119 protein-coding genes, 2 tRNA genes and 1 riboswitch (2 of these 122 running past the window's edge) are annotated in these 110609 nt (G+C 55.5%); of the genes, 71 read left to right on the top strand and 50 right to left on the bottom strand.

The annotated features are described in order from the left end of the window. On the bottom strand, positions 1-187 hold the beginning of the coding sequence (locus V5P19_RS08860) for an NCS1 family nucleobase:cation symporter-1 (RefSeq protein WP_334402229.1). Its footprint begins 1307 nt before the window's first position; the window shows 187 of its 1494 coding nt (coding positions 1-187); its start codon is at positions 185-187; the stop codon falls past the left edge of the window. Positions 188-331: 144 nt separating this feature from the next. Between V5P19_RS08860 and V5P19_RS08855 the strand changes: the two genes are divergently transcribed. From V5P19_RS08855 to puuE, 3 genes are read left to right on the top strand one after another with little or no spacing between them, the layout of a single operon-like run. Next, positions 332-1048: a GntR family transcriptional regulator gene (locus tag V5P19_RS08855; RefSeq protein WP_334402227.1), complete on the top strand. Its 717-nt coding sequence runs from the start codon at positions 332-334 to the stop codon at positions 1046-1048. Beyond that, positions 1048-1791, top strand: a complete 744-nt coding sequence (gene hpxA, locus V5P19_RS08850; RefSeq protein WP_334402225.1) for an allantoin racemase — start codon at positions 1048-1050, stop codon at positions 1789-1791. Before V5P19_RS08855 ends, hpxA begins: the two co-directional genes overlap by 1 nt. A 14-nt stretch (positions 1792-1805) precedes the next feature. Then, positions 1806-2738, top strand: coding sequence for an allantoinase PuuE (puuE, locus tag V5P19_RS08845; protein WP_334402223.1), 933 nt, complete (start codon positions 1806-1808; stop codon positions 2736-2738). A 42-nt stretch (positions 2739-2780) separates the two neighbouring features. On the opposite strand, the gene hpxZ is transcribed toward puuE, so the two are convergent. From hpxZ to hpxW, 4 genes are read right to left on the bottom strand one after another with little or no spacing between them, the layout of a single operon-like run. Beyond that, a complete protein-coding gene (hpxZ, locus tag V5P19_RS08840; protein ID WP_334402221.1) occupies positions 2781-3167 on the bottom strand; it encodes an oxalurate catabolism protein HpxZ in 387 nt (128 codons plus the stop codon). Further along, a complete protein-coding gene (locus V5P19_RS08835) occupies positions 3164-4561 on the bottom strand; it encodes an AtzE family amidohydrolase (protein ID WP_334402219.1) in 1398 nt (465 codons plus the stop codon). Before V5P19_RS08835 ends, hpxZ begins: the two co-directional genes overlap by 4 nt. Continuing rightward, positions 4558-4749, bottom strand: coding sequence for an oxalurate catabolism protein HpxX (gene hpxX / locus V5P19_RS08830; protein ID WP_334402217.1), 192 nt, complete (start codon positions 4747-4749; stop codon positions 4558-4560). Before hpxX ends, V5P19_RS08835 begins: the two co-directional genes overlap by 4 nt. A gap of 10 nt (positions 4750-4759) precedes the next feature. Further along, positions 4760-6343 carry an oxamate amidohydrolase gene (hpxW, locus tag V5P19_RS08825; protein ID WP_334402215.1) on the bottom strand — a complete coding sequence of 528 codons (1584 nt, stop codon included), beginning with the start codon at positions 6341-6343 and terminating at the stop codon, positions 4760-4762. A gap of 144 nt (positions 6344-6487) precedes the next feature. Here hpxW and hpxU point away from each other — a divergent pair, with 144 nt between their 5' ends. From hpxU to hpxK, 8 genes are read left to right on the top strand one after another with little or no spacing between them, the layout of a single operon-like run. Next, positions 6488-7327 carry a MurR/RpiR family transcriptional regulator HpxU gene (gene hpxU, locus V5P19_RS08820; RefSeq protein ID WP_334402213.1) on the top strand — a complete coding sequence of 280 codons (840 nt, stop codon included), beginning with the start codon at positions 6488-6490 and terminating at the stop codon, positions 7325-7327. Beyond that, positions 7327-7503, top strand: a complete 177-nt coding sequence (locus V5P19_RS08815; RefSeq protein WP_334402210.1) for a hypothetical protein — start codon at positions 7327-7329, stop codon at positions 7501-7503. Before hpxU ends, V5P19_RS08815 begins: the two co-directional genes overlap by 1 nt. Before the next feature lie 17 nt (positions 7504-7520). Beyond that, entirely contained in the window at positions 7521-8303 is a 783-nt protein-coding gene (locus V5P19_RS08810) for a transporter substrate-binding domain-containing protein (RefSeq protein WP_334402208.1), read from the top strand. 3 nt (positions 8304-8306) lie between these two features. After that, positions 8307-8972, top strand: a complete 666-nt coding sequence (locus tag V5P19_RS08805; protein WP_334402206.1) for an amino acid ABC transporter permease — start codon at positions 8307-8309, stop codon at positions 8970-8972. Then, positions 8972-9628: an amino acid ABC transporter permease gene (locus V5P19_RS08800; protein ID WP_334402746.1), complete on the top strand. Its 657-nt coding sequence runs from the start codon at positions 8972-8974 to the stop codon at positions 9626-9628. Before V5P19_RS08805 ends, V5P19_RS08800 begins: the two co-directional genes overlap by 1 nt. Further along, positions 9609-10346 carry an amino acid ABC transporter ATP-binding protein gene (locus tag V5P19_RS08795; protein WP_334402203.1) on the top strand — a complete coding sequence of 246 codons (738 nt, stop codon included), beginning with the start codon at positions 9609-9611 and terminating at the stop codon, positions 10344-10346. The genes V5P19_RS08800 and V5P19_RS08795 overlap by 20 nt, the downstream gene beginning before the upstream one ends. Before the next feature lie 13 nt (positions 10347-10359). Next, positions 10360-11601 carry an alanine--glyoxylate aminotransferase family protein gene (locus V5P19_RS08790; RefSeq protein ID WP_334402202.1) on the top strand — a complete coding sequence of 414 codons (1242 nt, stop codon included), beginning with the start codon at positions 10360-10362 and terminating at the stop codon, positions 11599-11601. Beyond that, positions 11598-12836 carry an allantoate amidohydrolase gene (gene hpxK, locus V5P19_RS08785; protein ID WP_334402200.1) on the top strand — a complete coding sequence of 413 codons (1239 nt, stop codon included), beginning with the start codon at positions 11598-11600 and terminating at the stop codon, positions 12834-12836. The genes V5P19_RS08790 and hpxK overlap by 4 nt, the downstream gene beginning before the upstream one ends. Here hpxK and V5P19_RS08780 read toward each other — a convergent pair. Next, positions 12833-13948, bottom strand: a complete 1116-nt coding sequence (locus V5P19_RS08780; protein WP_334402198.1) for an ABC transporter ATP-binding protein — start codon at positions 13946-13948, stop codon at positions 12833-12835. The genes hpxK and V5P19_RS08780 overlap by 4 nt on opposite strands. Positions 13949-14269: 321 nt before the next feature. Here V5P19_RS08780 and V5P19_RS08775 point away from each other — a divergent pair, with 321 nt between their 5' ends. The 6 genes from V5P19_RS08775 (at position 14270) to V5P19_RS08750 (ending at position 21326) form a co-directional block, all read left to right on the top strand. Further along, a complete protein-coding gene (locus V5P19_RS08775) occupies positions 14270-15484 on the top strand; it encodes an extracellular solute-binding protein (RefSeq protein ID WP_334402196.1) in 1215 nt (404 codons plus the stop codon). Between the two features lie 57 nt (positions 15485-15541). Then, positions 15542-16846: a sugar ABC transporter permease gene (locus tag V5P19_RS08770; RefSeq protein WP_334402194.1), complete on the top strand. Its 1305-nt coding sequence runs from the start codon at positions 15542-15544 to the stop codon at positions 16844-16846. An 11-nt stretch (positions 16847-16857) separates the two neighbouring features. Further along, positions 16858-17709 carry a sugar ABC transporter permease gene (locus tag V5P19_RS08765; RefSeq protein ID WP_334402192.1) on the top strand — a complete coding sequence of 284 codons (852 nt, stop codon included), beginning with the start codon at positions 16858-16860 and terminating at the stop codon, positions 17707-17709. Positions 17710-17711: 2 nt separating this feature from the next. Beyond that, a complete protein-coding gene (locus V5P19_RS08760) occupies positions 17712-18914 on the top strand; it encodes an arabinogalactan endo-beta-1,4-galactanase (protein ID WP_334402190.1) in 1203 nt (400 codons plus the stop codon). Positions 18915-18944: 30 nt separating this feature from the next. Beyond that, on the top strand, positions 18945-21002 hold the full coding sequence (locus tag V5P19_RS08755; RefSeq protein WP_334402744.1) for a beta-galactosidase: 2058 nt from the start codon (positions 18945-18947) through the stop codon (positions 21000-21002). An 81-nt stretch (positions 21003-21083) separates the two neighbouring features. Then, complete coding sequence (locus tag V5P19_RS08750) at positions 21084-21326, top strand: PTS transporter subunit EIIB (protein ID WP_334402187.1); 243 nt, start codon at positions 21084-21086, stop codon at positions 21324-21326. 103 nt (positions 21327-21429) lie between these two features. Here V5P19_RS08750 and V5P19_RS08745 read toward each other — a convergent pair whose 3' ends face one another. Beyond that, positions 21430-22695, bottom strand: coding sequence for a maltoporin (locus tag V5P19_RS08745; protein WP_334402185.1), 1266 nt, complete (start codon positions 22693-22695; stop codon positions 21430-21432). Positions 22696-22964: 269 nt separating this feature from the next. Between V5P19_RS08745 and V5P19_RS08740 the strand changes: the two genes are divergently transcribed. Continuing rightward, positions 22965-24041 carry a LacI family DNA-binding transcriptional regulator gene (locus V5P19_RS08740; RefSeq protein ID WP_334402183.1) on the top strand — a complete coding sequence of 359 codons (1077 nt, stop codon included), beginning with the start codon at positions 22965-22967 and terminating at the stop codon, positions 24039-24041. 35 nt (positions 24042-24076) lie between these two features. Here the strand turns inward: V5P19_RS08740 and V5P19_RS08735 are convergent, their stop codons facing one another. Then, complete coding sequence (locus tag V5P19_RS08735) at positions 24077-25078, bottom strand: magnesium transporter (protein WP_334402181.1); 1002 nt, start codon at positions 25076-25078, stop codon at positions 24077-24079. A gap of 60 nt (positions 25079-25138) precedes the next feature. Then, positions 25139-25308: riboswitch (M-box (ykoK) riboswitch) on the bottom strand. Positions 25309-25466: 158 nt separating this feature from the next. Between V5P19_RS08735 and V5P19_RS08730 the strand changes: the two genes are divergently transcribed. After that, complete coding sequence (locus V5P19_RS08730) at positions 25467-25970, top strand: DedA family protein (RefSeq protein WP_334402179.1); 504 nt, start codon at positions 25467-25469, stop codon at positions 25968-25970. 1 nt (position 25971) lies between these two features. Here V5P19_RS08730 and V5P19_RS08725 read toward each other — a convergent pair whose 3' ends face one another. After that, the gene (locus tag V5P19_RS08725) at positions 25972-26721 is read right to left on the bottom strand and encodes an SDR family oxidoreductase (protein ID WP_334402177.1); all 750 of its coding nucleotides are present in this window, start codon (positions 26719-26721) and stop codon (positions 25972-25974) included. A gap of 99 nt (positions 26722-26820) precedes the next feature. Here V5P19_RS08725 and V5P19_RS08720 point away from each other — a divergent pair, with 99 nt between their 5' ends. After that, entirely contained in the window at positions 26821-27180 is a 360-nt protein-coding gene (locus V5P19_RS08720; RefSeq protein ID WP_334402175.1) for a helix-turn-helix domain-containing protein, read from the top strand. A gap of 1 nt (position 27181) precedes the next feature. On the opposite strand, the gene V5P19_RS08715 is transcribed toward V5P19_RS08720, so the two are convergent. Together V5P19_RS08715 and V5P19_RS08710 are read right to left on the bottom strand one after the other, a co-directional pair. Next, entirely contained in the window at positions 27182-27976 is a 795-nt protein-coding gene (locus tag V5P19_RS08715) for an SDR family oxidoreductase (RefSeq protein ID WP_334402173.1), read from the bottom strand. A gap of 125 nt (positions 27977-28101) precedes the next feature. Further along, positions 28102-28545, bottom strand: coding sequence for a helix-turn-helix domain-containing protein (locus V5P19_RS08710; protein ID WP_334402171.1), 444 nt, complete (start codon positions 28543-28545; stop codon positions 28102-28104). 151 nt (positions 28546-28696) lie between these two features. Between V5P19_RS08710 and agp the strand changes: the two genes are divergently transcribed. After that, positions 28697-29938 (top strand): bifunctional glucose-1-phosphatase/inositol phosphatase, encoded by a 1242-nt coding sequence (gene agp / locus V5P19_RS08705; RefSeq protein ID WP_334402169.1) that lies wholly within the window; start codon positions 28697-28699, stop codon positions 29936-29938. Positions 29939-29970: 32 nt separating this feature from the next. Here the strand turns inward: agp and V5P19_RS08700 are convergent, their stop codons facing one another. Further along, complete coding sequence (locus V5P19_RS08700) at positions 29971-30198, bottom strand: YccJ family protein (RefSeq protein ID WP_334402167.1); 228 nt, start codon at positions 30196-30198, stop codon at positions 29971-29973. A gap of 20 nt (positions 30199-30218) precedes the next feature. After that, complete coding sequence (gene wrbA / locus V5P19_RS08695; protein WP_334402165.1) at positions 30219-30815, bottom strand: NAD(P)H:quinone oxidoreductase; 597 nt, start codon at positions 30813-30815, stop codon at positions 30219-30221. A gap of 391 nt (positions 30816-31206) precedes the next feature. Here wrbA and V5P19_RS08690 point away from each other — a divergent pair, with 391 nt between their 5' ends. Together V5P19_RS08690 and V5P19_RS08685 are read left to right on the top strand one after the other, a co-directional pair. Continuing rightward, a complete protein-coding gene (locus tag V5P19_RS08690; RefSeq protein WP_137848914.1) occupies positions 31207-31377 on the top strand; it encodes a general stress protein in 171 nt (56 codons plus the stop codon). A 116-nt stretch (positions 31378-31493) separates the two neighbouring features. Beyond that, on the top strand, positions 31494-32417 hold the full coding sequence (locus V5P19_RS08685; protein WP_334402161.1) for a DMT family transporter: 924 nt from the start codon (positions 31494-31496) through the stop codon (positions 32415-32417). On the opposite strand, the gene rutG is transcribed toward V5P19_RS08685, so the two are convergent. The 7 genes from rutG to rutA are packed head-to-tail and all read right to left on the bottom strand — an operon-like array spanning position 32405 to position 37844. After that, positions 32405-33733: a pyrimidine utilization transport protein G gene (gene rutG, locus V5P19_RS08680; RefSeq protein WP_334402159.1), complete on the bottom strand. Its 1329-nt coding sequence runs from the start codon at positions 33731-33733 to the stop codon at positions 32405-32407. The two genes, V5P19_RS08685 and rutG, sit on opposite strands and share 13 nt — an antisense overlap. A 20-nt stretch (positions 33734-33753) precedes the next feature. Beyond that, complete coding sequence (rutF, locus tag V5P19_RS08675) at positions 33754-34248, bottom strand: NADH-dependent FMN reductase RutF (protein WP_334402157.1); 495 nt, start codon at positions 34246-34248, stop codon at positions 33754-33756. A gap of 9 nt (positions 34249-34257) precedes the next feature. After that, positions 34258-34848, bottom strand: a complete 591-nt coding sequence (locus V5P19_RS08670; RefSeq protein WP_334402155.1) for a malonic semialdehyde reductase — start codon at positions 34846-34848, stop codon at positions 34258-34260. 9 nt (positions 34849-34857) lie between these two features. Further along, positions 34858-35658: a pyrimidine utilization protein D gene (gene rutD / locus V5P19_RS08665; RefSeq protein ID WP_334402153.1), complete on the bottom strand. Its 801-nt coding sequence runs from the start codon at positions 35656-35658 to the stop codon at positions 34858-34860. Between the two features lie 7 nt (positions 35659-35665). Next, complete coding sequence (gene rutC, locus V5P19_RS08660) at positions 35666-36052, bottom strand: pyrimidine utilization protein C (RefSeq protein WP_334402151.1); 387 nt, start codon at positions 36050-36052, stop codon at positions 35666-35668. 11 nt (positions 36053-36063) lie between these two features. Beyond that, on the bottom strand, positions 36064-36753 hold the full coding sequence (rutB, locus tag V5P19_RS08655; RefSeq protein WP_334402148.1) for a pyrimidine utilization protein B: 690 nt from the start codon (positions 36751-36753) through the stop codon (positions 36064-36066). After that, a complete protein-coding gene (gene rutA, locus V5P19_RS08650) occupies positions 36753-37844 on the bottom strand; it encodes a pyrimidine utilization protein A (protein WP_334402146.1) in 1092 nt (363 codons plus the stop codon). The genes rutB and rutA overlap by 1 nt, the downstream gene beginning before the upstream one ends. A gap of 242 nt (positions 37845-38086) precedes the next feature. On the opposite strand from rutA, the gene rutR reads away from it, so the two are divergent. Continuing rightward, positions 38087-38725, top strand: coding sequence for an HTH-type transcriptional regulator RutR (rutR, locus tag V5P19_RS08645; RefSeq protein ID WP_334402144.1), 639 nt, complete (start codon positions 38087-38089; stop codon positions 38723-38725). On the opposite strand, the gene V5P19_RS08640 is transcribed toward rutR, so the two are convergent. Then, complete coding sequence (locus tag V5P19_RS08640; protein ID WP_334402142.1) at positions 38722-39117, bottom strand: lysozyme inhibitor LprI family protein; 396 nt, start codon at positions 39115-39117, stop codon at positions 38722-38724. The two genes, rutR and V5P19_RS08640, sit on opposite strands and share 4 nt — an antisense overlap. Before the next feature lie 50 nt (positions 39118-39167). Next, positions 39168-43130 (bottom strand): trifunctional transcriptional regulator/proline dehydrogenase/L-glutamate gamma-semialdehyde dehydrogenase, encoded by a 3963-nt coding sequence (putA, locus tag V5P19_RS08635; protein ID WP_334402140.1) that lies wholly within the window; start codon positions 43128-43130, stop codon positions 39168-39170. Positions 43131-43552: 422 nt separating this feature from the next. Between putA and putP the strand changes: the two genes are divergently transcribed. Both putP and V5P19_RS08625 read left to right on the top strand, forming a co-directional pair. Beyond that, positions 43553-45061: a sodium/proline symporter PutP gene (gene putP, locus V5P19_RS08630; protein ID WP_334402138.1), complete on the top strand. Its 1509-nt coding sequence runs from the start codon at positions 43553-43555 to the stop codon at positions 45059-45061. A 73-nt stretch (positions 45062-45134) separates the two neighbouring features. After that, positions 45135-45554 (top strand): DUF3574 domain-containing protein, encoded by a 420-nt coding sequence (locus V5P19_RS08625; protein WP_334402136.1) that lies wholly within the window; start codon positions 45135-45137, stop codon positions 45552-45554. Positions 45555-45585: 31 nt separating this feature from the next. On the opposite strand, the gene V5P19_RS08620 is transcribed toward V5P19_RS08625, so the two are convergent. Continuing rightward, positions 45586-46770, bottom strand: a complete 1185-nt coding sequence (locus V5P19_RS08620) for a nucleoside transporter C-terminal domain-containing protein (protein WP_334402134.1) — start codon at positions 46768-46770, stop codon at positions 45586-45588. A gap of 251 nt (positions 46771-47021) precedes the next feature. On the opposite strand from V5P19_RS08620, the gene efeU reads away from it, so the two are divergent. The 4 genes from efeU to phoH all read left to right on the top strand — a co-directional run bounded on the left by efeU (position 47022) and on the right by phoH (position 51604). Then, positions 47022-47855: an iron uptake transporter permease EfeU gene (gene efeU, locus V5P19_RS08615; protein WP_334402132.1), complete on the top strand. Its 834-nt coding sequence runs from the start codon at positions 47022-47024 to the stop codon at positions 47853-47855. Positions 47856-47899: 44 nt separating this feature from the next. Further along, positions 47900-49027 (top strand): iron uptake system protein EfeO, encoded by a 1128-nt coding sequence (efeO, locus tag V5P19_RS08610; RefSeq protein ID WP_334402130.1) that lies wholly within the window; start codon positions 47900-47902, stop codon positions 49025-49027. Positions 49028-49032: 5 nt separating this feature from the next. Beyond that, entirely contained in the window at positions 49033-50316 is a 1284-nt protein-coding gene (efeB, locus tag V5P19_RS08605; protein WP_334402128.1) for an iron uptake transporter deferrochelatase/peroxidase subunit, read from the top strand. A 499-nt stretch (positions 50317-50815) separates the two neighbouring features. Continuing rightward, complete coding sequence (gene phoH, locus V5P19_RS08600) at positions 50816-51604, top strand: phosphate starvation-inducible protein PhoH (RefSeq protein ID WP_334402742.1); 789 nt, start codon at positions 50816-50818, stop codon at positions 51602-51604. Positions 51605-51650: 46 nt separating this feature from the next. Here the strand turns inward: phoH and V5P19_RS08595 are convergent. The 3 genes from V5P19_RS08595 to V5P19_RS08585 form a co-directional block, all read right to left on the bottom strand. Next, positions 51651-51738, bottom strand: a tRNA-Ser gene (locus V5P19_RS08595). 136 nt (positions 51739-51874) lie between these two features. Next, the gene (locus tag V5P19_RS08590) at positions 51875-52552 is read right to left on the bottom strand and encodes an isochorismatase family protein (protein WP_334402126.1); all 678 of its coding nucleotides are present in this window, start codon (positions 52550-52552) and stop codon (positions 51875-51877) included. A 15-nt stretch (positions 52553-52567) separates the two neighbouring features. Beyond that, positions 52568-53434 (bottom strand): pirin family protein, encoded by an 867-nt coding sequence (locus V5P19_RS08585; RefSeq protein ID WP_334402124.1) that lies wholly within the window; start codon positions 53432-53434, stop codon positions 52568-52570. A gap of 109 nt (positions 53435-53543) precedes the next feature. On the opposite strand from V5P19_RS08585, the gene V5P19_RS08580 reads away from it, so the two are divergent. After that, the gene (locus V5P19_RS08580) at positions 53544-54449 is read left to right on the top strand and encodes a LysR family transcriptional regulator (protein WP_334402740.1); all 906 of its coding nucleotides are present in this window, start codon (positions 53544-53546) and stop codon (positions 54447-54449) included. Between the two features lie 54 nt (positions 54450-54503). On the opposite strand, the gene V5P19_RS08575 is transcribed toward V5P19_RS08580, so the two are convergent. After that, a tRNA-Ser gene (locus tag V5P19_RS08575) sits at positions 54504-54591 on the bottom strand. 232 nt (positions 54592-54823) lie between these two features. Between V5P19_RS08575 and ghrA the strand changes: the two genes are divergently transcribed. The 4 genes from ghrA to V5P19_RS08555 all read left to right on the top strand — a co-directional run bounded on the left by ghrA (position 54824) and on the right by V5P19_RS08555 (position 57738). Further along, positions 54824-55762: a glyoxylate/hydroxypyruvate reductase GhrA gene (gene ghrA, locus V5P19_RS08570; protein WP_334402122.1), complete on the top strand. Its 939-nt coding sequence runs from the start codon at positions 54824-54826 to the stop codon at positions 55760-55762. 84 nt (positions 55763-55846) lie between these two features. After that, entirely contained in the window at positions 55847-56584 is a 738-nt protein-coding gene (locus V5P19_RS08565) for a phosphatase (RefSeq protein ID WP_334402119.1), read from the top strand. 20 nt (positions 56585-56604) lie between these two features. Continuing rightward, positions 56605-57159, top strand: a complete 555-nt coding sequence (locus V5P19_RS08560) for a molecular chaperone (protein WP_334402117.1) — start codon at positions 56605-56607, stop codon at positions 57157-57159. A 96-nt stretch (positions 57160-57255) separates the two neighbouring features. Continuing rightward, entirely contained in the window at positions 57256-57738 is a 483-nt protein-coding gene (locus V5P19_RS08555) for a DUF1097 domain-containing protein (RefSeq protein WP_334402115.1), read from the top strand. Positions 57739-57781: 43 nt separating this feature from the next. Here V5P19_RS08555 and csgG read toward each other — a convergent pair whose 3' ends face one another. The 4 genes from csgG to csgD are packed head-to-tail and all read right to left on the bottom strand — an operon-like array spanning position 57782 to position 60124. After that, complete coding sequence (gene csgG / locus V5P19_RS08550) at positions 57782-58615, bottom strand: curli production assembly/transport protein CsgG (RefSeq protein WP_334402113.1); 834 nt, start codon at positions 58613-58615, stop codon at positions 57782-57784. 26 nt (positions 58616-58641) lie between these two features. Beyond that, positions 58642-59058: a curli production assembly/transport protein CsgF gene (gene csgF, locus V5P19_RS08545; RefSeq protein ID WP_334402111.1), complete on the bottom strand. Its 417-nt coding sequence runs from the start codon at positions 59056-59058 to the stop codon at positions 58642-58644. A gap of 21 nt (positions 59059-59079) precedes the next feature. Beyond that, positions 59080-59469 carry a curli production assembly/transport protein CsgE gene (gene csgE / locus V5P19_RS08540; RefSeq protein WP_334402109.1) on the bottom strand — a complete coding sequence of 130 codons (390 nt, stop codon included), beginning with the start codon at positions 59467-59469 and terminating at the stop codon, positions 59080-59082. 4 nt (positions 59470-59473) lie between these two features. Further along, on the bottom strand, positions 59474-60124 hold the full coding sequence (gene csgD, locus V5P19_RS08535) for a biofilm master transcriptional regulator CsgD (RefSeq protein ID WP_334402108.1): 651 nt from the start codon (positions 60122-60124) through the stop codon (positions 59474-59476). A gap of 757 nt (positions 60125-60881) precedes the next feature. Here csgD and csgB point away from each other — a divergent pair. The 5 genes from csgB (at position 60882) to ymdB (ending at position 63332) form a co-directional block, all read left to right on the top strand. Continuing rightward, on the top strand, positions 60882-61337 hold the full coding sequence (gene csgB, locus V5P19_RS08530; protein WP_334402106.1) for a curli minor subunit CsgB: 456 nt from the start codon (positions 60882-60884) through the stop codon (positions 61335-61337). Between the two features lie 39 nt (positions 61338-61376). Then, complete coding sequence (gene csgA / locus V5P19_RS08525; RefSeq protein ID WP_334402104.1) at positions 61377-61832, top strand: curli major subunit CsgA; 456 nt, start codon at positions 61377-61379, stop codon at positions 61830-61832. A gap of 61 nt (positions 61833-61893) precedes the next feature. Next, a complete protein-coding gene (gene csgC, locus V5P19_RS08520) occupies positions 61894-62226 on the top strand; it encodes a curli assembly chaperone CsgC (RefSeq protein ID WP_334402102.1) in 333 nt (110 codons plus the stop codon). A gap of 160 nt (positions 62227-62386) precedes the next feature. Continuing rightward, positions 62387-62707, top strand: a complete 321-nt coding sequence (locus V5P19_RS08515; RefSeq protein ID WP_334402100.1) for a type 1 fimbrial protein — start codon at positions 62387-62389, stop codon at positions 62705-62707. 82 nt (positions 62708-62789) lie between these two features. After that, complete coding sequence (ymdB, locus tag V5P19_RS08510; protein WP_334402098.1) at positions 62790-63332, top strand: O-acetyl-ADP-ribose deacetylase; 543 nt, start codon at positions 62790-62792, stop codon at positions 63330-63332. A gap of 46 nt (positions 63333-63378) precedes the next feature. On the opposite strand, the gene mdoC is transcribed toward ymdB, so the two are convergent. Then, positions 63379-64509 (bottom strand): glucans biosynthesis protein MdoC, encoded by a 1131-nt coding sequence (gene mdoC, locus V5P19_RS08505; RefSeq protein WP_334402096.1) that lies wholly within the window; start codon positions 64507-64509, stop codon positions 63379-63381. Between the two features lie 273 nt (positions 64510-64782). Between mdoC and mdoG the strand changes: the two genes are divergently transcribed. The 3 genes from mdoG to V5P19_RS08490 all read left to right on the top strand — a co-directional run bounded on the left by mdoG (position 64783) and on the right by V5P19_RS08490 (position 69134). Then, positions 64783-66318, top strand: a complete 1536-nt coding sequence (gene mdoG / locus V5P19_RS08500) for a glucans biosynthesis protein MdoG (RefSeq protein ID WP_334402738.1) — start codon at positions 64783-64785, stop codon at positions 66316-66318. Beyond that, entirely contained in the window at positions 66311-68839 is a 2529-nt protein-coding gene (gene mdoH, locus V5P19_RS08495) for a glucans biosynthesis glucosyltransferase MdoH (RefSeq protein ID WP_334402094.1), read from the top strand. Before mdoG ends, mdoH begins: the two co-directional genes overlap by 8 nt. Before the next feature lie 67 nt (positions 68840-68906). After that, positions 68907-69134 carry a YceK/YidQ family lipoprotein gene (locus V5P19_RS08490; protein WP_334402092.1) on the top strand — a complete coding sequence of 76 codons (228 nt, stop codon included), beginning with the start codon at positions 68907-68909 and terminating at the stop codon, positions 69132-69134. Positions 69135-69140: 6 nt separating this feature from the next. On the opposite strand, the gene V5P19_RS08485 is transcribed toward V5P19_RS08490, so the two are convergent. The 3 genes from V5P19_RS08485 to V5P19_RS08475 form a co-directional block, all read right to left on the bottom strand. Next, positions 69141-69515 (bottom strand): MysB family protein, encoded by a 375-nt coding sequence (locus V5P19_RS08485; protein WP_334402091.1) that lies wholly within the window; start codon positions 69513-69515, stop codon positions 69141-69143. Between the two features lie 99 nt (positions 69516-69614). Further along, entirely contained in the window at positions 69615-70832 is a 1218-nt protein-coding gene (mdtG, locus tag V5P19_RS08480; protein WP_334402089.1) for a multidrug efflux MFS transporter MdtG, read from the bottom strand. A 140-nt stretch (positions 70833-70972) separates the two neighbouring features. Then, positions 70973-71899, bottom strand: a complete 927-nt coding sequence (locus V5P19_RS08475) for a Kdo(2)-lipid IV(A) acyltransferase (protein ID WP_334402087.1) — start codon at positions 71897-71899, stop codon at positions 70973-70975. A 221-nt stretch (positions 71900-72120) separates the two neighbouring features. Between V5P19_RS08475 and V5P19_RS08470 the strand changes: the two genes are divergently transcribed. Beyond that, the gene (locus tag V5P19_RS08470; RefSeq protein ID WP_334402085.1) at positions 72121-73170 is read left to right on the top strand and encodes a rhodanese-related sulfurtransferase; all 1050 of its coding nucleotides are present in this window, start codon (positions 72121-72123) and stop codon (positions 73168-73170) included. Between the two features lie 41 nt (positions 73171-73211). Here V5P19_RS08470 and V5P19_RS08465 read toward each other — a convergent pair whose 3' ends face one another. The 9 genes from V5P19_RS08465 to mdtH all read right to left on the bottom strand — a co-directional run bounded on the left by V5P19_RS08465 (position 73212) and on the right by mdtH (position 79895). After that, positions 73212-73790, bottom strand: a complete 579-nt coding sequence (locus tag V5P19_RS08465; protein ID WP_334402083.1) for a YceI family protein — start codon at positions 73788-73790, stop codon at positions 73212-73214. Between the two features lies 1 nt (position 73791). Continuing rightward, positions 73792-74358 carry a cytochrome b gene (locus tag V5P19_RS08460; RefSeq protein WP_334402081.1) on the bottom strand — a complete coding sequence of 189 codons (567 nt, stop codon included), beginning with the start codon at positions 74356-74358 and terminating at the stop codon, positions 73792-73794. 216 nt (positions 74359-74574) lie between these two features. Then, a complete protein-coding gene (locus V5P19_RS08455) occupies positions 74575-74688 on the bottom strand; it encodes a YceO family protein (protein WP_334402079.1) in 114 nt (37 codons plus the stop codon). A gap of 59 nt (positions 74689-74747) precedes the next feature. Beyond that, complete coding sequence (solA, locus tag V5P19_RS08450) at positions 74748-75866, bottom strand: N-methyl-L-tryptophan oxidase (RefSeq protein WP_334402077.1); 1119 nt, start codon at positions 75864-75866, stop codon at positions 74748-74750. A 116-nt stretch (positions 75867-75982) separates the two neighbouring features. After that, entirely contained in the window at positions 75983-76237 is a 255-nt protein-coding gene (bssS, locus tag V5P19_RS08445; RefSeq protein ID WP_334402075.1) for a biofilm formation regulator BssS, read from the bottom strand. A gap of 272 nt (positions 76238-76509) precedes the next feature. After that, the gene (gene dinI / locus V5P19_RS08440; protein ID WP_334402073.1) at positions 76510-76755 is read right to left on the bottom strand and encodes a DNA damage-inducible protein I; all 246 of its coding nucleotides are present in this window, start codon (positions 76753-76755) and stop codon (positions 76510-76512) included. A gap of 74 nt (positions 76756-76829) precedes the next feature. Beyond that, complete coding sequence (gene pyrC, locus V5P19_RS08435) at positions 76830-77876, bottom strand: dihydroorotase (protein ID WP_334402071.1); 1047 nt, start codon at positions 77874-77876, stop codon at positions 76830-76832. Between the two features lie 126 nt (positions 77877-78002). Further along, positions 78003-78563 (bottom strand): lipoprotein, encoded by a 561-nt coding sequence (locus tag V5P19_RS08430; RefSeq protein ID WP_334402068.1) that lies wholly within the window; start codon positions 78561-78563, stop codon positions 78003-78005. Positions 78564-78686: 123 nt separating this feature from the next. Further along, positions 78687-79895 carry a multidrug efflux MFS transporter MdtH gene (mdtH, locus tag V5P19_RS08425; protein ID WP_334402066.1) on the bottom strand — a complete coding sequence of 403 codons (1209 nt, stop codon included), beginning with the start codon at positions 79893-79895 and terminating at the stop codon, positions 78687-78689. Between the two features lie 237 nt (positions 79896-80132). On the opposite strand from mdtH, the gene rimJ reads away from it, so the two are divergent. From rimJ to murJ, 4 genes are all read left to right on the top strand, one after another. Beyond that, on the top strand, positions 80133-80717 hold the full coding sequence (rimJ, locus tag V5P19_RS08420) for a ribosomal protein S5-alanine N-acetyltransferase (RefSeq protein WP_334402064.1): 585 nt from the start codon (positions 80133-80135) through the stop codon (positions 80715-80717). Between the two features lie 9 nt (positions 80718-80726). Further along, positions 80727-81374: a YceH family protein gene (locus V5P19_RS08415; protein ID WP_334402062.1), complete on the top strand. Its 648-nt coding sequence runs from the start codon at positions 80727-80729 to the stop codon at positions 81372-81374. Between the two features lie 2 nt (positions 81375-81376). Then, on the top strand, positions 81377-82300 hold the full coding sequence (locus tag V5P19_RS08410) for a Gfo/Idh/MocA family oxidoreductase (RefSeq protein ID WP_334402060.1): 924 nt from the start codon (positions 81377-81379) through the stop codon (positions 82298-82300). A 110-nt stretch (positions 82301-82410) separates the two neighbouring features. Further along, entirely contained in the window at positions 82411-83946 is a 1536-nt protein-coding gene (murJ, locus tag V5P19_RS08405) for a murein biosynthesis integral membrane protein MurJ (RefSeq protein WP_334402058.1), read from the top strand. Positions 83947-84004: 58 nt separating this feature from the next. Here the strand turns inward: murJ and flgN are convergent, their stop codons facing one another. The 3 genes from flgN to flgA all read right to left on the bottom strand — a co-directional run bounded on the left by flgN (position 84005) and on the right by flgA (position 85481). Beyond that, on the bottom strand, positions 84005-84430 hold the full coding sequence (gene flgN / locus V5P19_RS08400) for a flagella biosynthesis chaperone FlgN (protein WP_334402056.1): 426 nt from the start codon (positions 84428-84430) through the stop codon (positions 84005-84007). A gap of 4 nt (positions 84431-84434) precedes the next feature. Then, positions 84435-84728: a flagellar biosynthesis anti-sigma factor FlgM gene (gene flgM, locus V5P19_RS08395; protein WP_334402054.1), complete on the bottom strand. Its 294-nt coding sequence runs from the start codon at positions 84726-84728 to the stop codon at positions 84435-84437. Between the two features lie 93 nt (positions 84729-84821). After that, the gene (gene flgA, locus V5P19_RS08390; protein ID WP_334402052.1) at positions 84822-85481 is read right to left on the bottom strand and encodes a flagellar basal body P-ring formation chaperone FlgA; all 660 of its coding nucleotides are present in this window, start codon (positions 85479-85481) and stop codon (positions 84822-84824) included. 157 nt (positions 85482-85638) lie between these two features. On the opposite strand from flgA, the gene flgB reads away from it, so the two are divergent. The 11 genes from flgB (at position 85639) to flgL (ending at position 95494) form a co-directional block, all read left to right on the top strand. Beyond that, positions 85639-86055, top strand: coding sequence for a flagellar basal body rod protein FlgB (flgB, locus tag V5P19_RS08385; RefSeq protein WP_334402050.1), 417 nt, complete (start codon positions 85639-85641; stop codon positions 86053-86055). A gap of 3 nt (positions 86056-86058) precedes the next feature. Beyond that, positions 86059-86463, top strand: a complete 405-nt coding sequence (gene flgC, locus V5P19_RS08380) for a flagellar basal body rod protein FlgC (protein ID WP_126543700.1) — start codon at positions 86059-86061, stop codon at positions 86461-86463. An 11-nt stretch (positions 86464-86474) separates the two neighbouring features. Next, positions 86475-87185, top strand: coding sequence for a flagellar hook assembly protein FlgD (flgD, locus tag V5P19_RS08375; RefSeq protein WP_334402044.1), 711 nt, complete (start codon positions 86475-86477; stop codon positions 87183-87185). A 26-nt stretch (positions 87186-87211) separates the two neighbouring features. Continuing rightward, positions 87212-88420, top strand: coding sequence for a flagellar hook protein FlgE (flgE, locus tag V5P19_RS08370; RefSeq protein WP_334402042.1), 1209 nt, complete (start codon positions 87212-87214; stop codon positions 88418-88420). A 20-nt stretch (positions 88421-88440) separates the two neighbouring features. After that, positions 88441-89196, top strand: a complete 756-nt coding sequence (locus tag V5P19_RS08365) for a flagellar basal body rod protein FlgF (protein ID WP_334402040.1) — start codon at positions 88441-88443, stop codon at positions 89194-89196. An 11-nt stretch (positions 89197-89207) separates the two neighbouring features. After that, entirely contained in the window at positions 89208-89990 is a 783-nt protein-coding gene (flgG, locus tag V5P19_RS08360; protein WP_000625853.1) for a flagellar basal-body rod protein FlgG, read from the top strand. Between the two features lie 57 nt (positions 89991-90047). Then, positions 90048-90746 carry a flagellar basal body L-ring protein FlgH gene (gene flgH / locus V5P19_RS08355; protein ID WP_334402039.1) on the top strand — a complete coding sequence of 233 codons (699 nt, stop codon included), beginning with the start codon at positions 90048-90050 and terminating at the stop codon, positions 90744-90746. Between the two features lie 12 nt (positions 90747-90758). After that, positions 90759-91856, top strand: a complete 1098-nt coding sequence (locus tag V5P19_RS08350; protein WP_334402037.1) for a flagellar basal body P-ring protein FlgI — start codon at positions 90759-90761, stop codon at positions 91854-91856. Then, positions 91856-92809 carry a flagellar assembly peptidoglycan hydrolase FlgJ gene (flgJ, locus tag V5P19_RS08345; protein WP_334402035.1) on the top strand — a complete coding sequence of 318 codons (954 nt, stop codon included), beginning with the start codon at positions 91856-91858 and terminating at the stop codon, positions 92807-92809. The genes V5P19_RS08350 and flgJ overlap by 1 nt, the downstream gene beginning before the upstream one ends. Before the next feature lie 75 nt (positions 92810-92884). Continuing rightward, complete coding sequence (flgK, locus tag V5P19_RS08340) at positions 92885-94525, top strand: flagellar hook-associated protein FlgK (RefSeq protein ID WP_334402033.1); 1641 nt, start codon at positions 92885-92887, stop codon at positions 94523-94525. Positions 94526-94540: 15 nt separating this feature from the next. Continuing rightward, positions 94541-95494 carry a flagellar hook-associated protein FlgL gene (flgL, locus tag V5P19_RS08335; protein WP_334402031.1) on the top strand — a complete coding sequence of 318 codons (954 nt, stop codon included), beginning with the start codon at positions 94541-94543 and terminating at the stop codon, positions 95492-95494. 75 nt (positions 95495-95569) lie between these two features. Here flgL and V5P19_RS08330 read toward each other — a convergent pair whose 3' ends face one another. Then, entirely contained in the window at positions 95570-96784 is a 1215-nt protein-coding gene (locus tag V5P19_RS08330) for an MFS transporter (protein ID WP_334402029.1), read from the bottom strand. 109 nt (positions 96785-96893) lie between these two features. Between V5P19_RS08330 and V5P19_RS08325 the strand changes: the two genes are divergently transcribed. Further along, positions 96894-97832: a LysR family transcriptional regulator gene (locus tag V5P19_RS08325; protein WP_334402027.1), complete on the top strand. Its 939-nt coding sequence runs from the start codon at positions 96894-96896 to the stop codon at positions 97830-97832. A gap of 40 nt (positions 97833-97872) precedes the next feature. Here V5P19_RS08325 and rne read toward each other — a convergent pair whose 3' ends face one another. Further along, positions 97873-101013, bottom strand: coding sequence for a ribonuclease E (rne, locus tag V5P19_RS08320; protein WP_334402025.1), 3141 nt, complete (start codon positions 101011-101013; stop codon positions 97873-97875). Between the two features lie 572 nt (positions 101014-101585). Here rne and rluC point away from each other — a divergent pair. Further along, complete coding sequence (rluC, locus tag V5P19_RS08315; RefSeq protein WP_334402023.1) at positions 101586-102533, top strand: 23S rRNA pseudouridine(955/2504/2580) synthase RluC; 948 nt, start codon at positions 101586-101588, stop codon at positions 102531-102533. Between the two features lie 105 nt (positions 102534-102638). Here the strand turns inward: rluC and V5P19_RS08310 are convergent, their stop codons facing one another. Continuing rightward, positions 102639-103223, bottom strand: coding sequence for a nucleoside triphosphate pyrophosphatase (locus tag V5P19_RS08310; protein ID WP_334402021.1), 585 nt, complete (start codon positions 103221-103223; stop codon positions 102639-102641). A 140-nt stretch (positions 103224-103363) separates the two neighbouring features. Between V5P19_RS08310 and yceD the strand changes: the two genes are divergently transcribed. From yceD to yceG, 10 genes are all read left to right on the top strand, one after another. Then, positions 103364-103885, top strand: a complete 522-nt coding sequence (yceD, locus tag V5P19_RS08305; RefSeq protein ID WP_334402018.1) for a 23S rRNA accumulation protein YceD — start codon at positions 103364-103366, stop codon at positions 103883-103885. A 16-nt stretch (positions 103886-103901) separates the two neighbouring features. Further along, positions 103902-104075 (top strand): 50S ribosomal protein L32, encoded by a 174-nt coding sequence (gene rpmF, locus V5P19_RS08300; RefSeq protein ID WP_003857964.1) that lies wholly within the window; start codon positions 103902-103904, stop codon positions 104073-104075. Between the two features lie 82 nt (positions 104076-104157). After that, the gene (plsX, locus tag V5P19_RS08295) at positions 104158-105192 is read left to right on the top strand and encodes a phosphate acyltransferase PlsX (protein ID WP_334402015.1); all 1035 of its coding nucleotides are present in this window, start codon (positions 104158-104160) and stop codon (positions 105190-105192) included. A gap of 6 nt (positions 105193-105198) precedes the next feature. Continuing rightward, entirely contained in the window at positions 105199-106152 is a 954-nt protein-coding gene (locus tag V5P19_RS08290; RefSeq protein WP_334402013.1) for a beta-ketoacyl-ACP synthase III, read from the top strand. Between the two features lie 15 nt (positions 106153-106167). Then, entirely contained in the window at positions 106168-107097 is a 930-nt protein-coding gene (gene fabD, locus V5P19_RS08285) for an ACP S-malonyltransferase (RefSeq protein ID WP_334402011.1), read from the top strand. Positions 107098-107109: 12 nt separating this feature from the next. After that, complete coding sequence (gene fabG, locus V5P19_RS08280) at positions 107110-107844, top strand: 3-oxoacyl-ACP reductase FabG (protein WP_334402009.1); 735 nt, start codon at positions 107110-107112, stop codon at positions 107842-107844. Between the two features lie 154 nt (positions 107845-107998). Next, positions 107999-108235, top strand: a complete 237-nt coding sequence (gene acpP / locus V5P19_RS08275; protein WP_003857954.1) for an acyl carrier protein — start codon at positions 107999-108001, stop codon at positions 108233-108235. Between the two features lie 92 nt (positions 108236-108327). Next, entirely contained in the window at positions 108328-109569 is a 1242-nt protein-coding gene (gene fabF / locus V5P19_RS08270) for a beta-ketoacyl-ACP synthase II (RefSeq protein ID WP_334402007.1), read from the top strand. Between the two features lie 122 nt (positions 109570-109691). Continuing rightward, complete coding sequence (pabC, locus tag V5P19_RS08265; RefSeq protein WP_334402005.1) at positions 109692-110501, top strand: aminodeoxychorismate lyase; 810 nt, start codon at positions 109692-109694, stop codon at positions 110499-110501. 2 nt (positions 110502-110503) lie between these two features. After that, positions 110504-110609 carry the start of a cell division protein YceG gene (gene yceG, locus V5P19_RS08260; protein ID WP_334402003.1) on the top strand. 917 nt of this gene lie beyond the right edge of the window, so 106 of the gene's 1023 nt are visible here — the first part of the coding sequence; its start codon is at positions 110504-110506; its stop codon lies off the right edge, out of view.

Here is a 110609-nt window from a genome sequence, read left to right as displayed (position 1 = left end):
GCGTAAAGAAGCTCGCGGCAACCACATAACCTCCCATGCTGTGTACGTCTGACATCCAGAAAGAAAAGATGTTGTACCAGCTCCAGTTCTGGTCACGCGTCGGTGCCAGATCCTCATTGCAAAGCCGTGGGCTGTATACCGGCCCGGAATCAGCGGCCGTACCGTGCTGCGCGTGTAAATTTGGCATGAAACCTGCTCCTGTAAATGAAAACCCGTTAAGTGGGAGTGCAAACGGTGTTGCAGGATCCAGGCCAAAATAATAAATCTTGTATGCAATATTTTATTTTTATGTATACGATTCGGTAGCGAAAAGTAAAAAGTGGAGTAGGTAATGAACAACCTGAACGGTCTGTACGCCGCGCCAGACCTGCATGACAAAGACGAAGCTATCTTTCAGGCGCTGATAACCGCAATTGTCGAACATAAGCTGCTGCCGGGGAGCAAATTGCCGGAAGAAGCGCTGGCCGAGGTCTTTGGCGTCAGCCGTACCGGCATCCGTAAGGTGCTGCAACGACTCGCCGCTGTGCAAATGGTCACCTTAACGCCCAAACGTGGTGCACACGTCGCCAGCCCGACGGTTGAAGAGGCCCGGCATATCTTCCGCACCCGCGCCCTGCTGGAGGTCGCTAACCTGTCGGACGTGCTGGCGCACTGTCAGTCGCCGCATCTGGCGGCGCTGGAGGCCATCATCCTTCAGGAGCAGCAGGCGCACGAAGCCTATGACGGCCCCGCGGCCATTCGCCATTCCGCTAATTTTCATATCCAGCTTCAGGCTATTTCCGGCAACCAGGTCCTCACAGAAATGGTCACAGGCCTGAGCCAGCGGTCATCGCTGGTGATTGCCACCTGGGGCGCGCCGTGGCGCCAGGGGTGTCGCTGCAACGATCACGAGCAGCTTTTGGATCTGCTGCGCCAGAAAGCGCTCCAGCCGCTAAGCGAAGCCTTAATGCACCATTTTGAACATATCATCGCCAGCCTCTGCTTCGAGCGGGCGGGGGAGTGCCTGCCTGATTTTGCCCGGCTGTTTGCCGACTATAAGGAGTCGTAATGTCGTCTGTCTGTATACAAGTGATCAACCCCAATACCAGCCTCGGGATGACGGAAACCATCGGGGCGGCTGCCCGTGCGGTCGCGGCGCCGGGGACGGAGATTCTGGCGGTATGCCCAAGCGAAGGCGTACCGTCCATTGAGGGACATTTTGACGAAGCCATCGCTGCCGTCGGCGTCCTTGAGCAGATCAAAAAAGGCAGAGAGCAGGGCGTGCACGGGCACGTTATCGCCTGCTTTGGCGATCCGGGGCTGCTGGCGGCGCGCGAGCTGGCGCAAGGGCCCGTGGTTGGCATCGCCGAAGCCGCGATGCATATGGCTACGCTTGTGGCGACACGCTTTTCGGTGGTCACCACGCTGCCGCGCACGCTGATTATTGCCCGTCATTTGCTGCATCAGTATGGCTTTCAGGATCGTTGTGCGGCGCTGCACGCCATCGATCTGCCGGTGCTGGCGCTGGAAGACGGCACCGGTCTGGCACTGGAGAACGTGCGTGCGCGCTGCATTCAGGCGCTGAAAGAGGACGGCTGCGGCGCCATCGTGTTGGGCTGCGGCGGCATGGCGACGCTGGCGCAGGAGCTGACGTGCGAGCTGCACGTCCCGGTGATTGACGGCGTCAGCGCCGCGGTGAAGATGGTCGAATCGCTGGTGGCGCTGGGGCTGTCGACCAGCAAGCATGGTGATTTGGCCTTTCCGGAGAAAAAAGTGTTAAGCGGACCATTTCAGGCATTGAATCCATTTTAAATTAAGGGGTAGCTATGGCGCATTTTGAACAGGATTACCCGCGGGATCTGCGCGGATACGCGGGCAGCCCGCCGCGCGCGCGGTGGCCACTGCAGGCCCGTATCGCCGTGCAGTTTGTGCTCAATTACGAAGAGGGCGCGGAAAATCACGTTCTGCACGGCGATGCCGGATCGGAGCAGTTCCTTTCCGACATCATCGGGGCAGCCAGCTATCCGGACAAACACATGTCGATGGACTCCCTGTACGAATACGGCAGTCGCGCCGGGTTCTGGCGGATCCACAGTGAATTTCAGAAGCGGGGGCTGCCGCTGACGGTCTTTGGCGTGGCGATGGCGCTTGCGCGTCATCCTGATATCGTCGAGGCGATCAAGGCGGCAGACTACGACGTGGTCAGCCACGGCTGGCGCTGGATCCACTATCAGAGCATGGACATCAACCAGGAGCGCGAGCATCTGAACAAGGCGGTGCACGTCCTTACCGATCTCTTCGGCAAACCGCCCACGGGCTGGTACACCGGGCGCGACAGCCCCAATACCCGCCAGCTGGTGGCGGAGCACGGTGGTTTTGATTACGACAGCGACTATTACGGCGACGATTTGCCTTTCTGGACCGAGGTAGCGTGCAGTGATGGCAGCCGCAAACCGCATCTGATTGTGCCCTATACCCTGGATACCAACGACATGCGCTTTGCGACGGCGCAGGGGTTTAATACCGCAGAGCAGTTTTACACCTACCTGAAAGACAGTTTCGACGTGCTGTACGAAGAAGGGGAAAGCGCGCCGAAGATGATGTCGATTGGCATGCACTGCCGCCTGTTGGGGCGTCCGGGGCGTTTTCGCGCGCTGCAGCGGTTCCTGGATTACGTCCAGCTGCACGACAGGGTGTGGGTCTGCACCCGCCAGCAGATTGCCGATCACTGGCGGGACGTTCATCCGTTTCAGAAATAACGGTACAGCAGTGTGCCGGGTGGCGGTTACGCCTTACCCGGCCTATACCATCAAACTCACCTGCGCCGCGACAATTCGCCAGCCGTACGGGAAACGCACCCACGTCTGCTGCTGGCGTCCAATTTTATCCGTTTCCTCGCGGGTAAACTCGGTGCTGCAAACCGCGTAATCCTCTCCGAAGGTGGTGATGACCGTGTGGCGCAGGGTTCGCTGCAGCCCGGCTGAAGGACGTGCGTTGCGAAAGGCGCGGATTTCATCAATGCCGTACAGGTTCTCCCCGGCACCCAGCCGCACCGTGTTTTTATCGTGCCAGAACAGTTCATCCAGTACCGCAACGTTGTTGCTCACCAGCGCGTCTTCATAGCGATAAAACGCTGCCGTAACGTCGACCACCACCCACGGAAGGTTGATATCGTCGTGATTGATCATTGTGCACTCTCCGCAGGACGCGCATCCGCGATCCCGCTCTCTTCAAGGACGCGCGCCACGCGCAGGCAGGCTTGTTCATTGAACGGGGCAGCAATCAGCTGCAGGCCAATGGGAAGCCCTTTCTGCGTGCGCAGCGGCACCGTCGTGACGGGTAAACCTAAAAACGAGATCGGCTGCGTCAGCATTCCCATGCTGGCGCGAACCGGCAGCGTTTGCCCGTTAATTTCCATGGTCTGCTCGCCAATCAGGGTGGCGCAGCGCGGCGTAGCCGGGGCGATCAGCACGTCGGCCTGGCTAAACAGCGTTTTGAAAACCTGCTGGGCATGGCGACGAAAGCGCTGCGCCTGAATGTACCAGGCGGACGGGATCATCGCCCCTGCCAGCAGGCGTTCGCGGGAGTGGGGTTCGAAACGCGCCGGCTCGCGGCGAAGTGCCGGCAGGTACTGATTTCCTCCCTCTGACGCGCTGATGATAAAGGCGGCCGATCGGGCAAGCTCCGCCTCGGGGAACTGCATCTCCTCGCGCGCGTCGAGCGCTTTCGCCACCCGCGCAACGGCGTCGCGCGCATCGCTATCGCACCAGGTGGTGAAATAGCCCCCCAGCACCGCGCAGCGTAAACCGTCCAGACCCCGATCCAGCAGAGGGCGCGTTTGCTCGCGCGAGCTATCGGCCTGAAAACCGTCGCTGGTGTCCCGCCCCTGCAGCGCGTCGTACACCGAGGCCAGGTCGCTTACCCGGCGGGCAAACGGGCCGATGTGGTCCAGGCTCGCGACAAACGGATGGCTGCCGGTACGGGAGAGACGGCCAAATGTGGGCTTCAGGCCGTAAATGCCGCACAGAGACGCCGGAACGCGGATAGAGCCGTTGGTGTCGGTGCCAAGCGAAAAATGGACCAGTCCGGCGGCGACCGCGGCGGCAGATCCTCCGGACGATCCCCCGGCAATGCGCGACAGATCGTGCGGATTATGCGTTGCGCCAAAGTGGCTATTTTCGGTGGTAAACCCGTAGGCGTAGGCATCCATGTTCACCATGCCTGACAGTAACCCGCCCGCGCTGCGCAACTGGCGTACCGCGAAGCTGTCCGCGGCGGCGGCGGGGCGCTCGCTGAACAGCGCTGCACCCGCGAGCGTGGTGTGTCCGGCGACGTCAAACAGGTTTTTCACCGCGTAGGGAATGCCCGCCAGCGGCGGCAGCGGGCGTTTCTCACGATGCAGGGTATCAATATTGTCAGCCTCAGCCAGCATCCGTTCGTCGGTGACCGTCGTCCAGGCGTTGAGCTGCGGGTTGGTTTGCCTGATATGTTCAAGCGTCTCACAGGCAATTTCACGCGCGCTCAACTCGCCAGCGCTTAATGCCTTCTGGATCTCACGGATACTCATCTCCTGTAGCGTCATGCTTTGTACACTCCGGCAATCTCAAGACGATCGTTAAGGGGCAGGGCCATCAACGGCGCGGACAGGGCGGCAATGCGGGTAAACTGCAGCGCAAGCTCTGCGCGGCGGTCGTCATCCAGCTCAACGCCCAGAACGATTTCCATTTGCGCCAGATACGCATTCCAGTCAGGTGGTGGGGTGATGTTCATGGTTATCTCCTTAATAGCCTGCAGCCGAGCCATTGCTGCGCGGGTCGAACGCGCCTTCAAACAGGCCGTTGGGATGGCGGACAATCGCCCCCGCGTGGCCCATGGCTTCGCTAAAGTCCGGGAAGCGCTCCACGTCGTGGCCCAGCGCCTGCAAACGCGCGATGGTTTGCGCTGAAAAGCGGCCTTCCACTTTTAACGTGTCCGACGTTTGTCCCCAGGTCCGCCCCAGCAGCCAGCGGGGACGAGTAATGCTTTCCTGCAGCGGCACGCCCTGCACCACATAGCGGGTAAACAGCGTTGCCTGGGTTTGCGGTTGACCATCTCCGCCCATCGAGCCGTAGACCATCACCCGCCCGTCGTTAAGCCGCGCCGCGGCCGGGTTGAGGGTGTGGAAGGGCTGCTTGCCCGGCGCGAGCGCCAGAAGATGATCGGGATCGAGACTGAACGACGCGCCCCGGTTTTGCCAGACGATCCCGGTGTCAGGCAACACCACGCCGCTGCCGAACTCGTGATAAATACTCTGAATAAACGACACGGCAAGGCCGCTGTTGTCCATCACCCCCATCCACACCGTATCGCCAGGGCCTTTGCCCGTGCCCCACATCGCCGCGCGGTCGTCGTCGACCCGATCCGCGAGCGCCTGCAGGGAAGCCGGATCCAGCAGACGCTGAACGTCGGTTTTCAGCTCGCGCGGGTCGGTGATGTGGGCATCGCGCAGGCCAAAGGCCAGCTTGGTGGCTTCGACGATACGGTGAATCGTCCCGGCATCGTCGGCCTCCGCCATATTCAGGCGGTCAGTTATCCCCAGGATGGCCAGCGACACCAGCCCCTGGGTGGGCGGCGCGAGGTTCCAGACCTCACCCTGCTGATGGGCGAGTTTTAGCGGCGCGGTGCGCCGGGCAACGTGGGCGTTTAGGTCAGCCAGCGTAATGGGCAGGCCCAGTTTTTCCATGCCGCTCGCAAGGCATTCGGCCAGCGGGCCGCGATAAAAACTGTCCAGCCCATCTTCTGCCAGGCGTCTGAGGGTAGACGCCAGGGCCGGTTGGTAAAAACGGCTACCGGCTTGCGGCGGCGCGCCGTCCACCAGCCAGGTGTCGGCAAAGCCCGGCACGTCCCTGAGCTCGTCGAATTTACTGGCCGTGGCGTGGGCCTGAGACGCCGTCACCGGCGTGCCGTTTTGCGCGTAGTCAACGGCATCCGCCAGCAGGCGAGCCACAGGCAGCGCCTTGCCGGTCATGCCCTGCGAGATTTTCAGCGCCTCGTCCCAGCCGCTAACCGTTCCGGCGACGGTCAGCGCCGCGCGCGGGCCGCGATGGGGGATCGTCGTCAGGCCTTTATAGGCGGCAAGCGTTGCCCGCGACCCCGCCGCGCCGCTGGCGTCAATGGCTATCGGTTCACCCTTAGGCGGCACGATAAGCCAGAAGCCATCGCCGCCCAGCCCGTTCATATGCGGGTAAACCACAGCGATCGTTGCGGCGGCCGCGACCATGGCTTCTATCGCGCTGCCGCCTTCGCGCAGTACGGCCAGCGCGCTCTGGCTGGCAAGATGGTGGGGCGCAACGGCCATACCGTGCGCGGAGACATTACTTTGCATGAAGAGTCCTCATAACCCTGAAAGTCTTCATTCGCTGCAAAAGTTGTTCCAGTTATGAATAAAAAGTTTCATGCCAGTCGCCACAGAAGCTGGCATGCTTAATGAATGAAGAGTGTAAGATGAAACAAAAGTTACAGGGGCTCTATGGAACAGCTTGATGAACGTCTGAAGGGACAATACGCATCATTGTCGCCGCAGGAGCAGCGGGTGGCGGATTTTATTTTCGATCACTTTGATGATTTGATTAGCTACAACAGCGCTGAACTGGCCCAGCTTAGCGGGGTATCGAAAGCCACGGTCAGCCGCCTGTTCAAGCGCCTGGGGTACGAGAAGTACAAAGACATGCGCGACGAGCTGCGTACTCTGCGCCAGAGCGGCATGCCTCTGACCGATAACCGCGACGCGGTGCAGGGCAACACGCTGCTGGCGCGGCACTACAAGCAGGAAATGGCAAACCTGACCCAGTGGGTGAACGCCCTGGACGCGCAGCAGTTTGCCGAGTCCATCGCGGAGATGGTGAAGGCGAAGCGGATCGTCATTATCGGTATGCGTAACGCTTATCCTGCAGCGCTGCATCTGCGCCAGCAGCTGCTACAGGCGCGCGGGCAGGTGCTGGTGCTGCCGCAGCCGGGACAGAGCCTCAGCGAGGAGCTGGTGGATCTCACCCCCGACGATCTGGTGGTGGTGATGGCCTTTCGTCGCCGTCCGCGCCTTGTTCGCCCACTGATGCAGCAGCTTCAGAGCAGCGGCATTCCGGTACTGCTGATGTGCGAGCCGCAGGCCCACAGCCTGTTTCCTCTGGCGCGCTGGCAGCTTTGCGCGCCGCTGGACAGCGTCTCGGCCTATGACAGCTACGCGTCGGTAAACAGCCTGATTAACCTGCTGGCGAATGCTTTTCTGCATGAAATCCTCGATAAAGGTCGTCCACGCATTCACGACATTGCCTCTCTCTACCACCAGCTGGACGAACTGGAACAACGATAATGGGGCATCAGCGTGGTGCTTTGCATTTAAATGGTGCAACGGGCGTGGCGGAAAAAGGAACGTTTTCCCTCGCCCATCCCGCGTTTTATCAGCCATTAAAAGAAAATCCCGCGCATCGCTTCTCCTGGCACATTAGTTGCAAAATCACTTTCAAAGAATCTTTTGTTTCATGCTAACGTTACGGGGAAGCACCATGAAAAAACTGTTGATCGCACTGGCCGGGGCCGCTTGTTTGTTCACTCAGCTGCCCGCGAAAGCTGACCAGCTTCAGGATATTGAAAAACGCGGCACTCTCCGCATTGCCGTCCCGCAGGATTTCCCGCCGTTTGGCTCGGTGGGAACCGATCTCCAGCCGCAGGGCTATGACATCGATATGGCGCGCTATCTGGCGAAACAGATGAAGCTCAAGCTGCAGCTGGTGCCAGTGAGCAGCGCCAACCGCGTGCCGTATCTGCAAACCGATAAGGTGGATCTGGTGATCTCAAGCCTGGGTAAAAATGCCGAGCGTGAAAAGGTGATCGATTTTAGTCGCGCCTATGCGCCATTCTTCCTTGGCGTGTTTGGCCCGAAAGGCGCAGTGATAAAAGATGCCGCAGCGCTGAGCGGAAAAAGCATCGGCGTGACGCGCGGCGCGGTGGAAGACATGGTGTTGACCAGCCTGGCACCGAAGGATGCTGACGTGAAACGCTATGAAGACAATAACACCACGCTGTCGGCGTACCTCTCCGGTCAGGTTCAGTATGTGGCGACCGGCAACCTCGTGGTGGCGGCGATTTCCCGCCAGAACGCCGACAAAGCGCCGGTGCCAAGCTTTATGCTGAAAGACTCGCCGTGCTTTATCGGCCTGAAGAAAAATGAACCGGCGCTGAAGGCGAAAGTGGACGCGCTGATCGAGCAAGGTATTAAGGATGGCACCCTGAACGGCCTGTCAGAGCAATGGCTGAAAGCCCCGCTGCCGGCAAACCTTGGCGTATAAGCGATGGCGGAGCAACTGGATTTTTCAGCGCTTTGGCCGTATTGGCCGGCACTGCTGGCAGGGCTATGGACCACCATTCAGCTGACCGTAATGGCGACGGCGGGTGGCCTGGCGATAGGTATTTTCGGGGCGGCCATTCGCAGCGGGCGGGCGACGTGGTTCAGCCGGATTTGGGGCGGTTACGTGGAAATTATCCGTAATACGCCGTTTGTGGTGCAGCTGTTTTTCATCGTTTTTGGCCTGCCTAACATGGGGCTAAAAATGACGGCAGGCGAAGCGGCGCTGCTGGCGATGGTGGTCAATCTGGGGGCCTACAGCACCGAGATCGTTCGCGCCGGCATTCAGGTCACGCCAAAAGGGCAATGGGAAGCGGGGCGCGTGCTGGGGTTAAGCCGCCTGCAAACCTTTATCCGCGTGGTGTTGCCGCCTGCATTACAGCGTATTTACCCGGCGCTGGTAAGCCAGTGCATTATCGTGATGCTCGGCTCGTCGGTGGTGTCGCAGGTCTCGTATGAAGAACTGACCTTTGCCGCCAACCTGATCCAGTCCAGAACCTTCCTGAGCTTTGAGGTCTATCTGGTGACGACCGGGATTTACCTGGCGCTGTCGATTACCCTGCGCCAGCTGATGCTGGCGGCAGGACGCAAATGGCTGGGGGTACAGGCATGATGACCACCTTTACTGACTGGGACATTATTCGCAACCTGCTGCTGGCCGGACGCTGGACGGTGCTGCTGTCGCTGGTGGCGTTTGCTGGCGGGTCGCTGGTGACGCTACCGCTGCTGCTGCTGCGCTTGACCGGCGGTCGCACCATAAAACGCCTGATTCGCGCCTATATTGAGCTGTTTCAGGGCACGCCGCTGCTGATGCAGCTGTTCCTGGCTTTCTTTGGCGTGGCGCTGTTCGGTATTGACGTGTCGCCGTGGACCGCCGCGTCGCTTGCGCTCACCTTCTACACCAGCGCATTTTTACTCGATATCTGGTTTGGCAGTATTCGCGCCTTGCCAAAAGGGCAGTGGGAAGCGTCGCGCTGCCTGGGGCTGACCTTCGGCCAGACCCTGTTTCGCGTGGTCGCCCCTCAGGCGTTACGCATCGGGATTGCCCCCACGGTCGGTTTCGCCGTGCAGGTCATTAAAGGTACCGCGCTGGCGTCGATCATCGGTTTCGTCGAGCTGACCAAAGCCGGCACCATGCTGACCAACGTGACGTATCAGCCGTTTAAGGTCTTTGCGCTGGTGGCGCTGGGCTACTTCATTTTGTGTTATCCGCTGTCGCGCTACAGCCGTTATCTGGAGACTAAATTCAATGCCTCTCATCACCATTAATCAGGTGCAGAAGTACTACGGCGATAACCACGTGCTCAAGGGCGTGGATCTGGATATCGACATGGGCCAGGTGATTTCGATTATTGGCCGCAGCGGATCCGGAAAAAGCACGCTGCTGCGCTGCATCAACGGTCTGGAAGGATATCAGGACGGCAGCATCAAGCTCGGCGGCATGACCATTACCGACCGTGATTCCCAGGCGCGAGACATCAGCCGTTCGGTCGGGATGGTGTTCCAGAACTTCAACCTTTTCCCGCACATGACGGCGTTGGAAAACGTGATGCTTGCACCGCGTCGGGTGCTGAAGAAAAGCGCCGCCGAATGCCGGGAGCTGGCGCAGCGCATGCTGGAGAAAGTGGGCTTAGGCGATCGCCTGGACTACTACCCGTCGAGCCTCTCTGGCGGCCAGCAGCAGCGCGTGGCGATTGCCCGCGCGCTGGCCATGTCGCCAAAGGTTTTACTGTGTGACGAGATCACGTCTGCGCTCGATCCCGAACTGGTGGGTGAAGTGCTCAAGGTGCTTGAGCAGCTGGCGGCAGAGGGCATGACGCTGATCCTCGTGACCCATGAAATGAATTTTGCCCGCGAAGTGGGCGACCGCGTGGTGTTTATGCATCAGGGGAAAGTCTGGGAGCAGGGCGACAGCAAAACGCTGTTTGCCAACCCGCAAACGACTGAACTGAAGCAGTTCATCTCCTCCGTGCGCGGCCTCAACTGATAAGGACTTAACAATGGATATCGCTCAATTTCCGCAAATCAATCCGCCACAGCGCCTGCTGATGGGGCCGGGGCCGATCAACGCCGATCCGCGCGTGCTGCGCGCCATGTCGAGCCAGCTGATCGGCCAATACGATCCGGCCATGACCCACTACATGAACGAAGTGATGGCGCTCTATCGCGGGGTGTTTCGCACCGAGAATCGCTGGACGATGCTGGTGGACGGCACCTCCCGCGCGGGGATTGAAGCAATACTGGTCTCCGCCATTCGCCCGGGCGACAAAGTGCTGGTGCCGGTGTTTGGCCGCTTTGGTCATCTGCTGTGCGAAATTGCCCGCCGCTGCCGAGCGGAAGTGCATACCATCGAAGTGCCGTGGGGCGAGGTGTTTACCCCGGACCAGGTGGAAGATGCCATCAAGCGTATTCGTCCGCGCCTGCTGCTGACCGTGCAGGGCGATACCTCAACGACCATGCTGCAGCCGCTCGCGGAGCTCGGGGCCATCTGCCGCCGCTACGACGTGCTGTTTTATACTGACGCCACCGCGTCCCTCGGCGGTAACGCGTTGGAAACCGACGCCTGGGGCCTGGATGCCGTTTCCGCCGGGATGCAGAAGTGCCTCGGCGGCCCGTCGGGCACGTCGCCGATCACGCTGAGCGCGCGGATGGAAGAGGCGATCCGCCGCCGTAAATGTGTGGAGGAAGGCATTCGTACCGACGCCCACCGCGACGGGGATGAAGAGATGATTTACTCCAACTATTTCGACCTCGGCATGGTGATGGACTACTGGGGGCCGGAGCGTCTGAACCACCACACCGAAGCCACTACCGCACTGTTTGGCGCCCGGGAATGCGCGCGGCTGATCCTGCAGGAAGGGCTGGATAACGGTATCGCGCGCCACAAGCTCCACGGCGATGCGCTGCTCAAAGGAATTCAGGCGATGGGGCTGGAGACCTTCGGCGACCTCAAGCACAAGATGAACAACGTGCTGGGCGTGGTCATCCCGCAGGGCGTTAACGGTGACCAGGTGCGCAAGCTGATGCTGGAGGATTTCGGGATTGAAATCGGCACCTCGTTTGGCCCGTTGCACGGCAAAGTGTGGCGCATTGGCACCATGGGCTATAACGCGCGCAAAGACTGCGTGATGACCACCCTGAGCGCGCTGGAGTCGGTGCTGAACTACCTGAAGTTCACCACCACGCAGGGGGCAGCGATGCAGGCCGCGTGGGACCACTATCGCCGTGAGATGCCGCAATGAGCCCGGCAGCAGAACGGGTGATGGCGCGCGCCGACGCGCTGGCCGCCGTCAGCGAAACCCCGGATGCGCTGACAAGGGTGTACCTCTCGGCGCAGCATCTGCAGGCCAACCAGCTGGTGGGGCAGTGGATGTGCCAGGCGGGGATGACCGTCTGGCAGGACAGCGTGGGCAATATCTGTGGACGCTATGAGGGCGCGCAGGAAGGGGCGCAGGCGGTGCTGCTTGGCTCGCATCTGGATACCGTGCGTAATGCCGGGCGCTACGACGGCATGCTCGGGGTGCTCACGGCCATTGAAGTGGTGGATAGCCTGCACCAGCAGGATATCCGGCTGGCGCAGGCTATCGAAATTGTTGGGTTTTGCGACGAAGAGGGCACCCGCTTCGGTATTACGCTGCTGGGCAGCCGGGGCCTAACGGGAACCTGGCCGGCGACCTGGCTCGAAAAATGCGATGCCAGCGGAATAAGCGTAGCGCAGGCGATGGTGCTGGCGGGGCTCGATCCCGCTCGCGTGGCGCTGGCGGCACGGGATAAAGACGATTTTAGCGCCTATCTTGAGCTGCATATTGAGCAGGGCCCCTGTCTGGAGCAGGAAAATCTCGCGCTCGGCGTCGTGGAAGCCATCAACGGCGCACGTCGTCTGCAGTGTCGGTTTACCGGCGAGGCTGGACACGCGGGGACCGTGCCGATGACCCATCGCAAGGACGCCCTTGCCTCCGCCGCAGAGTGGATGGTGCGGATTGAAACTACCACCCGACAGGCGGGGGGCAATCTGGTGGCCACCGTCGGAGAACTGCAGTGCCTGCCCGGCGCGGTGAACGTCATCCCCGGTGAGGTCACGCTCTCTCTGGATATTCGCGGCCCGCAGGATGCCCCGCTGGATGCGCTGCTCAACGCGCTGCAGGCGCAGGCGCAGGCCATCGCCACCCGTCGGGGGCTGTCCTTCCACGCGGAGGAGTTTTACCGGATCGCCGCCACGCCGTGCGATGTCCGTTTACAGGCGCTGCTGGGCGAGGCCGTTGAATCGGTACAATCCCGCACGCTGTCTCTGCCCAGCGGAGCCGGGCATGACGCCATCGCAATGGCGGAGCGCTGGCCGGTGGGCATGCTGTTTGTGCGCTGCAGGGGGGGGGTTAGCCACCATCCGGCGGAGTCGGTGATGGCTGAAGATGTCGCGCTGGCGATTGAGGCGTTTAGGCGTGCGGCAATCGGGCTGGCGAGTACGGAACGGTCTTAGGCCACCGAACGCACCGCGTCGTCGAGATCTGCGCTGACGCGCACATCCCGTTCGTCAAAGACCATGCAGTGGCGATCGTCGAAGGCCACGTCAATCTTCTGCCACGGGGCGAACTTAACGTCCCCTGGCAGCAGGATTTTTACGTTGTCGTGACCGTAGCATTGACCAAACAGATAGGTATTGTTTCCCAGTCGTTCAACCACTTCGCAGTTAAATTCCAGTCCCGTCCCGCGTCGAATGTCGGTGGTCAAATGTTCCGGGCGAATGCCCAGCGTCACCCGGTTACCCGGCGCTAGCGGCGTGGTGGTCAGGGCAAGCGTCAGGGACTTCTGCTGCGAAAGCCGGACGGTCAGCTCCCCCGGCTGCCAGGCCTCCACCGTGGCCGGAAGAAAGTTCATCTTCGGTGAGCCAATAAACCCGGCCACGAACTTGTTGACGGGTTTGTAGTAGAGATCCATCGGCGCGCCCATCTGCTCCACTTTGCCGTAGTTCATCACCACAATTTTATCGGCCAGCGTCATGGCCTCAATCTGGTCGTGGGTGACATACACCATGGTGGTTTTTAGCTCCTGATGCAGGCGGGCCAGATGCAGGCGCATTTCAACGCGCAGTTCGGCATCCAGGTTAGACAGCGGTTCATCGAACATAAACACGCGCGGGTTGCGCACGATGGCCCGGCCAATCGCGACGCGCTGGCGCTGGCCGCCGGAGAGCTGCTTGGGCTTTCGGTCGAGCAGAGGGGAAAGCTGCAGCGTTTTAGCCACCATCTCCACCTGATGGCGGATCTGATCCTTCGGCACCTTATTCACTTTTAGCCCGTAGCCCATGTTTTCCGCCACCGTCATGTGCGGATAGAGCGCATAGGACTGAAACACCATCGCCACGCCGCGGTGTGACGGGGCGACATCGTTCATCACCTCGTTACCGATCAGCACTTCCCCATCGCTGATCTCCTCCAGACCGGCAATCATGCGCAGCATGGTCGATTTACCGCAGCCGGAAGGGCCAACAAAAACGGCAAACTCTCCGTCTTCAATTTCAAGATTCACGTTGTGCAAAGTTACGGTGTCGCCAAAGCGTTTGGTGACGTTCCTCAATTGTATGTTCGACATCAGTGTTCCCCGAGTAAACCGCCAATTATGTTTTACGTATAACAATCATGTTTAACATGGCTGGACGGTGCAATTTGTCTGCGTTGACTATAACTTCCAGTATTCATGCGCCCTATACAGATATTCCATTAATGTTATGACGATCACACAACTTACAGTTTTTTGTAGAGTTATCATGATGTGAAGGGTAGCGTATAACAAACCAAAGGCATTTGATGTCATACGTTCAACGCCAGTTTTAACGGGTTATTCGGTGAAGGCGAGTGATGTTTTAATGCGATAAAAAACCATAAATTGTTATACCTTCACATGGGGTTGATAATGAAAAAGAACATACTCGCTGCTCTGATCCTCTCTACGCTCGCGATGCAGGTACACGCTACCGCGCAGCTTAACGTCTGGGAAGACATTAAGAAGTCGTCCGGTATTAAAGATGCGGTCGCCGATTTTGAAAAACAGTACGACGTTAAGGTCAACGTCGAGGAAACGCCTTACGCACAGCAGCTGGAAAAGCTGCGTCTGGACGGTCCGGCAGGGATTGGGCCGGACGTGCTGGTCATCCCTAATGATCAGTTGGGCGGCGCGGTCGTGCAAGGGCTATTGACCCCCCTGAATCTGGAGGCGAAGCAGACCGAACAGTACACCCCGGCCTCCATCAACGCCTTCAAAATGGATAATGCTCTCTACGGCGTGCCAAAAGCGGTCGAAACGCTGGTGCTTATCTACAACAAAGATTTGATTGATAAGCCGCTGAACTCGCTTCAGGACTGGTACGACTTTTCCAAACAGCAGCGCGCCAAAAATCAGTACGGGCTGCTCGCCAAATTTGACCAGATTTATTACAGCTGGGGGGCCATCTCCCCGATGGGTGGCTACATCTTCGGCAAAAACGACAAAGGCGGCTACAACGCTAGCGACGTGGGTCTGAACAAGCCGGGTGCGGTAGAGGCCGTCACGTATCTGAAAAAATTCTATGCCGACGGTATCTTCCCTGCGGGGATCATCGGCGATAACGGCCTGAATGCCATCGACTCCCTGTTCACCGAGAAAAAAGCGGCGGCGGTGATCAACGGGCCGTGGGCGTTCCAGCCATATGAAGCGGCAGGGATCAACTACGGCGTTGCGCCGCTGCCCACGCTGCCGGGCGGCAAGCCAATGAGCTCCTTCCTCGGGGTAAAAGGCTACGTCGTTTCCACCTGGAGCAAGGACAAAGCGCTGGCGCAGAAATTTATCGAATTCATCAACCAGCCGCAGTACGTGAAAACCCGCTATGTGGCCACGCGGGAGATCCCGCCGCTGACCGCAATGATCGACGACCCGGTAATCAAGAACGACGAGAAGGCGAGCGCCGTTGCGGTGCAGGCCGCGCGCGCCACCGCCATGCCGGGTATCCCTGAAATGGGCGAAGTCTGGGGGCCGGCCAACGCCGCGCTGGAGCTGAGCCTGACCGGTAAACAAGATCCTAAAGCCGCGCTGGATAGCGCAGAAAAACAGGTTCAGATGCAGATCGAAGCCATGCAGGCCAGCAACCAGTAATTTTCTGTTGTCGCAAAACGGGAGTGCATGCTCCCGTTTTTTTGAAAGGAGTTGTCTGTGAGTATCATCCCGGAAAATTTTGCCAAACCGCACGGGGCCGGGCGTCACGCCTGGACCGGCCTGCTGCTGGCGCTTATCCCCGGCTTCGGCCAGTTCTATCACCGCCAGTGGCTGAAGGGCGTTATCTTCCTGGTGCTGCTTGCCAGTTTTATCGGCGTTTTTGCCGATTTCCTGCGCGAAGGGCTTTGGGGGCTGGTGACGCTGGGGGAGGAAGTGCCGCGGGATAACTCCATCTTCCTTCTGGCAGAAGGGATCATTAGCGTACTGATCGCCGCATTTGGCGTGATGGTGTATTACCTGTCGATGCGCGATGCCTGGGTTAACGGTCGCAAACGTGATGAAGGGCTGGGGCTAAACAGTGTGCGCAAGCAGTACCAGATGCTGCTGAGCGATGGCTTCCCGTATCTGATGATCACCCCGGGGTTCATTCTGCTGGTGTTTGTGGTGGTTTTCCCAATTCTGTTCGGCTTTGCTATCGCCTTTACCAACTACAACCTTTACCACACGCCGCCAGCCAAGCTGGTGGATTGGGTTGGCTTTAAGAACTTTATCAATATTTTCACGCTCTCCATCTGGCGCTCCACCTTCTTCGACGTGCTGCAGTGGACGGTGGTCTGGACGCTGCTGGCTACCACGCTGCAGTGCACCGTGGGCGTACTGCTGGCCATCCTGGTGAACCAGAAAGATCTGCGCTTTAAGCCGCTGATCCGCACCATCTTCATTTTGCCGTGGGCGGTACCGGGTTTTGTCACCATTCTGGTGTTTGCCGGGATGTTCAACGACTCCTTTGGGGTGATCAACAACGCCATTCTGGCTTTCTTCGGCATTGCGCCAAAAGCCTGGATGACCGATCCGTTCTGGACCAAAACGGCGCTGATTATGATGCAGACCTGGCTCGGCTTCCCGTTTGTTTTCGCCATGACCACGGGCGTGCTGCAGGCCATTCCGGACGATCTGTACGAAGCGGCGACCATGGACGGTGCCAGTAGCGCGACCAAGCTGCGGACCATTACGCTGCCGCTGGTGCTGTACTCGATTGCGCCGATCCTGATCACGCAGTACACCTTCAACTTTAATAACTTCAACATTATCTACTTGTTCAACAACGGCGGGCCGGCGGTTGTCGGGTCGAACGCGGGCGGGACCGACATTCTGGTATCGTGGATCTACAAGCTGACGATGTCCTCTTCGCAATACGCGATAGCGGCAACCATCACCATCCTGCTGTCGGTTTTTGTCGTTGGCCTGGCGCTGTGGCAGTTCCGCGCCACCAAATCTTTCAAAAATGACGACATGGCGTAAGGGACGTAACAATGGCTCAATCACAAAGTATTAAACGTGAGAAGTGGGTACGCCTCTCGCTCTCCTGGCTGGTTATCGTACTGGTGTCGACAATCATCATTTACCCGCTGGTGTGGACGGTCGGGGCGTCATTCAATGCCGGTAACAGCCTGCTTAGCTCGTCGATTATTCCGGAGAACTTCTCGGTCCAGCATTATGCTGACCTGTTCAATGGCCAGGTGAACTACATGACCTGGTACTGGAACTCGATGAAGATCAGCTTCCTGACCATGGTGCTGACCCTGGTCAGCGTCAGCTTCACCGCCTATGCCTTTTCGCGCTTTCGCTTTAAGGGGCGTCAGAACGGCCTGATGCTGTTCCTGCTGTTGCAGATGATCCCGCAATTCTCGGCGCTGATTGCCATCTTCGTGCTGTCGCAGCTGCTGGGGTTAATCAATAGCCATCTGGCGCTGGTGCTGATCTACGTCGGCGGCATGATCCCGATGAACACCTATCTGATGAAGGGCTATCTCGACGCCATCCCGAAAGATCTGGATGAATCCGCGCGCATGGACGGGGCCAGCAACTTCCGTATCTTCATCGAGATCATCATGCCGCTTTCCAAACCGATTGTGGCCGTGGTCGCGCTGTTTTCCTTCACGGGGCCGCTGGGGGATTTCATCCTCTCCAGCACCATTTTGCGCACCCCGGACAAATACACCTTACCCATTGGGCTTTATAACCTGGTAGCGCAAAAAATGGGTGCCAGCTACACCACCTACGCGGCAGGCGCGGTGTTGATTGCCGTGCCGGTCGCGATCCTCTACCTGGCGCTGCAAAAATACTTCGTCTCCGGTCTTACCTCCGGGAGTACCAAAGGATAATCATGAAAAGACTCAAACCCGCTTTGCTTGCTGTTTGCCTCTCATGTGGCCTTGCCGCGAGTGCTTTTGCTGCGGACGTGGTAAACACGCGTCCGTTTAACGCCATGCCTGCGGATTTTATCAAGGGGGCGGATATTTCGACCCTGCTGGAAGCAGAACAGCATGGCGCTAAATATTATAACCAGAACGGGCAGCAGCAGGATGCGATTGCGATTCTGAAAGCCAACGGCGTAAACACGGTGCGCCTGCGCCTGTGGGTTGACCCGCAGGATGCGGATGGCAAGACCTACGGCGGGGGCAGTAACAACCTGGAAAACACCGTTGCGCTGGCGAAGCGCGTGAAAGCCCAGGGCATGAAGCTGCTGCTCGATTTCCATTACAGCGATTTCTGGACCGATCCGGGCAAGCAGTTCAAGCCGAAAGCCTGGGAGAAAATGGACTATCCGCAGCTCAACACGGCGATCCATGACTACACCCGCGACACCATCGCACGCTTTAAGAAAGAGGGCGTGCTGCCGGACATGGTGCAGATCGGTAACGAAATCAACGGCGGCATGCTGTGGCCAGAAGGGAAAAGCTGGGGGCAAGGCGGCGGCGAGTTTGATCGCCTGGCTGGGCTGCTTAACGCCGCGATTCGCGGGGTGAAAGAGAACCTCACCGGCGGCGAGCAGGTGAAAATCATGCTGCACCTGGCGGAAGGGACCAAAAATGACACCTTCCGCTGGTGGTTTGATGAAATTACCCAGCGCGACGTTCCGTTCGATATTATCGGCCTGTCGATGTACACCTACTGGAACGGCCCGCTTAGCGCGCTCAAAACCAACATGGATGACATCAGCAAGCGCTACAACAAAGACGTGATCGTGGTGGAAGCGGCGTATGGCTATACGCTGGAGAATTGCGATAACGCAGAAAACAGCTTCCAGGCGAAAGAAGAGAAGGACGGCGGCTATCCGGGGACCGTTCAGGGCCAGTACGATTATATTCACGATTTAATGCAGTCCGTTATCGACGTGCCTGACCATCGCGGTAAAGGTATTTTTTATTGGGAGCCCACCTGGATTGCCGTGCCCGGCACCACCTGGGCAACCAAAACCGGCATGAAATATATCCATGATGAATGGAAAGAGGGGAATGCCCGCGAGAATCAGGCGTTATTTGATTGCAAAGGAAAAGTACTTCCGTCAATAACGGTATTTAAATAGTTTTTAATCTTCATTCAGGATCTTTTTATGATGAATAAATTTGCGCCTTTAAGCCCGAAGGTCGCTGCGTTATTGCACGGTGCCGACTATAACCCGGAGCAATGGGAGAATTATCCCGGTATTATTGAAAATGATATCGCCATGATGAAACAGGCGAAATGTAATGTCATGTCGGTCGGGATATTTAGCTGGGCTAAACTTGAACCCCGCGAAGGGGAATATGATTTTGCCTGGCTGGACAGCGTTATTGAAAAGCTCTTTGCGGCGGGGATCCATATATTTCTCGCTACGCCAAGCGGCGCGCGCCCGGCATGGATGTCGCAAAAATACCCCGAAGTGCTGCGCGTGGGGCGCAACCGCGTGCCCGCGCTGCATGGGGGGCGTCATAATCACTGCATGTCGTCCCCGGTATACCGCGAGAAGACGCTCAAAATCAACAGACTGCTGGCGGAGCGTTATGCGCAGCATCCGGCGGTGCTGGGCTGGCATATTTCGAATGAGTACGGTGGGGAATGCCACTGTACCCTGTGCCAGGCGCGCTTTCGCGACTGGCTGAAGGCGCGCTATAAAACCCTGGAGGCGCTGAACCACGCGTGGTGGAGCACCTTCTGGAGTCACACCTACACCGACTGGTCGCAGATTGAGTCTCCGTCTCCGCAGGGGGAAGTGTCGATCCACGGCCTGAACCTGGACTGGCGACGTTTTAATACGGCGCAGGTCACTGATTTCTGCCGCCATGAAGTGGTTCCGCTGAAAGCCGCAAATGCGGATCTGCCGGTGACGACCAACTTCATGGAGTATTTCTACGATTACGACTACTGGCAGCTTGCCGACGCGATCGACTTTATCTCCTGGGACAGCTACCCGATGTGGCACAAGGAGAAAGACGAAACGCAGCTTGCCTGCTATACCGCCATGTATCATGACATGATGCGCAGCCTGAAGGGCGGCAAACCCTTTGTGCTAATGGAGTCCACGCCGAGCACCACCAACTGGCAGCCGACCAGCAAGCTGAAAAAGCCGGGGATGCATATTCTCTCCTCGATGCAGGCTGTGGCGCACGGGGCGGACGCGTTGCAGTACTTCCAGTGGCGCAAGAGCCGCGGGTCGGTGGAGAAATTCCACGGGGCGATTATCGACCACGTGGGTCACCTTGATACCCGCGTCGGACGTGAAGTGACGCGCCTCGGCGAGATGCTGGCGCGCTTGCCGGATGTCGTGGGCTGCCGTACGCAAGCCCGCGTGGCGATAATTTTCGACCAGCAAAACCGCTGGGCGCTGGACGATGCCGAAGGGCCGCGTAACAAGGGAATGGAGTACGAGAAAACCGTTAACGAGCACTATCGTCCGTTCTGGGAGCAAGGGATCGCGGTGGATATCATTGACGCCGACGGCGATCTCAACCAGTACGCGCTGGTCATTGCGCCGATGCTCTACATGGTGCGTAAAGGTTTTGCTGAACGCGCTGAAGCCTTTGTGGCTGCGGGCGGCCATCTGGTGACAACCTACTGGAGCGGGGTGGTTGATGAAACTGACCTCTGCCATCTGGGCGGTTTCCCAGGCCCGCTGCGTAAGCTGGTGGGGATCTGGGCGGAGGAGATTGACTGCCTGGATGACGGTGAACGTAATCTGATCCAGGGGCTGGCGGGCAATGCGTCAGGGCTGCAGGGGCCGTATCAGGTTCGCCACCTGTGCGAACTGATCCACGCCGAGTCCGCTCAGGTACTGGCGACCTACCGTGACGACTTTTACGCCGGTCGGCCTGCCGTCACGGTGAACCGCTTTGGCAAAGGTAAAGTGTGGCACGTCGCGTCCCGCAACGATCTGCCCTTTCAGCGTGATTTCTTCGCCAGCATTATTGACGAACTGGCGCTTCCACGAGCAATCGAAGGCGATTTCCCGCCGGGTGTCGTTGCAACAGCGCGCACGGATGGCGAAACCACCTGGGTGTTTGTGCAGAACTTTACCGCCCAGCAGCAAATTATCACGCTGCCGCAGGGGTATACCGACTGCATGACGGACGCCGCCGCCGCGGGCGATACCGTGCTGCTGGCGTGGGACTGTCGGGTGCTCAAGCGTAAAGCGTAAGCGCAGCGTCACCCGGAAAAATGGCAAAAAGCCTGCTCCTGGAGCAGGCATTTTTTTATCTGCATAACAGAGAGGCGTATTATGGACAGTCATATTACTCAGCGTTTAATTCCCGCGTTTGGCGGTGACGATAATATCGAGCACGTAGAAGCCTGTATTACCCGTCTGCGCGTCACGGTAAAAGATTTAAATAAGGTTAATTCACAGGCATTACAGGAGGAGGGGGCGCTTGGGGTAATTATTATCGGTCAGCAGGTTCATGCGATATTTGGCAGGCAGTCTGATACCTTGCGGCAGCTATTAGAAAAGCACTTTAATCATTAAGCATAAAAAAGGGATAGCCAAAATAATGGCTATCCCTGAGCAGGGGATATTCTGCAAATAGCGGGAGATACAATAACGATTAACGCATATTAAAGACTAACGCTTACCACCAGGCTTCGACCTGCACGCCAAAGTTCCAGGTGTTATTGGCGGTACCATCTTCGAAGGATTGCCCTTTTTCAGAATCATTCAGGTAAGAAGCAAACACGCGCAGCTCAGGACGCGACATAAAGTCGGGACCGTCCGCCAGGCCCAGGGCAATGGTGTACTTCTCGCCGCTCTGCTTGTATTTCGAACCGTCGGTATAGGTATCTTCCTGATAGAAGCCGCCCACTTCGCCAATCAGGCGAACATATTCCGTAAACTGATACTGGGCACGGCCAACCAGCGAGACGAGGCGTGATTTGTCCGTGTACTGCGTGGTGTCATCCGCCGAGCCCCAGGTCAACACGTGGTTGAAGGAGAATTTGTCGGTGATGGGAATCAGGCCGGTATTGATCACGCGGTAGCCTGTGGCATCGTTCACGTAGTTCCACATGTCATACCAGCCGCCACCCTGTGACACCATGTTCTGTGCCAGACCTTTGTTAGCATACTGAAGCACCAGCTTGTTATAGCCGCCCAGCATGTCCTGGCTGATCTCGCCGGTGACCATCACGCCATTGTCGGCCTCATACAGGCCGCCATATTCCTTCTGCTTGTTGGTGGGGTTCGGCATGGCGTAATCAATACCCACTTCTGTCCATGCGCCCGCCCACGGTTTCCAGCCTGCATAGCGAAGGTCGATATAGTTGATGTTCACGTCGCTATCGCCATCTACGCGGTAATCGACATCGTTGGCATCGCCACGGATCCAGGCTACGGAGACGGTGCCCGGGCCGAGCGTATAGTTCTCAATACCGGCACCTGAGCCGGAGATGTTCCAGTATTTGGTGTCGATGATGTGCAGGTCATGGCGCTGGTAGTAACGTTTCCCGCCCCAAATCACCGCATTCGGATCGCCCGGGATCAGGCCTTTGATCTGCAGATTTAGCTGGCGCAGACCAAACTGAGCGTCATCATCTAACGTGGTTTCGTTATCGTTTGAGCCGTCAGAGACCATGCTGACCATGCTGTCGAGGTAGAAGCTAACGTCGTTCTTTTTGTATACCTCCGAGCCCAGTTCCAGCTCGCCGTAGGTATCGGCTTCGTTGCCCAAACGGCCAATTTTATTTTTTTGCCACTCCTCCATCCCACCATCCCGTGAGACGCCCACGCCGGAGCGAAGATATCCATGAAAATCAATCGGTACTGAAGACGCTGCAAACAGCGAAGGAGACGCTAATGCGGCAGCCAACGCAACAGATACAGAGCGGATCGTCGTGTTCATTGTTATCCTCTTATTGTTTTGTAATACGTTCACAAATCCGCAGTCATAAAATGCCTAAACCCGTTATCTGGCAATTGCACGATCGTGAATGTGTGATTAAGTGCAAATAAAATAGACAATTTTGTTACGATTGATGAGATGCACCACGAAATGTGGCATTGTGAGCGTCATACTTTTTGATGGTGTTGAGCGCATGAAAAGGTTGCTGTGTGCGTTTTTTTACATCGCCCCTGTTACAATCAGCGCATAACAACATAAGGAACCGGACCATGAAGTCGAAAAGCGCGACGTTAGAGGATGTGGCACGCCATGCGGGCGTCTCCTATCAGACCGTGTCCAGGGTACTGAATAAATCTGCCAATGTATCCGAAGCCACGCGTCACAAGGTGGAGAAATCCATAGAGTTATTGCGGTATGTCCCAAACCGATTGGCTCAGCAGCTGGTGGGCAAGCAGAGCCAGACGGTCGGGCTGGTGACCATTTCGTTGGCCTTACACGCCCCTTCGCAGGTGGCGGCAGCGGTAAAACGCTACGCCAATATGGAAGGATACCAGGTGCTGATCTCAATGATTGATGAGAACGTCAACCATAGCATCCAGGATTCCATCAATGAGCTGAAGTCGCAGCGGGTTAGCAAGGTGATCGTCAACGTCCCGCTGGAGGCGGAGCAGGCGCAGAAAATCGCGATGGACAATGATGATATTGTCTGTCTGTTTCTCGATGTGGACCCGTACAGTTCCGTGTTTAACGTTTCATTTAACCCGGCAGACGGCACGCGCGCCAGCGTAAAATATCTCTACGAGCTGGGCCATCGGGAGATTGCCCTGCTGGCCGGACCTGCGTCCTCCGTGTCGGCACAGCTGAGGCTGAAAAGCTGGATAGACACCCTGAAGGGCTATGGCCTGGAGCCGGCATCGGTCATTCGCGGTAACTGGGACGCGCAAAGCGGCTATTCCGGCGCCCTGCAGATGCTGCGCGAAACGGCACACTTTTCCGCCGTGCTGGTCGCCAACGATCAGATGGCGCTCGGCGTGCTGAGCGCCTTCCATCAGCAACAAATATCCATCCCGGCGGAGAAGTCGGTGATTGGTTACGATGATACCTACGAGAGTTCGTTCTTTTATCCCGCGCTGACGACGGTGTCACTGGATCTCGATTTGCAGGGCAAAGAGGCGGTGCGCCGCATTCTGGACAGCGGCGAAGACAATGCGCTGCGCATGTCGTCGATCCTGCCAGCCCGACTGGTGGTGCGTCAGTCCACCGGGCCGAAAGGGGAGAAGGGGAAAAACCTGCAGGCGTTGGCTCAGCAGCTGCGCGAGATCGCGCACAGGCTCGATGACGTATAACGCCGTGGGCACCTCAGCGTGAGGTGCCCACAGAATTACTCCAGCCCCAGCGTGTATTGGGCAATTTTGAAATAGATAATCAGCCCGGTACCGTCAATGAGCGTTGCGATAAACGGCGCGGAGACCACGGCAGGGTCGATCCGACAGCGCTTGAGCACCATTGGGATCACGGACGAAACAATTGCACTCCACAGCGTGATACACACCAGCGTCAGGCTGACAATGAGCGTAATTTCCAGCCCAATTCCCATCATCCAGGCGCGGATACACCCGGCAATGCCGAGCGTGGCGGCAATCATCAGCGAGGTGGTCATCTCCTTTCGCAGCACGCGCCCGACGTCGCGCAGATGCACTTCGCCCAGCGCCATGGCGCGAACCAGCGTCGACGTGATCTGCGTGCCGCTGTTTCCGCCCGTGCCAATCAGCAGCGGAATAAAGAACGCCAGCGCGATAGCGGATTCCAGCGCTTCTTCAAAATGCTGTATGACGGAGCTGGTGTAGGCTTCCGCGACAAACAGCAGCAGCAGCCAGACGGAGCGCTTTTTCCATAAGCGATACGGGCTGGTTTCCAGATAGGGCTTTTCCAGCGGCAGCGTCGCGCCCTGCAGTTGCGCATCCTCGGTGACGTCATCTTCCAGCAGATGGGCAATTTCACGTTCGGTAAGGCAGCCTACCAGCTTGCCGTGCGTGACCACCGGCACAACATCCGCAGCGCCGTGCGCAAGCAGCCCGGCGACGTCTGCGCGCTCATCTTCCGGTTTTACCTGGACAAACTCGGATATCATTAGCGCCTTAACCGGCTGTACGGTATCCGCGGTCTGTAATAATTTGCGCACGGCAATCATGCCCGCCAGGCGACCGTTATCCTCGATAAAAATATGCGACGGAATATCATCATCTTTTAATTTATCGAAAAACTGTTCGCGCGCCAGCGCCACGCATAATGAAATATCGAGAACAATAAAATCGGTATTCATATATTGCGCGATGGCGCTGTCATTGAATGCCAGGTTTTGATTGTGAATAGCATGAGACATAGTAAATTCCCTTTGAATAATAAAATCTCTCAGGGGCGAGCAAGACAGGGCATGTCGAAGAGGAGATCCCCACGTCCTGGGTTCAGCACTGTACACCGTATCCCGTCAGGGAAGTTATACTGACAAAGCCTTGATTCGACAGTGCCTGTTTTACCCTGTGCCGGTTCTCTCGAACCTACCAGAGCGATAACGTGTGTTTGTACAGGAGCCTCGCCATAACGAGATCGTTATAAAACGTGAGGGATAATACGCGAGTTTTAACATCGCGCTTTTAAATTTAAAAGATGTTTATGAAAGGTTTAGAAGAATAATATCGATTCTGCGTTGAGCGTTTATTTAAGGTTCTTCGTTTTAAATGGAGAGTGCTTATTTTTTCGCGGAGGTCATAATGGCGTGGCTGGACAATCTACTCAATCATTTTGCCCTTTATCCGACGCATCTGTTCGCGCTGTTATTTGTGATGGCGCTGAGTAAATCGACGGTGCTGATCTCCTCCGTGCTGCCCCCTGCGTCGGTTATGTTGCTTACAGGCATTACCGTCAGCCAGTCGAGCCTGCATCCCGGGCTAACGTGGCTTGCCGTGGTGATGGGCGCAGCAGCAGGCTCGATGCTGAACTACCATATCGGCCAGCTGATGGGGCATACCCGGCTGGTCACGCGCGTGACCACAAAGCATGCCGATAAATTTTTGCGGGTCCAACAGCAGCTGCAAAAAAATGGCGTGCTGGTGCTGTTCACCGCGCGTTTCCTGGCGGTTCTGCGCTACATCGTGCCGCTGGCGGCGGGAATGCTCAGGCTGAACGCCGTAAAAGTGTACGCCGTCAGCCTGGCCTCCGCCTGCGCCTGGGCAGCGCTGTATGTCGGCATTGTCACCGGCATCAGCGTCTTTTGAGCTACAGGCTTCCCATTCCGCCGTCGACCAGCAGCTCGGTGCCCACCGTATACGTCGACTCGTCCGATGCCAGATAGAGCGCGGCTTTCGCCAGCTCCGCTGTGGTCCCCATTCTGCCCAGCGGCACCAGCCTGGTGACATCTGCCATCAACGCCTTCAGCGCCTCTTCGCTCAGGCCGGTTTTCGTGAACGCCGGGGTTTCGACCGGGCCGGGGCTGAGGCCATTGACGCGAATACCGCGCGGCAACAGCTCTGCCGATAGCGTGCGTGCCAGCGACAGTAAGCCCGCCTTGCTGGCGGCGTAAACGCTGCTGGCAGGCAGACCAATACGTGCGCTTACGGAGCCGCAGAGGATCACCGAGGAAGGATGACTGAGCAGCGGCAGCAGAGCCTGAATCAGGAAGAACGGCCCTTTAAGGTTGATGCGCATCAGGCGATCCCAGGCATCCTCCTGCCACTCCTCTAGCAGTCCGTGCGTCACATCGCCGGCGTTAATAAACACGGCATCCAGCCGCGGCCAACGTGAGGCAATCGTCTCTGCCAGCGCTTTTTGCGCGCGACTATCCCCGGCGTCGGTCTGAATCACCCAGGCCTTATCGCCCAGAATACGTTGTGCTTCGGCGAGGGTTTCCGGGTTACGTCCGGTGACGGCAACCTGCGCCCCTTCGGCGATAAACACCTGCGCGGTGGCAAGACCAATGCCGCTGGTTCCGCCGGTAATCAGCGTATATTTACCTGCTAAACGACCCATGTTCTTCTCCTGAAAGTCTCTGGAGAAAGCACTATAGAAACGTTAGTATCGAAAGGAAACCAGGTACCATTTGGATACTAATGAGGCAAGAGGTGTGCAATGGCGGAATTACTCAATGTGCCCTGCGAAAAAAATTCTGAGGTTTATGTCTGCCCAATGACGCAGTTTGTGAACCTGATTTCCGGTAAGTGGGCGATCCCCGTTCTCTATCGCCTGATTATGCTTAATGCGCCGGTGCGGTTTGGCGATCTGCTGCGTGCCGCCACCCCGATCACCCAAAAAGAGTTAACGAAGCAGCTTAGGCTGTTTGAACAGCGCGGGCTGGTGTCGCGTACCGTCTACCCGGAGATCCCGCCGCGCGTGGAGTATCAAATAACCGAGCTGGGATTAACCCTGCAAGGCGCACTCTCCCCGCTGGCCACCTGGATGAGTGAGTACGGCGGCCAGCTGGAACGGTAGGTTACCGTTTACCGTAGCGCGGTGCCGGAATGCCGGTGCGCGCGCTGTTAAAGAGCTCGAGGCGCGCCGTTTCGTAGCGATCCCACAGGCTGGCATCGTGCAGCGGCGGAATGGTAATCAGCTCGCCCTGATCCAGTCCCGCCAGCGAAGCGTCCACCATATCCTCCGTCGTCATCACCGAACCTTCCGGCAGATCGTTGACCGTGACACCCGAGTGCCCCCAAATCTCCGTCGCCGTTGCGGCAGGCAGGACGGCCTGAATGCGCAGGTGACTGTCAGCAAATTCTTCCTGTAATCCACGGGTGAAGCTCAATACCCAGGCTTTGGTGGCGCTGTACAGCGCGCTGCCCGCACGCACGTGCAGGGACAACACCGACGCAATATTGATAAGCGTTCCCTGATTGTTCTGCGCCAGACGCGGCAGGATCGCATACGTCAACCGCATCAGTGCCGTGGTGTTCAGGGTATTGATAGCCTGATGTTGCGCCACGTCGCCCGCGAGGAAGGGGGCCATCTGCGCGGCACCCGCGTTGTTAACCAGCATCGTGATGGCGGTATTGCTGCGTAACGTCTCTTCCACGGCGCGGATCCCCGCCTCATCGGTCAGATCGGCGACCTGGATTTCTACGGCAACGCCATAGCGGGCGCGTAGGTCTGCAGCCAGCGTTTGCAGGCGTGCTTCACGACGGGCGACCAGGACCAGGTTGACGCCGCGAGCGGCCAGACGATCGGCGTAGACAGCACCAATTCCTGATGAAGCGCCCGTAATCAGGGCGGTAGCGTGTTGCGTAGTCATCGTGCATTACCTCGAAAGGAAGTGAGTTATTTGGTTTCAACATGAAACTGAATTAACTCTCTGTTATTTGGTTTTATAATGCAACCATTTTGGCGCGCATTTTTTATTTTTGCCTGGCGGACGGGTCAGGATGGGAGTTTTGGTACGATCTCGGCGGGAGTCAGTTCACGGCCATCGTCAGACAGTAATGTCAGCTTGCGCAAGGGCTTACGCTGCTCGGTATCAACCAGCACGGTACCGCATTCGTTCTCGGCAAACAGGTATTCATTGCCCCACTGCGAAAGGGCAACCAGCACCGTTTGCAGCGCGCGCCCCTTTTCGGTCAGGACATATTCCTGCCAGGCGCTGCCGTCGGATGCCGGTTGGAGGGTGAGAATGCCTTCATCCACCAGCAGCTTCAGCCGCGTGGTCAGCATATTTTTGGCAATGCCCAGGCTTTTCTGAAATTCACCGAACCGCCGGATGCCCCGTAACGCGTCGCGAACAATCAGCAATGACCACCAGTCGCCGATAATATCCAGCGAACGGGCAACGGGGCAGGTGCTTTCTTCAAGACGGGTGCGTTTCACAGTCAGTTCTCCGGTACGGTATGGTTTTATTATAAAACTATTCTCCTCGCCGGGTAAGCCAGTTATTCATCAGTATGAGAAATGCTTCCCGGAAAATTGTCATGAATCTGTCACACTTATCGCACGATTAAAACCGAGAGAGGATCGAGGGATGAAAAAAGCACTACTCGCTGTTGCAGTGGCAGGTACCCTTTCAATGAGCGTTGGTGTCCAGGCGCAGGATACGCCGGATGGCTACCAGTTAGAGCAAGTTTTAATTATGAGTCGCCACAACCTGCGCGCGCCGCTCGCCAATAACGGCAGCGTGCTGGAACAGTCCACGCCGAAACAGTGGCCGGAATGGGAAGTGCCGGGCGGTCAACTCACCACCAAGGGCGGGGTGCTGGAAGTGTATATGGGGCACTATATGCGTGAGTGGCTGGCGCAGCAGGGAATGGTGACCACCGGCGAGTGTCCGCCTGCGGATGCTGTCTATGCCTACGCCAACAGCCTGCAGCGCACCGTGGCAACCGCGCAGTTCTTTATCACTGGTGCCTTCCCGGGCTGTGATGTGCCTGTGCATCATCAGGAAAAAATGGGCACCATGGACCCGACCTTTAACCCGGTCATTACCGATAATTCTCCGGAATTCCGCGAAAAAGCGCTGAAGGCGATGGAGACGGAACGGCAGAGAATGCAGCTGGATGAGAGCTACAAGCTGCTGGAGCAGATAACTCACTTTGCCGAATCCCCGTCCTGCAAGGAGAAAAAAGTCTGCTCCCTGACGGAAGCGAAAGACACCTTCAGCGCCGACTATGAAAAAGAGCCGGGCGTTTCTGGCCCGCTAAAAGTCGGTAACTCGCTGGTGGATGCGTTCATGCTGCAGTATTACGAAGGCTTCCCGGCCGATAAGGTTGCCTGGGGGGAAATCAAAACGGACCAGCAGTGGCGGGTGCTGTCAAAGCTGAAAAATGGGTATCAGGATTCGCTGTTTACCTCCACCGACGTGGCGCAGAACGTTGCCAAACCGCTGGTGAAATACATTGATAACGCGCTGGTGACCGGGCAGGCAAAAGCGCCAAAAATCACGGTGCTGGTGGGGCATGACTCCAACATCGCTTCGCTGCTGACGGCGCTGGACTTCAAGCCCTATCAACTGCATGACCAGCATGAGCGCACGCCGATTGGCGGCAAAATTGTTTTCCAGCGCTGGCATGATAAGGGCGCGAACCGTGAGCTGATGAAAATCGAGTACGTGTATCAGAGTTCAGAGCAGTTGCGTAACGCCAGCGTTCTGTCCCTCCAGTCCCCGGCACAGCGCGTGACGCTTGAGCTAAAGGGATGTCCCGTCGATGCGAATGGTTTTTGCCCGATTGATAAATTTAATACGGTCATGAACAACGCGGCGAAATAGCGGAGAACCCCCCGCTGCGGCGGGGGGAACGTTTAGACGTTTTTACGTTCGATCGTTTGCTCGCCCCAAAAGAGCGAGTCTTTGTCCGTTTTCCCGAAGGCGCGTTCCAGAACTTCGTCGCTGCCTTCTTCCCAAATCTTCTCTGCCAGTTTTTCGTCATATTTTGCGACTTCAAAAATGGCTTCGGCGATCTCCGGCGAGGTGTTACGTAAACTTGCCCATTCGCCCACGTGATGAGCTTTGGATTCTTGTGTTGGCATGTTTGTCCTCCTGTTGGGTGTTAGCCGTGCAGTTTTTTGGCGAGTCCCGCGACGTGTTCACCCTGATAGCGGGCGATAGCCAGTTCTTCGTTGCTGGGCTGGCGCGAACCATCGCCACCGGCAATCGTGGTTGCCCCGTAAGGTGTGCCGCCGCGTACCTGAGAAACGTCAAACAGTTCCTGGGCACCATAGCCAATCGGTACAATCACCATCCCATGATGAGCAAGGGTAGTCCAGGTTGAGGTAATCGTCTGCTCCTGTCCACCGCCGGTGCCGGTTGAGCTGAAAACGCTGGCCAGTTTGCCGTACAACGCACCGGATGCCCAGAGCCCGCCAGTCTGGTCGAGGAAGGTTCGCATCTGACCCGACATATTGCCGAAGCGGGTCGGGGTGCCGAAGATAATGGCATCGTAATCCGCCAGCTCCTGCGGCGTTGCCTGTGGGGCATTTTGCGTTTTTCCGCCAGCTTTCAGGAACGCTTCAGCATTCATGGTTTCCGGTACGCGCTTCACCACGACCTCTACGCCGTCCACTCTGTTCGCACCTTCTGCTACCGCGTGAGCCATGGTTTCAATGTGTCCATACATGGAATAATAGAGCACCAGAACTTTTGCCATTTTGCATCACTCCTCGTTTGTGTTTTCTGACAGCGAATCGCTGCGTTCATTTAAAGATATGACATCACAGCCAGACTGCAAAAATGAACAGCATTTCTTTGATTTATAACAATATCTTGACGCTGAAAGTCTGTAGCAAGTTGAAACAACTTTGCGGCGCTGATTTTTTGGAAGCATAAGAATGGCTTATATATCCTCTGCGCCGATTCTCATGCAAAAGGCTGAGATGATGTTGCAGAATATTACCTGCTGCTTGCTGGATAGCCTCATTCCACTAAGCTTAGTTTCACGTGACGCAGATAAAGGCACTGTCCTTACGTCGCGAGGTGAAAGAATCCTCTTTTACTGAATGCAATATGATGTCTAATGTTTCACACTCTGGAGGTTAGAGATGGCAAACCATCGTGGTGGTTCCGGTAATTTCGCTGAAGACCGTGACAGAGCATCAGAAGCAGGCCGTAAAGGTGGCCAGTCGAGCGGAGGCAATTTCAAGAATGACCCTCAGCGCGCATCAGAAGCTGGCAAAAAAGGGGGTAAAAATAGCCACGGCAGCAGCAAGTAGTACGCCGGGTTAATACCCTGCCGCCGGGTCTCCCGGCGGTTTTTTTATGTCTGCAACATTGAACTGTAACCAAAGGCATCGCACACTACAGGATTGTTTATTATTGCTGGTGCCGCATGTCTCTCTCCCGTTTCAACATCACCGTCAAACCTCAGGAAGCGATCCTGATTCTGATCACCATGTTCTGGGGCGGAACCTTTCTGGCCGTCCAGTACGCGGTCACGCTGAGCGATCCCTTCTTCTTTGTCGGCCTGCGCTTTGCGACGGCGGCGATTGCCGTGGCGTTGATATCGCTTAAAACCCTGCGCGGGTTAACCCTCAAAGAGCTGAAGGCCGGGGTGGCGATCGGGGTTGCCATTGCAATGGGCTACAGCCTCCAGACGTGGGGATTACAGACCATTCCCAGCAGCAAATCGGCTTTTATCACGGCCATGTATGTGCCGCTGGTGCCGTTACTGCAGTGGCTGTGTCTGGGAAGAATGCCGGGGATCATGTCCTGCACGGGCATTGTACTGGCCTTTATCGGCCTGATTTTGCTTGCCGGACCGGAAAGTAACCTGCTGGCCCTGGGGCCGGGTGAAATCATCACCCTGGTGGGTGCCATCGCTATTGCGGCGGAAATTATTCTGATTAGCGCCTGGGCGGGGAAAGTGGACGTCAAGCGCGTGACGGTAGTGCAGCTGGCGACGGCGTCGCTGGTAGCGTTTGCGACCATGGTTCCGGCCGGAGAGTCGGTTCCACCGATGTCCACCGGGCTGGTTGTAGTGGCGCTGGGGCTGGGTATTTTTAGCGCCATTATTCAGGTCACCATGAACTGGGCGCAGCGCAGCGTGTCGCCGACGCGTGCGACGGTCATCTACACCGGCGAGCCGGTCTGGGCAGGTATTTTCGGGCGACTCGCCGGGGAACGCTTGCCGCTGCTGGCGCTGGTGGGGGCGGCGTTTATCGTGGCCGGCGTGCTGGTGAGCGAGCTAAAGCTCAAACGGAAGAAAAAAGCGCTGCCGGAGGCTGACAGCGCTGTTGTGCATCACGAATCCTGAGGGACCGCTTCGCCCTGCGGGTGAGGTGCCGTCCGGCGGCTCAGCAGGGCGTTTAGCAGTATGGCCCCGAACGTTGCCGTACCAATTCCGCCTATCGTGAACCCGCCCAGCGTCAGGGCAAAATCGCCCGCACCCAGCACCAGCGTCACGGCAACCATAATCAGGTTGCCGTTCTGACTGAGATCGACGCGGTGCTGCACCCAGATCCGCGCGCCCGCTACCGCAATTAAGCCAAACACCACAATGGAGGCGCCGCCAATCACCGGGGCCGGAATGGTGTGGATCAATGCGCCGAATTTCGGCGAGAAGCCGAGCAGCATGGCCATGACGGCCGCCGCCACAAAGACCAGCGTGGAGTAGACTTTGGTGACCGCCATCACGCCGATGTTTTCAGCGTAGGTGGTGACGCCGCTGCCGCCGACCGAGCCGGAGAGCATGGTCGCGATGCCGTCGCCCACAAAGGCGCGCCCCATATACGGGTCCATGCTGCGCCCGGTCATGCCCGCGACGGCTTTCAGATGCCCTAAGTTCTCCGCCACCAGGATCACCGCGACAGGGGCAATGAGCATCATCGCCTGACCGTTAAAGGTAGGTGACGTGATCTGCGGAAGACCGAACCACGCGGCCTGGTGCAGCAGGGTAAAATCAACCGGTTTGCCCAGTCCCATGATGTTCGCCAGCACGGCGTAAACCAGACAGGCCACGATGAGCCCGACCAGAATCAACAGGCGCTGAATCATGCCCCGCGTAAATACCGCGACCACGCCGATGCAGAGTACGGTGATCACCGCCATCCAGCTTTCAAACGGCGAGCCGGACACGCTTCTCACCGCAATCGGCGCGAGGTTCAGACCAATCGCCATCACCACCGCACCGGTCACGACAGGGGGCATCATTCGTTCAATCCAGCGCGTCCCGACCTTCATTACCACCAGGCCTATCAGGGTGTAAACCAGACCGCAGGCGATAATCCCGCCGAGGGCGACGCTCAGGTTCGGGTTGATCCCCTGACCGTTAAACCCGGTGGTGGCAATCACCACGCCAACAAACGCGGCGCTGGAGCCAAGGTAGCTGGGCACGCGCCCGCCGGTGACAAAAAAGAACAGCAGGGTACCGATACCCGACATCAAAATGGAGAGGTTAGGATCAAGCCCCATCAGCATGGGCATCAGCACCGTGGCGCCAAACATTGCGACCGCGTGCTGCACGCCCATCACCAGGGTTTGGCCGAGCGGGAGCCGTTCATCCGGCGCGACCACGCCAGGTTCTGTAGAGGTCGATTTCAACTGCCAGTGTGGAAATCCGAACATTGCCATGAGCTGCATCCTTAAGAGGGTTAACAGGCGGGTCGCATAAGCGCGTGGTAGCCGCGGTCGAACCACACCAGCCCTTGCGGCGCGGGGTGGCGAATAATGGAAACAATGTCGCAAAACAGAATGTCGTGGGTACCCACGCTGACCACCTGACTGATGCGACAGTCAAAAGAGGCCAGCGCTTCCTCCAGACGTGGACAGCCCGTGTCGCCCGTCTGCCAGCGTGCTGCGGCAAAGCGTTCTTCCATCGGCGTTTTACCGCCAAACAGATTAGAGAGTGGCTCCTGTCCGGCGCTCAGCGTATTGACGCACAGGGTGCGGTTTTCGCTAAAGGTCGGCCAGACGGACGCGCCGCGGTTCAGACAGACCAGCAGCGTGGGCGGGGAGTCCGTGACGCTGCATACCGCGCTGGCGGTGAAGCCGGCCATCCCGCCAGGGCCGTCGGTGGTGATGATATTGACTGCCGCGCCAACGCAGGCCATGGCGTCGCGAAAGGTTTGTTTATCGGGGGTTGTCATGATCACTCCTTACGCCAGCCCGCAGGCGTCGTCGAAGGCCAGACGCGGCAAGCGCCCGTAGAGTTTGCCTGCATCGCCATAGCCAATGTTGATCAGCAGATTGCTTTTAAGCTGAGTGCCGGTGAAAAAGGCGTCGTCGACTTTTTGTCGGTCAAAGCCGGACATCGGCCCGGTATCCAGCCCCAGCGCGCGGCAGGCGAAGATGAGGTAGGCGGCCTGCATTGAGCTGTTGCGAAAAGCCGTTTCTTCAGCATGCGCAGGGCTGGTGGTAAACCAGCTCTTCGCGTCGCCGTGCGGGAACAGCTCGGGCAGACGATCATAGAATTCGCCGTCCCAGGCCACAATCGCCGTGACCGGGGCGGTGAGGGTTTTCGCCAGATTGCCGCTGGAAAGCGCGGGGCGCAGCTTCTCTTTTCCCTCTGCGCTTCGCACAAACACGATACGCGCCGGGGAACAGTTGGCAGAGGTCGGGCCCCATTTCATCAGGTCGTAGATCTCGTGCAGCGTTTCGTCGCTGATCGGGATATCCTGCCAGCCGTTGTGGGTGCGCGCGCCGGTGAACAGTGTTTCCAGCGCGGTGGGGGTAATAGCTTCGCTCATTCTGGTTCCTTATAAGACGGGCTCAGGGCTGTGTAGCAGGCTGGCGAGCCCGTTCAGCAGCAGCGTGTTAAAGATGTCTGGCTCGGTAACGTTGCAGGCGTGCCCGCCCTGGCGCATCACCGCTTTTTGGCTATGTGGGAGCGCCGCCTGCAGCTCGGTGGAACAGACGGCGGGCACCAGCAGATCGTCAGCAGAACAGATGATGTGTACCGGGCAAAGAATGCGCGCGGCATGGCGGCTGAAGTCGGCTTTTTTTAGCGCGTTTAGCCTGCACAGCAGATTGTCTTTGCCCTGGAAGTGGGCCAGCGCCATTGCCTCCTCGGCCTCCATGCGCGGGGCGCGGGCGGCCATCCAGTCCGCCGGATACAGAAACAACGGCTGTGCTTCGACCCACGCCTGCGCGCCGCCGGCATGCAGCAGGCGCTCGCGGATCTGAAAACAGCGGCGGGTATGGGCATTCAGGGTGAGCCAGCCGTTGACGCACACCAGCGCGGAGAGCGCGTCGTGCCTGTCGAGCGCGAGCTGCAGCCCAATCAGTGCCCCCAGCGCGTGGCCGACCACGCAATAGCGCGTTATCCCGGCAAGGGCTAACGCCTGAGCCAGCTCGTCCGCCATCTGCGCAAGGCTGTAGGCTTCCGGTAGCGTATCGGGATTACTGCCCGTTCCCCGCTGGTCGTAGCACACCACCTGATACTCCTGTTCCAGTATCGCCAGCTGCGGCAGCCAGTAGCTGCCGCTTCCGCCGAGTCCGGCAATCAATACCACCACGGGCGCCCCCTCATACGGCGGCGGTGAGACGGAGAGCTTCATGGCAACCTCACTGACCGATGTGGGCAACGGTGGCGATTTCCACCAGGGCATCCGGCTTCACCAGCCCGCACTGGATGCAGAACCGTGCCGGCTTGTCGCCGGGGAAGAACTCGGCGTAGATCTCGTTAATCGCGGCGTAGTTTTTCCAGTCGGTGATAAAGATGCTGTTGAAGGTCACATCCTCCATCGTGCCACCCGCCGTCTCGATAACCTTTTGGATGGTTTCCAGCACGTGGCGGGTTTGCGCCTTTGGGTCGTTGATAAACACCACGTTGTTGTCTTTATCAAACGGCAGCGTGCCGGAGACGTACACCACGCCATCGGCGAGCGTGCCGGGCACAAACGGGGCAATGGGCGTACTGGTGCCGGGTGGGATAATGACGGATTTCGGCATAGTGGATCTCCTCAGGCAGTACGGGCTAAAGGGGGGCTAAGCGCGTCGCAGAAATCGGCGACGGTGCTCACCCAGCCAAAAAAGGTTTCGATGTTGAACAGGGCTGCCTTCTGGGCAAACGCCGGTCCGGCCTGATGGGTGGCGTCCTCCAGCACGACGCCGAAATACTCAAGGAAAAAGCCGTCGCGTAGGGTCGACTCCACGCAGACGTTGGTGGCGATACCGGTAAAGATCAGGTGTCGTATCCCCCGGCTGCGCAGCATGCTGTCGAGCGGGGTGTTGAAAAAGCCGCTGTAGCGCGGTTTGGGTAGCACGATATCGACCGCTTCGGGCACCAGTTCGTCAACAAGCTGATAATCCCAGCCGCCTTTTGCCAGCAGCGTGCCCTGCAGTTCGGGCTGCTTGCGCATGGTTTTCAGGGCGTTAGATTTGTGAAAGTTGGGCGAGCCGGGGCCTCCGGCCTCGACGTATTGGTCATCCCAGCCGTTCTGGAACCAGACAATCAGCATGCCAGCCGCTCGGGCGGCGGCCACGGCAGTTTTGATATTCTCAATCACCGGTTTGGTGGCCGAAACATCAAACCCCGCCAAATCCAGATAACCGCCCTGGCTGGCGTAGGCGTTTTGCATGTCCACCACAATCAGCGCGCTGTGCTGGGCGTCAAAGGTAATGGCTTCAGGGCGTGCGTCGAGCGTCGTCATTACGCCACCTCCCGGGTAACGGCAGGGATATGGGCGCGGCACTGCATCAGCGGCTGAATGCGCTCGCCGAAGGTTTCTACGCCGGTCAGGAAGTCGTCAAAGGTCAGCAATACGCCCTCTGCGCCGGGGACGGCGGCGACCTCGTCCAGCATTCTGGCGACGCTGGCATAGGAACCGACCAGCGTCCCCATATTGATGTTGACCGCCGAGGTGGGGTCGGCCATCTGACGCACGTTGGTATCCGAGCCGGAACGGGTATCTTTCTGGCTCTGTTCGGTGAGCCAGCTCAGCGCCTCGTCGTCCGTGCCCTCCTTGTAAAGCTCCCATTTCGCGCGGGCGGCGTCGTCCGTTTCATCGGCTATCACCATGAACAAAACGTAGGAGCCCACGTCGCGCCCGGTTTTGTCGGCGGCGTCTTTCATACGCGCGGCGGTCGGGGCGAAGGCGGCGGGGGTATTGACGCCTTTACCAAAGCAGAAGTTGAAGTCAGCGTATTTCGCCGAGAACGCCATTCCCGCGTCGCTCTGTCCGGCGCAGATCACCTTCATCGGCGCGGAAGGCTGCGGGCTGACGCGACAGTCGTTCATGGTGAAGTAGTCGCCTTTAAAGTCGCTTTTACCCGTGCCCCACAGGTCGCGCAGCACCTGCACGTACTCGGTAAGATAGTCGTAACGGCGCGAGAAATACGCGTCGCCCGGCCAGAGCCCCATCTGGTCGTATTCCGGTTTTTGCCAGCCGGTTACCAGGTTGACGCCAAAGCGCCCGCCGGAGATGGAGTCGATGGTTGAGGCCATGCGCGCCACTATCGCCGGGGGCAGGGTGAGGGTAGCCGCGGTGGCGTATATCTGGATGCGTGAGGTCACCGCGGCCAGTCCGGCCATCAGGGTGAAGGACTCCATGTTGTGGTCCCAGAATTCGGTTTTGCCGCCAAAGCCGCGCAGCTTGATCATTGAGAGCGCGAAATCGAAATGGTAATGTTCCGCTTTTTGCACGATAGCCTTGTTCAGTTCGAAGGTCGGCATGTATTGCGGTGCCGTTGTCGAGATTAGCCAGCCGTTGTTGCCGATGGGGACGAATACGCCAATTTTCATCACGAACCTCTCTTATAACGTCGCAGGTGAAAAGGGTTTTGCAAAGGCAGTGCCAGTTTTTAAAAGGGCTTTGTTATTAATGTGTTAATCAGTGGTTGAGGAGTTGAGCATCAATAAAGTGGACTGAATGGTCAAAAAGATTGCACAGAAAACAGGCATTCATGCGCGATTGGAGTGCAGAATGTCGTGGTCAGTCGGCGGTTTTGCTATGCTGAGGGCAACGCACACCAGGGAGAGCGGGCATGACGCAAGGCGCAGTGAAAACACCAGGTAAACGTTCTCAGGCGGTCAGCGCCAAGAAAGAGGCCATTCTGAGAGCCGCGCTGGAGACCTTTTCGCAGTTTGGCATTCACGGCACGCGCCTTGAGCAGGTCGCGGAGCAGGCCGGGGTGTCTAAAACCAATCTGCTGTATTACTTTCCGTCTAAAGAGGCGCTCTACGTTGCGGTGATGCAGCAGATCCTCGATATCTGGCTGGCCCCGCTGAAGGCTTTTCGTCAGGAGTTTACGCCGCTGGTGGCGATCAAAGAGTACATCCGCCTGAAGCTGGAGGTGTCGCGAGATTACCCGCAGGCGTCACGGCTGTTTTGCCTGGAGATGCTCCAGGGCGCGCCGCTGCTGAAAGCGGAGCTGGCAGGCGATTTGAAACAGCTGGTGGATGATAAATCGGCGATTATTGCCGGATGGGTCGCCAGTGGAAAACTGGCGCCCGTCGATCCGCACCATCTTATCTTTATGATTTGGGCCTCCACCCAGCATTACGCTGACTTTGCGGCCCAGGTTGAAGCGGTGACCGGTAAAACGCTGCAGGACGAGGCGTTTTTCCAGAGTACGCTGGAAAACGTGCAGCGGATGATTATTGAAGGGATCCGCGTCCGTTAATTTCCCGGCGGGAGAGGGCAGCTTAAATCGCCCTCTTCGCACTGCAGCAGCGAGGCCAGAAAGGCTTCACGCTCCACGGTTTTTTCTGCCAGGCACTGGTTCATGACCATCGGCTGAACGCTGCCGCCTTCAGTACCGGAACTCACAAAGGCGCAATCCGCATCGCGCAGGGCAATCCACGTCTGCTGTGCTTTTTTCAACAGGTCGCGCTGAGGCGCTGCCGCACGCTTGATGGCGGCCTGATACGTTTCATTAAGTTTTTTATCCGCCGTCTGGTACTGCTGCGCGGTACAGGTATTCAGTTCAAGCTGGGTGCTGGCATTCGCGCACTCGTCGGCCAGCGCGCTTGTGCTGAGCAGCAGCGCTGCGCCAGCAATCAGATAATGTTTCATACATTCCCCATAAAAAAAGGCTCCGTTTTCGGAGCCTTATTAGCACAGCGTTAGCCTATTGTCATCAGGCTGGCGTTACCCCCCGCCGCCGCGGTATTGACGCTGAGGGAACGCTCAACGTACAAACGCTCAAGCAACAGGTTGGTTTCGCCGCGGGCAAAACCCTGCACGGACACAATGGCGCCGCTGCGGGCCGCAACCTGTTCGCACAGCTCGCGCAGCTGGTCTGAATCACCGTGGTAAATCACGGCGTCAAACGGTTGAGCAAGCATGACATCAGGCTTCGCAAAGTGAATGCGGGCGGAGACGGCCTTCGGAAGCTGTTTCGCCAGGTCGCGATGCAGGCCGTCTTCCGGCCACAGCACCTCACAGCCCGTGGCGGCGGCGGCAGCCAGCTGCACCAGCGCGTCGTGTTCGTTATCCGCAACGCACAGCACGCGCTCGCGCGGCATCAGCGTCCAGGTGTTGCGCTCGCCGGTTGGCCCTGGCAGCAGACGCTGGGTACCCGCCTGTGCCAGCTCGCCATACTGCCGGGCTACTGCGCGCAGTTCAGGACGTTTCTCCGCCCATTCGATGAGCGCGTCCAGCGGCTGGGTCAGCACGGCTTTCACCTGTGCATCCACCGGATAATCCGCGTCCTGACGCGCCAGCGTGACGGCCAGCGCGTTTTCCGGACGGTTTGCCAGCAGGCGGTATAGATAGAGCGGGCCACCCGCTTTCGGTCCGGTGCCGGAAAGGCCTTCACCACCGAACGGCTGTACGCCAACCACGGCCCCGACCATGTTGCGGTTTACGTACAGGTTACCCACTTTGGCACTGCCGGTGACCTGGGCGATAGTTTCGTCGATGCGGGTATGCACGCCGAGCGTCAGGCCGTAGCCGGAGGCGTTAATCTGCTCGACCAGCTCGTTCAGGTTGTTACGGTTGTAACGCACCACGTGCAGGACCGGACCGAAGACCTCTTTTTTCAACTCATCGAAGCTTGCCAGTTCGATAAGCGTAGGTGGCACAAAGGTGCCGGTCTGCCACTCGCGGGCATCTTCGCTGTTCTCACGCACCGCCTGGAATACCGGACGGCCTTTGGCGCGCATGGCCTGAATGTGGTTTTCGATGTTGGCTTTGGCTTCCGCGTCGATCACTGGCCCGATATCGGTAGTGAGGCGGCCCGGGTTGCCCATGCGGCATTCCGCCATGGCACCGCGCAGCATCTTCAGCGTGTGGTCGGCCACGTCATCCTGCAGGCACAGCACGCGCAGGGCGGAGCAGCGCTGACCGGCGCTGTCGAACGCGGAAGCCAGCACGTCTACCACCACCTGCTCGGTGAGCGCGGAGGAGTCTACGATCATGGCGTTCATGCCGCCGGTTTCCGCGATGAGCGGAGTAGGACGGCCCTGGGCATCCAGACGGGTGGCAATATTGCGCTGCAGCAGAGAGGCCACTTCGGTGGAGCCGGTAAACATTACGCCGCGCACGCGGTTATCGGAGGTTAGCTTGGCGCCGACCGTTTCACCTCGGCCCGGCAGCAGCTGAACCACGCCCGCAGGCACGCCGGCTTCAAGAAGAATGTTGATGCCCTGCGCGGCAATCAGCGGAGTCTGCTCTGCCGGTTTTGCCAGTACGCTGTTGCCTGCGGCAAGCGCGGCGGCAATCTGACCGGTGAAGATCGCCAGCGGGAAGTTCCACGGGCTGATACAGACCACCGGGCCGAGCGGACGGTGGGTTTCGTTGTCGAAATCATCCCGCACCTGGCCCGCGTAGTAGTGCAGGAAATCGACCGCTTCACGCACTTCGGCAATGGCGTTGCTGAAGGTTTTACCCGCTTCACGCACCAGAATACCGATAAGCGACTGCATCTGATCTTCCATCAGCATGGCGGCGCGTTCCAGAATCGCGGCACGCTCCTGCGGTGGCGTGGCGAACCAGATTGGCGCGTTGTTCACCGCGCTGTCCAGCGCCTGGTCGACTTCCGCTTCCGTGGCTTCACGCACGTAGCCAACGATATCTTTTGGCTCGGCCGGGTTAATGACCGGCTGCAGTTCACCGTCAGCGACAGGGTGTTCCAGAATCGGTTTGGCCTGCCATTTCTGCAGCGCGCTGTTGAGCAGAGCAGAAGAGAGGGACGCCAGGCGATGTTCGTTGGCGATATCCAGCCCTGCAGAGTTGACGCGGCCCGTGCCGTAGAGCTCGCGCGGCAGGGCAATCTTCGGATGCGGCAGGCCAAGCTGGCCCTCCAGCGCCGCCATTTTCTCAACGGCCTGCACCGGATCGGCAACCAGCTCGTCGAGCGGCAGCGTGGTGTCGGCAATACGGTTGACGAAGGAGGTGTTCGCCCCGTTTTCCAGCAGACGACGCACCAGGTACGCCAGCAGGGTTTCGTGCGTGCCCACCGGAGCATAAATACGGCACGGTCGGTTCAGCTTGCCGTCCGCCACTTTACCCGTGACCTGTTCGTATAGCGGTTCGCCCATGCCGTGCAGGCACTGGAACTCGTATTGTCCAGGGTAGTAGTTTTGACCGGCCAGGCTGTAAATTGCCGCCAGCGTATGGGCGTTGTGGGTTGCGAATTGCGGATAAATCAGATTCGGCACGCCGAGCAGTTTCTTCGCGCAGGCGAGATAAGAGACGTCGGTGTAGACCTTGCGGGTATAGACCGGATAGCCTTCCAGACCCTCCATCTGCGCGCGTTTGATTTCGCTGTCCCAGTAGGCGCCCTTCACCAGACGGATCATCAGGCGACGGCGGCTGCGGGCGGCCAGATCGATCAGGTAGTCAATCACGAACGGACAGCGCTTCTGGTAGGCCTGAATGACAAAGCCAATCCCGTTCCAGCCTGCCAGCTCCGGCTCGAAGCACAGCTTTTCCAGCAGATCGAGGGAGATTTCCAGACGATCCGCCTCTTCGGCGTCAATATTGATGCCGATGTCATACTGGCGCGCCAGCAGGGTCAGGGATTTCAGGCGCGGGTAGAGTTCTTCCATCACGCGGTCGTACTGCGCGCGGCTGTAGCGCGGGTGCAGGGCTGAGAGCTTAATGGAGATGCCCGGACCTTCATAAATGCCGCGGCCGTTAGAGGCTTTACCGATAGCGTGGATCGCCTGCTGATAAGAGACCATATAGGCCTGCGCGTCGGCGGCGGTCAGGGCCGCTTCGCCCAGCATGTCGTAAGAGTAGCGGAAGCCTTTGTCTTCCAGCTTGCGAGCGTTGGCCAGCGCTTCGGCAATGGTTTCCCCGGTCACAAACTGCTCGCCCATCAGGCGCATCGCCATGTCCACGCCTTTACGGATCAGCGGTTCGCCGCTTTTGCCGATAATGCGGTTCAGCGAGCGGGAGAGGTTGGCTTCGTTGTGGGTTGAGACCAGCTTGCCGGTAAACAGCAGGCCCCAGGTTGCGGCGTTGACGAACAGCGACGGGCTGCGGCCGATGTGCGAATGCCAGTTGCCGTTGCTGATTTTATCGCGGATCAGCGCGTCGCGGGTGGCTTTGTCGGGAATACGCAGCAGCGCCTCTGCCAGACACATCAGCGCAACACCTTCCTGAGATGAGAGGGAGAACTCCTGCAGCAGACCCTGCACCATACCGGCACGACCGGTGGCGGTTTTCTGGTTGCGTAGCTTCTCGGCCAACTGATACGCAAGGCTATGCGCCTGTGCGGCAATGGCTTCCGGCAGACGCGCCTGCTCCAGCAGCATCGGAACGGCGTCGGTTTCTGCGCGACGGTAAGCGCCGGTAATGGCGGCTCGGCTGACGGACTGCGGCAGGATCTGCTCGGCAAACTCCAGGAACGGCTGATGGTTTTCTTCAACGGTCGGGGCAGCTTCTTCGCCTTCATTGGCCGCGCCCGCCAGCAGGGCAGGCAGCTCTGGCAGACCCTCGTCGCTCTCCAGCCTTTCAAGATAGTTAAAAATCGCCTGCTTGATTAGCCAGTGCGGCGTGCGGTCAATGCGGGTCGCCGCGGTCTTAATCCGTTCGCGGGTCGCGTCATCCAGCTTAACCCCCATGGTGGTCATCCCCATGCCAAAACTCCTGTTGTTCTTTAATCGTGTTAGGTCGTTAGCGTGAAATATCCACCATGTTGCAACTTTGTGCAACCGTGTTAATTGTGACCTGGTTTGCAAGCTGGAAAATGAATGGATTGTTAATAGATGGTTGACTGGAAAAAGATGTCGGCTTCTGCATTTGTGGCCTGTTTTTATGCGGAACTTAACACTTTTAAAAGGTGCAACCCGTAAAAGCGTGAGCGAGTGCAACCTATAGGAAAGACGTATCAAACCAGGGATGAATTTGATGTAAATGCAGTGTTAAATCGTTTGTCAGCGGGATGCGCATACGGCAGGATAGCGCGCCCAACAGAAACACATACACACATCACTACGTTCCGGTGATGACATAACAAGGCAGCCCGGACGGCTGTCGCTCGATATTGTGGAGAATTTGAATGGCTATTAGCACACCGATGCTGGTGACATTTCTCGTTTATATTTTTGGCATGATCCTGATAGGGTTTTTGGCATGGCGTTCAACGAAGAACTTTGACGACTATATTCTGGGCGGCCGTAGTTTAGGGCCGATGGTGACCGCGCTGTCTGCGGGTGCCTCGGACATGAGCGGCTGGTTACTGATGGGGTTGCCGGGTGCGATTTTCATCTCCGGTATTTCCGAGAGCTGGATAGCGATTGGCCTGACCCTTGGCGCATGGGTTAACTGGAAGCTGGTGGCAGGCCGTTTGCGCGTGCACACCGAAGCCAACAACAACGCCCTGACGCTACCGGACTACTTCACCGGTCGTTTTGAAGATAATAGCCGCATTCTGCGCATTATCTCTGCGGTGGTGATCCTGCTGTTCTTCACCATCTACTGTGCCTCCGGCATTGTGGCGGGTGCGCGTCTGTTCGAAAGCACCTTCGGCATGAGCTATGAAACGGCGCTGTGGGCCGGTGCTGCCGCGACCATTCTTTATACCTTTGTCGGCGGTTTCCTGGCCGTAAGCTGGACGGACACCGTGCAGGCGAGCCTGATGATCTTCGCCCTGATCCTGACCCCGGTGATTGTCATTTTCACCGTTGGCGGTTTTGCGGATTCGCTGGAAGTCATTAAGCAGAAGAGCATCGAAAACGTCGATATGCTGAAGGGGCTGAACTTTGTTGCCATCGTTTCGCTGATGGGCTGGGGCCTGGGCTACTTCGGTCAGCCGCACATTCTGGCGCGCTTTATGGCGGCGGATTCCCATCACACCATCGTGCATGCGCGCCGCATCAGCATGACGTGGATGATCCTCTGTCTGGCGGGCGCGTGCGCGGTCGGCTTCTTCGGCATTGCCTACTTCAACAACAACCCGGCGCAGGCGGGCGCGGTGAATCAGAACGCCGAGCGCGTGTTCATCGAGCTGGCGCAGATCCTGTTTAACCCGTGGATTGCCGGTATTTTGCTGTCAGCCATTCTGGCGGCGGTGATGTCCACCCTGAGCTGCCAGCTGCTGGTCTGCTCCAGTGCGATCACGGAAGACCTGTACAAGGCTTTCCTGCGCAAGGGCGCAAGCCAGACGGAGCTGGTGTGGGTTGGGCGTTTCATGGTGCTGCTGGTGGCGCTGGTCTCCATTGCGCTGGCCGCAAACCCTGAGAACCGCGTGCTGGGCCTGGTGAGCTACGCATGGGCAGGCTTTGGTGCCGCGTTTGGCCCTGTGGTGCTATTCTCCGTGCTGTGGTCGCGTATGACCCGCAACGGGGCGCTGGCGGGGATGATTATCGGTGCGGTTACCGTGATCGTCTGGAAGCAGTTCGCGTGGCTGGGCCTGTACGAAATCATCCCTGGCTTTATCTTCGGCAGCATCGGCATTGTGGTGTTCAGCCTGCTGGGTAAAGCGCCCTCTGCCGCGATGCAAAAACGCTTTGCGGAAGCGGACGCGCATTACCATTCTGCTCCACCGTCCAAGCTGCAGCCGGAATAAAATACACCCCTCACGCTAACCCTCTCCCCAAGGGGAGGGGGAATCGTCCTTTCACCGATGAGAGTAGTCATACATGAGAATGAAAACAGGGTTAATGGCAGCAACATTGTTGATGCTGGCAGGCTGCAACGCACCCTCGCAGCACGCTGCAGTGGAGACCTGCAGGGCGGACAGCCAGATGCAGCAAACCACGCTCTATTTTGGACTCAACCGTCCAGCCGGGACGCAGATCACCGGCAGCGAGTGGCAGCAGTTTGTCGACCAGGACGTCACGCCACGTTTTCGTGACGGGTTAACGGTGTTTGACGCGCGGGGACAATGGTTGGGTAACGACGGAAAAGTGGCGCGTGAGCCAAGCAAAGCGCTGATGCTGATCCACGGTAAAGATGCTCAGAGCGAAAAGAGTATCGAAGCGCTGCGAGGGATTTATAAGTCACGCTTCGCGCAGGAGTCGGTGATGCGCGTCGACCAGCCGGTGTGCGTGCAGTTCTAATAAAAACGGCGGGATATCCCGCCGTTCTCCTTTACAACACTAACCCCGCAAAGCTCGCCGACAGCAGGCTCACCAGCGTCGCGCCATACACCAGCCGCAGACCAAAACGCGATACCGCGTTCCCCTGTTTCTCGTTCAGGCCCTTGATCGCCCCAGCCACAATGCCGATAGACGCGAAGTTGGCGAAGGAGACCAGGAAGACCGACAGAATGCCCAAACCGCGCGGCGACATTTGATGCGCGATTTTTTGCAGCTCAATCATCGCCACAAATTCATTCGCCACCAGCTTGGTTGCCATAATACTGCCGGCGTTGAGGGCATCGCTTAGCGGGATACCGATCAGCCACGCCAACGGATAAAAGACATAGCCCAGGATTTGCTGGAAGCTCATGCCAAATATGCTGGAGAAGAGGGCGTTAACGGCGCTAATAAGGGCAATAAAGCCAATCAGCATTGCCAGAATAATCATCGCCACTTTGAAACCGGCCAGAATGTATTCTCCCAGCATTTCAAAAAAGCTCTGAGACTCGTGCAATTTTTCGAGCTTAATATCCGGCTCCGCTTCCGGGCGCGCCGGGTTGATGACGGAGAGAATAATAAAGGTACTGAACATGTTAAGAATGAGCGCGGCCACGACAAATTTAGCGTCGAGCATGGTCATGTAGGCCCCGACAATCGACAGGGACACCGTCGACATGGCCGTTGCCGCCATGGTGAACAGACGACGGGAGGAGAGATCGCCCAGTACACCCTTGTAGGCAATGAAGTTTTCGGACTGACCGAGGATCAGTGAACTCACCGCATTGAAGGATTCCAGCTTGCCCATACCGTTCAGTTTTGACAGCACCGTGCCAATGACCCGAATAAAGATCGGCAGAATTCGCCAGTGCTGAAGAATACCAATCAGCGCGGAAATAAAAATAATGGGGCAGAGGACGCCGAGGAAAATAAACGCCAGTCCTTTTTCACCCATCCCGCCAAAGACAAAATTCGTCCCTTCAGCCGCGAACTTGAGCAACGACTCAAAGAAACCTGAAACATATTTTATCAAGAACAGGCCGCTTTCGGCATGCAGGAAAAAGAACGCCAGAATAATTTCAATAACGATCAGCTGTAAAACAAAGCGAATGCGAATTTTTCGGCGGTCGAAACTCGCCAACCAGGCAAGCGCAAGAATAATCACCAGCGCCAGCAGGAAATGAATAACGTTATACATGTTGTTTTGTCGGTTAGTTTTTGAGGCAGATATTTAGCCACAGCGCTGATTAACCGTAAATGGGCATTTTCGTTATAACTTATAAACTTAATCGTAACGTCTGACACTATTATCCTGCGACGTGGTTACAACTCGTCATCAAAACACCGCACATTTCGCTTGTTTTTCTTTCCGCCGTAATGATAATCACTATCACAAGAATTTACTTTTCTTTGCATCAGTTGACCGCGATAAACATTTAAGGTGTCGGCATGTTTGTTCCATTTCTCATTATGTTACGTGAAGGCCTTGAAGCGGCCCTGATTGTTAGCCTTATCGCCAGTTATCTGAAGCGAACCCAGCGCGGGCGCTGGATTAGCGTGATGTGGGTAGGGGTTTTCCTCGCTGCGGCGCTTTGTCTTGGCCTGGGGATCCTGATCAATGAAACCACCGGCGAATTCCCGCAGAAAGAACAGGAACTGTTTGAAGGACTCGTTGCCGTGATTGCGGTGGTGATCCTCACCTGGATGGTGTTCTGGATGCGCAAAGTGTCCCGGAACGTGAAGGTGCAGCTTGAGCAGGCGGTGGATAACGCCCTGCAAAAAGGAAATAACCATGGTTGGGCGCTGATCCTGATGGTCTTTTTCGCCGTGGCGCGTGAAGGGCTGGAGTCGGTCTTCTTCCTGCTGGCAGCGTTTCAACAGGACGTGGGCATCTGGCCGCCGATTGGCGCAATGCTGGGGCTGGCAACGGCCGTGGTGCTCGGCTTCCTGCTTTACTGGGGCGGCATTCGCCTCAACCTGGGCGCGTTCTTTAAGTGGACGAGCCTGTTCATTCTGCTGGTGGCTGCCGGGCTGGCTGCGGGAGCGATTCGCGCCTTCCATGAAGCGGGCCTGTGGAATCACTTCCAGGACGTGGCGTTCGACCTTAGCAACGTTCTCTCCACCCATTCTCTGACCGGCACCCTGCTCGAAGGGATCTTCGGCTACCAGGAAACGCCGAGCGTCAGTGAAGTGGCGATGTATTTCATCTATCTCATTCCGGCGCTGGTGCTGTTCTGTATGCCCTCGCGCCCCAGCGCTCAGCCGACGCGTACTGCGCCCTGACGTGCTTAGTGTCGTTACAACATACTTTTAATAGGGAAAGGGTCATGGCAATTCAATTTCGTCGTAGTGCGTTACATGCCGGTGTGGCAGCGCTGATTGCGTCTGCATTCGCCGCGCAGGCCGCGGATATTCCGCAGGTGAAAGTGACGGTGAATGATAAACAGTGTGAGCCGATGACCATCACGGTCAACAGCGGTAAAACCCAGTTTATTATTCAGAACCACAGCCAGAAGGCGCTGGAGTGGGAAATTCTGAAAGGCGTGATGGTCGTAGAAGAGCGTGAAAACATCGCCCCTGGCTTCAGCCAGAAGATGACCGCCAACCTGCAGCCGGGTGAATATGATATGACCTGCGGCCTGCTGACCAACCCGAAAGGTAAGCTGATCGTCAAAGGCGAAGCGACGGCGGATGCCGCGAAAGGCGCTGAGCTGCTGAGCCTGGGTGAGGCTATCACCGCCTATAAAGCCTACGTGACCAAAGAAACCGCCGATCTGGTAGCCGGTACCAAAGCCTTTACCGACGCGGTGAAAGCGGGCGATATCGAGAAAGCCAAATCGCTGTATGCTCCAACCCGTCAGCATTACGAGCGTATCGAACCGATTGCTGAGCTGTTCTCCGACCTCGACGGCAGCATCGACGCCCGTGAAGATGATTACGAGCAGAAAGCGGCCGATCCGAAATTCACCGGTTTCCACCGTCTGGAAAAGGCGCTGTTTGGCGATCGCTCCACCAAGGGGATGGAGAAATACGCGGAGCAGCTGAACGCCGACGTGCTGGAGCTGCAAAAACGCATCAGCGAGCTGGCGTTCCCGCCGTCGAAGGTGGTGGGTGGCGCGGCTGGTCTGATTGAAGAAGTGGCCGCGAGCAAAATCAGCGGTGAAGAGGATCGTTACAGCCACACCGACCTGTGGGATTTCCAGGCCAACGTCGACGGCGCGCAGAAAATTGTCGATTTGCTGCGTCCTCAACTGCAAAAAGAGAACGGCGAGCTGTTGGCTAAAGTGGATGCCAACTTCAAGAAAGTCGACGCCATTCTGGCGAAGTATCGCACCAAAGATGGGTATGAGACCTACGACAAACTGACCGATGCCGATCGTAACGCGCTGAAAGGCCCCATTACGACGCTGGCTGAAGATCTCTCCCTGCTGCGTGGCGTTCTGGGTCTGGACTAAGCACGATGAACAAGCATGATGAGTATGACGTGGCTGAACCTTCGCGACGCCGGTTGTTAAAAGGGGTAGGGGCGCTGGGGGGCGCGCTTGCTCTGGCCGGCGGTTGCCCGGTGGCGCATGCGGCAAAACCGCAAAGTGCCCCCGGCACGCTGTCTCCGGACGCCCGAATGGAGACGCAGCCTTTTTATGGTGAACACCAGTCGGGGATTCTGACGCCGCAGCAAGCCTCTATGATGCTGGTCGCCTTTGATTCACTGGCGAGCGATAAAGCCGATCTGGAACGCCTGTTCCGCCTGCTGACGACGCGCATCGCATTTCTTACCGCCGGCGGCCCGGCACCGGAAACGCCGAATCCGCGCCTGCCGCCGATGGACTCCGGTATTCTGGGGGCGTTTATCGCCCCCGATAACCTGACGATCACCGTTTCCCTCGGTGAGTCACTTTTTGACGCACGGTACGGCCTGGCAAAACAGAAGCCAAACGCGCTGCAAAAAATGACGCGTTTTCCGAATGACTCCCTGGATGCGGCCCTGTGCCACGGCGATTTGCTGCTGCAGATTTGTGCCAATACCCAGGACACGGTGATCCACGCGCTGCGCGATATCATTAAGCACACGCCGGATCTGCTGAGCGTGCGCTGGAAGCGGGAAGGGTTTATCTCTGACCACGCAGCCCGCAGTAAAGGAAAAGAGACGCCGGTTAACCTGCTGGGCTTTAAGGACGGTACGGCTAATCCGGACAGCAGCGATGCTGCACTGATGAAGGACGTGGTGTGGGTCACCGCGAATCAGGGCGAGCCCGCTTGGGCGGTGGGCGGCAGCTATCAGGCGGTGCGGATTATTCAGTTTCACGTCGAGTTCTGGGACCGTACGCCGCTCAAAGAGCAGCAGACGATCTTCGGTCGCGACAAGCAGAGCGGGGCGCCGCTGGGCATGAAGCACGAGCATGATGTGCCCGACTACGCCAGCGATCCTGACGGTGACACCATTGCGCTGGACAGCCATATTCGTGTCGCCAACCCGCGCACCAAAGAGACGCAATCCAGCCTGATGATGCGCCGCGGTTATAGCTACTCGCTGGGCGTGACAAACGCCGGTCAGCTTGATATGGGGCTGCTGTTTGTCTGCTACCAGCATGACCTGGAGAAGGGCTTCCTGACCGTGCAGAAGCGGTTAAACGGCGAAGCGCTGGAAGAGTATATTAAACCTATCGGCGGGGGCTATTTCTTTGCCCTGCCCGGGCCGCGCGATCGGAACGCGTATCTCGCTCAAGGGCTGATTGAGGCCTGATAATTGTCCCTGCGCGTGGTCGCGGGGACATTATTTTTTCATATGACTAACATATTGTTATATTTCTGTAATATTCCTGTATGAGACTGAATCCACTGCAGGTGCAGTCTGAAAAGTTGCATGCAGGTAAAATAAATGTTGCGTTTATGATAACTCCTGATGTACTTAAGATAAGACAGCGGTAGTTCCCGGCAGTGATACTGAATCACAATGGAGATCGCGAATGGTTGCGTCCTGTACTGGACAAGGTAAACGTAAAAACCGCAGCACCCGGCGCGGAGGCTCAGACTCCGGCAGCGATTTCTTCTCCACAAAATTCTCCTCCTTTACTCCAGAACCTCTTTCTACCGACGTGCAAAATAGTGCGCGTAGCTGTTTTGTTGCGTCATCCGGAAAAGCAAGCAATGGCTTAAAAGGAAGCCAACCCTCTGATGTTCGTGCGCATAATCGTGCCGATGCCGGCGCGTGTGATGAATACCAACAACTCAAGGTGCTATCCATGGGAAGACAAAAAGCAGTGATCAAAGCTCGTCGCGAAGCAAAACGTGTGCTGAGACGGGATTCACGTAGCCATAAACAGCGTGAAGAAGAATCGGTCACCTCGCTTGTGCAGATGAGTGGCGTAGAATCAATTGGCATGGCGCGGGACAGCCGTGATAACTCTCCAATTGTGGCGCGCAATGAAGCTCAAGCGCACTACCTGAATGCTATCGAGAGTAAACAGCTCATCTTTGCAACCGGTGAAGCCGGATGCGGGAAAACCTGGATTAGTGCAGCCAAAGCGGCAGAGGCTCTGATCCATAAAGACGTGGAGAGAATTATTGTCACCCGTCCGGTACTGCAGGCTGATGAAGATCTCGGCTTCTTGCCCGGAGATATTTCGGAGAAGTTCGCCCCCTACTTCAGGCCCGTCTATGACGTGCTGGTGAAACGACTGGGTGCCTCTTTTATGCAGTACTGCCTGCGACCAGAGATTGGCAAGGTGGAAATCGCGCCGTTCGCCTATATGCGCGGACGTACATTTGAAAATGCGGTCGTCATTCTTGACGAGGCTCAGAACGTGACCGCAGCGCAAATGAAGATGTTTTTAACGCGCCTCGGGGAGAACGTGACGGTCATCGTTAATGGCGATATTACCCAGTGTGACCTGCCATCCGGCGTTAAATCCGGGTTGAGCGATGCCATGGCACGTTTTGAGGAAGATGAGATGATTGGGGTAGTGCGCTTCACCAAAGATGACTGCGTACGATCGGCACTGTGTCAGCGGACGCTGCAAGCGTATTACTGAGGACGAAAAAAAAGCCCGCATTTTCATGCGGGCTTTTTCTTAAATGTGGCGGTGAGAGAGGGGTTCGAACCCTCGATACGTTGCCGTATACACACTTTCCAGGCGTGCTCCTTCAGCCACTCGGACACCTCACCGTATTGTTTCGCTGCCTGACCGCTTGGGGGGCAACGGGGCGCTACTATAGGGAGTTGCGCTAAAGCGGTCAAGCAGATTTTCTGCATTACTGCTTGTTCGGTTAAGCCTTAATCAGCTTGCCCGCAGCGAGAGGGGTTAGCGCTGCGAATCGAGCACTTCGCTGTTTTTCACGACGTCCTGCGCTTTGCTATAGCTTTCGATGAGCAGTTGATAGGCCGGGAAGATATGAGTATAGACTTCCGCCCATTCAGCCGCATCTTCACGATTCCACGTGCGCTGGATCTCGGAGGCAACAGCGGCGGTATCCATCGGCACTACGCCTGCCTGCATCACGCGCGCCAGGGTGATCTCTTGCGCCATTTTGCTGTAGGTGCCGGAGGCATCGATCACCGCAAACACTTTATAACCGTCTGCCACCGCGCTGATGGATGGGAAGGCCATGCAGACGCTGGTAATCGTGCCCGCGATGATCAGCGTTTTGCGTCCGGTGGCTTTCACCGCCGCAACAAATTCCGGGTTATCCCAGGCGTTAATCTCACCTTTACGCGCGACATAGCGTGCATGCGGCGCGTTGGCGTGGATCTCCGGAATGAGCGGCCCGTTCGGCCCCTGCGGCACGGACGCGGTGGTGATCACCGGAATTTTCGCGAGGGTCGCAATTTTCGCCAGCGCCGCCGCGCGGGCGCGCAGTTCCGGCATCGGCATATCGCCAACGGTCTGGAACAGACCGCTTTGGTGATCGATAAGCAACATCACCGCATCGTTTACGTCAATGACCGGGCGTGCGCCATTAAAATTGGCAGGTGTAGACATTTTTCTTCTCCTTTATTACTCGCGGATCTGGCCGAAGCGGCCGGCGTTGAAATCACGAATAGCTTCCGCGATCTCGGTTTTACTGTTCATCACAAACGGGCCGTAGCCGACGATGGGCTCATTCAGCGGTTCACCGGCCATGAGCAGCACTTTGGCGTCGCTGTTAGCTTCCAGATGCAGTTTGTCGCCTTTCTGACTCAATACCACCATCTGCGCTTCGCCCGCCGGGGTTGTGCCGTTTACCGTCACGCTGCCCTCAAGAACCACCAGCGCCGTGCTCCAGCCTTCGGGCTGATTGAGCGTGAGAGGATGTCCCTGATTCAGGGCGATATCCCAGACGTTCAGCGGCGAGAAGGTGTGCGCAGGACCCGTAATATCTTCAAAGCGACCGGCGATAATTCGCAGCGAACCGCTCTTCTCCGGCAGTGTAATCACGGGAATGTCGGCCATTGTGATGCTCTGATATCCCGGTGCGGCCATCTTGTTTTTCGCGGGCAGGTTGACCCACAGCTGCATCATTTTCAGCTCGCCGCCTTTCTGCGCGAACGCGCTGGAGTGGAACTCCTCATGCAGGATCCCCGCGCCTGCCGTCATCCATTGCACATCGCCTGGGCCAATAACGCCGCCCCGACCCGTGGAGTCGCGATGCTCTACTTCGCCGGAATAGACGATGGTCACGGTTTCAAAACCGCGATGCGGGTGTTCGCCTACGCCGCGTTTAACCCCATCCGCCGGAAAGGTATAGGGGCCGGCATAGTCCAGCAGCAAGAACGGGCTGAGCGGCTCGCCGTGCGTCTGATAAGAAAACATCGAACGAACCGGGAAACCATCGCCAACCCAGTGCTGGCGGGGGGCGGTATAAACGCCTGTTACGTTTTTCATGATTAACTCCTGATGTTCTGTTGATGTAATTAGCTTATATTCAGAGTTAATATCCCGGTAGATAGCAAAAATGGCATACAGTGTTCTCAAAATAGAACAATGGGGGTTTATGCAGGATCTCAATGACTTCGTCTGGTTTGTCAACGTGGTGGACTACGGCGGTTTTGCGGCGGCTGGAAGGGCGCTTGACCAACCGAAATCGAAGCTGAGCCGCCGGATTGCGCAGCTTGAGCAGCGGCTTGGCGTTCGGTTAATCCAGCGCACAACGCGACAGTTTACGGTTACGGAGGTGGGGCAGACGTTCTATCAGCACTGTAAAGCGATGCTGGTAGAGGCTGAATCGGCTGAGGAGGCGGTTGCAGCCCTGCGGGCAGAACCGCGCGGGACTGTCAGGATCGCCTGTCCGGTGACCTTGCTGCATGTCCACGTAGGGCCAATGCTGGCACGGTTTATGGCACGCTATCCTGGGATCAATCTTCAGCTGGACGCGACGAATCGGCGTGTCGATCTGGTGGGCGAGGGCGTCGATGTGGCGATCCGCGTTCGTCCGCGTCCGTTTGATGACAGCGATCTGGTGTTAAGGGTGCTGGCAGACAGGGGGCATTGTCTGGTGACGGGACCCGAGCTGATTGCACGGATGGGCATGCCCGCGATGCCGTCAGAACTCAGCGCATGGCCCGGATTAAGTATGGATGAAGGCAAGCATCTCCATAAATGGGCGCTGACCGGTCCTGATGGGGCGAAGGCGGAAATTCACTATCAGCCGCGCTTGATTACCACCGATATGCTGGCCCTGCGTGAAGCCGCGATGGCCGGCGTGGGCGTGGTGCAGTTGCCCATTTTGATGGTGAAAGATCAGCTTGCTTCCGGCGCGTTGGTAAGAGTGCTTGAAGCATGGGAACCGCGCCGGGAGGTCATTCACGCTGTTTACCCCTCAAGACGCGGGCTGCTGCCGTCAGTCAGGACGCTGGTGGATTTTCTCACCGAAGAGTATGCGCAGATAGTAGAAGAGTAAGCAGATAATAGACGAAAAAGAGCCCGCATTTTCATGCGGGCTCTTTCTTGAATGTGGCGGTGAGAGAGGGGTTCGAACCCTCGATACGTTGCCGTATACACACTTTCCAGGCGTGCTCCTTCAGCCACTCGGACACCTCACCGTATTGTCATCCCGTTGTTGCTGGGACGGGCGCTAATGTAAGGAAAAGCCGAACTGCCGTCAACTCACTTTTTCAGTAATTTAGCGCGTTTATACAAACTTCACGCAACATGATTCCGAAATGTGCTGAAAGCGGCTTATTTATCAGCAACGCGGAGTGCCGTTAAATTTGTTATGCTGGCAATCCCGTTGAAAATGAAAATAAAACAGCGCAATAAAAGGCAGGAATGACTATGGATATTATCTTCTATCACCCCACGTTTGATACGGCTTACTGGATTAACGCACTCTCGGCAGCGCTGCCGGGCGCTCGCGTGCGCGAGTGGACGCGCGGCGATAATGAACATGCCGACTACGCGCTGGTGTGGCATCCGCCGGTAGAAATGCTCCAGGGCCGCAAGCTGAAAGCCGTCTTTGCCCTCGGGGCCGGGGTGGATTCCATCCTGAGCAAACTGAAAGCACACCCTGAAATGCTGCCTGAAGATATTCCGCTGTTCCGCCTGGAGGATACCGGCATGGGCCAGCAAATGCAGGAATATGCCGTGAGTCAGGTGCTACACTGGTTCCGACGCTTCGACGATTATCAGCTTTTCAAGCAGCAATCCCACTGGGAGCCGCTGGCGGACTATCAGCGCGAAGATTTTACGATCGGTATTCTCGGGGCGGGCGTGCTTGGTGCAAAAGTGGCTGAAGCACTCGCGCCGTGGGGGTTCCCTCTGCGCTGCTGGAGCCGCAGCCGCAAGGCTTATCCGGGTGTCGAGAGTTTTGCCGGAACGGATGAACTCCCTGCCTTCCTGAAGGGGACGCGTGTGCTCATCAACCTGCTGCCTAACACCGCTGAAACGGTGGGGATCATTAATGCCACGCTGCTAAATCAGCTGGCTGACCAGAGCTACGTGATGAACCTGGCGCGTGGCGTTCATCTGGTGGAAAGCGATCTTCTGCACGCGCTGGACAGCGGAAAGTTGAAAGGCGCAATGCTGGATGTGTACAGCAGTGAACCCTTGCCAGCAGAAAGCCCGCTGTGGGCACACCCGCGCGTGGCGATGACGCCGCACGTTGCGGCCGTGACGCGTCCGGCCGAAGCGGTGGCCTATATCACCCATACCATCAGTGAAATGGAGCAGGGCCGCGCGGTGACCGGGCAGGTTAACAGACAGCGCGGCTACTGAAAGTAACCCGGCGTTAGCCGGGTTTTTGCTAATAATCGCTGCAGATAACTGCTATCCTTTGGAAAAAACGCAGAGGAGAGAAAGATGTATCCCGTTGACCTGCATATGCACACCGTCGCCAGTACCCACGCGTATAGCAACCTCCATGACTACATTGCGCAAGCTAAGCTGAAGGGCATCACGCTTTTTGCGATTACCGATCATGGCCCGGACATGGCAGATGCGCCGCACTACTGGCATTTTGTGAATATGCGTATCTGGCCACGCCTGGTGGAAGGTATCGGGATTCTGCGCGGCATTGAGGCGAATATTAAAAACACCGACGGTGAAATCGACTGCACCGGCCCGATGCTGACCTCTTTGGATCTGATCCTTGCTGGCTTCCACGAGCCCGTCTTTGCGCCGAAGGATAAAGAGACGAACACCGCGGCGATGATTGCAGCGATTGCCAGCGGCAACGTGCACATTATCAGCCATCCGGGTAATCCTAAGTATCCGATCGATATTCAGGCCGTTGCAGAGGCAGCGGCGAAACACCGCGTGGCGCTGGAAATTAATAACTCCTCCTTTGTTCACTCGCGTAAGGGCAGCGAAGCAAACTGCCGCGCAGTGGCTGCCGCAGTGCGGGATGCCGGAGGCATGGTTGCGCTCGGCTCCGATTCACATACCGCGTTTACGCTGGGTGATTTCAGCGAGTGTCTGAAGATTCTTAACGACGTCGGGTTCCCGGAAGATCGGATCCTGAACGTGACCCCTCGCCGTATGCTCGATTTCCTTGAATCGCGTGGAATGGCGCCGATTGATGAATTTGCCGATCTTTAATTGTCTAACGGAATAATAAAATGAATGAGTTTTCCATCCTTTGCCGCGTGCTGGGTACGCTTTATTACCGCCAACCGCAAGACCCGCTGCTGGTCCCACTCTTTACGTTGATCCGTGAAGGGAAGCTGGCGCAGAACTGGCCGCTGGAACAGGATGAATTGCTGGAGCGCTTGCAAAAAAGCTGCGACATGCAGCAGATTTCGACGGACTATAACGCGCTGTTTGTGGGCGAAGAATGTCGTGTTTCCCCGTACCGCTCTGCCTGGCAGGAAGGGGCAACCGAAGCGGAAGTGCGCGCTTTTCTCTCCGAGCGCGGCATGCCGCTGACGGACACCCCCGCCGATCATATCGGCACGCTGCTGTTGGCAGCATCCTGGATTGAAGATAATGCTGGTGATGACGAGAACGACGCCATCGGAACGCTGTTCGAAGAGTACCTGTTGCCATGGTGCGGGACCTTCCTCGGTAAAGTGGAGGCCCATGCGACATCTCCTTTCTGGAGAACGCTGGCACCTTTGACCCGCGATGCCATCGCCGCAATGTGGGATGAGTTAGAAGAAGAGAATGAAGAGTGATTTAGTTCACATAAATTCTGCAACGGTACATTTCACCTTGCACGTAATGTGCTTCTGATCTCATTTTCATGGCGCACTTCTGCTAAGATGCGCGCCATGAACATATTACTTTGTATTGCTGTCACAACAGGCATTCTCTCCGGGCTTTGGGGATGGGTAGCCGTGTCTCTTGGGTTGCTCAGCTGGGCCGGATTCCTCGGCTGCACGGCGTATTTCGCATGCCCGCAGGGCGGGGTGAAAGGGCTGTTCATTTCTGGGTGTACGCTGATGAGCGGGGTTATCTGGGCGCTTGTGATTATGAAAGGCAGCGCGCTCGCGCCGCATCTGGAGATCCTGGGCTACGTCATGACGGGCGTGGTTGCGTTTTTGATGTGTATTCAGGCAAAACATCTGCTGCTCTCGTTCGTCCCCGGCACCTTTATGGGCGCCTGCGCAACCTTTGCCGGGCAGGGGGATTGGAAACTGGTTGTTCCCTCGCTGGCGCTGGGATTAGTGTTTGGCTATGCCATGAAGAACAGCGGCCTGTGGCTGGCCGCGCGGCGGGAAAAAACGCAAAACGTTACGGCGTTGAGTGAATAAAAAAAGGCGAGATAACCCTCTCGCCTTTTTTATACGCTCTCGATCAGGATTCCGGAGGGACTGACATCTCACGGTACTTCACCAGAACCTCATTTTTCACTTCACTTTTATTCTGCAGATCCCACAGGCCACGATCGATACCGTCGTTAATCAGGAAAATAACCCCGGTTTCGATGGCCGACATCAGGCACAGCATAACCGGCTCGTTTGAGGTATACCCGATTTCACCCTCCAGCAAACGCTGGTAGTCGATGAAGCGGAACACGCCGGCCTGCACCTCATAGGAAAGGATCGTTTTGCTGGTGTTCACCGAAGATAAAATCTCACCGGTGCTCACGTTAACCACGCGCAGGTTGACGGCGATCTGGTCGAGTTGATACTGCGTATCTGCACCAATACCAAAGTACCGCGCGCCCGCACCGCCCGACTTCACGTTACTTTCATAGCCGATGATAGAGCCTTCCACCATGATATTGGCCGCGGTGAGAGACTGAAGCGGCATACGGTTATTCACGCCAACGGTACCGTTTTCCTGTGCGGCGCGAATAATTTTGCGTTCATTCAGCAGGTTTTGTAGCCCCTGACGTTCCAGAGGGATAAACCAGCGTGAATCTTTCAGGGCTGTCACTAACATGGCGGTGGCGCTCTGCGGCACGGCGGTGGAGAAGTTGCTTGCTGGATACGGTTTGAACTGTCCAGTTTCGTCCTGGATGTTATAAACCGAGACAAATATCTTACCGGTTGGCGTCGGCAGATGGGTTAAATCGCGATAGCTTTGTGCCCGAGGCATTAATGTTGGCTTAGCGGCTTCTTTAGGTGGAGCAGTTAAACAACCGCTCAATAAGCACACTGCAACAATGATCAAAAAGCGCTGCATGATGATTGTCCTTATTTCGATGTTGTTTAAAAATCAGTCGAGCTAGACTGCAAACCCGAAACCTGGATTGTCGATGTCTTTCCGGTTTTCCGGTCAGTTACGTTCAGCTGAAGCTGCCCATCTTTATTGGCGATATCGACGATAAAGTCGTTAGTCACCATGCGGCCGGGTTTACCGGTGTTAATATTGGTTAATAAGCCACCTAATATTTGCGACTGGATGGCCTGGGTGAAATTATCCAGCGCTGACGGGGTCTCAATACCGAAATCGTCTTTATAGCTGGGGTCTTTGTAAGAGTTTTGAGCCTGGGCTTCATTAAGCATGAATGCCCCATTGTTAGGGTTACCGCCAAAGTTGGGATTGCGGAACTGGAAGGTCATATTTCCGGCCCAGCTTAGCGGCGCAATAAGCATTAACGAGATTACTGTGTGTGAGAGACGCATTACAGCCTCCGAAATAGGTTGCTAGAACTCATCTTTTGCTAAATCGCCGGTACTCAGCAGCGCTTTATCTAACTGCAGACGATTAATAGCTTCTTCTGTTTGTGCCAGCGCGAAATCGACGTTCTTATCGAAGTCTCTTTTCGTTGGGAATAGAAAGGTCTGGTAAATAACATCCTGATTGGCGGTTATTTTTATCCAGCTTCCCCATCGTGCACTGGGCCGTTCATTGATTGTTAAGTTACCGGTGTAATCACTTTCCCATTTATCGCTGAAGGCACGGTAAAAATCGTGTCCGATAGATGTGACCGTGTGGTCGGTTAACAATCCGGGAACTTCAACCTCTACAGCCTGGAGGTTCCCGGCAGCAAGCAGGACACCTGCTGCGACAATCCAACTCATCTTGCGTTTCATGTGATTAACGCCTGAGGTTATCGTTGGCCCATGAAACTGCCTGAGTTCGGTTTTTAACAGCTATCTTTTTGAAAAGATTATAAAGGTGCGTCTTAACGGTGTTTTCGCTGATAAATAACGAACGGGCGATTTCAATATTTGAAGCACCTATGCGCAACTTGTTCAGGATCTCTTTTTCGCGGTGCGTGAGCAGGGCCGATTCTGAACTGTTATAGCGATAATTTCCGGAGTGCGTAATGAGGTAGCTGGCAAGCTTTTGCGAGAAATAACACTCCCCGCGTAATATGCCTTGTAGACCCTCGACAACGCGATTCTCTTCTTCAGTGACGTAGAACACGCCATTGATGTGCGGCCAGCTTTCAATGTCTCTAAAAGGGTACTCATCAGGCGTATTCAATAATAGCACGCGGATATTATTGTTTTTCCTGCTTAAGTTATCTTGCCAGTAATGGATAAGCTTTTTATCTGCTTCCATCATATCGAGAAGAATGATGCTGCCAGGGGCAATCTCATCAAATGAACGTTGAATATTATGCAATTTTCCGTTCAATGACAGAGATTGCTTCAGATGCTGCAATAAAGCTGTCGCTTGTAAGGACGGTTTAGTGATCAACAATAATGTATGATCCTGTAAACTATGGACTTCATTAAACATGATGAAACCCCACTTTATTTATGACACCTGGCAGCTATCCCTTGATAATAAAAGAGATGCCAGAAGTACTGACAGATGTGGCACTGCTGTGTGTAGAGTGAAACCATTCTTCCTTACGAGGAAGAAAATAAAAAACAAAATGACTTACTGCTGATTTCAATCTAGCTATTACGAACTTTAAAGCAAGTGTTAATCATGTAACCAAATGTAAAAATCAATATTAATTTGTGTATTTGATATTGTTAATTGGTTTTTATTTAATAGGAAAGTTGTACAGATTAATAACCCTGCACAGATTTTAAAAATCATACAAATTATTATATCTTATTGGTATTATTGAAAATTGATAATTAATTATCGCATTATACGAGGTATGAGTGCGGCAAAAAAACTAAGCCCTCTCTCATGAGCTCGATCCCTCTTAAGAAAACTCGCCTTGTGTCACGAGGCTCTCAAAAAGTTGTCTGAATGGGGGGGCGGTCAGTCCTGGTAAGGGTGGGCAAACAGCGCGTCGAATGTACAAGCGCAGTGGCTGAAAATTTTTTATATGTAATAAAGCCTACAGATATCAACGTATTTTTTCAGAACGTAATACTTTGTGGTGAAGCCATTAATAAAAATAAGCCGCGCGGGTGAGATATTTAAATTGTTTCGGCAGACATACTCTTTTTCGTAACGCGGCGTTAACACAATAACGATTCGCGTTAACGCAAGAGAGAGACGTTATTTTGTGTATGGCCAGGTCCAGGGTGACAACATGAAAAACAGAGCGTTATTTATGATGTTTACATTACTGGGTGCGCCTGGGTTTGTAATCGCATCGGGTTCAGATTTAGCAGGTTCTGAGTATAACTTTGCGGTTAATGAATTAAGTAAGTCTTCATACAATCAGGCAGCCATTATTGGTCAACAAGGTTCAGGTAATAATGCTGATATTCGTCAGGGCGGTTCAAAATTACTGTCCGTTGTTTCTCAGGAAGGTGGAGGCAATAGAGCGAATGTTGATCAATCAGGGAGTTATAACCTTGCTTATATCGGTCAAACCGGTTACGGGAATGACGCGAGTATTAATCAGGAAGCTTTTGGTAATACCGCTGTGATTATCCAGAAAGGGTCGGGTAACAGGGCGAATATTACGCAATATGGTACGCAGAAAACAGCAGTTGTAGTACAGAGACAGTCACAAATGGCTATTCGCGTTATTCAACGTTAAGGCGTTGTGACGAATTAATCAATCCGATGGGGGTTTACCATGAAACTTTTCAAAGTGGCAGCAATTGCAGCAATCGTAGTTTCTGGCAGTGCTTTCGCAGGTGCGGTACCACAATTTGGCCACGGCGGTGGTGGCGGCTGGGGTGGCGGTAATAGCGGCCCTAACTCAACGCTGAGCATTTACCAGTACGGTGGCGGCAACTCAGCCCTTGCTTTGCAGACTAATGCTAAAAACTCAGATCTGACCATTACACAGCACGGCGGCGGTAATGGTGCCGATGTTGGACAAGGCTCTGACGATAGCACCATCGATCTGCTGCAGAAAGGCTTCGGTAACAGCGCGACCATTGACCAGTGGAACAGCAAAGACTCTGTTATCAATGTGAAACAGTTCGGCGGCGGCAACGGCGCGGCAGTGGATCAAACAGCGTCTGGCTCAACTGTCACTGTTCACCAGGTTGGTTTTGGCAACAACGCGACCGCGCATCAGTACTGATCCCATATCTGTGCTACAAAAAAACAGGGCCTGCGCCCTGTTTTTTTTTCGGGGGTGTACCATGAATACCTTAATTCTCCTTGCCGCGCTTTCCAGTCAGATCACGTTTAAAACGTCGCAGCAGGGCAACATGACAACCATTATTCCACAGGTCACGCTGAGTGAGCCTTGCGACTGTCAGGTTCAAATTTTTTCCGAACGGCAAGGGATGGGCAGGCAGAGTACGTCACGCCAGCAAAATACCCTTTCTATACCCGCTAATCAGACGATTGATTTGATGAAGCTGCGTTTAAATATCGATTCCGGGGACAGGGTGAAAATACGTGTCACCATCTCTGATGGAAAATCGCTTCATTTATCCCAGCAGTGGTCGCCCGCAGGGGGTATGCTTTAATTATTCGTTAAATCAATAGGTTACGAATGTGGCGGGCGTTTGCCGATGAGCTATGCTGTTATCAGGGACTGAATCCTGATGTTCCACGATGTATTACGGCATTTGTCATCACGGAGCGCTTTTACCCCTCAAGGACGATTTTCATTGAGGAGTACACTGAGTGACCAAATCTACAGCTTTTCTTATTTCAGGCTTTGGCCTGATGTTGTCGGCCTTTATTTCTCCGGTTTATTCAGCAACGGTGGTGAATGGCGGCGTGATTCATTTTCGCGGTGCCATTGTGGCCGATCCCTGTGTGCTAACCCCACAGCGCCAGCAGATAGCCATGTCATGCCCGGAAAATAACCGTATGCAGACGCGTATGGTCAGCTATGACGATGCGCTGAACGGGCGCAATGGTTATCCTGAAATGGCAAGTATCAGCATGACGTACCTCAATCCGCAGAAAACACTGGCCGTCGTTCAGGTGGATTATCGGTAGCCGTACTTTCCTTTACGATAGTTTTTTATCCTCATCTCCTCTGCGATACACTTAGGGAAAAGGCGGGTAGCAGGGGGGATGTATGAAACCGCAAATCGAGATTATCCATGGCGACATCACGACGTTGCACGTCGACGTGATCGTCAATGCCGCGAATCCATCCTTAATGGGTGGGGGCGGCGTGGATGGTGCTATCCATCGGGCGGCAGGCCCGCAGCTTCTTGAGGCCTGCAAGGTTGTGCGCCAGCAGCAGGGGGAGTGCCCTCCAGGGCATGCGGTGATCACGCTGGCAGGGGATCTGCCGGCCAAGGCCGTTATTCACGCCGTGGGGCCCGTCTGGCACGGCGGAGATAGCCATGAAGCCAGTATTCTGGAAGAGGCATACCGCAACTGCCTGCGTCTTGCGGCAGACAACGGCTATAAAACCATCGCGTTTCCGGCGATAAGCACCGGGGTGTACGGGTATCCAAAAGCGGCCGCGGCGACAATAGCGGTGAACACGGTTTATCACTATCTCTCCCTTAAGCCACTGCCGGAAAAGGTGATTTTTGTTTGCTACGACGAAGAGACCGCGCATCTTTATCAACGGCTGATGACTCAGCGCAGACAGGAATTTGAATCCTGAATAATAAAAAACGGCGCACAGTGTGCGCCGCGTTTTTTTATGCGGCTTACGTTTGCGGTTTCCCGGAGAAAAGGAAACGCAGCAGCGGGATCCGCAAATGGATTTCGTAAAGCAGGATGGCTATCCCGATGACAAAGACCAGCCCGGTGAGGAAGCCCAGCGTGTTTGAGGCGATATGTGGCGTAATATAGGCCCCGAAGAAGAGCGTCAGCGGGTGGTGTACCAGGTAAATAAACAGCGAAGCATTGACGAAATAGGTCACGCGGCTGGACTTAAAGTTCAGCAAACGGTGGCCAAGCGCAAAGACCACATTTACCATCCACAGGCCCAGCAGCATGGTTATCACGCTCTCCGTTTCATACATCCAGCCATCGCCGCTGCCGTAGCGCTGGTTTAACAGGTAGGCTGCAAACGCGATGGCGGCACCGACCGCGCACCACGGCGACGGCGTCGTAAACAGTGCTTTTAGCTTTGGATAGATAAATGCCAGCGCCCCGATCAAAAAGAAGGGGATGTAGAACAGCGACTGCATAACCACGAAATTAAACAGCCCGTCGCTCAGTATCGGCGGATACATGATAAACAAGGTACGTCTCACGGCCGCGTAGGCGAAGCCCAGCAGCAAAAAGAGCAGCGACAGTTTACCCAAGGTGATGCTGGCAAAGAAGGTATCAGCGTGATGGCTCACATGACGGCGCATGCGGCTGAATATCAGCATACTGACCGTTGTCAGTACCACCAGGACCAGCAGGAACCACAGGTGAGAGACCAGTTCCCAAACCAGGGTGTTGTATTTCTCATACAGCGAAAGATTCGGCCAGTTATCCGCCTTGCCTTTGACATACTGCAGCATGATGAATTGCGGCAGGGTCAACAGAGGGATGGCGGTCAACATGGGGATGCCTACACGCTCAACGCGCACTTTCCACCAGCGCTTGATGGGGTAGCGCAAAAACAGCATATAAGAGAAATAGCCGGAAATGACAAAAAACACCTGCATACGGAAGGCGTGGATGAAGTCATTAAACAGCGTCAGCCACCAGGAAGGCATCTGGCTGTTAACGTGCCAGGTGTGGCTGGAGTAAATCAATGAAATGTGGAACGGGATCCCCAATAGCATTAGCCATGCCCGGATCGAGTCGAGGAAATATTCGCGTTGTACGGGTGTTGAGCTCATATAACTTTGTGCATTCTCAGACTTTTCGCCTTATCCCTAAGACGCTTAATGGTTACATTCGAAGCCAACCCTACACCAAGACCGACACCCTGTCTCCAGGATAAGCACGCAAAGTGAAAAGCGGGTTCTTTCATTTGCTTAATCCCTGAGCCAGCGAGCTGAACAAAGCAGTGATAATGTTGTCGGATTGCCTGAGTTTCCATTAAAATGGATCGGATCGATATAAGCACACAAAGGGGGAAGTGCTTACTTATTATGAAACATAAACCACAGATGTTGAAAATGCGTTGGTTGGGTGCGGCAGTGTTGTTGTCCCTGTATACCTCATCGGCTTGGTCCTTTACCATCGATGACGTCGCAAAACAGGCAAAGTCGATGGCTGGCAAGAGCTACGAAGCGCCGAAAAGTAACCTGCCCTCCGTTTTCCGCGACATGAAGTACGCGGACTATCAGCAGATCCAGTTCAATCACGATAAAGCGTACTGGAACAATATAAAAACCCCGTTCAAGCTTGAGTTTTATCATCAGGGTATGTACTTCGACACGCCTGTTGCCATCAATGAAGTGACGGCAACAGCGGTACGTAAAATCAAGTACAGCCCGGATTATTTCAATTTTGGCGATGTGCAGCACGACAAAGACACGGTAAAAGACCTGGGCTTTGCGGGCTTCAAAGTGCTTTACCCCATTAACAGCAAAGATAAAAACGACGAAATCGTCAGCATGCTTGGCGCCAGCTACTTCCGCGTGATTGGTGCGGGGCAGGTGTACGGGCTTTCTGCGCGTGGTCTGGCTATTGATACCGCGCTGCCTTCAGGTGAAGAATTCCCTCGTTTCCGTGAGTTCTGGATTGAGCGTCCAAAACCAACGGACAAACGTCTGACTATCTACGCACTGCTGGACTCACCGCGAGCGACGGGTGCTTATCGCTTCGTGATTATGCCAGGGCGTGACACGGTGGTTGATGTGCAGTCTAAAGTTTACCTGCGCGATAAAGTGGGCAAGCTGGGCGTCGCACCGCTGACCAGTATGTTCCTGTTTGGGCCGAACCAGCCGTCTCCGGCGACGAACTTCCGCCCGGAACTGCATGATTCCAACGGTCTCTCCATCCATGCCGGCAACGGTGAGTGGATCTGGCGTCCGTTGAATAACCCGAAACACCTTGCGGTCAGCAGCTTTGCGATGGAAAACCCGCAGGGCTTTGGTCTGCTTCAGCGCGGCCGCCAGTTCTCTCGCTTTGAGGATCTGGATGACCGTTATGACCAGCGTCCAAGCGCCTGGGTAACACCGAAGGGTGACTGGGGTAAAGGTAAGGTTGAGCTGGTTGAAATTCCAACCAACGATGAGACCAATGACAACATCGTGGCGTACTGGACGCCGGATCAGCTTCCGGAAGCCGGTAAAGAGATGAACTTCAAATACGCTATCACCTTTAGCCGTGATGAAGACAAACTCCACGCGCCGGATAACGCCTATGTTATGCAGACTCGCCGCTCTACGGGCGATGTGAAGCAGTCTAACCTGATCCGTCAGCCGGATGGCACCGTGGCATTTGTGGTGGACTTCGCTGGGCAGGATATGAAAAAACTGGCCCCGGATACGGCGGTGACGGCACAGGCCAGCATCGGTGACAACGGCGAAATCGTTGAAAACGCCGTACGGTATAACCCGGTAACCAAAGGGTGGCGTTTAACCCTGCGCGTGAAAGTGAAAGATCCGAAACAGACCACTGAAATGCGCGCTGCGCTGGTCAGTAACGATCAGCCGCTGAGTGAAACCTGGAGCTATCAGCTACCTGCCAATGAATAATACATCTGAATATATTGATGCCCTGCCGCTGACGGACATTGAGAAAGCGGCACTGCCTAAGAGCGACATCCGCGCGGTGCAAACCGCGCTGGATGGTGAACATCGTCACTTTACCCGTGATGATGATACGCCCCTGGGGTCAGTAAAAGCACGTCTGGAGCAGGCATGGCCGGACTCGCTGGCAGAAGGGCAGTTGATCAAAGACGATGAAGGACGCGACCAGCTTCAGGCGATGCCGAAGGCGACGCGTTCCTCTATGTTCCCCGATCCGTGGCGCACCAACCCGGTGGGTCGCTTCTGGGATCGCCTGCGCGGACGGGATGTTACGCCACGCTATCTGTCGCGTCTGACCAAAGAAGAACAGGCTTCCGAACAGAAATGGCGTACCGTGGGAACGATTCGTCGCTATACCCTGCTGCTTCTCACGCTGGCACAGACGGTGGTCGCGACCTGGTACATGAAGACCATCCTGCCGTATCAGGGGTGGGCGCTGATCAACCCGTTTGACATGGTGGGCCAGGATATCTGGGTCTCCTTCATGCAGCTACTACCGTATATTCTGCAAAGCGGCATCCTCCTGTTGTTTGCGGTTCTCTTCTGCTGGGTATCAGCCGGTTTCTGGACGGCGCTGATGGGCTTCCTGCAGCTGTTGATGGGACGGGACAAATACAGCATTTCAGCCTCTACGGTCGGGGATGAACCCCTCAATCCTGAGCACCGTACCGCGCTGATTATGCCTATCTGTAACGAAGACGTTGATCGCGTATTCGCGGGGCTGCGTGCAACCTGGGAGTCCGTGAAGGCGACCGGTAACGCGGAGCATTTCGACGTTTATATCCTTAGCGACAGCTATAACCCGGATATCTGCGTTGCCGAGCAAAAAGCCTGGATGGAGCTGATTGCTGAAGTGCAGGGTGAAGGCCAGATTTTCTACCGTCGTCGTCGTCGTCGCGTGAAGCGTAAAAGCGGTAACATTGACGATTTCTGCCGTCGCTGGGGTAATCAATACAGCTATATGGTGGTGCTGGATGCCGACTCCGTGATGAGCGGCGACTGTCTGAGCGGCCTGGTTCGCCTGATGGAAGCTAACCCGAACGCAGGTATCATTCAGTCTTCGCCAAAAGCTTCCGGAATGGACACGCTGTACGCGCGCTGCCAGCAGTTTGCGACGCGTGTTTACGGGCCACTGTTCACCGCGGGTCTCCACTTTTGGCAACTGGGGGAATCCCACTACTGGGGCCACAACGCCATTATCCGCGTGAAGCCGTTTATTGAACACTGTGCGCTGGCGCCGTTGCCGGGAGAAGGGTCATTTGCCGGTTCGATTCTGTCGCACGACTTCGTAGAAGCGGCGCTGATGCGTCGTGCAGGGTGGGGCGTCTGGATTGCCTACGATCTGCCTGGCTCATACGAAGAACTGCCGCCGAACCTGCTGGATGAACTCAAGCGTGACCGCCGCTGGTGTCACGGTAACCTGATGAACTTCCGCCTGTTCCTGGTAAAAGGGATGCACCCGGTTCACCGTGCGGTGTTCCTGACGGGCGTGATGTCGTATCTGTCGGCACCGCTGTGGTTTATGTTCCTTGCGCTCTCGACGGCCTTGCAGGTGGTTCATGCCCTGACGGAACCGCAGTACTTCCTGCAACCGCGCCAGCTGTTCCCGGTGTGGCCGCAGTGGCGTCCGGAGCTGGCAATCATGCTGTTTGCGTCGACGATGGTGTTGCTGTTCCTGCCGAAGCTGCTCAGCATCATTCTGATCTGGTGCAAAGGCTCGAAAGAGTACGGTGGTTTCTTCCGCGTAACCCTCTCACTGCTGCTGGAAGTGCTGTTCTCCGTGCTGCTCGCGCCGGTACGTATGCTGTTCCACACCGTTTTCGTGGTCAGCGCGTTCCTCGGCTGGGAAGTGGTCTGGAACTCACCGCAGCGTGACGATGATTCCACGCCGTGGAGTGAAGCCTTTATGCGTCACGGCTCGCAGCTATTGCTGGGTTTGGTCTGGGCGGCAGGGATGGCATGGCTGGATCTGCGCTTCCTGTTCTGGCTAGCACCGATTGTCTTCTCGCTGATCCTGTCGCCGTTTGTGTCCGTGATTTCCAGCCGTTCAACGGTGGGTTTACGTACTAAACGCTGGAAGCTGTTCCTGATCCCGGAAGAGTATTCACCGCCGCAGGTTCTGGTCGATACGGATAAATATCTGGAGCTGAACAGAAGTCGCTCTCTGAATGATGGCTTTATTCACGCGGTGTTTAACCCGTCATTCAATGCCCTGGCGACGGCTATGGCAACAGCACGTCACCGAGCAAGTCAGGTACTGGAAATTGCCCGCGATCGTCACGTTGAGCAGGCGCTCAATGAGACCCCGGAAAAGCTAAACCGCGACCGCCGTTTGGTGCTGTTGAGCGATCCGGTCACGATGGCAAGGCTTCACTACCGCGTGTGGTCTGCTCCGGAGAGATACTCTTCGTGGGTGAACTACTACAAGACGATGAAGCTTAACCCGCTGGCGCTGAAGGGAAAGTAAGCTTTCCCTGCACTGAGCTATAAATAAAATACCGGCGATATCGCCGGTATTTTTTATGAGGTAGTAGATGAAAATAGTCATTGTGACCATCCTGGCGATGCTGCTGAGCGGTTGCGGAAGCATCATCAGCCGCACCATTCCGGGCCAGGGGCACGGTAATCAGTATTATCCTGGCGTGAAATGGGACTTACGCGACTCGACATGGCGCTATCTGACCGTACTCGATCTGCCATTCTCACTGATCTTCGATACATTGCTGCTTCCCATCGACGCCAGCCACGGGCCGTACGAGTAACGGCGTTTACCGCTCGTCCCACTCATCGGCTGCGGTCTGGCCTTCTTCCGTATCCAACGGCGGCTCGAGCTGGAATTCACCTTCGTCCCACTCGTGCAGGGTATTTTCTTCAAGCCATTCCTGACGAATTTCAATTTCGTCATAGTCGCCATCGAAGACGGCCTGCGCACCTTCACCACTCAATATTGGCAAACATTCCCCTTCCGCGCCGTCGTCCGCGAAGAACTCGGCTTGCCACATGATATCCCCGTCCTGCAGGACATATTTTTGAATATTGAGTTGTTGCACGTCAGCATCTTCTTCCTCAATCCCAGGGTTAGCGGCGAGGAATTCTTCGCGAGCGGCATCAATAGCTTCTTCCAGCGTGGCGTACATGGTCATCGGTGTCTCCCTGTTTTTCATGAAGGTATTCAGGGAAAGAATAGCTGAAGATCAGATTCAGCAAGTATGAATGCGAAAATAAGGCGTCACGCGTACGGCTTATTCCCGTACCGGACGCAGCGCCCGGGATAAGCTGATCCACGAATAAATCGCATTGAACATGACAACGCCCGCGGTGACGATAAACACGGCGCGAAAACCGAAGCTGGCGGAAATACCCGCCCCGACAAGCGGCCCGGTAACGTTGCCGATATCGCGGAATGACTGGTTATAGCTGAAGATACGCCCGGCGATCTGGTTGGTCGAATTATAAACCAGCAAGGTCTGAACGGCGGGAAGTAACGCACCATCTGCAGCACCCAGCAGGAAACGCAGAATGCCAAGCTGCCATGGGGATTGCACCATCGACATCGGGATAAGCAGCAGGACGGAAATCACCAGCGCGCATATCAGAATTTTCTCGGGGCCCACGCGGTCACCCAGTTTTCCCAGCCTCGGAGCACTGAGCAGTGCTGCCACGCCGGGCACCGACGCTATCAGGCCACTGATAAAGGCAATATTGCTGACGTTACCGACCAGCTCCCGCACATAAAGCGTAAGGATGGGCGCAATGGATCCGGTCGCGACCTGGATTATCATGGTCGTAACGAACAGGCTCAGTACCAGCCTGGGATTTTTCAGCGACGTGAGTACATCCCGGGCGTGGAGCATCTCTTTTTTGGCAACCGGCGTGAAGTTTTCACGGATGCAGAGCAGCGTCACGATAAAGCACAGGAACAGCACGCTGGCCGTAATGAAAAAGACCGGCCGCAAACCGTAGCTATCCGCCAGTAAACCTCCCGCCATTGGCCCCAGCAGCGCACCGCTGACCCCGCCCGTCGAGAGGGTACCCAGCGCCCAGCCGCTTTTATGCCGCGGAATTTGGGTGGCAATCAGGGCATTCGCATTGGGAATAAACCCGCCCAGAAGTCCCAATAGCGCGCGCAAAATCAGAAACTGCCAGACGTTCTGCGCAACGCCCATCAGTGCCATGACGATAGCCATCCCCAGCGCTGAACGCAGCAGCATAATTTTACGTCCTTTACGGTCGGCAAGGCCGCCCCAGAAGGGGGACGCAATGGCAGAAAACAGGAAGGTAATACTGAAGACCAGACCGGACCACATATTGAGTGCGCTGTGGCCCGTTACGCCCAGCTGTTCAATGTAGAGGGGCAGAAAGGGCATGACCAGGCTAAACGCCGCGCCGGTAAGAAAACAGCCGATCCAGGCAACCGTGAGGTTACGTTTCCAGTTTATGGGGGCATCTGAGGGTGACATAAAAATCCGCGTAATGAGGTGCAGGGCACCATGAGGCATAAGTAATAAGCCTGCTAATTATGCGCCGGGGTTATGATTGTCGCAATGCGGAGGGGCTTTTAAAGCTAAAACAGAATGCGGCCATAAAGGCCGCATTGGGATTAATAGCGAGAGGGAACGCCTTCTGGACGGGTTTTAAAGCGGCGGTGTAGCCACATATACTGTTCCGGCGCGAGCATAATACATTTCTCTACAATGCCGTTCATCCACCGAGCGGTGGTTTCAGCATCGTCCAGCGGGGGGGACATTTCAGGTTCCAGCATGATCAGCTGGTAGCCGGAACCATCCGGTTTACGGCGCGGTACAAAAGGCACAATGGCGGCTTTTGACATACGCGCCAGCATCCAGGTTCCGGACGTCGTTGCCGCCTGTTCGACCGCGAAGAAAGGGACAAACACGCTGGCCTGCGGGCCGTAGTCGTGATCGGGGGCATACCAAATGACTTCACCTGATTTCAGCGCACGGATCATTCCCTTCAGATCTTTACGATCGATCATGCTTTTATTGGAGCGCATACGACCCCAGGTCTGAAGCAAGTCAATCACCGGGTTATCATTTGGACGGTAAACGCCGATGCCGGGCGCCTGCATACCAAACATACGCGCACCGATTTCGAGGGTGAGGAAATGGATCCCAATCAGCAGTACGCCCGTCTTATTCGCCTGAAGCGTGTGCACCGGTTCCATGCCCGTACCGGCAACTTCTGTCCAGCGAGCCATACGCTTATCTGACCAGAACCACGCCATACCCGTTTCCAATAGCCCCATGCCAACGGATTCAAAATTTTTCACCACCATATCATGGCGCTCTGACTCGCTCATTTGCGGGAAGCAGAGTTCAAGGTTGCGGTAAGAAATCTTCGCGCGGCGTTTCATGAATCGCTGAGCAATGTGACCCAAAACTTTACCCAGGCGGAAAATGACAGGGTAGGGAAGCTGTACGACGAGCCACAAAACGCCAACGCCTGTCCAGGTTAACCAATAGCGGGGATGCAAAAGAGCGGCAGTAAATTTCGGTAACTGGGTCATGTCTGTCCTGTGTTCTAACGTCCTGAATGGTCATTGTCTCATTTTTTGAGACTTTGCCAAAATGTCTGTCATCGAAACGTGCACGAATACAGCAAATGTTAAGCCAAATAAATTGGGCGTGTGAAATGTAGCGTAAATTGTGTGGATGTAAATTAGCTTTGTTTGCTATATGATGCCGACCGTTTTTTATTTCTCACTTACGATTGCAGGACTTGTACACCATGCCAGTGTTACACAACCGCGTATCGAATGAGATGTTGAAGGCGCGCATGTTGGCTGAAACCGAACCGCGCACCACAATCTCATTCTACAAATATTTTACTATCAACGAGCCTCAAGCGACCCGCGATGCGCTGTACCAGGCATTCACGAAGCTGAATGTGTTTGGCCGCGTCTATCTGGCGCGCGAGGGCATCAATGCGCAGATTAGCGTTCCGGAAAGCAACGTCAGCGCATTCCGTGACGTGCTTTACGGGTTCGACCCGGCCCTTAACGGCGTACGTCTCAACATTGCCCTTGATGATGACGGAAAATCCTTCTGGGTGCTGCGCATGAAAGTGCGTGAACGCATCGTGGCTGACGGTATTGACGATCCGAGTTTCAACGCCGGTGACGTGGGGGAATACCTCAAAGCTGCCGAAGTGAACGCCATGCTCGACGATCCGGATGCGGTGTTTATCGATATGCGTAACCACTACGAATACGAAGTGGGCCATTTCGAGAACGCGATGGAAATCCCGGCCGATACCTTCCGCGAGCAGCTGCCAAAAGCCGTCGAGATGATGCAGGAACATAAAGATAAAAAAATTGTTATGTACTGCACCGGCGGGATCCGCTGTGAAAAAGCCAGCGCATGGATGAAACACAACGGCTTCAATAAAGTCTGGCACATTGAAGGCGGCATCATCGAATACGCGCGTCGCGCGCGCGAGCAGGGATTACCGGTACGCTTTATCGGTAAAAACTTCGTCTTTGACGAACGCATGGGGGAGCGCATTTCAGAAGATGTGATTGCCCATTGCCATCAGTGCGGTACGCCGTGCGATACCCATACCAACTGCAAAAATGACGGATGCCACCTGCTTTTCATTCAGTGTCCGGCGTGTGCCGAGAAGTTCAACGGCTGCTGTAGCGAGCTGTGCAGTGAAGAGAGCGTGCTGCCGGAAGAAGAGCAGCGCCGCCGTCGTGCTGGGCGTGAAAATGGGAATAAGATTTTTAATAAATCCCGTGGCCGCCTGAATACCAAACTGGGTATTCCCGATCCTGAATAAGGATGACGCCCGGCGGAGTGAAACCCCGCCGGGCAATTTTATTATGACTTCTGCTGGACCCCTTCAACGGAAATAACCAGCTCCACGTCCTGGGATGCCGGGCCTAAATCCGTTGTGATATTAAAATCTTTCAGATGAATTTTACCCGTGGCCTCAAAACCTGCACGTTTGCCTCCCCACGGATCGTCGCCCTGACCGATTAACTTCGCATCAAGCGTCACAGGTTTAGTCACGCCGTTAAGCGTCAGGTTGCCAGTAATATCCAGCTTATCGCCCTCTTTCTTCACCTCAGTAGAGGTAAAGGTGGCCTGTGGGAATTTTCCAACGTTCAGGAACTCCGCGCTGCGCAAATGTTTATCACGCTCGGCGTGATTGGTATCCACGCTGGTGGTGTTAATAGTGACATTCACTTTATCGGATGACGGATTTTTCTCATCAAATGTGAATGTGCCATCGAAATCCTTAAAGGTACCGTATAGCCAACTGTAGCCCAGGTGCTGAATACGGAAATTGACGAAAGCGTGCTGACCCTCTTTATCAATTTTATAGTCAGCCGCCACGGCTGAACCGGTGGTGAATAACAGAGAACCTAACGCGATACCTAGCAGGTGTTTTTTCATTTTATGCTCCAGAGTCTACTGACGAGCGGCCAAGCATGCGCTTAAGCGTATCGTCTTTATCGATGAAATGGTGTTTAAGGGCGGCCAGTCCGTGCAGCACGGACAGGATCACGACGCTCCACGCGAGCCAGAGGTGAACCACGCCTGCGGTATCAGCCTGGGCGCCAGCATCTGCCAGCGTGGCAGGTACGTCAAAGAGCCCGAAGACGCTGACGGGCTTACCGTCTGCCGTCGAGATGAGATAGCCGCTAATCAAAATAGCGAAAAGCAGGGCATAGAGCGCAATATGGGCAGCCGCAGCGCTAAGGCGGGTAAATTTACTGTGGCTCTTCGGCGCGGCTGGCGGCGGGGAAATATGTCGCCAGATAATGCGAATGACCAGTCCCATCATCAGCAGGATGCCAATGCTTTTATGCAGTTCGGGAGCCTGATGGTACCAGCCATCGTAATAGCTGAGCGTCACCATCCACAGCCCAAGCGCGAACATGCCATAGACGGCCAGAGCAAAAATCCAGTGCAAACTCATGGATATTATTCCGTAGCGCTGGGGAGAGTTACGCAATTGCATAAATATTACCATTCTCAAAAATTGAACAGTAAAAATGAACGGGAAGATAAAATATTGCAACTGAAATAAATGGATAACGATTTTTATTTTATTTATTTCAGCAAATTTGAAAGTGATCATGAAATGTAATTCAATAGCTTCGAGTTAAGAACATTCCCGATCGCGCTAGAGATTAAATAAACCTAAAGTAATGTCAATTATTGTCAGTCGGATTTTTCAGTAAAAGACAATGTAAATAACATCAATAATGGCGAGTAAAACCCAAAGCAAAATATAGAGCATGAAATGCTCGCGAATATTATTGATGAGAAAATCAACGATCCTGCGCATAACTCCCCGCGAGCAAGCATAAAGAAAAGAGGCTCCGGAAGTCCGGAGCCCGTGGAAGATTATCCGTTAAAACGCGAAAGCGAGAAGGGAGTCAGATCAAATTGGGGTGTGATACCCTGGGCAAACTGCGCGGCAATTTCGCCCAGCACGGAGGCGAACTTAAAGCCATGGCCGCTGAGCCCGGTGATGAGCAACGTATTGTCATAGCCAGGCAAAGTGTCGATGATAAAGTCTTCATCCGGCGTGTTGTCATACGTGCAGGCGGCACCATACAGTAAGCCGCCGACGCCTGGCAAAATGTTGCGCAAGAACGAGAAGGCTTCGGAGCCATCCTGCGGGTATTCGCCAAAAGGCTTACGATCCTCTGGAGAAGTGATAATTTGTCCGCCGTTGTGTTTCCCAATCTTAAGCGCGTCTTTCTCTGACGGGAAACCGTAGAACTGATCGCCATTGGGTAATTCACCGGTGAAGGCCGGGAATTTGTTCTGCGAACTGTATCGACCGTCAGACTGGAACCAGGAGAAAACCTTGCGAACCGGCTGAACGGGCAAGCCAGGCACGAGCCTGGTTACCCAGGTGCCCGCGCTAATCAGCAGACGAGACGCAGTGTATTCTCCGTCCTGGGTCGCGACCGTGACGCCATCAGCATGATGCGTAATCGCGTCTACCGGACAATTGAACAGCTGTGCGCAGCCTGCCTGGGCGGCAAGCTCAATCCAGGTTTTAATGGCCGTTTCACAATGCAAAACGCCGGAATTGGCCTCGAACAGCCCGATATACTCTTCCGGGACGGTAATTTCTGGCCAGCGGGCCATGATGCCAGCGGCGTCTAAGCGCTCAACATCAAGGTTAAAGGCTTTCGCGCTGTGTTCGACAGTGGCGAGAAACTCGGAGCGAGCCGGCCCGAGGTTGATAACGCCCGTGCGCTCGAAAATCCGCTCTTCAGTCAGTTTTGCCAGTTCATCCCACAGGGCCTGAGCACGAAGGACCAGCGGGACGTAGCGTTCACCTTCACCATAAGCATGGCGAATAAGGCGCGTGTCGCCGTGATGGCTGCCTTCCGAGTGAGGAGGTAAGTGAGCATCAACCATCAGGACCTTCAGACCCGCCTGCGTTGCATAATAACCCGCAGCAGATCCTACCGAGCCGCTACCCACAATGATGAGATCGTATTTCATAGGCTTCTCTTAAACTAACGCTTTGTTAGCAGAGTAATTAACATCGGGGGGAGATACAAGGGAGAAATAAATAAGGCACCGCGAGGGTGCCTGTTGGGTGCAGAATAGGTATAAATTTAGTGCCGTTTATACTCATTTTCCTGATAGTCGCCAGATTCTATTTTTGCAATACCTGCTTCTAAAATAGAAATAAACTGACGGGCGACGTCTGTTGTAAGCCACAGCGTCTGTCCAACTTCCGCTTCTTCACGGTTGAGTTGATTTGGGGTCTGGTAGTGCAAACGCAGCATCAGCGCATCGTAGCTATCTACGGTACTGATATCCCAACCGACAAGCGGATGGGTCTGGATGACATCACTATTCTTTTCCATTATAACCCCCTTAATGCGTGTTAGAAGACAACGGCTTTGAGGTTCAATGCATGTTTTTCTGAAAGCAATTTCAGTATATCAATAAATAAGGGTTCTGAAGGGAAAAATAAACAGCTGGCAACACATTTTTCTGCTTTTTAGGATTGTTCGAGCAATAAAACACCGTCTTGTTCACGATTTTCTAAGAAGATGCTGAAATAATTTGAACTTCAGGAATGAGAATCAAAAAAAGCCGGGGCGACCCGGCAAAAAAAACAATGAGGGAGCAAGATTTAATCTGTGATGAACCAGTCGTCGGCGCTTTCCCACGTTTCCTGAAGGATTTCGCTAATACGGTCTTTATCTTCTTTTATGCCGCCGATGACGGACAGGTTGTTTCCGGACGCGTAACGGACCGTGACGGTGCCGTCGTTTTCAGGAAAAGTGCTGTTAATACGACGGGATAACTCGCCCGCCAACGCATCAAGTGCGCCAGCAGGCAGAATGGTTGTTTTGGCAATGGTGACTTCAATACGCATAAATGCCCCCTGTGTAATATACTGTTTATTTATACAGTTATATTATGAGTTTGACAACAAGGGGCTGCGTTTTTTTAGCGTTTAACCGTCCAGTGCACGGTTTCGCCTGCCAGGAAGGGGATAAGCGTGTCGTCGGTCAGCGCGATAGATTCCTCGACCTGGCTCTCTTTGCGCTCCAGTTCAATGAAGGTGTCGTTCACGGGCAGTCCGTAGAAGCGCGGGCCGTTAAGGGAGCAGAAGGCTTCAAAATGCTGGAGCGCGTTCATCTCTTCAAATACGGTGGCATAGCTCGCAAGCGCGGTGGGTGCGTTGAAACAACCGGCGCAGCCGCAGCTGGCTTCTTTACGATGGCGTGCGTGCGGCGCGGAGTCAGTCCCCAAAAATGCGCGCGAGAAACCGCTGGCCACCAGTTCGCGTAACGCCTGCTGGTGGATATTACGCTTGAGGATCGGCAGGCAATACAGGTGCGGACGAACACCACCAACCAGCATGTGGTTGCGGTTAAACATCAGGTGCTGAGGTGTAATGGTCGCGGCGATGAGTTCGTTGCCGTCGCGGACATAGTCAGCCGCGTCTTTGGTGGTGATATGTTCAAACACCACTTTCAGGGCCGGAAGGCGCTGGCGCAGCGGCTCCATCACGGTTTCAATAAAGCGGGCTTCACGATCGAAGATATCAATATCGGCATGCGTCACTTCACCGTGTACCAGCAGAGGCATACCCAGTGTTTGCATACGTTCCAGTACGGGCATGATGGCATCAATACTGGTGACGCCGTGGCTCGAGTTGGTCGTGGCATTGGCCGGGTAGAGTTTAGCTGCAGTGAAAACCCCTTCGTTGAATCCGCGCTCGACTTCGTTGGGGTCAAGCGAATCCGTCAGGTAGCAGGTCATCAGCGGGGTGAAGTCATGTCCTGCCGGAACGGCATCGAGAATACGCTGGCGGTAGGCGATAGCAGCATCGACGGTGGTGACTGGCGGAACCAGGTTAGGCATAACAATCGCGCGGCCATAAATTTCGCTGGTATAGGGCACGACGGTTTTGAGCATATCATTATCACGCAGATGGATATGCCAGTCGTCAGGGCGGCGGATTTTGAGAACCTGGGGTTGTGCAGTCATGGAAGCTCCGGCTTGTCAGGAATCAGTCATTAGGATGGCTGTTTTTGCCGGACACAAATCATAAGCGTAAACGTTTTCGTTTGCACACTTTTCCGTAAAAAAAAGGGCGCCTAAGCGCCCTTCAGGTTAATTGGTGAAAGGAATAATGATCTCTCCCGGTTTCACCTCTATCCCTTTTGCATATTTCTTCGCGAGCGCTTCGCCTTTGCTCTTGTCTTCGCTTAACACATACGCCGGCTGTTGGTTAAAATAGTTGCGCAGCGACTGGTTCAGGTAGGGCATAAGGGTTTGCAGAACCGGTTTCATTTTGTCCGGAGAAACCACGGCATCGACCACTTCCATTTCCTGCAGGAAAATTGCCCCTTTTTCCTTATTAAAGACCGGCAGCGCCTTAAGCTTCAGCTTGATGTTCGCTTTCTGGTTGCCAAAGAGCGAGGTCATGTCCAGATTTGCGTCTCCGGAAAGGGTGACCTTATTTGGCTCTTCACGTCCAATCTGGCTGGTGAGGTTGCTAAGGACGATATGCGCATCGGCAAGGCCCGGCACGCCAATGTCTTTAGAAAAATTGTTATGCTTTTCCAGCGCCTGATTAATTTCCTGCTCGCTGACGGTGTACTGCGTAAGCTGATTACAGCCGACCAACAGGCCACTGACAATGAGTGCAGCGGCAATGACAATCTTCTTCATAGTGTTCCTCAACGAAAAATCGGCGCATCTGTCCTGTTGCGCCAGTATGTCAGTGTGAAATGGCAGAAACCAGCAGAAAAAGCTGATAATAGAGGCGGGAGGGTGCCCCGCCAGCGGGAAGGGCTACGCGCCCGGCTCGAGCATACCGCTTGATATGCGCTTCTGGCTAAACTGCCACCACAGGGCGATGAGCGTCATAAAGCCCACCATACCGAGCATCATCCACGGCAGTTCGGGTTGATTAAATGCTTTACCGGCGTCGAACAGCCAGCCCCCACCCGCATAGCCTAACGCGCCGCCCAGCGCTAGCCCGAGACGGCTAAATCCCATATAGCTCCCGCGGGCGCGCGAGTCCGCCAGCGAGGCGCTCAGCGTTTCGCGCGCAGGCTCCGCGATGATGGAGCCGATATAGAAGGTGCAAATCAAGGTAAATAGCTGCTGCAGCGAATTGACGAGGCCAATGGGCATCATGCTTAGCGTCATCAAAAGCAGGCCTGCCATCAGGCGGTGTTCCAGGCGAAAACGTCGTTCGCTCCAGCGGGCAATGGGGTAAAGCAGGGTCAATGAAAGACAGGCTTCAATGGCGTACATCCATTTGACGGCGGCAGGCGTGCCCGCAATGTCGTTTACCATGATTGGCAGCATCAGCATTACCTGTACCGCCAGCATGTAGTAACCCGTCAAGGTCAGAACGTAGGTGACAAAACGTTTGTCGCGCAGAACGCGACCAAGGCCTTCCCGTACGGGGGCTTTAACCGAAGACAGTTTCCAGGCGGGAAGAAACAGCCCGTTAAAGAGCGCACAAAGAATAAAGAGAACGGCACCGGTCGCGCAAACAAGACGGAAATCGTACTGCAGCAACCAGCTTCCCAGTAAGGCACCAATAACCGCTCCGGCGCTGTCCTGCATCATCAGAATAGAGAAGAAACGACCGCGATGCTGGGGGCGAATCAGTTTCACCACCAGCGCGGTGCGGGGCGGGTCAAACAGGGTGCCGCCGATCCCTGAGAGGAAGCAGGAGAACCACAGTAGCCAAGGTTCGTGGGCGATGGCCATGGTGGCAAAGCCCGCCGCGCGTAACAGCATGCCGGTAACAATCATTGGTTTGGCGCCAAAACGGTCCGCGATGGCACCGCCGAAGACGCCCAGGCCCTGCTGGACAAACTGGCGTAAACCTAACGCAATACCGACCATGAGTGCCGCCCAGCCCATTTGATCGACAAAACGGATCGAGATGAGTGGAAAAACGACAAAAAAGCCGAGCACGACCAGCATGTTATCGACGAGCAGGAAATATTTACCCAGGCTCCTGGCCTGTGATACGCGGGACATTTTCCCTCCAGGGAAAATAAGAAGGTGATCACGCTAACATTCTGCGGTGTGGCCTCGCTTTTTCCCACCCCTGCGCGCGACAATATTTTTTTATCAAAAGAGCGCTTTGATAGACACTTCTCATCGAAAATGGTGAAAACAGGTTAAAAAGCTATGTCACTGTTTTCACAGAAGGCATACGCGCAGGTATAGTAAAGCTAATGGGCAGAGCCGAAGTGATGGGAAGGAGTGGTATCGATGTTTGGCTATCGCAGCAATGTGCCTAAAGTGCGTCTGACAACGGACAGGCTGGTCGTTCGTCTGGTGCATGAGCGTGATGCCTGGCGTCTTGCGGATTATTACGCCGAGAATCGCCAGTTTTTAAAACCCTGGGAGCCCGTTCGGGATGAGAGCCATTGCTATCCGTCAGGGTGGCAGGCGCGCCTGGGCATGATTACGGAATTTCACAAGCAGGGTAGCGCGTTTTATTTCGCACTGCTGGATCCCGATGAAAAAGAGATTGTCGGCATTGCCAACTTTTCTAACGTGGTGCGCGGATCGTTTCACGCCTGTTATCTCGGCTACTCCATTGGCCAGAAATGGCAAGGGCAGGGGCTGATGTTTGAGGCGTTGACGGTGGCGATCCGCTATATGCAACGCACGCAACATATCCATCGCATCATGGCGAACTACATGCCCCACAATCATCGCAGTGGCGATCTGCTGGCGCGCTTAGGGTTCGAGAAAGAAGGGTATGCTAAAGACTATCTGCTTATAGATGGAGAATGGCGAGACCATGTCTTGACGGCATTAACGACGCGGGACTGGACCGCAGGGCGCTAAGGAGAACACATGAAATATCAGTTAAGCACTACAGAAGCGCGCGTCATCGGGTGCTTGTTGGAAAAGCAGGTCACCACGCCTGAACAATATCCGCTCTCGGTGAATGCCGTGACGATGGCCTGTAACCAAAAAACCAACCGCGAGCCGGTGATGAATCTGGGTGAGCATGACGTGCAGGATCTTCTGGACGAGCTGGTGAAACGCCACTATTTGCGCACCGTGAGCGGCTTCGGCAACCGCGTGACCAAATACGAGCAGCGCTTTTGTAATTCCGACTTTGGCGATTTGAAGCTGAGCAGTGCAGAAGTGGCGGTCATTACCACGCTGCTGCTACGCGGCGCGCAAACGCCGGGTGAACTGCGCACGCGCGCGTCCCGTATGCATGAATTCAGTGATATGCAGGAGGTCGAGCATACGCTGGAAGGACTGGCTTCCCGCGAGGATGGCCCCTACGTGGTGCGGCTGGCCCGCGAACCGGGCAAACGTGAAAGCCGCTATATGCACCTGTTTAGCGGTGAGGTCGATACCTCGGCAGTGGCGGCGTCTGATTCCTCGGCAACCGATGACAGCCTGGCGGCGCGCGTGGACGCGCTGGAAGAAGAGGTGGCCGGACTGAAGCAGCGTCTGGATGCATTGCTGGCACATCTGGGAGACTAATCGTGACTACATTACGTGTCGGGGTGGTGGGGCTGGGCGGTATCGCGCAAAAAGCCTGGCTGCCCGTGTTAGGCGCGGCGTCTGACTGGACGCTTCAGGGCGCATGGTCGCCGTCGCGCGAGAAAGCGGAGCGCATCTGCGAGACGTGGCGCATGCCGTATGCAAACTCGCTTCAGGATTTGGCGCGCGAGTGCGACGCGGTCTTTGTGCATACCTCCACGGCAACCCACTATCAGGTGGTCAGCGAGCTGTTGAACGCTGGCGTTCATGTCTGTGTGGACAAGCCGCTGGCGGAGAATGTGCAGGATGCTGAACGGTTGATTGACCTGGCAGCACGCAAAAATCTGACGCTGATGGTCGGGTTCAACCGCCGCTTTTCCCCGCTTTATCAACAGCTGAAAGCGGCGACGGGCAATCTCGCTTCGCTGCGGATGGATAAGCACCGTACCGACAGCATCGGGCCAAACGATCTGCGCTTTACGCTGCTGGATGATTACCTGCACGTTGTGGATACGGCGCTCTGGCTTGCTGGCGGCAATGCGCAGCTTAAAAGCGGCACCCTGATGACCAACGATCAGGGCGAAATGGTGTACGCCGAGCACCATTTTTCTATCGACCATGTTCAGGTCACCACCAGCATGCACCGCCGGGCAGGCAGCCAAAGGGAAACCGTGCAGGCGGTGACTGACGGCGCGTTGTACGACGTTACCGACATGCGTGAATGGCGAGAGGAGAAGGGCAGCGGCGTGGTAATGCCGCCCGTCCCGGGCTGGCAGAGCACGCTTGAGCAACGCGGATTTGTTGGTTGTGCGCGTCACTTCATCACCTGCGTACAAAATCAGACGGTTCCGGAAACCTCCGGCGAGCAGGCGATAATGGCGCAGCGCATCATAGAAAGGCTCTGGCGAGAGGCCATGAGTGAATAATTCGCTGTAACATCTGCCGATAGTAATTCGTTTAAATCGCGGTAGACTAAGCGCTTCTTCAACGCCTGCATTGCAGGCGTTTTGCCGTATGGTTGTGGAACTTCACGTTAATGAACTTATTAAAATCGCTGGCGGCCGTCAGCTCAATGACCATGTTTTCCCGCGTGCTCGGTTTTGCGCGCGATGCGGTTGTGGCAAGGGTCTTTGGTGCAGGGATGGCAACAGACGCCTTTTTCGTCGCGTTCAAATTGCCGAACCTGTTGCGCCGTATTTTCGCTGAAGGAGCCTTCTCGCAGGCGTTCGTTCCGATCCTGGCAGAATATAAAAGCAAGCAGGGTGAAGATGCGACGCGCGTATTTGTCGCTTACGTTTCCGGTCTGTTGACCCTGGCACTGGCGGTCGTGACCGTTCTGGGGATGCTGGCTGCGCCTTGGGTTATTATGGTTACGGCTCCGGGGTTTGCCGATACGGCGGACAAATTTGCGCTCACGGCGCAACTTCTGCGCATTACATTCCCTTATATCCTGCTGATTTCACTGGCCTCGCTGGTGGGGGCGATCCTAAACACCTGGAACCGCTTCTCGGTTCCGGCGTTTGCACCGACCTTCCTTAACGTCAGCATGCTCGGGTTTGCGTTGTTCGCTGCGCCCTATTTTCATCCACCGATACTGGCGCTGGCATGGGCGGTAACGGTAGGGGGTGTGCTGCAGCTGGCGTATCAACTGCCGCACCTTAAAAAAATTGGCATGCTGGTGCTGCCGCGCATCAATTTCCGTGACGCTGGCGCGATGCGCGTCATTAAGCAGATGGGGCCGGCCATTCTCGGGGTTTCGGTCAGCCAGATTTCGCTTATCATCAACACCATCTTTGCCTCATTCCTGGTCTCGGGGTCGGTTTCCTGGATGTACTACGCTGACCGTCTGATGGAGTTTCCATCCGGGGTGCTGGGGGTGGCGCTGGGGACTATCCTGTTGCCGTCGCTGTCGAAAAGCTTTGCCAGCGGCAACCATGATGAGTATTGCCGCCTGATGGACTGGGGCTTACGTCTTTGTTTCCTGCTTGCGCTGCCAAGCGCGGTGGCGCTGGGTATTCTGGCAAAACCGCTGACGGTATCTTTGTTCCAGTACGGCAAATTCTCTGCGCACGACGCGTTGATGACCCAGCAGGCGCTCGTTGCCTACTCGGTTGGATTGATGGGGTTGATTGTCGTTAAGGTGCTTGCACCGGGCTTTTACTCGCGTCAGGACATCAAGACACCGGTTAAGATCGCCATAGTGACGCTGATTATGACGCAGTTGATGAACCTGGCATTTATCGGTCCGTTAAAGCATGCCGGTCTGGCGCTGTCGATTGGTCTGGCGGCCTGTCTGAACGCCGGTCTACTTTACTGGCAACTGCGCAAGCAGGATATCTTCACGCCCCAACCGGGCTGGGCAACCTTCCTTGTGCGTCTGGTCATTGCGGTGCTGGTGATGTCAGCGGCCTTAGTCGGCATGATGTACGTCATGCCAGAGTGGTCGCAGGGAACGATGCCTGTCCGTCTGATGCGTTTAATGGCGGTGGTGGCGGTGGGGGTTGTGGCTTACTTTGCAACGCTTGCGGTACTGGGCTTTAAAGTGAAAGAGTTTGCACGCCGCACGGCATAAACGCCAAAAGGGGAGCCACCGTAAGGTGCTCCCCCCTGCAAGATTTGTCGCTGCTGCTTCAAATCGAAATCTTTTTCCCGCCAGAAATACGTGCCGAAGAGGGTTGGCCATTCGCACCGTACAGCCCGGGTTCTTTATGCGGTTTTAATACCTCTAGCGCCTGCTGATTGCGCTCGATCTGTCCTTCAAGCAGCCAGCCGTTATGCTGGTTGAGATCGCGCAGGTGCTGGGTTTTTTCTGTAATTGTCTGCCAGCGTTCAACGATATCATCATTAGCGCTGCGCTTAGGATCCTGCTCAGCGCGACGCTGTTGCTCAAGGTAATCCAGCGTCGCCAGCAGCGAACTTTTGTCTTCCGTAATGCGCTGCAACGCGCTGCCGTTGATTTGACCCGAAGACAGGTGCTGCTGTTCGGCATCCATGACCGTTTTCAGGTCGTTCAGGACAACCGTCATGTGATCCAGTATTTCTGACAGTCGACTCATTGGGTTAGTTACTCTGCAAGAAGCTCTGTGCGTCCTGAATCAGCGCGTCAGCAATTTTGCTGGTATCCATTTTCAACTCGCCATTCCGAATCGCGGTTTTCAGCGCTTCAACACGTTCCATGTTGATATCGCTGCTGCCCGGCTGCATCAGTTTGGCCTGGGCATCGCTCAGGGTCACGCTGGTGCTGTTCGCCGTTGACGGTTTTTCCAGACGCGTTTTCTGTGGCGTAGCGTCATTCGTTTCGCGAGGTTGTACAGTGCTAACCGGCTTCAGGGCTGATGTACGATCAATGCTCATAGTGTTGTCCTCATCGAGGGTTCGCGGCGTTTGCGCCTGACATCATCATTTGTTGATTATTTATCGGCAGCCGCCGCGAAATCTTTAAAAAGATTATAGGTTAATCAGAATTTTCCCATCAGAATCGACGGTCCCGCTAACCACCTGACCTGAAGACATCCTGACCCGGGCATTTTGCGCTACTGCGGCATTGTTTAATGCCTTCCCTTCGCTGTTGATACTAAAGCCATCTCCGTTGGCGACTACCATCACCTGCTGACCCGCTTTTACCCGCCATGCCTGACGCAGCATCGAGAGCTGGATCGCCTGGCCTGGCGCAACATCACGCAGGCTGACTGCCTCCTGCGCCTGGTTAATATCCAGCATTGTTCGCGGAGGTAGCTGGTCCAGTCGGCCACGTTTTAGCGTCACGCTGTTAGCCTGCAGTACGCTGCCACGGGCGATAGGCGCGGACGCAACAACATAATTTCCCGTCGCCTGGACTGCAACCTGTAAATAACGTTTTTCATTTGGGCAACGCGCCAAAACGTTGACGTTTCCCCACAGCTTTGTCGTGCCGGTCACGCTCAGTGAAGGCTGCTCGCAGGAAGGGTAGAGATTGGACGGCGTGCGTACGGTGACGCTCACCTCATCGCTAAAGCCCGCCAGCTGCTGGGCAAAAAAGGTGGTCAGCTGTTCCTGTAAATCCCCAGCCTGTACCAGAGGACTTAAGAGTAACAAGGTTGCTGCCAGTCCACGTTTTATTGTCCGCATCACAGGTTCCACCATTTTCAGAGTTGGAAGGATTCTACCCGCAGTGGTTTTCCATCAACGCAATAAATAGCGACGCATTTTGCGCTTATTCCGTCGATAGGGGAGACGGGGTGAGATTTAAGCTGTGAACTGAAATTTTGCCATCAGCGGAGGAGACATGCTCGATAAACTCGACGCCGCGTTACGTTTTCAGCAGGAAGCGCTCAATTTGCGCGCCCAGCGGCAGGAGATTTTAGCCGCCAACATCGCTAACGCGGATACCCCGGGGTATCAGGCGCGCGATATTGATTTCTCCAGTGAACTCAAAAAGGTGATGGAGCGTGGACGTGCAGAGGGGACGGGGGTCGCACTGGCAATGACATCATCACGCCATATTCCCGCTCAGGCGATGACCGCACCCGCGACCGACTTACTTTACCGCATTCCCGATCAGCCTTCTCTGGACGGCAACACCGTCGACATGGACCGGGAACGTACGCAGTTTGCCGATAACAGCCTGCAGTACCAGACGGGCCTGACCCTACTCGGTGGACAAATTAAAGGCATGATGACCGTCCTGCAGGGGGGCAACTAATCAATGGCTTTGCTGAATATTTTTGATATCGCCGGTTCTGCGTTAACGGCACAGTCCAAACGTCTGAACGTGGCAGCCAGTAACCTGGCCAACGCCGACAGCGTGACCGGACCTGACGGACAGCCGTACAAGGCAAAACAGGTGATCTTTCAGGTTGATGCTGCGCCAGGTGCGGCGACGGGCGGCGTGAAAGTGTCTGACGTAGTGGAGAGCCAGGCACCTGACAAGCTGGTGTACGAGCCCGGCAACCCGCTCGCGGACGCCAGCGGTTACGTCAAAATGCCGAACGTGGATGTGGTGGGTGAAATGGTGAACTCCATGTCAGCCTCGCGTAGCTACCAGGCAAACGTCGAAGTGCTGAATACCGTGAAGAGCATGATGCTCAAAACACTCACTCTCGGCCAGTAAAGGAGACATGCATGTCCATCGCCGTAAATGTGAATGATCCAACAAACACGGGTGTCGGTAACACCCAAAGTTCGACAGGTTCCAACGCCCTGACGGGGAGTAACGCCTCCGATCTTCAGAGCAGCTTTCTGACGCTGCTGGTGGCGCAGTTGAAGAACCAGGATCCGACCAACCCAATGCAGAACAACGAACTGACCACACAGCTTGCGCAGATCAGCACCGTGAGCGGCATTGAAAAACTCAATACCACCCTTGGCTCCGTTTCTGGGCAGATTGACAACAGTCAGTCCCTGCAGGCCGCGAATCTGATTGGTCATGGGGTCATGATCCCAGGCACCACGATCCTGGCCGGTACCAGCACCACTGATGGCACATCATCTACCACCACCACGCCGTTTGGCGTTGAGTTGCAGCAGCCTGCTGACAAAGTGACCGCGACGATCACCGATTCTACCGGAGCAGTGGTACGCACTATTGATATCGGCGAACTGAAAGCGGGCGTTCATACCTTTACCTGGGATGGCAGTCTGACGGACGGGACAAAAGCACCAAACGGTTCCTACAAGGTTGCGATTAGCGCCAGCAATGGCACGACCCAGCTGGTGGCTCAACCGCTGCAGTTTGCGCTGGTTCAGGGCGTCATTAAAGGTAGTGATGGCAACAAACTGGATTTGGGTACCTCGGGTACCACCACGCTCGACGAAGTTCGGCAGATTATCTAAGCCTTTACACTTATCAGGAGTAAGTCATGGCCTTTTCTCAAGCGGTCAGCGGTCTGAATGCTGCGGCCACCAACCTGGACGTCATTGGCAATAACATCGCCAACTCCGCGACCTATGGTTTTAAATCCGGTTCTGCTTCCTTTGCAGATATGTTTGCCGGTTCCAAAGTCGGCCTGGGCGTTAAAGTCGCGGGCATCACTCAGGACTTTACCGACGGTACCACCACCAACACCGGTCGTGGACTGGACGTTGCCATTAGCCAGAACGGTTTCTTCCGTATGGTCGATGCCAACGGCTCTGTGTTTTACAGCCGTAACGGCCAGTTTAAGCTGGACGAGAACCGTAATCTGGTCAACATGCAGGGCCTGCAGTTAACCGGTTATCCGGTTGCCGGGACGCCATCAACGGTTCAGACCGGCGCGAACCCACAGGCGATTAATATCCCGACCACGCTAATGGCAGCGAAGTCCACCACCACGGCTTCTCAGCAAATTAACCTGAACTCCACCGATACCGCTCCAACAACCGCCTTCGATCCGGCTAACCCGGATTCCTACAACAAAAAAGGCACTGTGACCGTCTTTGATAGCCAGGGTAATGCGCACAACATGAACCTGTTTTACGTCAAAGATGCCACGCCTGCTAACTCCTGGAAAGTCTATGCCCAGGACGGGAGCGTGGCGGGGAGTACCCCCTCTCTGGCTACGACGCTGACCTTCAATAGCAACGGTATTCTGACCGGCGGCGCAAACGTCAACATTACTACCGCGGTAGTGCCTGGTGCGACGGCAGCCACCTTTGCGATGAGTTTTGCGAACTCCATGCAGCAGAACACCGGTGCGAACAACATTGTTGCGACCAGCCAGAATGGTTTCAAACCTGGCGATCTGGTGAGCTATCAGATCAACGACGACGGTACTGTTGTGGGCAATTACTCCAACGAACAGACTCAGGTTCTGGGTCAGATCGTGATGGCGAACTTCGCGAACAACGAAGGTTTGAAATCGGAAGGCGATAACGTCTGGTCTGCCACACAGTCCTCCGGCGTGGCGCTGTTGGGCACTGCCGGCTCCGGTAACTTCGGGACGCTGACCAACGGGGCGCTGGAAGCCTCAAACGTCGATCTGAGTAAAGAGCTGGTGAACATGATCGTCGCGCAACGTAACTATCAGTCGAACGCGCAGACCATCAAAACCCAGGATCAGATCCTCAACACGCTGGTTAACCTGCGTTAAGCGGCTGACAGGAAGGCGCAATGGATCACGCAATATATACCGCGATGGGCGCGGCAAGCCAGACGCTCAATCAGCAGGCGGTTACGGCCAGCAACCTGGCAAACGCCTCTACGCCAGGCTTCCGTGCTCAGCTTAATGCGCTGCGTGCGGTACCGGTAGAAGGGCTTTCCCTGCCAACGCGTACGCTGGTGACGGCATCAACGCCTGGCGCCGACATGACGCCAGGCCAGATGGATTATACCTCGCGTCCGCTGGATGTGGCCCTGCAGCAGGACGGATGGCTGGCGGTGCAAACCGCTGACGGCAGTGAAGGGTATACCCGCAACGGTAATATTCAGGTGGATGCGACCGGGCAGTTGACGATTCAGGGACACCCGGTGATGGGTGAAGCTGGCCCGCTCACGGTACCGGAAGGATCGGAGCTGACGATCGCCGCGGACGGCACCCTCTCTGCATTGAACCCGGGCGATCCGGCCAACACCGTTGCGCCTGTCGGACGTCTAAAGCTGGTGAAAGCGGAAGGCAAAGAGGTGTTGCGCGGCGATGACGGGATGTTCCGTCTGACTCCGGCAGCTCAGGCCACGCGCGGCACCACGCTGCAGGCCGACCCGAGCATTCGCGTAATGTCCGGCGTTCTGGAAGGCAGTAACGTCAAACCGGTTGAAGCCATGACCGACATGATCGCCAGCGCCCGCCGTTTTGAAATGCAGATGAAGATTATCAGCAGCGTGGATGAAAACGCGGGCAAAGCTAATCAACTTCTGGCTATGAGTTAACAGGACTCCTTATGATCAGTTCTTTATGGATCGCGAAAACCGGCCTGGACGCGCAGCAAACCAACATGGACGTTATCGCCAACAACCTGGCAAACGTTAGCACCAATGGTTTCAAGCGTCAGCGCGCCGTATTCGAAGATTTGCTTTATCAAACCATTCGTCAGCCGGGTGCGCAGTCTTCTGAGCAAACGACGCTGCCGTCGGGTCTGCAGATTGGTACCGGCGTTCGTCCGGTGGCGACTGAGCGTTTGCACAGCCAGGGCAACCTGTCTCAAACCAACAACAGTAAAGACGTCGCTATCAAAGGGCAGGGCTTCTTCCAGGTGCAGTTACCTGACGGCACTTCCGCCTATACCCGCGACGGGTCTTTCCAGGTGGATCAGAATGGTCAGCTGGTGACGGCGGGCGGTTTCCAGGTTCAGCCTGCGATCACCATCCCGGCGAATGCCCTGAGCATCACTATCGGGCGCGATGGCATCGTCAGCGTCACCCAGCAGGGCCAGGCAGCGCCTGTTCAGGTTGGGCAGTTGAACCTGACGACGTTCATGAACGATACCGGTCTGGAAAGCATTGGTGAGAACCTTTACACCGAAACGCAGTCTTCCGGTACGCCAAATGAAAGTACGCCGGGCCTGAACGGTGCGGGTCTGTTGTACCAGGGCTATGTCGAAACCTCGAACGTAAACGTTGCAGAAGAGCTGGTGAATATGATCCAGGTTCAGCGCGCGTATGAAATTAACAGTAAAGCAGTGTCGACGACCGACCAGATGCTGCAGAAACTGACGCAACTCTAAGGTGTAGCCCGGTGCGGTTCAAGCCGCGCCGGCTCCCTGTTTCCGAAGATGAAGGCAATGCAAAAACACGCGGCGTTTCGTTATCCGATACTGACTGTTCTGGCCGTTACCCTCAGCGGGTGTGCCTGGATCCCGTCTAAACCATTGGTCGAGGGTGCGACGACCGCCCAACCCGTTCCCGGCCCCGCGCCTGTGGTGAACGGCTCAATTTTCCAGACGGCGCAGCCGATCAACTATGGCTATCAGCCGCTGTTTGAAGACCGTCGCCCACGTAACGTCGGCGATACGCTGACCATTGTGCTGCAAGAAAACGTCAGCGCGAGCAAGAGCTCGTCGGCGAATGCCAGCCGCGATGGCAAAACCAATTTTGGCTTCGATACCGTGCCTCGTTATCTTGAAGGCCTGTTCGGCAATGCCCGTGCGGATGTCAATGCGTCTGGCGGCAATACCTTTAACGGGAAAGGTGGCGCGAACGCCAGCAACACCTTCAGCGGTACGCTGACGGTAACGGTTGACCAGGTGCTGGTTAACGGCAATTTGCATGTTGTGGGTGAAAAACAGATCGCCATAAATCAGGGCACTGAGTTCATCCGCTTCTCCGGTGTGGTTAACCCTCGCACCATCAGCGGCACCAACACCGTTCCGTCCACCCAGGTGGCGGATGCGCGCATTGAGTACGTCGGTAACGGCTACATCAACGAAGCGCAAAATATGGGTTGGCTGCAACGTTTCTTCCTTAACTTATCGCCGATGTAAGCGAGGTGACCCATGTTTAAATCGATCTTCGCAGTGGCGCTGGCGCTGATGGCAACGTTTGCTCAGGCTGACCGGATCCGCGATCTCACCAGCGTTCAGGGCGTACGTGAAAACTCCCTGATTGGCTATGGTCTGGTCGTCGGTCTGGATGGCACGGGTGACCAAACTACCCAGACGCCATTTACCACCCAGAGCTTAAATAACATGCTTTCCCAGCTCGGTATTACCGTACCGGCTGGTACCAACATGCAGTTGAAAAACGTGGCCGCGGTCATGGTTACCGCCTCTTTCCCGGCATTCGCCCGTCAGGGGCAAACTATCGACGTGGTGGTTTCATCAATGGGTAACGCCAAAAGCCTGCGCGGCGGTACGCTGCTGATGACGCCGCTGAAAGGTGTTGATAGCCAGGTCTACGCGCTGGCGCAGGGGAATATTCTGGTGGGCGGTGCGGGTGCATCGGCTGGCGGAAGCAGCGTTCAGGTGAACCAGTTGAACGGTGGGCGTATTACTAACGGGGCGATCGTTGAACGTGAGCTGCCGACCCAGTTCGGCGCGGGAAACACCATAAACCTGCAGCTTAATAATGAAGACTTCACGATGGCGCAGCAGATTGCGGACACCATCAACCGTAGCCGTGGTTACGGCAGCGCCACGGCGCTGGATGCCCGTACGGTACAAATCCGAACCTCCACGGGAAGCAGCAACCAGGTGCGCATGCTGGCCGATATCCAGAATATGGAAGTGAACGTCCCGCTTCAGGATGCCAAAGTGATCATCAACTCCCGTACTGGTTCGGTAGTCATGAACAGAGAAGTGTCGCTGGACAGCTGTGCCGTGGCGCAGGGTAACCTGTCAGTTACGGTAAATCGCTCCGCCAATGTCAGCCAGCCGGACACGCCATTTGGTGGCGGTCAGACGGTGGTGACGCCGCAAACGCAGATTGATCTGCGCCAGAGCGGCGGCTCGCTGCAGAGCGTGCGTGCCAGCGCTAATCTGAACAGCGTGGTTCGCGCCCTGAATGCCCTGGGCGCAACGCCGATGGATCTGATGTCCATTCTGCAATCGATGCAAAGTGCAGGCTGCCTGCGCGCCAAACTGGAAATCATCTAATGCTGACCGATAGCAAACTGCTGACCAGTGCGGCCTGGGATGCCCAGTCGCTCAACGATCTGAAAACCAAAGCAGGCAAAGACCCGGCGGCGAATATCCGTCCGGTTGCCCGTCAGGTGGAAGGGATGTTTGTGCAGATGATGTTGAAGAGCATGCGTGAAGCCCTGCCGAAAGACGGGATGTTTAGCAGCGATTCGACACGGCTGTACACCAGCATGTATGACCAGCAGATTGCACAGCAGATGACCGCCGGTAAAGGTTTAGGTCTGGCCGACATGATTGTTAAGCAGACCGCCGCCGCGCAGGGTAGCCCGCCAGAGGACCCGCCGCAGCAGGTGCCGCTGAAGTTTGACCTGCAAACGGAGACCCGTTATCAAAACCAGGCGCTCACGCAGATGGTGCGTAAGGCGATACCACAGCCGTCAGAGACCCGCGACGAGCCGCTCTCAGGGGACAGTAAAGACTTCCTTGCGCAGCTTTCTCTGCCTGCACGCCTCGCCAGCGAGCAGAGCGGCGTGCCGCATCACCTGATCCTGGCGCAGGCCGCGCTCGAGTCGGGCTGGGGCCAGCGGCAGATTCGTAAGGAAAACGGTGAACCGAGCTTTAACATCTTTGGCGTGAAGGCCACCTCCAGTTGGAAGGGGCCGGCCACCGAGATCACCACCACCGAGTACGAAAACGGTGCGGCAGTGAAGGTAAAAGCGAAGTTCCGCGTTTACAGCTCTTATCTTGAAGCGTTGTCCGACTATGTCGGTCTGTTGAGTCGAAATCCGCGGTATACCGCCGTGACCCAGGCGGCAACGCCGGAGCAGGGGGCACAGGCGTTGCAGAATGCCGGTTATGCCACCGATCCTAACTATGCCCGCAAGCTCACCAGCATGATTCAGCAGCTGAAATCAATGGGTGAGAAGGTCAGCAAAGCCTATAGCACAGATCTCGAAAATCTGTTCTGAAAGTTCTCAAGTCCCGGTGGAGGCTGCCGATAACCTTCATCAGGACTCGTGTCTGAACGTATAAAAGGAACCCCCATGTCCAGTTTGATTAACAGTGCCATGAGTGGCCTCAGTGCTGCGCAGTCGGCACTCAATACCGTCAGTAATAATATTTCAAGCTATAACGTTGCAGGTTATACCCGCCAGACGACCGTACTGGGTGCCTCCAATAGTACCTTAACTGGCGGTGGCTGGGTGGGTAACGGGGTTTATGTCTCCGGTGTACAGCGTGAGTATGATGCTTTCATAACTAACCAGCTGCGCGCCGCGCAGACGCAGAGCAGTGGCCTGACGACCCGCTATCAGCAGATGTCAAAAATTGACGACGTGCTTTCGGATACCACTAACTCGCTGTCCACCACCCTGCAGGATTTCTTTAAGAGTCTGCAAACGCTGGTGAGCAACGCGGAAGATCCGGCTGCGCGCCAGACGGTGATCGGTAAAGCCGATGGCCTGGTAAACCAGTTTAAAACTAACGATCAATATCTTCGCGACCAGGATGCGCAGGTGAATACCGCGATTTCGACCAGTGTCGATCAGATCAACAGCTATGCGAAGCAAATCGCTAACCTTAACGATCAGATTTCCCGTCTGACGGGCGTTGGTGCGGGCTCATCTCCGAATGAATTGCTCGATCAGCGCGATCAGCTGGTGAGCGATCTCAATAAGATTGTGGGTGTCGAGGTGGCTGTGCAGGACAGCGGTACATACAACATCTCTTTCGCCAACGGTTACACCCTGGTTCAGGGCAGCACAGCCAGCCAGCTGGCTGCGGTGAAATCCAGTGCCGATCCGTCACGCACCACGATCGCCTTCGTGGATACCGCTTCTGGAAACATTGAAATTCCGGAAAAGCAAATCACCTCGGGTTCCCTTGGCGGATTGCTGACCTTCCGCTCTGAAGATCTGGATAAAGCACGTAACACCCTTAACCAGATGGCGCTGGCGTTTGCTGACGCGATGAACACGCAACATGAAGCCGGATTCGATGCCAACGGCGATGCGGGCGGTAAGTTGTTCGATTTTGGTCTGCCGTCGGTGCTGAGCAACAGCAAAAACACCGGTAGCGCTTCGGTGACGGCCAGCGTGACAGACAGTTCTGCGGTGCAGGCGACCAATTATAAAGTGGAATACAACGGCACCAACTGGACGGTCACGCGTCTGTCAGACAAAACCAGCTTTACGGCCACGCCGGATGGCACCGGCAACCTGTCTTTCGACGGCCTGAACGTTAATATCACCGGCGCGGCTAACCAGAAAGACAGCTTCATCGTCAAGCCGGTGAATGACGTGATTATGAATATGGACGTCGCGATCAGCGATGAGTCTAAACTGGCTATGGCCTCCGCCAGCGACAGCGGTGATAGCGACAACACCAACGGCCAAAAACTGCTGGATCTGCAGAGCGCTAAGCTGGTAGGCAATAACAAAACCTTTAACGATGCGTATGCTTCACTGGTCAGTACGGTGGGAAGTACCACGGCATCCCTGAAAAGCAGCAGTGCCACCAAAGATAACGTGGTCACGCAACTGACCAAGCAGCAGCAGTCGATTTCTGGGGTTAACCTGGATGAAGAGTACGGCAACCTGCAGCGCTATCAGCAGTATTACCTGGCAAATGCGCAGGTACTGCAGACGGCGAGTACGCTGTTTGATGCGTTGATCAACATTCGCTAAGGCCGGGGTTAAAAAATGCGTATTAGTACTCAAATGATGTATGAGCAGAGCATGCGCGGCGTGACAAACTCGCAAAGCCTTTGGCTTGGCTATGGCGAGCAGATGTCAACCGGCAAGCGCGTAAACCGCCCCTCTGACGACCCGATTGCTGCTTCTCAGGCCGTTGTGCTCTCCCAGGCACAGACGCAGAACACCCAGTACGCACTGGCTCGTTCCTTCGCCACCACCAAAGTATCTCTGGAAGAGAACGTTCTCCAGCAGGTGACGACGGCGATCATCAGCGCTCAGGAAAAGGTGGTGAATGCCGGTAACGGAACCTTGAGTGATGATGACCGTGCTTCGCTGGCCACGAACCTTCAGGGTATTCGCGATCAGCTGATGAACCTGGCAAACAGTACCGACGGTAATGGTCGTTCTATCTTTGCAGGTTACAAAACGGAAGCAGAGGCCTTCGACCAGACGACGGGTGACTATAAAGGCGGCTCTACGCCCATCAGCCAGCAGGTCGACTCCGCGCGTACCATGCAGATCAGCCACACGGGTGCGGAAGTATTCGATACCTTCACCAGTAATGCTAAACCGGAGCCGGACGGTAGTGCACCGGAAACCAACCTGTTTAAGATCCTGGATTCAGCGATTGCCGCGCTGAATGTGCCAGTGGAAGGTGACCAGACGAAAGCAGACGCGTTTACCGCCGCCATGGATAAAACCAATCGTGGTCTGAGCAATTCGCTGAATAACGTCCTGACGGTGCGTGCCGACCTGGGTATTAAACTGGATGAACTGGGCAAGCTGGATTCGTTGGGTGATGACCGTGCACTGGGGCAAAAGCAGCAGATGAGTGACCTGGTCGATGTTGACTGGAACGCCGTCATCTCCTCTTATTCTATGCAGCAGGCCGCGTTGCAGGCGTCTTATAAAGCCTTCAGCGATATGCAGGGCATGTCGCTGTTCCAGTTAAACAAATAATACCTCGACCTCTTAGAGCATGTCTTGAAACTGGGCATGTTTTTACTGCCCACTCCGTCTGGAGTGGGCATTTTTTTACACGATGTCTGCTGATGTCGACGTCACGCGGGCGCTCTCAATCAGGCGAATCGCCAGGGCTACTGCACCGCATACCGTCGCCAGAGCCACCACACCCGTCCAACCCGCCAGGGTATAGATATTTGTTCCGAGGACCGAACCCAGCGCCATGCCGATAAAGACCACCGTGAACAGCAATGCGTTCAGCCGTCCACGAGCCTGTGGTTCGAGGCTATATACCAGATTCTGATGTGCCACCAGACTTGACTGCAGACCCAGGTCAAACCCAACGGCAGAAAGCGCTATCAGGAGCAGTTGCCCGTGCGTGCCGAGCGCAGGCATCAGGAACATCAGGGCAAACGACGCGGTCACAAGGGCGGCCCCCAGCTGGGTGACTTTCCCCGCGCCCAGTTTATCCGCCAGACCGCCCGCCAGCGGTGCGGCTAAAGCACCTGCAGCACCTGCGATACCAAAACCACCCGCCACTGCACTCCCCAGGTGATAGCGTTCCAGCAGCATGACCGCCAGCGTTGACCAGAAGGCGCTAAAGGCAATTGATAAAAAACCTTGGGCCAGTGCCGCACGGCGCAGTGCCGGATAACGACGCCACAGGTGCTCCATGGAGCGCATCAGCGCGGGATAACTCAGCGTTGAGTGAATGGCGAAGCGGGGAAGCACTGCCCACATCACCGCGCCCACAAACGCAATGCTTGCGGCAGCCAGCTGGTACATCACACGCCAGCCAAAGGCTTCGCCGACCACGCCGCTGACGGTTCTCGACAGCAATATTCCCAGCAGCAAGCCCGTCATCACGGTCCCAACGGTTTTACCCTGTTTTCCTTCCGGGGCGAGGATCGCCGCTGCGGGAACGATGTCTTGCGCCATGGTGGCGGCGATGCCGATCAGCAGGCTTGCCAGCAGCAATGAATGAAGTTGCCCGGTCAGGCTACAGCCCAGCAGGAACAGCGCCAGCGCAGCACTTTTTATCAGGATCAGCGTTCTGCGGTCATGGCGATCGCCAAGCGGCAACAGGAAGAGGATTCCGAGGGCATAGCCCGCCTGGGTCAGCGTCGGAACAAGCCCCATACCTTCGATGCTGAGATGGAGATCGGCCCCCATCAGCGGCAGCAGCGGCTGCGCGTAATAGATAGATGCTACGCTGAAGCCAGCCCCTAGGGCCAGCATGAAAATCACCCAGCGGCTTACGGTGTGGGGAGCAGTTGTTGTGTTCATAAGACGTTCCTCAGTCATTGTGTGCGGCTATTTTTAATCAACACCGCTTGCGGCGGTAGACGGCCCGGTGGTAAAACGCTTATACGTTGGGTGTATGAGCAGTAAAAATATGAAACGAGTTGAACGTATAGATAGGGTGGAGCTGATGCGCACCTTCGTTCGCATAGTGGAAACCGGTTCGCTCTCTGCCGCGGCGCGGCAGCTCTCCACCACGCAGGCTACGGTAAGCCGTCGTCTACAGTCGCTGGAAACCCTGCTGGGGGCGCGCTTGCTGTTGCGTACAACCCATGCGACGAAGCTCACTGACGACGGCGAGCGGTGTTATCAGCATGCCCGTCGGGTGATTGATAGCTGGCTGGCGCTGGAGGATGAGGTGGGGCAGGCAGAGGATGAGCCCGTTGGCGTATTACGGGTTCGCGCACCGCATGCTTTTGGTCAGGAGCAGCTTCTGAAACCGCTGACGGATTTTTTACAGCGTTATCCGCAGCTGTCTGTTGAATGGATGCTTAACGATAAGTCGGTCGATTTTCTGAGCGACAACCTGGACTGTGCCATTCGCGTGGGCGCAGACGTTGATCCGGCGACGGTATCCGTGCAGCTGGCGGAGGTACCGCGATCGGTGGTGGCCTCTCCGGCATTGCTGACCCATTTTCCTTCTGTTAACACGCCGGACGATTTACAGGCTCTTCCCTGGATTGCCATCAGCACGTTTTATCAGCGGCATGTGGATTTGTATGATGGCAGCTCGATGCAGCCGCAACGCATCGCCTTTACGCCAAGGTTGAGTACCGACAGTCTGTACGTGGCGCGAAATACCGCCTTGACAGGTTTGGGCGTGGCCGTGGTATCAAGTTGGACGGTAATGGACGATATACGGGAAGGGCGTTTAGTCCACCTGTTACCGGAATGGCAGCCGTCTGCGCTGCCCGTTCATCTGGTGTATCCGTGGTCGCGATATTACCCCGCACGCTTGCGGCATTTTCTGGAGATGATGAAGCAGGTGATGCCAGATATCGCTGGAATGCGAAAACCGGCAAACGGGCAATAAAAAAGCCGACCCTGAGGTCGGCTTTTTACATCATGCTACCTTATTCGCCAGACTGCGGGCGGGTAGCAGGGGCAGTCGCCTGATGCGTTGCACTGTGTCCGCCAGCGGAGCCTTTGCCATCAAAGTTGAATGAAGGGCGAACCCAGTCACTTTGACGCGGTGTTTCTGCCACATAGTCAGGCGCAGGCGCGCGCGTCATTGGTGCAGTCGCCACATGAGCAGGTGTCGGAGCGGCAACAACCGCTTCTGGTTTCACCTCTGGCGCTTTTACTTCTGGCGCGTTTACTTCAGCAGCTTCGCGAACAGGTTCAACGTCGATTTCGACTTCCGGAACCACCTCGGCCGCAACGGTTTCAACGACTGCTTCTGCGGTTTCTTCAACCGGAGCGGCAGGTTGAACTTCGGCTGCAACCTCTTCAGCCACTACGGCGTCTTCTTCAGCAATAAGCTGCGGTGCGGCTTCAACCGGCGCGGCAATCACTTCAGGATGGGTTGTTTCCACTTCAACAGCGTGCGGTGCTTCAGCGTCTACTGCTTGTGGTTCAACCACCGTCGCTGCTTCAGTAACCACGTTTTCAACTGCAGCTACTGGTGCAATCACCTCTTCTGTCACAACCTGTTCTTCAACAGCCTGCTCCGGGCGAGCCACCGGGTAGCGGATCCAGACTTTACCGGATGCCATTTCCGGAGACGCGCACGCCACGGTTAACGGCATTGGAGACTGGGTCGGATAACGCTCATCACGGTAACGGCGACGACGCTGACCGCTAACGCGCAGGTGACGCGGAGAACGACGTGAACGACGCGGCATGCCGGCGTTGTCACGGCCTTCGCTGTTTTCTTCCTGCTCAACGCTGTTCTCTACCACAGCAGGCAGATCAACTTTTGCCAGTTGGGTATTTGGCGCGGTTTCGATAACGTCTGCAGGGATGATGATGGTCTCTTCTGCCGGCGGCGTACCAAAACGCACTTTCTGAGACAGCTGACGCTGCTTACGGCGTGGCATGACCTGAGTACGTTCTTCCTGCTCAGTATCTTGCTGCTCAACAGGCTCTTCGCGGTTCAGGCTTTTTACTTCCTGCTGCGCTTGACGCTTCTCGTCGTTGCGACGACGGCTGCGCTCACGGCGAGGCTGCTGCTCGTCACGCTGTTTGCTCTTGTCAGACTCATCGCCCGCCTGCTGACGAACATCGCGATCTTCAACGTTTGGCTGTTGTTTTTCACGACGGTTGCGACGGTTGTCTTCGCGTTGCTCACGGCCTTCGCTGTTGTCAGAACGGTTGTCACGGCGCTCGTTACGATCGCCACGGTCGTTACGGTCGCCACGGTCATTACGATCACGGCGATTGTTCTGACGCTTACGACGATCCTGCTGACGTTCTGGCTTAGCTTCTTTCGGTGCTTCTTTAGGCTGCTCCGGCTGCACGTCTTCACCAGCAAACATTTTCTTCAGCGCGCCGAAGAAACGGCTCAGGAGACCAGGCTGTTCCGGCTGGGCCTTCGCCACTTCCGGTGCAGGTTTCTGGATCGCAGGTTGAACAGCTGGTTTTTCCAGCGCAGATTCTGGCGGCGCTTCTGGCATGATGAAGGTCGCTAACGCTGGCTGCTCTGGCAGTTTGCGCTCGGCTGGCTCTTCATCGGATGGCAGCGCCAATTCTTCTTCATGCAGTTTCGGCAGCAGGTAGCTGAGCGTACTGGTCTCTTCGCCCTTGCGCACGCGCAGAACGTGGTAATGCGGGGTTTGCATCTGGTCGTTTGGCACGATGATGCAGCGAACACCGCCCTGACGTGCTTCAATGGCGCTCACCGCTTCACGTTTTTCGTTCAGCAGGTAAGACGCAACAGGCACCGGAACAATGGCGTGAACTTCTTTGGTGTTCTCCTTCAGCGCTTCTTCTTCAATCAGACGCAGAATGGAGAGGGACAGAGATTCGTTGTCACGGACGGTACCGGTACCGGAACAGCGCGGGCAGACATGATGGCTGGATTCACCCAGGGACGGGCTAAGACGTTGACGGGACATCTCCAGCAGGCCAAAGCGAGAAATATGGCTGATCTGGATACGTGCTCTGTCCTGACGTACCGCTTCACGCAGACGGTTTTCAACCGCACGCTGGTGACGTACAGGCGTCATGTCGATGAAGTCGATAACAATCAGACCACCCAGGTCGCGCAGACGGAGCTGGCGGGCTATCTCATCAGCGGCTTCAAGGTTAGTGTTGAACGCCGTCTCTTCGATATCGCCACCGCGCGTTGCACGTGCGGAGTTGATATCGATAGCGGTCAACGCTTCTGTGGTATCAATAACGATAGAACCACCGGAGGGCAGGCGCACTTCACGCTGGAAGGCGGACTCAATCTGGGATTCAATCTGATAATGGCTGAACAGCGGGATTTCACCGGTGTACAGCTTAATTTTACTGGTGAAATCTGGACGACCCAGCGCAGCGATGTGCTGGCGCGCCAGCTCAAGCACTTTCGGGTTATCAATCAGAATTTCGCCAATGTCCTGACGAAGATAGTCGCGGAAGGCACGTACGATAACGTTGCTTTCCTGGTGAATCAGGAACGGAGCAGGGCGGCTTTCTGCTGCTTTCTGGATAGCTTCCCAGTGCTTCAGACGGAAGCCTAAATCCCACTGCAGCGCTTCGGCAGATTTTCCCACGCCGGCGGTACGCACGATAAGACCCATGCCATCCGGTAACTCAAGACTTGCCAGCGCTTCTTTCAGCTCGGTACGGTCATCACCTTCGATACGGCGAGAGATCCCACCCGCACGCGGGTTGTTTGGCATCAGAACCAGATAGCTTCCCGCCAGGCTGATAAAGGTAGTCAGCGCGGCACCTTTGTTGCCACGCTCTTCTTTATCAATCTGTACGATAACTTCCTGACCTTCGCGAAGAACATCTTTGATGTTCGGACGGCCATGGGAGTTGTAGTTTGCAGGGAAATATTCGCGGGCGATTTCTTTCAGAGGGAGGAAACCGTGACGCTCAGCACCGTAATCGACAAATGCAGCTTCAAGGCTTGGTTCAATGCGGGTGATTTTACCTTTGTAAATGTTCGCTTTTTTCTGTTCGTGTCCAGGACTTTCGATATCCAGATCGTACAGGCGCTGCCCATCCACAAGGGCGACACGCAACTCTTCTTGCTGAGTTGCGTTGATTAACATTCTTTTCATCGTAACTTACTCGTTATTCTTACATTGACGACAAAGCTGCGGGCAAGGTGACGCTTTCCGGGGTATGAACCGATGGCCTCGTGTCTATTCACGTCGCCAACCTCACGGTTGTCGCTCGCTTAAGAGGCGCAGAGTGTCGGTTGCCTGTATTTCATACGGAAACACAGCGCAATTATCAGGGGAATTGCCTGGGTAAAACTCTCCAGAGAACAATCCTTATACCGGGAAGTACTGCAACCCGCAGCCCGCTAACTGCCTGAAAGATCAATACGTCTTACGCCATTGCTGCGTTGATGATCGGTCAGACAAAATTGGTCATTCCGTCGACATCCTTACAAAACCCGGATTTGACGCGGAATACGGATTCATTATTCCACTGCTCACCGGGTTATAGCAAGATGACTTTTACCAATTATCACCCGGTTACTCACAGTTTCTTCACTTCAAGGTGGTGATTGGTTTAATAACCACCAAATCGATTGCGTGAAACGGAAGGTATGCCGGATAAAAGTAAATATAAGCATAGAAAAATGAGTGGCGCTAATGCTTGACGATATTTAGAATCGCCAACCATGAAAACAGAGACTCCAGTCGTAAAAATGGTTGCTATCGCGGACGACTACGCGGGGCAACGCATCGATAACTTTTTGCGTACCCAGTTGAAAGGTGTGCCAAAGAGTATGATTTATCGCATCTTGCGTAAAGGCGAGGTGCGGGTTAACAAAAAACGCGTGAAACCTGAGTACAAACTCGAAGCCGGTGATGAAGTGCGTATTCCACCGGTTCGTGTCGCCGAGCGTGAAGAGGAAGTGGTATCGCCTAAGCTTCAGAAAGTGGCGGCCCTGAACGACGTTATCCTCTATGAAGATGATTATATTCTGGTGCTGAATAAGCCGTCGGGCACCGCCGTACATGGCGGTAGCGGTCTGAGCTTTGGTGTGATTGAAGGCTTGCGCGCGCTGCGTCCGGAAGCGCGCTTCCTTGAACTGGTGCACCGTCTTGACCGCGATACCTCCGGCGTCTTGCTGGTGGCGAAAAAGCGTTCCGCGCTGCGTTCTCTGCACGAGCAATTGCGCGAAAAAGGGATGCAGAAAGATTATCTCGCGCTGGTGCGCGGTCAGTGGCAGTCCCACGTAAAGGTGGTACAGGCACCGCTGCTGAAAAATATTTTGCAAAGCGGCGAGCGAATTGTACGAGTCAATCAGGAAGGTAAACCTTCTGAAACCCGATTTAAAGTAGAAGAGCGCTATGAATTTGCCACGCTGGTGCGCTGTAGTCCGGTAACAGGCCGTACCCACCAGATCCGTGTGCATACCCAGTTTGCCGGGCACCCGATTGCGTTTGATGACCGTTATGGCGACAGGGAGTTTGATAAGCAGCTGGCGGGCACGGGGCTGTCGCGTCTCTTCCTGCATGCGGCAGCGCTGACGTTTACTCATCCGAACACGGGTGACGTGATTCGTATTGAAGCGCCTATGGATGAGCAGCTGAAACGCTGCCTGAAGGTTCTGCGCGGTTAAACCTGTGCCGTGAGTAGAGTAAACGTTAAGCGGCAGCGTTTGTTGCCGTTTTTAATGTTTGCCCTCTCTACGTGTTGGAGAGGGCATCAGGCTGCAACGGTCCCATCACGCCGTTAGCGGATTATACTCTTCGCGCCTTAACATCTGGCACAGGGCAATAAGCGGCAGCCCAACAAGCGTGTTAGGGTCACGACCGTCCAGTTTTTCAAACAGTGCAATCCCAAGCCCCTCACTTTTAAAACTGCCCGCACAGTTCAGCGGACGCTCGCGGCGCACATAGTCAGCAATCTCTTGCTCGCTGAGGTGGCGAAAGTGCACGTCGAAAGGTTCGCATTCGGTTTGAAGGTGCCCAGAAGCCGAATTATAGAGTGCCAGCCCGGTATAAAAGGTGACGATACTGCCGCGTGCCAGCATCAGTTGCTGACAGGCTTTCTCTTCGGTATGCGGCTTGCCGGTAATTTCTCCGTTCAGTACGCAAACCTGATCGGAGCCTATAATCAGATGTGCAGGATAACGTTCGGCAAACGATTGTGCTTTCTTCTGGGCAAGACGGGTGACCAGATGACGCGGGGATTCGCCCGGCAGCGGTGTTTCGTCGACGTCCGGAGCGGCACACTCAAACGGGATCCCAAGCTTTTCCAGCAACATTCGACGGTAGGGTGAGGTGGAGGCGAGAACAAGATTTGGCATATTTTTATCACCAGATATAGCGTATCGATGCCAGCCATTTTAAACTACAGGCCGCAATGTGTGCGAATAATTGGCAAAAGGCAGCTATGGTTGCCTTTTTCTTTGACTCTATGACGTTACAAAGTTAATATGCGCGCCCTATGCAAAAGGTAAAATTACCCCTGACTCTTGATCCGGTTCGTACGGCTCAAAAACGCCTTGATTACGAAGGAATCTATTCTTCCGATCAGGCAGAGCGTATTGCCGAATCCGTAGTCAGTGTGGACAGTGATGTAGAATGCTCCATGTCGTTCGCTATCGACAACCAGCGCCTCGCCGTTATAACCGGTGATGCAAAGGTAACGGTAACGCTCGAATGTCAGCGTTGCGGGAAACCGTTTGTACAGCATGTTCACACAACGTATTGTTTCAGTCCGGTTCGTTCTGACGAACAGGCTGAAGCACTCCCGGAAGCGTATGAGCCGATTGAGGTTAACGAATTCGGTGAAATCGATCTTCTGGCGCTGGTTGAAGATGAAATCATCCTCACCTTGCCAGTCGTTCCGGTGCATGATTCTGAACACTGTGAAGTGTCCGAGGCGGACATGGTCTTTGGGGAACTGCCTGATGAAGCGCAAAAACCAAATCCATTTGCCGTATTAGCCAGCTTAAAGCGTAAGTAATTGAGGAGTAAGGTCCATGGCCGTACAACAGAATAAACCAACCCGTTCCAAACGTGGCATGCGTCGTTCCCATGACGCGCTGACTGCAGTTACCAGCCTGTCTGTAGATAAGACTTCTGGTGAGAAACACCTGCGTCACCACATCACTGCTGACGGTTTCTACCGCGGCCGCAAGGTCATCACTAAGTAATCACGCGCAAGCGTGATTAAGCTTAGTGAGGAATTTCCCCGTGCAAGCGGGGGAATTTACCAAACCAGGCTGTGACGAAACCTTGACACGTCTAACCCTGGCGTTAGATGTCATGGGGGGAGATTTTGGCCCTTCCGTGACAGTGCCTGCAGCATTGCAGGCACTGAATTCTAATTCGCAACTCACACTTCTTTTAGTCGGCAATCCCGACACAATCACGCCATTACTTGCAAAAGCTGACTTCGAACAACGTTCACGTCTGCAGATTATCCCTGCACAGTCAGTTATTGCCAGTGATGCCCGGCCATCGCAGGCTATTCGTAATAGCCGTGGCAGCTCAATGCGCGTGGCGCTGGAGCTGGTGAAAGAAGGGCGAGCGCAGGCTTGCGTCAGCGCAGGAAATACCGGTGCGCTGATGGGGCTGTCGAAATTACTGCTCAAGCCTATTGAAGGCATTGAGCGTCCGGCGCTGGTGACGGTACTCCCGCATCAGCAAAAGGGCAAAACGGTCGTGCTCGATTTGGGCGCTAACGTTGATTGTGATAGTACAATGCTGGCTCAGTTTGCCGTGATGGGGTCGGTGCTGGCAGAAGACGTGGTCGGGATCAACAATCCCCGTGTTGCGTTACTGAATATTGGTGAAGAAGAGACGAAAGGCCTGGACAGTATCCGCGACGCTGCGGAAATACTCAAGCAGGTACCGTCCATCAACTATATTGGTTATCTCGAAGCCAATGAGTTGCTGACGGGTAAAACGGATGTCCTGGTATGTGATGGCTTCACCGGAAACGTAACGTTGAAGACCATGGAAGGGGTGGTGAGGATGTTCCTTTCTCTGCTCAAATCGCAGGGAGAGGGTCAAAAAAAATCCTGGTGGCTCATTTTATTAAAGCGTTGGTTACAAAAAAGCCTGACGCGGCGATTCAGTCACCTCAACCCCGACCAGTATAATGGCGCCTGTCTGTTAGGATTGCGCGGCATCGTGATTAAGAGTCATGGAGCCGCCAATCAGCGAGCATTCTCTGTCGCGATTGAACAGGCAGTGCAGGCGGTGCAGCGACAAGTCCCTCAGCGGATTGCCGCTCGCCTGGAATCTGTATTAGCTAAAAGTGACTGAGCGTACATGTATACGAAGATTTTAGGTACCGGCAGCTACCTGCCAAAACAAGTGCGTACCAACGCCGATCTGGAAAAAATGGTAGATACGTCTGACGAGTGGATTGTCACGCGCACAGGTATCCGTGAACGCCGTATTGCCGCGCCAGATGAAACCGTGTCCACCATGGGCTACGAAGCCGCACAGCGTGCGATCGACATGGCGGGCATCGATAAAGAGCAGATTGGTTTAATCGTGGTTGCCACGACGTCTGCGACGCATGCTTTCCCGAGTGCAGCGTGCCAGGTGCAGAATATGCTTGGCATTAAAGGCTGCCCGGCATTTGACGTTGCTGCTGCCTGCGCGGGTTTTACGTATGCGTTGAGCGTAGCCGATCAGTATGTTAAATCCGGCGCCGTGAAGTATGCTCTGGTGATCGGTGCTGACGTGCTGGCAAGAACCTGCGATCCAACCGATCGCGGTACGATCATTATTTTTGGTGATGGTGCGGGCGCAGTGCTGCTGGGTCAGTCCGAAGAACCGGGTATCATCTCGACGCATCTGCATGCTGACGGGAGTTACGGTGAACTGCTGACGCTGCCAAACGCCGATCGCGTGAATCCAGAGAACTCCATTCACCTGACAATGGCAGGTAATGAGGTGTTTAAGGTGGCGGTGACCGAGCTTGCGCACATTGTCGACGAAACGCTGGAAGCGAATAACCTTGAGCGCTCCGCGCTCGACTGGCTGGTCCCGCATCAGGCGAACCTGCGTATTATCAGCGCGACGGCTAAAAAACTCGGCATGTCAATGGATAACGTTGTGGTGACGCTGGATCGTCACGGCAACACCTCTGCGGCATCGGTACCGTGCGCATTTGACGAAGCGGTACGTGATGGACGAATTAAACGGGGCCAGTTGGTCTTGCTTGAAGCCTTCGGTGGCGGGTTCACCTGGGGTTCCGCGCTGGTTCGTTTCTAGTATAAGGATAAAAAAATGACGCAATTTGCTTTTGTGTTCCCGGGACAGGGTTCTCAAGCCGTTGGGATGTTGTCTGAAATGGCAGCAAACTACCCGGTTATCGAAGACACTTTCCGTGAAGCTTCTGATGCACTGGGTTATGATCTGTGGGCGCTGACCCAACAGGGACCGGCTGAAGAACTGAACAAAACCTGGCAGACTCAGCCAGCACTGCTGACCGCGTCCGTTGCGCTATGGCGCGTATGGCAGCAGCAGGGCGGTAAAGCGCCAGCGCTGCTTGCGGGTCACAGCTTGGGTGAATACTCTGCGCTGGTGTGTGCAGGCGTCATTGCGTTTGCTGATGCAGTACGCCTGGTCGAACTGCGCGGTAAATTCATGCAGGAAGCGGTGCCTGAAGGCACGGGTGGCATGTCTGCCATCATCGGCCTTGACGATGCCTCCATTGCAAAAGCGTGTGAAGAGTCCGCTGAAGGCCAGGTGGTTTCTCCGGTAAACTTCAACTCGCCGGGCCAGGTGGTTATTGCGGGTCATAAAGAAGCGGTTGAACGTGCGGGTGCCGCCTGTAAAGCTGCGGGCGCCAAACGTGCGCTGCCGCTGCCGGTGAGCGTACCGTCTCACTGTGCGCTGATGAAGCCAGCAGCCGACAAACTGGCGGTGGAGCTGGAAAAAATTACCTTTAACGCACCGACGATTTCCGTTGTGAATAACGTCGATGTGAAATGCGAAACTGCACCGGATGCAATCCGTAACGCGCTGATTCGCCAGCTTTACAGCCCGGTACAGTGGACCAAAACCGTTGAGTTTATGGCGTCACAGGGCGTTGAGCATCTGTATGAAGTCGGTCCTGGTAAGGTCCTCACCGGTCTGACAAAACGTATTGTTGACACCCTGACTGCTTCGGCGATTAACGAGCCGGAAGCGATGTCAGCGGCACTCTCGCAATAAATGAGGAATACCATGAGTTTTGAAGGAAAAATCGCCCTGGTCACCGGCGCAAGCCGCGGTATCGGGCGCGCAATTGCTGAAACACTGGTTGCGCGCGGCGCGAAGGTGATTGGTACAGCGACCAGCGAGAGCGGCGCTCAGGCCATCAGCGACTATTTGGGTGCGAACGGTAAAGGTCTGGTATTGAATGTGACCGAACCTGCATCTATCGAATCTGTTCTGGAAAATATTCGCGCAGAGTTTGGCGAAGTGGATATTCTGGTAAATAATGCCGGGATCACTCGTGATAACCTGCTGATGCGAATGAAAGACGACGAGTGGAACGATATTATCGAAACCAACCTGTCATCTGTATTCCGTCTGTCAAAAGCGGTAATGCGCGCTATGATGAAAAAGCGTCATGGTCGTATTATCACTGTTGGTTCCGTGGTTGGTACCATGGGAAATGCTGGTCAGGCTAACTACGCTGCGGCGAAAGCGGGTCTGATCGGTTTCAGTAAGTCGCTGGCGCGTGAAGTCGCGTCCCGCGGTATTACTGTAAACGTTGTTGCTCCGGGTTTTATTGAAACGGACATGACGCGTGCGCTGACTGATGATCAGCGTGCGGGTACGCTGGCAGCTGTTCCTGCGGGCCGTCTTGGCGACCCTAAAGAAATTGCCAGTGCGGTTGCATTTTTAGCCTCTGACGAAGCGGGTTACATCACTGGTGAGACCCTCCACGTCAACGGCGGGATGTACATGGTTTAATCACGATGAAAAATATTTGCGTTATTAGGGCGAATGGCCTCAAAATAACGTAAAATCGTGGTAAGAACTGCCGGGATTTAGTTGCAAATTTTTCAACATTTTATACACTACGAAAACCATCGCGAAAGCGAGTTTTGATAGGAAATTTAAGAGTATGAGCACTATCGAAGAACGCGTTAAGAAAATTATCGGCGAACAGCTGGGCGTTAAGCAGGAAGAAGTTGTGAACTCCGCTTCCTTCGTTGAAGACCTGGGCGCAGATTCTCTTGACACCGTTGAGCTGGTAATGGCTCTGGAAGAAGAGTTTGATACTGAGATTCCGGACGAAGAAGCTGAGAAAATCACCACCGTTCAGGCTGCCATTGATTACATCAACGGTCACCAGGCGTAAGTGAACATCTCCAGGCGGTCATTCGACCGCCTGAGTTTTATCTTTTTTAGTCCCACGAATCTCTTTTATTTTTCCCTCCCTGGAGGACAAACGTGTCTAAGCGTCGTGTAGTTGTGACCGGACTTGGCATGTTGTCTCCTGTCGGCAATACCGTAGAGTCCACCTGGAAAGCTCTCCTTGCCGGTCAGAGCGGCATCAGCCTAATCGACCATTTCGATACTAGCGCCTACGCAACGAAATTTGCTGGCTTAGTAAAGGATTTTAACTGTGAAGAATTTATCTCGCGCAAAGAACAGCGCAAGATGGATGCCTTCATTCAATATGGAATTGTCGCTGGCATTCAGGCCATGCAGGATTCTGGCCTTGAGATTACGGAAGAGAACGCAACCCGTATTGGCGCCGCTATCGGCTCCGGTATTGGTGGTCTTGGCCTGATTGAGGAAAACCATACATCTCTGGTGAATGGCGGCCCGCGTAAAATCAGCCCGTTCTTCGTCCCGTCCACGATTGTCAACATGGTGGCAGGTCATCTGACCATTATGTTCGGCCTGCGTGGGCCAAGCATTTCTATTGCTACCGCATGTACGTCCGGCGTGCATAACATCGGCCAGGCCGCGCGTATGATCGCGTACGGCGATGCGGATGCTATGGTTGCAGGTGGCGCTGAAAAAGCCAGTACCCCGCTGGGTGTGGGTGGTTTTGGCGCGGCACGTGCGTTGTCTACCCGTAACGATAACCCTCAGGCGGCAAGCCGTCCGTGGGATAAAGACCGTGATGGTTTCGTCCTGGGCGATGGTGCGGGCATGGTCGTGCTGGAAGAGTACGAACACGCGAAAAAACGTGGCGCGAAAATTTATGCTGAAGTCGTTGGCTTTGGTATGAGTAGCGATGCTTATCACATGACGTCTCCACCAGAAAACGGTGCAGGTGCAGCACTGGCGATGGCAAACGCAATTCGTGATGCGGGCATTACCCCTGCACAGATTGGCTACGTTAACGCGCACGGTACCTCTACCCCTGCGGGCGATAAAGCAGAAGCTCAGGCTGTTAAGTCAATCTTCGGCGAATCTGCTCGTCGCGTAATGGTTAGCTCAACGAAATCCATGACCGGTCATCTGTTGGGTGCGGCGGGAGCAGTAGAATCTATCTACTCTATCCTTGCGCTGCGCGATCAGGCTGTGCCACCAACCATCAACCTGGATAACCCGGATGAAGGTTGCGATCTGGACTTCGTTCCTCATGAAGCGCGTCAGGTGAGTGATATGGAGTATACCCTGTGTAACTCCTTTGGCTTTGGTGGTACCAACGGCTCCCTGATCTTCAAAAAGGTTTAAGCCGGGTTACCCGATAGCGAGTAAAAAAAGGTCCGCTTGTCGGACCTTTTTTATTAAGTTTACTCTGCTTGTCGTCGGCAAGACGTCCTGCCAGACTTATCGCCTACGCATAAGGAGCCACCATGTTTTTAATCAATGGCCTTGAGCAAGAGGCGTTGCCCGCCAGCGACAGGGCAACGCAATTTGGCGATGGCTGCTTTACCACAGCACGTATTGTTGACGGAGACGTATGCCTTCTGGATGCGCATATCCGTCGACTACAAAATGCGTGTCAATCCTTGTTCATTCCCTATTCAGAGTGGGGCACACTGCGCGGCGAAATGCGCCTTCTGGCGTCCGAAAATGACAGCGGAGTGCTAAAGGTTATTATCAGCCGCGGCAGCGGTGGTCGCGGCTATAGCGGTGCAGCTTGCCAACACCCAACGCGCATATTGTCAGTTTCTGCCTGGCCTGCCCATTACGCACGCTGGCGTGACGAAGGCGTTACCCTGACGCTGAGCCCTATTCGCCTTGGGCGAAATCCGATGCTTGCCGGAATTAAACACCTTAATCGCCTGGAACAGGTGCTTATTCGTACTCATCTTGAACAGACGGACGCCGATGAGGCTCTGGTTCTTGACAGCGAAGGGTTCATTACGGAATGCTGTGCGGCTAATTTACTCTGGCGGCAAGGCCGTGAGGTTTTCACGCCTTCATTACAGCAGGCCGGAGTGAAGGGCATTATGCGTCAGTTTTGTTTGCAGCACCTGGCACACTCAGACTTTCGCGTTGTCGAAGTTAGCGCACAGGAAGAGGCGCTGCATTCAGCTGATGAAGTTATTATTTGTAATGCGCTGATGCCTGTTATACCGGTCCGTGCATATGGTGAACTCGATTTTCCCTCGCGCGAGCTGTTTCAGTTTTTAGCCCCGATATGTGAGCAAACCAGATAGTCATGAAGAAAATGTTGCGCTTTGTCCTCCTCCTTATCGTCGTGCTGGGTCTCGCTGGCGGGGCGGGAGTGTGGAAAGTCCGTCAACTGGCGGACAGTAAACTCCTGA

This window comes from Enterobacter sp. UNJFSC 003, assembly GCF_036903355.1.
In the GTDB taxonomy this organism is placed as follows: Bacteria; Pseudomonadota; Gammaproteobacteria; order Enterobacterales; family Enterobacteriaceae; genus Enterobacter.
This window is presented reverse-complemented; position numbering and strand designations above follow the sequence as displayed.

Excerpts from the sequence above, each read along its gene's own strand:
- V5P19_RS08760 (WP_334402190.1), top strand. The coding sequence starts at position 17,712 with ATGAAAAGACTCAAACCCGCTTTGCTTGCTGTTTGCCTCTCATGTGGC.
- V5P19_RS08720 (WP_334402175.1), top strand. The coding sequence starts at position 26,821 with ATGGCGGAATTACTCAATGTGCCCTGCGAAAAAAATTCTGAGGTTTAT.
- putA (WP_334402140.1), bottom strand. The coding sequence starts at position 43,130 with ATGGGGATGACCACCATGGGGGTTAAGCTGGATGACGCGACCCGCGAA.
- V5P19_RS08465 (WP_334402083.1), bottom strand. The coding sequence starts at position 73,790 with ATGAAAAAACACCTGCTAGGTATCGCGTTAGGTTCTCTGTTATTCACC.
- V5P19_RS08455 (WP_334402079.1), bottom strand. The coding sequence starts at position 74,688 with ATGCGCAGGATCGTTGATTTTCTCATCAATAATATTCGCGAGCATTTC.
- V5P19_RS08750 (WP_334402187.1), top strand. The coding sequence starts at position 21,084 with ATGGACAGTCATATTACTCAGCGTTTAATTCCCGCGTTTGGCGGTGAC.
- rutD (WP_334402153.1), bottom strand. The coding sequence starts at position 35,658 with ATGAAGCTCTCCGTCTCACCGCCGCCGTATGAGGGGGCGCCCGTGGTG.
- hpxK (WP_334402200.1), top strand. The coding sequence starts at position 11,598 with ATGAGCCCGGCAGCAGAACGGGTGATGGCGCGCGCCGACGCGCTGGCC.
- V5P19_RS08330 (WP_334402029.1), bottom strand. The coding sequence starts at position 96,784 with ATGAACACAACAACTGCTCCCCACACCGTAAGCCGCTGGGTGATTTTC.
- wrbA (WP_334402165.1), bottom strand. The coding sequence starts at position 30,815 with ATGGCAAAAGTTCTGGTGCTCTATTATTCCATGTATGGACACATTGAA.
- fabG (WP_334402009.1), top strand. The coding sequence starts at position 107,110 with ATGAGTTTTGAAGGAAAAATCGCCCTGGTCACCGGCGCAAGCCGCGGT.
- rpmF (WP_003857964.1), top strand. The coding sequence starts at position 103,902 with ATGGCCGTACAACAGAATAAACCAACCCGTTCCAAACGTGGCATGCGT.
- rutG (WP_334402159.1), bottom strand. The coding sequence starts at position 33,733 with ATGGCAATGTTCGGATTTCCACACTGGCAGTTGAAATCGACCTCTACA.
- V5P19_RS08690 (WP_137848914.1), top strand. The coding sequence starts at position 31,207 with ATGGCAAACCATCGTGGTGGTTCCGGTAATTTCGCTGAAGACCGTGAC.
- V5P19_RS08565 (WP_334402119.1), top strand. The coding sequence starts at position 55,847 with ATGTATCCCGTTGACCTGCATATGCACACCGTCGCCAGTACCCACGCG.
- csgD (WP_334402108.1), bottom strand. The coding sequence starts at position 60,124 with ATGTTTAATGAAGTCCATAGTTTACAGGATCATACATTATTGTTGATC.
- rutA (WP_334402146.1), bottom strand. The coding sequence starts at position 37,844 with ATGAAAATTGGCGTATTCGTCCCCATCGGCAACAACGGCTGGCTAATC.
- rutC (WP_334402151.1), bottom strand. The coding sequence starts at position 36,052 with ATGCCGAAATCCGTCATTATCCCACCCGGCACCAGTACGCCCATTGCC.
- efeB (WP_334402128.1), top strand. The coding sequence starts at position 49,033 with ATGAACAAGCATGATGAGTATGACGTGGCTGAACCTTCGCGACGCCGG.
- rutR (WP_334402144.1), top strand. The coding sequence starts at position 38,087 with ATGACGCAAGGCGCAGTGAAAACACCAGGTAAACGTTCTCAGGCGGTC.
- V5P19_RS08765 (WP_334402192.1), top strand. The coding sequence starts at position 16,858 with ATGGCTCAATCACAAAGTATTAAACGTGAGAAGTGGGTACGCCTCTCG.
- V5P19_RS08640 (WP_334402142.1), bottom strand. The coding sequence starts at position 39,117 with ATGAAACATTATCTGATTGCTGGCGCAGCGCTGCTGCTCAGCACAAGC.
- V5P19_RS08855 (WP_334402227.1), top strand. The coding sequence starts at position 332 with ATGAACAACCTGAACGGTCTGTACGCCGCGCCAGACCTGCATGACAAA.
- ghrA (WP_334402122.1), top strand. The coding sequence starts at position 54,824 with ATGGATATTATCTTCTATCACCCCACGTTTGATACGGCTTACTGGATT.
- V5P19_RS08485 (WP_334402091.1), bottom strand. The coding sequence starts at position 69,515 with ATGACCATGTACGCCACGCTGGAAGAAGCTATTGATGCCGCTCGCGAA.
- V5P19_RS08780 (WP_334402198.1), bottom strand. The coding sequence starts at position 13,948 with ATGTCGAACATACAATTGAGGAACGTCACCAAACGCTTTGGCGACACC.
- V5P19_RS08560 (WP_334402117.1), top strand. The coding sequence starts at position 56,605 with ATGAATGAGTTTTCCATCCTTTGCCGCGTGCTGGGTACGCTTTATTAC.
- V5P19_RS08795 (WP_334402203.1), top strand. The coding sequence starts at position 9,609 with ATGCCTCTCATCACCATTAATCAGGTGCAGAAGTACTACGGCGATAAC.
- mdtH (WP_334402066.1), bottom strand. The coding sequence starts at position 79,895 with ATGTCCCGCGTATCACAGGCCAGGAGCCTGGGTAAATATTTCCTGCTC.
- V5P19_RS08460 (WP_334402081.1), bottom strand. The coding sequence starts at position 74,358 with ATGCAATTGCGTAACTCTCCCCAGCGCTACGGAATAATATCCATGAGT.
- csgA (WP_334402104.1), top strand. The coding sequence starts at position 61,377 with ATGAAACTTTTCAAAGTGGCAGCAATTGCAGCAATCGTAGTTTCTGGC.
- ymdB (WP_334402098.1), top strand. The coding sequence starts at position 62,790 with ATGAAACCGCAAATCGAGATTATCCATGGCGACATCACGACGTTGCAC.
- V5P19_RS08740 (WP_334402183.1), top strand. The coding sequence starts at position 22,965 with ATGAAGTCGAAAAGCGCGACGTTAGAGGATGTGGCACGCCATGCGGGC.
- V5P19_RS08325 (WP_334402027.1), top strand. The coding sequence starts at position 96,894 with ATGAAACGAGTTGAACGTATAGATAGGGTGGAGCTGATGCGCACCTTC.
- V5P19_RS08585 (WP_334402124.1), bottom strand. The coding sequence starts at position 53,434 with ATGAAAAACGTAACAGGCGTTTATACCGCCCCCCGCCAGCACTGGGTT.
- putP (WP_334402138.1), top strand. The coding sequence starts at position 43,553 with ATGGCTATTAGCACACCGATGCTGGTGACATTTCTCGTTTATATTTTT.
- mdoC (WP_334402096.1), bottom strand. The coding sequence starts at position 64,509 with ATGAGCTCAACACCCGTACAACGCGAATATTTCCTCGACTCGATCCGG.
- flgM (WP_334402054.1), bottom strand. The coding sequence starts at position 84,728 with ATGAGCATTGATCGTACATCAGCCCTGAAGCCGGTTAGCACTGTACAA.
- efeO (WP_334402130.1), top strand. The coding sequence starts at position 47,900 with ATGGCAATTCAATTTCGTCGTAGTGCGTTACATGCCGGTGTGGCAGCG.
- rluC (WP_334402023.1), top strand. The coding sequence starts at position 101,586 with ATGAAAACAGAGACTCCAGTCGTAAAAATGGTTGCTATCGCGGACGAC.
- csgB (WP_334402106.1), top strand. The coding sequence starts at position 60,882 with ATGAAAAACAGAGCGTTATTTATGATGTTTACATTACTGGGTGCGCCT.
- V5P19_RS08810 (WP_334402208.1), top strand. The coding sequence starts at position 7,521 with ATGAAAAAACTGTTGATCGCACTGGCCGGGGCCGCTTGTTTGTTCACT.
- csgE (WP_334402109.1), bottom strand. The coding sequence starts at position 59,469 with ATGAAACGCAAGATGAGTTGGATTGTCGCAGCAGGTGTCCTGCTTGCT.
- V5P19_RS08815 (WP_334402210.1), top strand. The coding sequence starts at position 7,327 with ATGGGGCATCAGCGTGGTGCTTTGCATTTAAATGGTGCAACGGGCGTG.
- mdoG (WP_334402738.1), top strand. The coding sequence starts at position 64,783 with ATGTTGAAAATGCGTTGGTTGGGTGCGGCAGTGTTGTTGTCCCTGTAT.
- rne (WP_334402025.1), bottom strand. The coding sequence starts at position 101,013 with ATGAAAAGAATGTTAATCAACGCAACTCAGCAAGAAGAGTTGCGTGTC.
- acpP (WP_003857954.1), top strand. The coding sequence starts at position 107,999 with ATGAGCACTATCGAAGAACGCGTTAAGAAAATTATCGGCGAACAGCTG.
- csgC (WP_334402102.1), top strand. The coding sequence starts at position 61,894 with ATGAATACCTTAATTCTCCTTGCCGCGCTTTCCAGTCAGATCACGTTT.
- V5P19_RS08715 (WP_334402173.1), bottom strand. The coding sequence starts at position 27,976 with ATGACTACGCAACACGCTACCGCCCTGATTACGGGCGCTTCATCAGGA.
- flgN (WP_334402056.1), bottom strand. The coding sequence starts at position 84,430 with ATGAGTCGACTGTCAGAAATACTGGATCACATGACGGTTGTCCTGAAC.
- csgG (WP_334402113.1), bottom strand. The coding sequence starts at position 58,615 with ATGCAGCGCTTTTTGATCATTGTTGCAGTGTGCTTATTGAGCGGTTGT.
- bssS (WP_334402075.1), bottom strand. The coding sequence starts at position 76,237 with ATGGAAAAGAATAGTGATGTCATCCAGACCCATCCGCTTGTCGGTTGG.
- flgD (WP_334402044.1), top strand. The coding sequence starts at position 86,475 with ATGTCCATCGCCGTAAATGTGAATGATCCAACAAACACGGGTGTCGGT.
- V5P19_RS08670 (WP_334402155.1), bottom strand. The coding sequence starts at position 34,848 with ATGAGCGAAGCTATTACCCCCACCGCGCTGGAAACACTGTTCACCGGC.
- V5P19_RS08590 (WP_334402126.1), bottom strand. The coding sequence starts at position 52,552 with ATGTCTACACCTGCCAATTTTAATGGCGCACGCCCGGTCATTGACGTA.
- pyrC (WP_334402071.1), bottom strand. The coding sequence starts at position 77,876 with ATGACTGCACAACCCCAGGTTCTCAAAATCCGCCGCCCTGACGACTGG.
- flgB (WP_334402050.1), top strand. The coding sequence starts at position 85,639 with ATGCTCGATAAACTCGACGCCGCGTTACGTTTTCAGCAGGAAGCGCTC.
- puuE (WP_334402223.1), top strand. The coding sequence starts at position 1,806 with ATGGCGCATTTTGAACAGGATTACCCGCGGGATCTGCGCGGATACGCG.
- V5P19_RS08790 (WP_334402202.1), top strand. The coding sequence starts at position 10,360 with ATGGATATCGCTCAATTTCCGCAAATCAATCCGCCACAGCGCCTGCTG.
- V5P19_RS08310 (WP_334402021.1), bottom strand. The coding sequence starts at position 103,223 with ATGCCAAATCTTGTTCTCGCCTCCACCTCACCCTACCGTCGAATGTTG.
- hpxX (WP_334402217.1), bottom strand. The coding sequence starts at position 4,749 with ATGAACATCACCCCACCACCTGACTGGAATGCGTATCTGGCGCAAATG.
- V5P19_RS08490 (WP_334402092.1), top strand. The coding sequence starts at position 68,907 with ATGAAAATAGTCATTGTGACCATCCTGGCGATGCTGCTGAGCGGTTGC.
- mdoH (WP_334402094.1), top strand. The coding sequence starts at position 66,311 with ATGAATAATACATCTGAATATATTGATGCCCTGCCGCTGACGGACATT.
- flgC (WP_126543700.1), top strand. The coding sequence starts at position 86,059 with ATGGCTTTGCTGAATATTTTTGATATCGCCGGTTCTGCGTTAACGGCA.
- hpxW (WP_334402215.1), bottom strand. The coding sequence starts at position 6,343 with ATGCAAAGTAATGTCTCCGCGCACGGTATGGCCGTTGCGCCCCACCAT.
- csgF (WP_334402111.1), bottom strand. The coding sequence starts at position 59,058 with ATGCGTCTCTCACACACAGTAATCTCGTTAATGCTTATTGCGCCGCTA.
- V5P19_RS08835 (WP_334402219.1), bottom strand. The coding sequence starts at position 4,561 with ATGACGCTACAGGAGATGAGTATCCGTGAGATCCAGAAGGCATTAAGC.
- V5P19_RS08735 (WP_334402181.1), bottom strand. The coding sequence starts at position 25,078 with ATGTCTCATGCTATTCACAATCAAAACCTGGCATTCAATGACAGCGCC.
- V5P19_RS08580 (WP_334402740.1), top strand. The coding sequence starts at position 53,544 with ATGCAGGATCTCAATGACTTCGTCTGGTTTGTCAACGTGGTGGACTAC.
- hpxU (WP_334402213.1), top strand. The coding sequence starts at position 6,488 with ATGGAACAGCTTGATGAACGTCTGAAGGGACAATACGCATCATTGTCG.
- V5P19_RS08290 (WP_334402013.1), top strand. The coding sequence starts at position 105,199 with ATGTATACGAAGATTTTAGGTACCGGCAGCTACCTGCCAAAACAAGTG.
- V5P19_RS08415 (WP_334402062.1), top strand. The coding sequence starts at position 80,727 with ATGAAATATCAGTTAAGCACTACAGAAGCGCGCGTCATCGGGTGCTTG.
- rutF (WP_334402157.1), bottom strand. The coding sequence starts at position 34,248 with ATGACAACCCCCGATAAACAAACCTTTCGCGACGCCATGGCCTGCGTT.
- rutB (WP_334402148.1), bottom strand. The coding sequence starts at position 36,753 with ATGACGACGCTCGACGCACGCCCTGAAGCCATTACCTTTGACGCCCAG.
- mdtG (WP_334402089.1), bottom strand. The coding sequence starts at position 70,832 with ATGTCACCCTCAGATGCCCCCATAAACTGGAAACGTAACCTCACGGTT.
- V5P19_RS08725 (WP_334402177.1), bottom strand. The coding sequence starts at position 26,721 with ATGGGTCGTTTAGCAGGTAAATATACGCTGATTACCGGCGGAACCAGC.
- V5P19_RS08755 (WP_334402744.1), top strand. The coding sequence starts at position 18,945 with ATGAATAAATTTGCGCCTTTAAGCCCGAAGGTCGCTGCGTTATTGCAC.
- hpxA (WP_334402225.1), top strand. The coding sequence starts at position 1,048 with ATGTCGTCTGTCTGTATACAAGTGATCAACCCCAATACCAGCCTCGGG.
- flgK (WP_334402033.1), top strand. The coding sequence starts at position 92,885 with ATGTCCAGTTTGATTAACAGTGCCATGAGTGGCCTCAGTGCTGCGCAG.
- flgL (WP_334402031.1), top strand. The coding sequence starts at position 94,541 with ATGCGTATTAGTACTCAAATGATGTATGAGCAGAGCATGCGCGGCGTG.
- V5P19_RS08700 (WP_334402167.1), bottom strand. The coding sequence starts at position 30,198 with ATGCCAACACAAGAATCCAAAGCTCATCACGTGGGCGAATGGGCAAGT.
- V5P19_RS08775 (WP_334402196.1), top strand. The coding sequence starts at position 14,270 with ATGAAAAAGAACATACTCGCTGCTCTGATCCTCTCTACGCTCGCGATG.
- V5P19_RS08555 (WP_334402115.1), top strand. The coding sequence starts at position 57,256 with ATGAACATATTACTTTGTATTGCTGTCACAACAGGCATTCTCTCCGGG.
- V5P19_RS08365 (WP_334402040.1), top strand. The coding sequence starts at position 88,441 with ATGGATCACGCAATATATACCGCGATGGGCGCGGCAAGCCAGACGCTC.
- V5P19_RS08730 (WP_334402179.1), top strand. The coding sequence starts at position 25,467 with ATGGCGTGGCTGGACAATCTACTCAATCATTTTGCCCTTTATCCGACG.
- V5P19_RS08620 (WP_334402134.1), bottom strand. The coding sequence starts at position 46,770 with ATGTATAACGTTATTCATTTCCTGCTGGCGCTGGTGATTATTCTTGCG.
- hpxZ (WP_334402221.1), bottom strand. The coding sequence starts at position 3,167 with ATGATCAATCACGACGATATCAACCTTCCGTGGGTGGTGGTCGACGTT.
- rimJ (WP_334402064.1), top strand. The coding sequence starts at position 80,133 with ATGTTTGGCTATCGCAGCAATGTGCCTAAAGTGCGTCTGACAACGGAC.
- V5P19_RS08475 (WP_334402087.1), bottom strand. The coding sequence starts at position 71,899 with ATGACCCAGTTACCGAAATTTACTGCCGCTCTTTTGCATCCCCGCTAT.
- efeU (WP_334402132.1), top strand. The coding sequence starts at position 47,022 with ATGTTTGTTCCATTTCTCATTATGTTACGTGAAGGCCTTGAAGCGGCC.
- flgJ (WP_334402035.1), top strand. The coding sequence starts at position 91,856 with ATGCTGACCGATAGCAAACTGCTGACCAGTGCGGCCTGGGATGCCCAG.
- V5P19_RS08350 (WP_334402037.1), top strand. The coding sequence starts at position 90,759 with ATGTTTAAATCGATCTTCGCAGTGGCGCTGGCGCTGATGGCAACGTTT.
- solA (WP_334402077.1), bottom strand. The coding sequence starts at position 75,866 with ATGAAATACGATCTCATCATTGTGGGTAGCGGCTCGGTAGGATCTGCT.
- flgA (WP_334402052.1), bottom strand. The coding sequence starts at position 85,481 with ATGCGGACAATAAAACGTGGACTGGCAGCAACCTTGTTACTCTTAAGT.
- flgG (WP_000625853.1), top strand. The coding sequence starts at position 89,208 with ATGATCAGTTCTTTATGGATCGCGAAAACCGGCCTGGACGCGCAGCAA.
- fabD (WP_334402011.1), top strand. The coding sequence starts at position 106,168 with ATGACGCAATTTGCTTTTGTGTTCCCGGGACAGGGTTCTCAAGCCGTT.
- V5P19_RS08805 (WP_334402206.1), top strand. The coding sequence starts at position 8,307 with ATGGCGGAGCAACTGGATTTTTCAGCGCTTTGGCCGTATTGGCCGGCA.
- flgE (WP_334402042.1), top strand. The coding sequence starts at position 87,212 with ATGGCCTTTTCTCAAGCGGTCAGCGGTCTGAATGCTGCGGCCACCAAC.
- dinI (WP_334402073.1), bottom strand. The coding sequence starts at position 76,755 with ATGCGTATTGAAGTCACCATTGCCAAAACAACCATTCTGCCTGCTGGC.
- V5P19_RS08470 (WP_334402085.1), top strand. The coding sequence starts at position 72,121 with ATGCCAGTGTTACACAACCGCGTATCGAATGAGATGTTGAAGGCGCGC.
- murJ (WP_334402058.1), top strand. The coding sequence starts at position 82,411 with ATGAACTTATTAAAATCGCTGGCGGCCGTCAGCTCAATGACCATGTTT.
- V5P19_RS08800 (WP_334402746.1), top strand. The coding sequence starts at position 8,972 with ATGACCACCTTTACTGACTGGGACATTATTCGCAACCTGCTGCTGGCC.
- flgH (WP_334402039.1), top strand. The coding sequence starts at position 90,048 with ATGCAAAAACACGCGGCGTTTCGTTATCCGATACTGACTGTTCTGGCC.
- yceD (WP_334402018.1), top strand. The coding sequence starts at position 103,364 with ATGCAAAAGGTAAAATTACCCCTGACTCTTGATCCGGTTCGTACGGCT.
- pabC (WP_334402005.1), top strand. The coding sequence starts at position 109,692 with ATGTTTTTAATCAATGGCCTTGAGCAAGAGGCGTTGCCCGCCAGCGAC.
- phoH (WP_334402742.1), top strand. The coding sequence starts at position 50,816 with ATGGGAAGACAAAAAGCAGTGATCAAAGCTCGTCGCGAAGCAAAACGT.
- agp (WP_334402169.1), top strand. The coding sequence starts at position 28,697 with ATGAAAAAAGCACTACTCGCTGTTGCAGTGGCAGGTACCCTTTCAATG.
- V5P19_RS08430 (WP_334402068.1), bottom strand. The coding sequence starts at position 78,563 with ATGAAGAAGATTGTCATTGCCGCTGCACTCATTGTCAGTGGCCTGTTG.
- V5P19_RS08745 (WP_334402185.1), bottom strand. The coding sequence starts at position 22,695 with ATGAACACGACGATCCGCTCTGTATCTGTTGCGTTGGCTGCCGCATTA.
- V5P19_RS08685 (WP_334402161.1), top strand. The coding sequence starts at position 31,494 with ATGTCTCTCTCCCGTTTCAACATCACCGTCAAACCTCAGGAAGCGATC.
- V5P19_RS08625 (WP_334402136.1), top strand. The coding sequence starts at position 45,135 with ATGAGAATGAAAACAGGGTTAATGGCAGCAACATTGTTGATGCTGGCA.